110 protein-coding genes, 1 other RNA gene and 1 riboswitch (2 of these 112 only partly in view) are annotated in these 110143 nt (G+C 70.3%); of the genes, 57 read left to right on the forward strand and 54 right to left on the reverse strand.

What is annotated here, in order from left to right; translation table 11 throughout:
- The 3 genes in view from ACYU7G_RS09145 to ACYU7G_RS09155 are tightly spaced (at most 12 nt apart) and all read left to right on the forward strand, a layout consistent with a single transcriptional unit that may run on beyond the window.
- Nucleotides 1-58: the 3' end of an ABC transporter ATP-binding protein gene (locus ACYU7G_RS09145; RefSeq protein WP_461106977.1), read on the forward strand. The gene continues 767 nt to the left of window position 1, outside the view; only the last 58 of its 825 coding nucleotides appear in the window; its start codon lies off the left edge, out of view; it ends in the stop codon at nt 56-58.
- A complete protein-coding gene (locus tag ACYU7G_RS09150) occupies nt 55-948 on the forward strand; it encodes a siderophore-interacting protein (protein WP_461106979.1) in 894 nt (297 codons plus the stop codon). The genes ACYU7G_RS09145 and ACYU7G_RS09150 overlap by 4 nt, the downstream gene beginning before the upstream one ends.
- A gap of 12 nt (nt 949-960) precedes the next feature.
- Nucleotides 961-1962: an LLM class flavin-dependent oxidoreductase gene (locus ACYU7G_RS09155; RefSeq protein ID WP_461106981.1), complete on the forward strand. Its 1002-nt coding sequence runs from the start codon at nt 961-963 to the stop codon at nt 1960-1962.
- On the opposite strand, the gene ACYU7G_RS09160 is transcribed toward ACYU7G_RS09155, so the two are convergent.
- From ACYU7G_RS09160 to ACYU7G_RS09170, 3 genes are read right to left on the reverse strand one after another with little or no spacing between them, the layout of a single operon-like run.
- Nucleotides 1931-3421 carry a PH domain-containing protein gene (locus ACYU7G_RS09160; protein ID WP_461106983.1) on the reverse strand — a complete coding sequence of 497 codons (1491 nt, stop codon included), beginning with the start codon at nt 3419-3421 and terminating at the stop codon, nt 1931-1933. The genes ACYU7G_RS09155 and ACYU7G_RS09160 overlap by 32 nt on opposite strands.
- On the reverse strand, nt 3418-3909 hold the full coding sequence (locus ACYU7G_RS09165; protein ID WP_461106985.1) for a PH domain-containing protein: 492 nt from the start codon (nt 3907-3909) through the stop codon (nt 3418-3420). The genes ACYU7G_RS09160 and ACYU7G_RS09165 overlap by 4 nt, the downstream gene beginning before the upstream one ends.
- A 13-nt stretch (nt 3910-3922) precedes the next feature.
- Nucleotides 3923-4435 (reverse strand): nucleoside deaminase, encoded by a 513-nt coding sequence (locus ACYU7G_RS09170; RefSeq protein ID WP_461106987.1) that lies wholly within the window; start codon nt 4433-4435, stop codon nt 3923-3925.
- A 48-nt stretch (nt 4436-4483) separates the two neighbouring features.
- Between ACYU7G_RS09170 and ACYU7G_RS09175 the strand changes: the two genes are divergently transcribed.
- Nucleotides 4484-4984, forward strand: a complete 501-nt coding sequence (locus ACYU7G_RS09175; RefSeq protein ID WP_461106989.1) for a DNA glycosylase AlkZ-like family protein — start codon at nt 4484-4486, stop codon at nt 4982-4984.
- Here ACYU7G_RS09175 and ACYU7G_RS09180 read toward each other — a convergent pair.
- From ACYU7G_RS09180 to ACYU7G_RS09195, 4 genes are all read right to left on the reverse strand, one after another.
- Entirely contained in the window at nt 4964-5491 is a 528-nt protein-coding gene (locus tag ACYU7G_RS09180; protein WP_461106991.1) for a DinB family protein, read from the reverse strand. The genes ACYU7G_RS09175 and ACYU7G_RS09180 overlap by 21 nt on opposite strands.
- A 37-nt stretch (nt 5492-5528) precedes the next feature.
- The gene (locus tag ACYU7G_RS09185) at nt 5529-5720 is read right to left on the reverse strand and encodes a hypothetical protein (protein WP_461106993.1); all 192 of its coding nucleotides are present in this window, start codon (nt 5718-5720) and stop codon (nt 5529-5531) included.
- A 201-nt stretch (nt 5721-5921) separates the two neighbouring features.
- Entirely contained in the window at nt 5922-6488 is a 567-nt protein-coding gene (locus tag ACYU7G_RS09190) for a winged helix-turn-helix domain-containing protein (protein WP_461106995.1), read from the reverse strand.
- Between the two features lie 46 nt (nt 6489-6534).
- Complete coding sequence (locus ACYU7G_RS09195; RefSeq protein WP_461106997.1) at nt 6535-9066, reverse strand: DEAD/DEAH box helicase; 2532 nt, start codon at nt 9064-9066, stop codon at nt 6535-6537.
- Between the two features lie 49 nt (nt 9067-9115).
- Between ACYU7G_RS09195 and ACYU7G_RS09200 the strand changes: the two genes are divergently transcribed.
- Nucleotides 9116-9598, forward strand: a complete 483-nt coding sequence (locus tag ACYU7G_RS09200; RefSeq protein WP_461106999.1) for a transporter substrate-binding domain-containing protein — start codon at nt 9116-9118, stop codon at nt 9596-9598.
- The gene (locus tag ACYU7G_RS09205) at nt 9595-10584 is read left to right on the forward strand and encodes a cation diffusion facilitator family transporter (RefSeq protein WP_461107001.1); all 990 of its coding nucleotides are present in this window, start codon (nt 9595-9597) and stop codon (nt 10582-10584) included. Before ACYU7G_RS09200 ends, ACYU7G_RS09205 begins: the two co-directional genes overlap by 4 nt.
- Here ACYU7G_RS09205 and ACYU7G_RS09210 read toward each other — a convergent pair.
- On the reverse strand, nt 10554-11123 hold the full coding sequence (locus ACYU7G_RS09210) for a protein-L-isoaspartate O-methyltransferase family protein (protein WP_461107003.1): 570 nt from the start codon (nt 11121-11123) through the stop codon (nt 10554-10556). The genes ACYU7G_RS09205 and ACYU7G_RS09210 overlap by 31 nt on opposite strands.
- Nucleotides 11113-11577: a hypothetical protein gene (locus ACYU7G_RS09215; protein ID WP_461107005.1), complete on the reverse strand. Its 465-nt coding sequence runs from the start codon at nt 11575-11577 to the stop codon at nt 11113-11115. The genes ACYU7G_RS09210 and ACYU7G_RS09215 overlap by 11 nt, the downstream gene beginning before the upstream one ends.
- 93 nt (nt 11578-11670) lie before the next feature.
- Here ACYU7G_RS09215 and ACYU7G_RS09220 point away from each other — a divergent pair, with 93 nt between their 5' ends.
- On the forward strand, nt 11671-12996 hold the full coding sequence (locus ACYU7G_RS09220; RefSeq protein ID WP_461107007.1) for an MFS transporter: 1326 nt from the start codon (nt 11671-11673) through the stop codon (nt 12994-12996).
- Here ACYU7G_RS09220 and ACYU7G_RS09225 read toward each other — a convergent pair.
- Nucleotides 12956-13816 (reverse strand): aldose epimerase family protein, encoded by an 861-nt coding sequence (locus ACYU7G_RS09225; protein WP_461107009.1) that lies wholly within the window; start codon nt 13814-13816, stop codon nt 12956-12958. The genes ACYU7G_RS09220 and ACYU7G_RS09225 overlap by 41 nt on opposite strands.
- Nucleotides 13817-13854: 38 nt before the next feature.
- On the opposite strand from ACYU7G_RS09225, the gene ACYU7G_RS09230 reads away from it, so the two are divergent.
- The 5 genes from ACYU7G_RS09230 (at nt 13855) to sppA (ending at nt 19202) form a co-directional block, all read left to right on the forward strand.
- Nucleotides 13855-14361: a GNAT family N-acetyltransferase gene (locus tag ACYU7G_RS09230; RefSeq protein ID WP_461107011.1), complete on the forward strand. Its 507-nt coding sequence runs from the start codon at nt 13855-13857 to the stop codon at nt 14359-14361.
- A 25-nt stretch (nt 14362-14386) separates the two neighbouring features.
- Nucleotides 14387-14848: a phosphoribosyltransferase gene (locus ACYU7G_RS09235; RefSeq protein WP_461107013.1), complete on the forward strand. Its 462-nt coding sequence runs from the start codon at nt 14387-14389 to the stop codon at nt 14846-14848.
- A complete protein-coding gene (locus tag ACYU7G_RS09240) occupies nt 14841-15047 on the forward strand; it encodes a hypothetical protein (protein WP_461107015.1) in 207 nt (68 codons plus the stop codon). Before ACYU7G_RS09235 ends, ACYU7G_RS09240 begins: the two co-directional genes overlap by 8 nt.
- Nucleotides 15048-15142: 95 nt before the next feature.
- On the forward strand, nt 15143-17200 hold the full coding sequence (gene tkt / locus ACYU7G_RS09245) for a transketolase (protein WP_461107017.1): 2058 nt from the start codon (nt 15143-15145) through the stop codon (nt 17198-17200).
- Nucleotides 17201-17513: 313 nt separating this feature from the next.
- Nucleotides 17514-19202 (forward strand): signal peptide peptidase SppA, encoded by a 1689-nt coding sequence (gene sppA, locus ACYU7G_RS09250; protein WP_461107019.1) that lies wholly within the window; start codon nt 17514-17516, stop codon nt 19200-19202.
- Nucleotides 19203-19441: 239 nt separating this feature from the next.
- Here the strand turns inward: sppA and ACYU7G_RS09255 are convergent, their stop codons facing one another.
- Nucleotides 19442-20644, reverse strand: a complete 1203-nt coding sequence (locus ACYU7G_RS09255) for an MFS transporter (protein WP_461107021.1) — start codon at nt 20642-20644, stop codon at nt 19442-19444.
- Nucleotides 20645-20788: 144 nt separating this feature from the next.
- Between ACYU7G_RS09255 and ACYU7G_RS09260 the strand changes: the two genes are divergently transcribed.
- The 3 genes from ACYU7G_RS09260 to dapC are packed head-to-tail and all read left to right on the forward strand — an operon-like array spanning nt 20789 to nt 23977.
- The gene (locus ACYU7G_RS09260; protein ID WP_461107022.1) at nt 20789-22516 is read left to right on the forward strand and encodes a VanW family protein; all 1728 of its coding nucleotides are present in this window, start codon (nt 20789-20791) and stop codon (nt 22514-22516) included.
- A gap of 49 nt (nt 22517-22565) precedes the next feature.
- Nucleotides 22566-22886: a ferredoxin gene (gene fdxA / locus ACYU7G_RS09265; protein WP_461107024.1), complete on the forward strand. Its 321-nt coding sequence runs from the start codon at nt 22566-22568 to the stop codon at nt 22884-22886.
- Nucleotides 22886-23977: a succinyldiaminopimelate transaminase gene (gene dapC / locus ACYU7G_RS09270; protein WP_461107026.1), complete on the forward strand. Its 1092-nt coding sequence runs from the start codon at nt 22886-22888 to the stop codon at nt 23975-23977. Before fdxA ends, dapC begins: the two co-directional genes overlap by 1 nt.
- Here the strand turns inward: dapC and ACYU7G_RS09275 are convergent.
- From ACYU7G_RS09275 to ACYU7G_RS09340, 14 genes are all read right to left on the reverse strand, one after another.
- Nucleotides 23974-25227, reverse strand: coding sequence for a serpin family protein (locus ACYU7G_RS09275; RefSeq protein WP_461107028.1), 1254 nt, complete (start codon nt 25225-25227; stop codon nt 23974-23976). The genes dapC and ACYU7G_RS09275 overlap by 4 nt on opposite strands.
- Entirely contained in the window at nt 25224-26477 is a 1254-nt protein-coding gene (locus ACYU7G_RS09280) for a serpin family protein (protein WP_461107030.1), read from the reverse strand. Before ACYU7G_RS09280 ends, ACYU7G_RS09275 begins: the two co-directional genes overlap by 4 nt.
- Nucleotides 26478-26536: 59 nt before the next feature.
- Entirely contained in the window at nt 26537-27766 is a 1230-nt protein-coding gene (locus ACYU7G_RS09285) for a phosphotransferase (protein WP_461107032.1), read from the reverse strand.
- Nucleotides 27763-28596: a hypothetical protein gene (locus ACYU7G_RS09290; protein ID WP_461107034.1), complete on the reverse strand. Its 834-nt coding sequence runs from the start codon at nt 28594-28596 to the stop codon at nt 27763-27765. Before ACYU7G_RS09290 ends, ACYU7G_RS09285 begins: the two co-directional genes overlap by 4 nt.
- Nucleotides 28596-29528, reverse strand: coding sequence for a 2,3,4,5-tetrahydropyridine-2,6-dicarboxylate N-succinyltransferase (dapD, locus tag ACYU7G_RS09295; protein WP_461107036.1), 933 nt, complete (start codon nt 29526-29528; stop codon nt 28596-28598). Before dapD ends, ACYU7G_RS09290 begins: the two co-directional genes overlap by 1 nt.
- Nucleotides 29529-29558: 30 nt before the next feature.
- On the reverse strand, nt 29559-30050 hold the full coding sequence (locus ACYU7G_RS09300; protein WP_461107038.1) for a WXG100-like domain-containing protein: 492 nt from the start codon (nt 30048-30050) through the stop codon (nt 29559-29561).
- Nucleotides 30050-30376, reverse strand: coding sequence for a hypothetical protein (locus ACYU7G_RS09305; RefSeq protein ID WP_461107040.1), 327 nt, complete (start codon nt 30374-30376; stop codon nt 30050-30052). The genes ACYU7G_RS09300 and ACYU7G_RS09305 overlap by 1 nt, the downstream gene beginning before the upstream one ends.
- Before the next feature lie 5 nt (nt 30377-30381).
- Complete coding sequence (locus ACYU7G_RS09310) at nt 30382-30777, reverse strand: YbaB/EbfC family nucleoid-associated protein (RefSeq protein WP_461107042.1); 396 nt, start codon at nt 30775-30777, stop codon at nt 30382-30384.
- Between the two features lie 13 nt (nt 30778-30790).
- A complete protein-coding gene (locus tag ACYU7G_RS09315; protein WP_461107044.1) occupies nt 30791-31240 on the reverse strand; it encodes a YrhA family protein in 450 nt (149 codons plus the stop codon).
- Nucleotides 31237-31986, reverse strand: coding sequence for a hypothetical protein (locus tag ACYU7G_RS09320; RefSeq protein ID WP_461107046.1), 750 nt, complete (start codon nt 31984-31986; stop codon nt 31237-31239). Before ACYU7G_RS09320 ends, ACYU7G_RS09315 begins: the two co-directional genes overlap by 4 nt.
- Before the next feature lie 65 nt (nt 31987-32051).
- A complete protein-coding gene (locus ACYU7G_RS09325) occupies nt 32052-33947 on the reverse strand; it encodes an acyl-CoA dehydrogenase family protein (RefSeq protein WP_461107048.1) in 1896 nt (631 codons plus the stop codon).
- 35 nt (nt 33948-33982) lie between these two features.
- Nucleotides 33983-34840 carry a MaoC family dehydratase gene (locus ACYU7G_RS09330; RefSeq protein ID WP_461107050.1) on the reverse strand — a complete coding sequence of 286 codons (858 nt, stop codon included), beginning with the start codon at nt 34838-34840 and terminating at the stop codon, nt 33983-33985.
- Nucleotides 34840-36246 (reverse strand): 3-oxoacyl-ACP reductase, encoded by a 1407-nt coding sequence (locus ACYU7G_RS09335; RefSeq protein WP_461107052.1) that lies wholly within the window; start codon nt 36244-36246, stop codon nt 34840-34842. The genes ACYU7G_RS09330 and ACYU7G_RS09335 overlap by 1 nt, the downstream gene beginning before the upstream one ends.
- 1 nt (nt 36247) lies before the next feature.
- Nucleotides 36248-37495 (reverse strand): acetyl-CoA C-acetyltransferase, encoded by a 1248-nt coding sequence (locus ACYU7G_RS09340; RefSeq protein WP_461107054.1) that lies wholly within the window; start codon nt 37493-37495, stop codon nt 36248-36250.
- A 92-nt stretch (nt 37496-37587) separates the two neighbouring features.
- On the opposite strand from ACYU7G_RS09340, the gene ACYU7G_RS09345 reads away from it, so the two are divergent.
- From ACYU7G_RS09345 to ACYU7G_RS09370, 6 genes are all read left to right on the forward strand, one after another.
- A complete protein-coding gene (locus ACYU7G_RS09345; protein WP_461107056.1) occupies nt 37588-38235 on the forward strand; it encodes a TetR/AcrR family transcriptional regulator in 648 nt (215 codons plus the stop codon).
- Nucleotides 38232-40172, forward strand: coding sequence for an acyl-CoA dehydrogenase family protein (locus ACYU7G_RS09350; RefSeq protein ID WP_461107058.1), 1941 nt, complete (start codon nt 38232-38234; stop codon nt 40170-40172). The genes ACYU7G_RS09345 and ACYU7G_RS09350 overlap by 4 nt, the downstream gene beginning before the upstream one ends.
- Nucleotides 40173-40251: 79 nt before the next feature.
- Nucleotides 40252-41337: a succinyl-diaminopimelate desuccinylase gene (gene dapE / locus ACYU7G_RS09355; RefSeq protein ID WP_461107060.1), complete on the forward strand. Its 1086-nt coding sequence runs from the start codon at nt 40252-40254 to the stop codon at nt 41335-41337.
- On the forward strand, nt 41334-42083 hold the full coding sequence (locus ACYU7G_RS09360; RefSeq protein ID WP_461107062.1) for an LOG family protein: 750 nt from the start codon (nt 41334-41336) through the stop codon (nt 42081-42083). The genes dapE and ACYU7G_RS09360 overlap by 4 nt, the downstream gene beginning before the upstream one ends.
- Before the next feature lie 10 nt (nt 42084-42093).
- Complete coding sequence (locus ACYU7G_RS09365) at nt 42094-42585, forward strand: DivIVA domain-containing protein (protein WP_461107064.1); 492 nt, start codon at nt 42094-42096, stop codon at nt 42583-42585.
- Between the two features lie 83 nt (nt 42586-42668).
- Nucleotides 42669-42836: a DUF3117 domain-containing protein gene (locus ACYU7G_RS09370; protein ID WP_461107066.1), complete on the forward strand. Its 168-nt coding sequence runs from the start codon at nt 42669-42671 to the stop codon at nt 42834-42836.
- A gap of 71 nt (nt 42837-42907) precedes the next feature.
- On the opposite strand, the gene glgA is transcribed toward ACYU7G_RS09370, so the two are convergent.
- Nucleotides 42908-44104 (reverse strand): glycogen synthase, encoded by a 1197-nt coding sequence (gene glgA / locus ACYU7G_RS09375; protein WP_461107291.1) that lies wholly within the window; start codon nt 44102-44104, stop codon nt 42908-42910.
- 132 nt (nt 44105-44236) lie between these two features.
- Here glgA and glgC point away from each other — a divergent pair, with 132 nt between their 5' ends.
- Nucleotides 44237-45463: a glucose-1-phosphate adenylyltransferase gene (gene glgC, locus ACYU7G_RS09380; RefSeq protein ID WP_461107068.1), complete on the forward strand. Its 1227-nt coding sequence runs from the start codon at nt 44237-44239 to the stop codon at nt 45461-45463.
- Here glgC and ACYU7G_RS09385 read toward each other — a convergent pair.
- Nucleotides 45460-46116 (reverse strand): O-methyltransferase, encoded by a 657-nt coding sequence (locus tag ACYU7G_RS09385; RefSeq protein WP_461107070.1) that lies wholly within the window; start codon nt 46114-46116, stop codon nt 45460-45462. The two genes, glgC and ACYU7G_RS09385, sit on opposite strands and share 4 nt — an antisense overlap.
- Nucleotides 46117-46201: 85 nt before the next feature.
- On the opposite strand from ACYU7G_RS09385, the gene dapA reads away from it, so the two are divergent.
- The 4 genes from dapA to ACYU7G_RS09405 all read left to right on the forward strand — a co-directional run bounded on the left by dapA (nt 46202) and on the right by ACYU7G_RS09405 (nt 49693).
- Entirely contained in the window at nt 46202-47080 is an 879-nt protein-coding gene (dapA, locus tag ACYU7G_RS09390) for a 4-hydroxy-tetrahydrodipicolinate synthase (RefSeq protein ID WP_461107293.1), read from the forward strand.
- A gap of 93 nt (nt 47081-47173) precedes the next feature.
- On the forward strand, nt 47174-47770 hold the full coding sequence (gene sigE / locus ACYU7G_RS09395; protein ID WP_461107072.1) for an RNA polymerase sigma factor SigE: 597 nt from the start codon (nt 47174-47176) through the stop codon (nt 47768-47770).
- A 2-nt stretch (nt 47771-47772) separates the two neighbouring features.
- Nucleotides 47773-49236 carry a hypothetical protein gene (locus ACYU7G_RS09400; protein WP_461107074.1) on the forward strand — a complete coding sequence of 488 codons (1464 nt, stop codon included), beginning with the start codon at nt 47773-47775 and terminating at the stop codon, nt 49234-49236.
- A gap of 28 nt (nt 49237-49264) precedes the next feature.
- The gene (locus ACYU7G_RS09405; RefSeq protein WP_461107076.1) at nt 49265-49693 is read left to right on the forward strand and encodes a sec-independent translocase; all 429 of its coding nucleotides are present in this window, start codon (nt 49265-49267) and stop codon (nt 49691-49693) included.
- An 11-nt stretch (nt 49694-49704) separates the two neighbouring features.
- On the opposite strand, the gene ACYU7G_RS09410 is transcribed toward ACYU7G_RS09405, so the two are convergent.
- The 4 genes from ACYU7G_RS09410 to ACYU7G_RS09425 are packed head-to-tail and all read right to left on the reverse strand — an operon-like array spanning nt 49705 to nt 53038.
- On the reverse strand, nt 49705-50895 hold the full coding sequence (locus tag ACYU7G_RS09410; RefSeq protein WP_461107078.1) for an Mrp/NBP35 family ATP-binding protein: 1191 nt from the start codon (nt 50893-50895) through the stop codon (nt 49705-49707).
- Nucleotides 50896-50921: 26 nt separating this feature from the next.
- Nucleotides 50922-51263 carry a hypothetical protein gene (locus tag ACYU7G_RS09415; protein ID WP_461107080.1) on the reverse strand — a complete coding sequence of 114 codons (342 nt, stop codon included), beginning with the start codon at nt 51261-51263 and terminating at the stop codon, nt 50922-50924.
- The gene (locus ACYU7G_RS09420; RefSeq protein WP_461107295.1) at nt 51256-51741 is read right to left on the reverse strand and encodes a DUF1003 domain-containing protein; all 486 of its coding nucleotides are present in this window, start codon (nt 51739-51741) and stop codon (nt 51256-51258) included. Before ACYU7G_RS09420 ends, ACYU7G_RS09415 begins: the two co-directional genes overlap by 8 nt.
- A 19-nt stretch (nt 51742-51760) precedes the next feature.
- Nucleotides 51761-53038 carry a magnesium transporter MgtE N-terminal domain-containing protein gene (locus tag ACYU7G_RS09425; RefSeq protein ID WP_461107082.1) on the reverse strand — a complete coding sequence of 426 codons (1278 nt, stop codon included), beginning with the start codon at nt 53036-53038 and terminating at the stop codon, nt 51761-51763.
- A 203-nt stretch (nt 53039-53241) separates the two neighbouring features.
- Between ACYU7G_RS09425 and ACYU7G_RS09430 the strand changes: the two genes are divergently transcribed.
- The 3 genes from ACYU7G_RS09430 to ACYU7G_RS09440 all read left to right on the forward strand — a co-directional run bounded on the left by ACYU7G_RS09430 (nt 53242) and on the right by ACYU7G_RS09440 (nt 55250).
- Complete coding sequence (locus tag ACYU7G_RS09430; RefSeq protein WP_461107084.1) at nt 53242-53745, forward strand: YflT domain-containing protein; 504 nt, start codon at nt 53242-53244, stop codon at nt 53743-53745.
- A complete protein-coding gene (locus tag ACYU7G_RS09435) occupies nt 53742-54356 on the forward strand; it encodes an SAM-dependent methyltransferase (RefSeq protein ID WP_461107086.1) in 615 nt (204 codons plus the stop codon). The genes ACYU7G_RS09430 and ACYU7G_RS09435 overlap by 4 nt, the downstream gene beginning before the upstream one ends.
- 75 nt (nt 54357-54431) lie before the next feature.
- Nucleotides 54432-55250, forward strand: a complete 819-nt coding sequence (locus tag ACYU7G_RS09440; protein ID WP_461107088.1) for an alpha/beta fold hydrolase — start codon at nt 54432-54434, stop codon at nt 55248-55250.
- 7 nt (nt 55251-55257) lie between these two features.
- Here ACYU7G_RS09440 and ACYU7G_RS09445 read toward each other — a convergent pair whose 3' ends face one another.
- Entirely contained in the window at nt 55258-56682 is a 1425-nt protein-coding gene (locus tag ACYU7G_RS09445; RefSeq protein ID WP_461107090.1) for an aminopeptidase P family protein, read from the reverse strand.
- 83 nt (nt 56683-56765) lie between these two features.
- Between ACYU7G_RS09445 and ACYU7G_RS09450 the strand changes: the two genes are divergently transcribed.
- Nucleotides 56766-57506 carry a zinc ribbon domain-containing protein gene (locus ACYU7G_RS09450; RefSeq protein ID WP_461107092.1) on the forward strand — a complete coding sequence of 247 codons (741 nt, stop codon included), beginning with the start codon at nt 56766-56768 and terminating at the stop codon, nt 57504-57506.
- The gene (locus tag ACYU7G_RS09455) at nt 57506-58945 is read left to right on the forward strand and encodes a ribonuclease catalytic domain-containing protein (protein ID WP_461107094.1); all 1440 of its coding nucleotides are present in this window, start codon (nt 57506-57508) and stop codon (nt 58943-58945) included. Before ACYU7G_RS09450 ends, ACYU7G_RS09455 begins: the two co-directional genes overlap by 1 nt.
- 13 nt (nt 58946-58958) lie before the next feature.
- Here ACYU7G_RS09455 and ACYU7G_RS09460 read toward each other — a convergent pair whose 3' ends face one another.
- From ACYU7G_RS09460 to ACYU7G_RS09490, 7 genes are all read right to left on the reverse strand, one after another.
- On the reverse strand, nt 58959-59948 hold the full coding sequence (locus ACYU7G_RS09460; RefSeq protein WP_461107096.1) for a diaminopimelate dehydrogenase: 990 nt from the start codon (nt 59946-59948) through the stop codon (nt 58959-58961).
- A gap of 69 nt (nt 59949-60017) precedes the next feature.
- Nucleotides 60018-60382: RNase P RNA component class A (rnpB, locus tag ACYU7G_RS09465), an RNA gene on the reverse strand.
- A gap of 20 nt (nt 60383-60402) precedes the next feature.
- Nucleotides 60403-61251 carry a type I methionyl aminopeptidase gene (gene map / locus ACYU7G_RS09470; RefSeq protein ID WP_461107098.1) on the reverse strand — a complete coding sequence of 283 codons (849 nt, stop codon included), beginning with the start codon at nt 61249-61251 and terminating at the stop codon, nt 60403-60405.
- Between the two features lie 45 nt (nt 61252-61296).
- Nucleotides 61297-62190, reverse strand: coding sequence for an N-acetylglucosamine kinase (locus tag ACYU7G_RS09475; RefSeq protein ID WP_461107100.1), 894 nt, complete (start codon nt 62188-62190; stop codon nt 61297-61299).
- Nucleotides 62187-63215 carry a DUF2510 domain-containing protein gene (locus ACYU7G_RS09480; RefSeq protein WP_461107102.1) on the reverse strand — a complete coding sequence of 343 codons (1029 nt, stop codon included), beginning with the start codon at nt 63213-63215 and terminating at the stop codon, nt 62187-62189. The genes ACYU7G_RS09475 and ACYU7G_RS09480 overlap by 4 nt, the downstream gene beginning before the upstream one ends.
- 36 nt (nt 63216-63251) lie before the next feature.
- Entirely contained in the window at nt 63252-64121 is an 870-nt protein-coding gene (locus tag ACYU7G_RS09485) for a DUF2510 domain-containing protein (protein ID WP_461107104.1), read from the reverse strand.
- A 7-nt stretch (nt 64122-64128) separates the two neighbouring features.
- Nucleotides 64129-64962: a DUF2510 domain-containing protein gene (locus ACYU7G_RS09490; RefSeq protein ID WP_461107106.1), complete on the reverse strand. Its 834-nt coding sequence runs from the start codon at nt 64960-64962 to the stop codon at nt 64129-64131.
- 149 nt (nt 64963-65111) lie between these two features.
- On the opposite strand from ACYU7G_RS09490, the gene ACYU7G_RS09495 reads away from it, so the two are divergent.
- Entirely contained in the window at nt 65112-66404 is a 1293-nt protein-coding gene (locus ACYU7G_RS09495; RefSeq protein WP_461107297.1) for a glutamine synthetase family protein, read from the forward strand.
- Nucleotides 66405-66414: 10 nt separating this feature from the next.
- Here the strand turns inward: ACYU7G_RS09495 and ACYU7G_RS09500 are convergent, their stop codons facing one another.
- Nucleotides 66415-66888, reverse strand: a complete 474-nt coding sequence (locus ACYU7G_RS09500; RefSeq protein ID WP_461107108.1) for a sterol carrier family protein — start codon at nt 66886-66888, stop codon at nt 66415-66417.
- A 77-nt stretch (nt 66889-66965) separates the two neighbouring features.
- On the opposite strand from ACYU7G_RS09500, the gene ACYU7G_RS09505 reads away from it, so the two are divergent.
- Nucleotides 66966-69884, forward strand: a complete 2919-nt coding sequence (locus tag ACYU7G_RS09505) for a bifunctional [glutamine synthetase] adenylyltransferase/[glutamine synthetase]-adenylyl-L-tyrosine phosphorylase (protein WP_461107110.1) — start codon at nt 66966-66968, stop codon at nt 69882-69884.
- Between the two features lie 9 nt (nt 69885-69893).
- On the opposite strand, the gene ACYU7G_RS09510 is transcribed toward ACYU7G_RS09505, so the two are convergent.
- Nucleotides 69894-70610 (reverse strand): DsbA family oxidoreductase, encoded by a 717-nt coding sequence (locus ACYU7G_RS09510; protein WP_461107112.1) that lies wholly within the window; start codon nt 70608-70610, stop codon nt 69894-69896.
- A gap of 66 nt (nt 70611-70676) precedes the next feature.
- A riboswitch (FMN riboswitch) is annotated at nt 70677-70811 on the forward strand.
- Between the two features lie 78 nt (nt 70812-70889).
- On the opposite strand from ACYU7G_RS09510, the gene ACYU7G_RS09515 reads away from it, so the two are divergent.
- The 4 genes from ACYU7G_RS09515 (at nt 70890) to ACYU7G_RS09530 (ending at nt 75029) form a co-directional block, all read left to right on the forward strand.
- A complete protein-coding gene (locus tag ACYU7G_RS09515) occupies nt 70890-71735 on the forward strand; it encodes an ABC transporter permease (RefSeq protein WP_461107114.1) in 846 nt (281 codons plus the stop codon).
- Complete coding sequence (locus ACYU7G_RS09520; protein WP_461107116.1) at nt 71732-72742, forward strand: ABC transporter substrate-binding protein; 1011 nt, start codon at nt 71732-71734, stop codon at nt 72740-72742. The genes ACYU7G_RS09515 and ACYU7G_RS09520 overlap by 4 nt, the downstream gene beginning before the upstream one ends.
- A 222-nt stretch (nt 72743-72964) precedes the next feature.
- The gene (locus tag ACYU7G_RS09525; RefSeq protein WP_461107118.1) at nt 72965-74332 is read left to right on the forward strand and encodes a dicarboxylate/amino acid:cation symporter; all 1368 of its coding nucleotides are present in this window, start codon (nt 72965-72967) and stop codon (nt 74330-74332) included.
- A 277-nt stretch (nt 74333-74609) separates the two neighbouring features.
- Nucleotides 74610-75029, forward strand: coding sequence for a glutaredoxin family protein (locus ACYU7G_RS09530; protein WP_461107120.1), 420 nt, complete (start codon nt 74610-74612; stop codon nt 75027-75029).
- A 69-nt stretch (nt 75030-75098) separates the two neighbouring features.
- Here the strand turns inward: ACYU7G_RS09530 and glnA are convergent, their stop codons facing one another.
- Nucleotides 75099-76520 carry a type I glutamate--ammonia ligase gene (gene glnA / locus ACYU7G_RS09535; RefSeq protein WP_461107122.1) on the reverse strand — a complete coding sequence of 474 codons (1422 nt, stop codon included), beginning with the start codon at nt 76518-76520 and terminating at the stop codon, nt 75099-75101.
- Nucleotides 76521-76634: 114 nt separating this feature from the next.
- Here glnA and ACYU7G_RS09540 point away from each other — a divergent pair, with 114 nt between their 5' ends.
- Nucleotides 76635-77051, forward strand: coding sequence for an RDD family protein (locus ACYU7G_RS09540; RefSeq protein ID WP_461107124.1), 417 nt, complete (start codon nt 76635-76637; stop codon nt 77049-77051).
- Here the strand turns inward: ACYU7G_RS09540 and ACYU7G_RS09545 are convergent.
- The 3 genes from ACYU7G_RS09545 to ACYU7G_RS09555 are packed head-to-tail and all read right to left on the reverse strand — an operon-like array spanning nt 77038 to nt 79141.
- Nucleotides 77038-77619, reverse strand: coding sequence for a TetR/AcrR family transcriptional regulator (locus ACYU7G_RS09545; protein WP_461107126.1), 582 nt, complete (start codon nt 77617-77619; stop codon nt 77038-77040). The two genes, ACYU7G_RS09540 and ACYU7G_RS09545, sit on opposite strands and share 14 nt — an antisense overlap.
- Nucleotides 77616-78410: an ABC transporter permease gene (locus ACYU7G_RS09550; RefSeq protein ID WP_461107128.1), complete on the reverse strand. Its 795-nt coding sequence runs from the start codon at nt 78408-78410 to the stop codon at nt 77616-77618. The genes ACYU7G_RS09545 and ACYU7G_RS09550 overlap by 4 nt, the downstream gene beginning before the upstream one ends.
- Nucleotides 78407-79141 carry an ABC transporter ATP-binding protein gene (locus ACYU7G_RS09555; RefSeq protein ID WP_461107130.1) on the reverse strand — a complete coding sequence of 245 codons (735 nt, stop codon included), beginning with the start codon at nt 79139-79141 and terminating at the stop codon, nt 78407-78409. Before ACYU7G_RS09555 ends, ACYU7G_RS09550 begins: the two co-directional genes overlap by 4 nt.
- A gap of 170 nt (nt 79142-79311) precedes the next feature.
- On the opposite strand from ACYU7G_RS09555, the gene ACYU7G_RS09560 reads away from it, so the two are divergent.
- From ACYU7G_RS09560 to ACYU7G_RS09625, 14 genes are all read left to right on the forward strand, one after another.
- On the forward strand, nt 79312-80811 hold the full coding sequence (locus tag ACYU7G_RS09560; RefSeq protein ID WP_461107132.1) for a S8/S53 family peptidase: 1500 nt from the start codon (nt 79312-79314) through the stop codon (nt 80809-80811).
- The gene (locus ACYU7G_RS09565) at nt 80808-81380 is read left to right on the forward strand and encodes an RNA polymerase sigma factor (protein ID WP_461107134.1); all 573 of its coding nucleotides are present in this window, start codon (nt 80808-80810) and stop codon (nt 81378-81380) included. The genes ACYU7G_RS09560 and ACYU7G_RS09565 overlap by 4 nt, the downstream gene beginning before the upstream one ends.
- Nucleotides 81377-81850 (forward strand): hypothetical protein, encoded by a 474-nt coding sequence (locus tag ACYU7G_RS09570; RefSeq protein ID WP_461107136.1) that lies wholly within the window; start codon nt 81377-81379, stop codon nt 81848-81850. The genes ACYU7G_RS09565 and ACYU7G_RS09570 overlap by 4 nt, the downstream gene beginning before the upstream one ends.
- Nucleotide 81851: 1 nt before the next feature.
- Nucleotides 81852-84356, forward strand: a complete 2505-nt coding sequence (locus ACYU7G_RS09575) for a CHAT domain-containing protein (protein WP_461107138.1) — start codon at nt 81852-81854, stop codon at nt 84354-84356.
- A 49-nt stretch (nt 84357-84405) separates the two neighbouring features.
- Nucleotides 84406-85353 carry a metal ABC transporter substrate-binding protein gene (locus ACYU7G_RS09580; RefSeq protein ID WP_461107140.1) on the forward strand — a complete coding sequence of 316 codons (948 nt, stop codon included), beginning with the start codon at nt 84406-84408 and terminating at the stop codon, nt 85351-85353.
- A complete protein-coding gene (locus ACYU7G_RS09585; RefSeq protein ID WP_461107142.1) occupies nt 85350-86099 on the forward strand; it encodes a metal ABC transporter ATP-binding protein in 750 nt (249 codons plus the stop codon). Before ACYU7G_RS09580 ends, ACYU7G_RS09585 begins: the two co-directional genes overlap by 4 nt.
- The gene (locus ACYU7G_RS09590) at nt 86096-87001 is read left to right on the forward strand and encodes a metal ABC transporter permease (RefSeq protein ID WP_461107144.1); all 906 of its coding nucleotides are present in this window, start codon (nt 86096-86098) and stop codon (nt 86999-87001) included. The genes ACYU7G_RS09585 and ACYU7G_RS09590 overlap by 4 nt, the downstream gene beginning before the upstream one ends.
- A complete protein-coding gene (locus ACYU7G_RS09595) occupies nt 86998-87855 on the forward strand; it encodes a metal ABC transporter permease (protein ID WP_461107146.1) in 858 nt (285 codons plus the stop codon). Before ACYU7G_RS09590 ends, ACYU7G_RS09595 begins: the two co-directional genes overlap by 4 nt.
- Nucleotides 87856-87864: 9 nt before the next feature.
- Nucleotides 87865-88536 (forward strand): metal-dependent transcriptional regulator, encoded by a 672-nt coding sequence (locus tag ACYU7G_RS09600; protein ID WP_461107148.1) that lies wholly within the window; start codon nt 87865-87867, stop codon nt 88534-88536.
- Between the two features lie 138 nt (nt 88537-88674).
- Nucleotides 88675-89784, forward strand: coding sequence for a LacI family DNA-binding transcriptional regulator (locus tag ACYU7G_RS09605; RefSeq protein WP_461107150.1), 1110 nt, complete (start codon nt 88675-88677; stop codon nt 89782-89784).
- A complete protein-coding gene (locus tag ACYU7G_RS09610; RefSeq protein WP_461107152.1) occupies nt 89771-91396 on the forward strand; it encodes an FAD-dependent oxidoreductase in 1626 nt (541 codons plus the stop codon). The genes ACYU7G_RS09605 and ACYU7G_RS09610 overlap by 14 nt, the downstream gene beginning before the upstream one ends.
- A 43-nt stretch (nt 91397-91439) precedes the next feature.
- The gene (locus tag ACYU7G_RS09615; protein ID WP_461107154.1) at nt 91440-92747 is read left to right on the forward strand and encodes an ABC transporter substrate-binding protein; all 1308 of its coding nucleotides are present in this window, start codon (nt 91440-91442) and stop codon (nt 92745-92747) included.
- Between the two features lie 6 nt (nt 92748-92753).
- Nucleotides 92754-93704 carry a carbohydrate ABC transporter permease gene (locus tag ACYU7G_RS09620; protein WP_461107156.1) on the forward strand — a complete coding sequence of 317 codons (951 nt, stop codon included), beginning with the start codon at nt 92754-92756 and terminating at the stop codon, nt 93702-93704.
- A complete protein-coding gene (locus ACYU7G_RS09625; protein WP_461107158.1) occupies nt 93694-94557 on the forward strand; it encodes a carbohydrate ABC transporter permease in 864 nt (287 codons plus the stop codon). Before ACYU7G_RS09620 ends, ACYU7G_RS09625 begins: the two co-directional genes overlap by 11 nt.
- Before the next feature lie 70 nt (nt 94558-94627).
- Here the strand turns inward: ACYU7G_RS09625 and ACYU7G_RS09630 are convergent, their stop codons facing one another.
- Entirely contained in the window at nt 94628-96889 is a 2262-nt protein-coding gene (locus ACYU7G_RS09630) for a beta-xylosidase family glycoside hydrolase (protein ID WP_461107160.1), read from the reverse strand.
- Nucleotides 96890-97024: 135 nt separating this feature from the next.
- On the opposite strand from ACYU7G_RS09630, the gene ACYU7G_RS09635 reads away from it, so the two are divergent.
- A complete protein-coding gene (locus ACYU7G_RS09635; protein WP_461107162.1) occupies nt 97025-98047 on the forward strand; it encodes a LacI family DNA-binding transcriptional regulator in 1023 nt (340 codons plus the stop codon).
- On the opposite strand, the gene ACYU7G_RS09640 is transcribed toward ACYU7G_RS09635, so the two are convergent.
- The 5 genes from ACYU7G_RS09640 to lipB are packed head-to-tail and all read right to left on the reverse strand — an operon-like array spanning nt 98028 to nt 102938.
- Nucleotides 98028-98717, reverse strand: coding sequence for an aspartate/glutamate racemase family protein (locus tag ACYU7G_RS09640; protein WP_461107164.1), 690 nt, complete (start codon nt 98715-98717; stop codon nt 98028-98030). The two genes, ACYU7G_RS09635 and ACYU7G_RS09640, sit on opposite strands and share 20 nt — an antisense overlap.
- A gap of 14 nt (nt 98718-98731) precedes the next feature.
- Nucleotides 98732-100495, reverse strand: coding sequence for an ABC-F family ATP-binding cassette domain-containing protein (locus ACYU7G_RS09645; protein WP_461107165.1), 1764 nt, complete (start codon nt 100493-100495; stop codon nt 98732-98734).
- Between the two features lie 7 nt (nt 100496-100502).
- Nucleotides 100503-101270, reverse strand: a complete 768-nt coding sequence (locus tag ACYU7G_RS09650) for a DUF4191 domain-containing protein (RefSeq protein WP_461107299.1) — start codon at nt 101268-101270, stop codon at nt 100503-100505.
- Nucleotides 101267-102211 carry a lipoyl synthase gene (locus tag ACYU7G_RS09655; protein ID WP_461107167.1) on the reverse strand — a complete coding sequence of 315 codons (945 nt, stop codon included), beginning with the start codon at nt 102209-102211 and terminating at the stop codon, nt 101267-101269. The genes ACYU7G_RS09650 and ACYU7G_RS09655 overlap by 4 nt, the downstream gene beginning before the upstream one ends.
- A gap of 10 nt (nt 102212-102221) precedes the next feature.
- The gene (gene lipB, locus ACYU7G_RS09660) at nt 102222-102938 is read right to left on the reverse strand and encodes a lipoyl(octanoyl) transferase LipB (protein ID WP_461107301.1); all 717 of its coding nucleotides are present in this window, start codon (nt 102936-102938) and stop codon (nt 102222-102224) included.
- Nucleotides 102939-102974: 36 nt separating this feature from the next.
- Between lipB and rarD the strand changes: the two genes are divergently transcribed.
- On the forward strand, nt 102975-103862 hold the full coding sequence (gene rarD, locus ACYU7G_RS09665; RefSeq protein ID WP_461107303.1) for an EamA family transporter RarD: 888 nt from the start codon (nt 102975-102977) through the stop codon (nt 103860-103862).
- A 34-nt stretch (nt 103863-103896) separates the two neighbouring features.
- Here the strand turns inward: rarD and sucB are convergent, their stop codons facing one another.
- Together sucB and ACYU7G_RS09675 are read right to left on the reverse strand one after the other, a co-directional pair.
- On the reverse strand, nt 103897-105666 hold the full coding sequence (gene sucB / locus ACYU7G_RS09670) for a 2-oxoglutarate dehydrogenase, E2 component, dihydrolipoamide succinyltransferase (RefSeq protein WP_461107169.1): 1770 nt from the start codon (nt 105664-105666) through the stop codon (nt 103897-103899).
- Between the two features lie 59 nt (nt 105667-105725).
- Nucleotides 105726-107123 (reverse strand): dihydrolipoyl dehydrogenase, encoded by a 1398-nt coding sequence (locus ACYU7G_RS09675; RefSeq protein WP_461107171.1) that lies wholly within the window; start codon nt 107121-107123, stop codon nt 105726-105728.
- Nucleotides 107124-107258: 135 nt separating this feature from the next.
- Between ACYU7G_RS09675 and ACYU7G_RS09680 the strand changes: the two genes are divergently transcribed.
- Together ACYU7G_RS09680 and ACYU7G_RS09685 are read left to right on the forward strand one after the other, a co-directional pair.
- Nucleotides 107259-108080 (forward strand): hypothetical protein, encoded by an 822-nt coding sequence (locus ACYU7G_RS09680; RefSeq protein WP_461107173.1) that lies wholly within the window; start codon nt 107259-107261, stop codon nt 108078-108080.
- A gap of 22 nt (nt 108081-108102) precedes the next feature.
- Nucleotides 108103-108441: a hypothetical protein gene (locus ACYU7G_RS09685; RefSeq protein ID WP_461107175.1), complete on the forward strand. Its 339-nt coding sequence runs from the start codon at nt 108103-108105 to the stop codon at nt 108439-108441.
- Here ACYU7G_RS09685 and ACYU7G_RS09690 read toward each other — a convergent pair.
- Entirely contained in the window at nt 108435-109922 is a 1488-nt protein-coding gene (locus ACYU7G_RS09690) for a leucyl aminopeptidase (protein ID WP_461107305.1), read from the reverse strand. The genes ACYU7G_RS09685 and ACYU7G_RS09690 overlap by 7 nt on opposite strands.
- A 69-nt stretch (nt 109923-109991) precedes the next feature.
- Between ACYU7G_RS09690 and ACYU7G_RS09695 the strand changes: the two genes are divergently transcribed.
- A protein-coding gene (locus ACYU7G_RS09695; RefSeq protein WP_461107177.1) for a hypothetical protein crosses the window boundary here: on the forward strand, nt 109992-110143 show its 5' end (the start). Its footprint extends 175 nt past the window's final position; only the first 152 of its 327 coding nucleotides appear in the window; its start codon is at nt 109992-109994; the stop codon falls past the right edge of the window.

Consider the following 110143-nt stretch of genomic DNA (forward strand, 5'->3'; position numbering starts at 1 on the left):
GATGGTGCCGATGGGCCGCCACCACGTTTCCAACCACCACCAAGGAGTTCCTGCATGAGCCGCCAACCCAACGGGGCCTTCCGTGCCACCGTCGCCCGCATCGAGAAGCTCTCGGAGAACTTCACCCGCATCACCTTCGCGGGCGACGAGCTGCGGCACTTCGGGTCCGCGGGCTTCGACCAGCGCATCAAACTGCTGTTCCCCCTGGCCGACGGCAGCTGGACCGACTTCGGACTCTTCTCCGGCGAGGGCGTCGCGCATTGGTACTCGGCGTGGCGGCAACTCCCCGACGAGCAGCGCAACGCCATGCGCACCTACACGGTCCGCGCCGCACGCCCCGACGCCGGCGAGATCGACGTGGACTTCGTGCTGCACGGCACCGACGGCCCCGCGTCGGCCTGGGCCTCCGGGGTCTGCGAGGGCGACGAGATCATCATCATCGGACCCGACGCCCGGGCCGAAGGTGCGGCCGGCGGCATGGAGTGGCACCCGGGAACCGCGAACCGGGTCCTGATCGCCGGCGACGAGACCGCCGTCCCCGCCATCTGCGCCATCGTCGAGTCCCTCGGCGAGGGGGTCAGCGGCGAGGTGTTCCTGGAGGTGCCGGCCACCGCCGACGTGCTGCCGCTGGAGACCGAGGCGGACCTCCACATCGAGTGGCTCGCCCGCGACGGCGCCGCGCACGGCACGCTGCTGACGCCCGCGGTGGAGCAGTGGGGCAGGGAACGCATCGCCCGGCGCGAGGCCGCCGACGTCGAGGTGGAGATGGACCCCGACGCACTGCTGTGGGACTCACCCGGCGAGGCCAATCGTGACGCCTACGCCTGGCTGGCCGGCGAGGCGGGCGTGATCACCGGGCTGCGCCGCCACCTGGTGCGCGACCTCGGACTGGACCGTTCGTCCGTGGCGTTCATGGGCTACTGGCGCGCAGGACGCGCGGAGAACTGACAAGCTGGACCGATGAAGAAGATCGGGTTCCTGTCCTTCGGGCACTACCGCGCCCCCGTCTCCACCGCCGGCGGGACGCTGCGGCAGCACGTGGAGATGGCGCGGGCCGCGGACGAGCTCGGCTTCGACGGCGCCTGGTTGCGCGTCCACCACTTCGAGCAGACGCTGACCAGCCCGTTCCCGCTGCTGGCAGCGATGGCGGCGGTGACCACCAACCTCGACGTCGGCACCGGCGTGGTGGACCTGCGCTACGAGAATCCCCTGTACATGGCGGAGGAGGCTGCCGCCACGGACCTGATCAGCGACGGCCGGCTGCAGTTGGGCGTGAGCCGCGGCTCGCCGGAGCACGCGGCCGACGGGCAGGAACAGTTCGGCTATCGCCTCGCCGAGGGGGAGTCCTGGACCGAGCACGCCCGGAACAAGCTGGACGTCTTCCGGCGCGCCATCGCCGGTGAGCCAATCGCGCGCTCACACGTGGCGATGCGCAGCGGCGACGGCCCGGACCTGCCGGTGCGGCCGCTCAGCGAGGGCCTGACCGACCGGATCTGGTGGGGCGCCGGCACCCACTCCACCGGCGTCTGGGCGGGGGAGCAGGGCCTCAACCTGCTCAGCTCCACGCTGCTGCTGGACGAGGATGGGCGCCCGTTCCACGTGCAGCAGGCAGACCAGGTGCGCGCCCACCGCGAGGCGTTCGCCGCGGCCGGCCACACCGGTGGTGGGCTGGCGGCCGTCACCCGGCCCGCGTTCCCCATCACCTCGGACGCGGACCAGCGCTACTTCGGCCTGCACGGCGGCACCGGCGACGCCGTCGGTGTCCTGGACAACTCCCGCGCCCGCTCCGGTCCGGAGATGGCCGGCTCCATCGAGGAGGTCGTGGAGATGCTGCGCGCCGACGACGCCGTCGCCGAGGCCGACTACGTCCTGTTCGCCTGTCCCAGCCAGCTCGGGCTGGACTACGTCACCCACTGGATGGGCAACCTGGTCACCGTGGCGCGGGAGCTGGGCTGGAAGTAGCCAGGAACGGTGTGAGCAGGCCGGGCGTCGCGGCGTCGGCCAGCGCGATCCCGTCCGCCGAGCCGACGTCCACCACGCCGACGGCTCCAGAGCCCGCGCCGGTGGTGGCCTCGAGCGTGACCAGCCCGCGGCGTCGCTGGAAGAAGGACTGCCGCACGTTCCACCCGATGATCGCGTCGCGCTCCAGGGCGTCGGTGGCGCGCAGCAGGCTGCCGGAACGGGCGACGAGGTGCTCGTCGTCGAGCCGGTGCCCAAGGCTGCGCCAGCCGTCCCACGCCAGCCACAGGCCGGCGGCGCCGAGCAGGACCACGCCCACCGCCACGGCCCACCACCAGCGGGGCAGCAGCAGGACCACCAGCGGGACGGTGGCCAGCAGCCAGACCAGCAGCACCCACAGCACCCGAAGCCGACGGCGCAGGAACGCCTGCCTCGGATGCGGGACCAACCGTTCGGGATCGGTTGCGGCGACGGGGGCTTCGAGCACCTTCGCGGCGACGCCGTCGACGACGTCGCGGGGCGCGTAGGGCAGCAGCACGTTGGACTGGCCCAGGTCCTCCTTGCCGCCGTCGGAGCGCTGGTTCTTCAGGCCGATGGCCAGCGCCTCCAGTTGCGCGGCCCCGGCCAGCCGGACGCCGAGCGGCTCGGAGACCCGGACGCCGCGCAACCGCTCCTCCGGCAGGGAGACGGTGCGGCTGGTGAGCAGCCCGCGCCGCACCTGCAGCACCCCGGAATCGCGTTCCAGCCGGTGGTTCCACCACAGCTCGGCGTGGATCAGCAGGGAGCCGACCACCCCCACCACGAGCGGCACCCCGACGAGGACGGCAATGATCACGCCCCAGCCGGTGCGGGCGGCCGTGCCAGTGGCCCAGTCCCAGGCCAGTTCGCCGAAACCCTCGGCGAACTGGCCGGCGATGCCGTAGACGCCGGCTGCGATGACCAGCGGCACCCACGACAGCGGGGCGTAGACCAGCCACCCGGGGGAGAACCGTCCCAGCAGCTTCGCGTCGGCGCCGCCGCGGGGCAGCAGCTCGGCCTGGAGCCGCTTGGCCTCTTCCCGGTCCACGGGGCTCAGCACGGCCGAGCCGTCGTCACCGGTCTGCTCGGCGGTGCCGATGTGGATGGCGGCCAGCCCGAAGATGCGCTGGATGGGGCCGGCGGACAGGTCGATGGCGCGGATCCGGTTGCGGGCGAAGGTGCGGGTGGTGCGCTTGAACACGCCGCTGCGCAGCACGAAGTGTTCCGGGCCCACCGTCCAGGACGTGTGGCGCCAGGTCAGCCAACTGCCCAGGGCGGCGATGCCGACCAGCACCACCACCAGCCCGAGGACACCCAGCACGGCCCAGGGCGTCCAGACGATGGCCAGCACCAGCGCCGTGGGGATCGCCACCAGCAGCGACCAGGCAGCGGTCTGCACCACCGCCAGGAGAATGGTCAGTGGGCTGAGCCGGTGCTCGGTCATACGGCGTCCTCGGCCGTCGCCTCGGTCAATTCGCTGAGCCGCGCGGCCAACTCGTCAGCCGTGGCCACCGCCAGCCCGGAGATCTTCACGGGGCCCCGCGACGACGCCGTGGTGACCACCACCGTCGCCAGTCCGAAGCGCTGCTCCAACGGGCCGCGGGTCTGGTCCACCGTCTGCACCCGGGACAGGGGCGCGATCCGCGACTCCACCCAGAACCAGCCCTTGCGGGCGTGCACGGCGGTGGCACCCATCTCCCACAGGTGGTTGCGGTAGCGGTAGCGGGGCAGGACCAGCATCACCGGCAGGCCGACGGCGGCGACGGCGATCGCCGGACCCAGGAACCACCACCGGCCGGCGGGGACCAGGAGGGCCAGCACGACGAGGGCCGCCAGCGTCGGCACCACCCACAGCGCCTGCTGCAGGGTCCACCACCACACGGCCCTCGGATCTGCTCGGTTCGCAGGGGCACGCAGGACCGGGCTGGACATCAGGACTCCTCGATCAGTAGTGGGTGCGGTCGTGCTTGGCGAGCCAGTCGTCGAAGACGCCGGTGCCGCCGTCCACCTCGATGCGGTGGAACGGGATCGAGCGCTGCGCATGGGGCAGGCCGATCTCCTCGTAGATGAAGGCGTCGCTGAAGCCCGCGCGCTCGGCGTCGTGCTTGGTGGTGGCGAAGTAGACCGCGGCCGGGCGCGCCCAGTAGATGGCGCCCAGGCACATCGGGCAAGGCTCGCAGGAGGCGTACACGATGGCGCGGTGCAGCTGGAAGTCGGCGAGTTTCGCGCAGGCGGCGCGGATGGCCACCATCTCGGCGTGCGCCGTCGGGTCCTTGGTGCTCGTGACCTGGTTCCAGCCCTCGGCGATCACCTCGCCGTCGAGCACGACGACTGCCCCGAACGGGCCGCCGGCGTCGTCGTCCAGGCCGCGGGCGGCGAGCGCGACGGCGTGGCGCAGGTGGCCGACGTGCTCGGCGTCCTCGGCCGTCACGGCGGGGTCAGGAGGTAGATGGCTCACGAGACCTACGGTAGGACATCGAGCAATGCCGTGTGTGAGGCTTGGCGCATGGCACCCCACCACGAGGTCGTGGACCTGCGAACCCTGAACCGCACGATGCTGCACCGGCAGTGGCTGGACCGTCGGCGCAGGGTGGCGGTGGTGGAGGCCGTGCGGCACCTGGTCGGGTTGAACGCGCAGGCCTCCGGGCTGCCGGTGCCTGCCCTGGCGGCGCGGCTGGCGCCCTTCCGCGAGGCAGAGCTGTGGGAGGCGTTTGCCAAGGGCGAACTGGTGCGTTCCGTGGTGATGCGCGGCACCCAGCACGTCGTGACGGCCGAGGACTTCGCACTACTCCGCTCGGTGCTGGCGACGCACCTGGAACGCCTCGGGTACAACGTCTTCAAGAACCGGCTCGCGGGTGCCGCTCCCGCCGAGATCGCGGAGCGGACCCGGCGGCGGTTGCCCGACGTGGTCGAGGTCACATCCCTGCGACGCCTGACCACCCAGGAACTGGCGGCCGTCTCCACGGAGGCGCAGGAGGCGCTGGGCTCAGCCCTTCGCGTCGCGTAGGTGGTGCGTCAGTTCGTGGGAGAAGTACAGCGCCAAGGAGGCGATGGTGAACGGGGCGCCGTCGCCGCGCCGGCCCGGGCGCTGCCACTGCTCCGGTGACAGGGCCTCGAGCACTGCCGAGGTCTTCTCGGCAGCCTCGGCGAACTCGTCGGCGACGGTGCCGGGGGACTCGTTCCAGTACTGCTTGGAGAGGGCCGTCTCGTCCCCGTCGAAGTTGGCGAAGACCGGGTTGTCGGCGGTCAGCATGGCGGTGGTGCGGACCTCCCAGACCGTGATCACGTCGCGGACGTGGGAGGCGTACTCCAGCGGTGACCAGGTGGTCTCGGCCGGCCGCTGCGTCGCGTCCTCGCCGGCCAGCACCGAGCGCCAGGCCGGGATTGCGTCGCGGAGGCGGGCGATGCTCTCCTCCGGCGGGTGCGGCGCCCAGCCGCACTCGTCGCAGCCCTGATCGAGCACGACGAGCCAGTCGCGGTTGTCCGGGGGAGGGGTGGTGGGTGCGGAAGTCATGCACCCAACACTAGGACGGGGACGCGGTCCGGTGCGGTCAGTGGCCCAGCTTCAGCCAGCCGAGAACATTGTGACGGCCCTGCGGACGGGCCTGGTGGACGCGCTCGTTGTAGGCGAGCTCAGCCATCTCCCTCGCGGCGTTGAGCGCCACGAGGTCCTGCTGGATGTAGAGGTACTCGTAGGGGCCCATGGCCTTCTCCTCCTGCTCGTGGCCAGCAAGTGCTGACAAGAAGAGAGTAGATCCTAAAGAAATCTTTAGCAAGAGGTGTTGAGAAAGTTCTCTTGATGTTCCCTCGTGGTGTGGTTTGCGGCCTGTGGAAAACTCGATTCTGGAAAGTTGGCCCGTCTATGGTCCAGGAATCCAGACTTGATTCGTTTCATGCCCCGGGGGAGCGCGAAACCACTCAACCGCCGGTGGGGGTGGGGAGCGTCAGGAGTCGGTCAGCGGGTCCGTGTAGAGCAGCGACAGCGAGTGGACGAAGCGCGCACCCTCGGGGCGCTCGGAGGGGCTGCGGCCGAGGTGGCGGCTCAGGGCCTCGTCCACCGCGTCGGCGATCGCGGCCATCTCCTCGGCGGTTGCCCAGAAACCGATGTTGGACACGTGGGAGGCGTCCAGCCACTCGGCAGACTCGCGGTCCGAGAACTGGGCGGCCCGTCGGAACTGCTCCACCCGGTGGGTGGCGCTCAGCACGGCCAGTTCGGAGGAGGCGCGCACGGTCTCCGGGAACTCCGGGTCGGCCTCGGTGCGGAAGCCGCGCTCCACCCGCTTCCAGGGCTTCTCCCGGCCGCGCGGGTCGGCGCGTTCGATGTAGCCGTACTTCTCGAGCATCCGGAGGTGGAACGAGCAGCTCGCCACGGACTCGCCGGTGCGCTCGGCGCACTCGGTGGCCGTCAGCTCGCCGTGCTCGCCGAGCAGGTCCAGCAGCTGCAGTCGCAGCGGGTGCGCCAGTGCGCGGATCCGCTCGGGCTCGTGGATGACGGTCTTGGCCTCGCTCATCGCCTCATCCTAAGGCAACGTTGCGCAAGCCCACTTGCGCAGGGCTTCAGTCGTGCCGGGCGAAGCTCAGAACCTCGAGCACCAGCTCACCGGCCTCGTCGGAGGCGTCCAGGTCCACCTTCGCGTGGATGGCCCAGTCACGGTTGCCGGCCGGGTCGTCGAGGACCTGCCGCACCAGCCAGATGCGGCCACCGCGCTGGGTCTCGACGTCGAAGAACGCCGGCCCGCGCGAGTCCGGCCCAGTGCGGATCTCCTCGTGCTCGTCCCAGTAGTCACCCAGGGCGTCGTCCCAGCGCTGCCGGGTCATGGGGGAGCCCGAGTCGAGGACGCCCAGGGCGTCCACGTCGTCGTCGGCCGCCAGTTCGACGTGGCGCCACAGGGCGTTGCGAACCATCACGCGGAAGGCGCGCTCGTTGCCGGAGACGGGCCGCGACGGCGGGGGAGCGTCGTCCTCGAACTCGACGGCGTCCTCGCCGGCCAGCGCGGTCAGCGCCGCCCACTCGTCCAGCAGCGACGAGTCCACCAACCGCGTCATCTCGCCCAGCCATGCGATCAGGTCCGCCAACTCCTCGGTCCGGAAGGCCTCCGGGACGGTCTGCCGCAGCGCGCGGTAGGCGTCGGAGAGGTAGCGCAGCACCAGGCCCTCGCTGCGCTGCACCTTGAGGTGCGCCACGTACTCTCCGAAGGTCATCGCTTGCGAGTACATGTCGCGCACCACCGACTTCGGTGAGACCTGGGTCTCCAGCAGCCAGGGGTGCATCGCGCCGTACTCGAGGTGGGCCTGGTTGAGGCGCTCCTCGAGCGGCTTGGGCCAGGTCACCTCGTCGAGGATCTCCATCCGCTCCTCGTACTCGTAGCCGTCGGCCTTCAGGGAGGCCACCGCCTCGCCGCGGGCGCGGAACTGCTGGGCCAGCAGGACCGTTCGCGGATCCTCGAGGGTGGCCTCGATGACGCTGACCACGTCCAGGGCGTACTCCGGGGCCTCGGGGTCCATGGTCTCCACCAGTGCCAGCGCGAACGCCGACAGCGGCTGGTTGAGGGCGAAGTCCTGCTGCAGGTCCACGTTCAGCTCGTAGCGGCGGCCATCGGGGGTGGGCTCGGCGAGGCGCTGGACGACGTCGGCGCGGATCAGCGAGCGCCCCAGCGAGGCCGCGCGTCGCAGCAGCTTGCGGCGCGCCTTCGGCTCCCGCACACAACTGTCCACCAGGCGCACCACCGCGGCCGCGATGTCGCCGTCGCGCTGCAGCAGGTTCAGCAGCATCGAGTGCGTGATGCGCATGTTTGCGTGCAGTTCCTCGGGCTCGCTCTCGATCAGCTTGTTGAAGCTGGCCTCGGAATAGTTCACGAACCCCTCGGGCGCCTTCTTGCGGCGCACGCTCTTGAGTTTCTTCTCGTCGCCGGCGTGCTTGGCGAGGATCTTCGCGTTCTCCACCTCGTGCTCAGGGGCCTGTGCGACGACATAGCCGACGGTGTCGAAGCCCGCGCGGCCCGCGCGGCCAGCGATCTGGTGGAACTCGCGGCTGCGCAGCTGGCGCTGGCGGCGGCCGTCGAACTTCGTGAGGGAGCTGAACAGCACCGTGCGGATGGGGACGTTGATCCCCACCCCGAGGGTGTCGGTGCCACAGATCACCGCGAGCAGGCCGCGCTGGGCCAGCTGCTCCACGAGCCGGCGGTACTTGGGCAGCATCCCCGCGTGGTGCACCGCGATCCCCGCGCGCAGCAACTTGGAGAGGGTGGACCCGAAACCGGGGGAGAACTTGAACCCGGCCATCGCCTCCTTCAAGCCATCCGCGACGGCGGTGCCGGCCTTCTTGATCACGCCCTGGCTGAGTAGCGCCTGGGCCTGCTCCACGGCCGCCGCCTGGGTGGGGTGGACCACGTACACCGGCGCCTGCTGGTCCGCCACCAGCTGCGTGATGGTCTCGTGGATGGGCTCCAGGGACCACGAGTACTTCAGCGGCACCGGGCGCTGCGCCCCGCCGATCACCGACGTGGAGCGGCCGGTGCGGCCCTCGAGGTCCTTCGAGAGGTCCGTGACGTCGCCCAGGGTGGCCGACATGATCACGAACTGCGCCTGCGGCAGCTCCACCAGCGGCACCTGCCACGCCCAGCCGCGGTCCCGGTCCGCGATGAAGTGGAACTCGTCCATCACCACCTGGTCCACCACGGCGTCGCGGCCCTCGCGCAGGGCGATGTTGGCCAGGATCTCCGCGGTGCAGCAGATGATCGGGGCGTCGGGGTTCACGGAAGCGTCGCCGGTCACCATGCCCACGACGTCGGCGCCGAACACCTCGCACAGTGCGAAGAACTTCTCGCTGACGAGCGCCTTGATGGGGGCCGTGTAGTAGGTGCGGCCACCCGTGGCGAGGGCGACGTAGTGCGCCCCCGTCGCGATCAGCGACTTGCCCGAGCCGGTGGGCGTGGTGACCACCACGTTGGCGCCGGAGAGGATCTCGATGAGCGCCTCGTCCTGGTGCGGGTACAGGGCCAGTCCGTCGCGGCCGGCCCACGTCGTGAAGGCCTCGTAGAGGGCGTCGGGGTCCTTGCCGGTGGTCTCGAGGGTGTCGGTGAGAGTCATGTTGCAACCCATCGTGTCATGACCCGGTCCCGGGCGTAGTCTCGCGGACATGGGCACAAGGCTGTGGTTGGTACTGGTCACGGTCGTCGCGGCCGTGCTGGTGGGCTGCACGGAACCCGACTTCCCGCGGGACCCCGACGGGACCCTGCTGCGCGCGATGGACGGCGAACTGCTCGTCGGGGTGTCCGCGAACCCACCCCACACCGAGGTGGCCGACGACGGTTCGGTCTCGGGCCAGGAGGTCGAGATCATCCAGGCCTGGGCGGACAGCATCGGCGCCGAGGTGGTCTGGAGCGACGGCGCGGAGAGCGTCCTGATGGAGGAGCTCAAGCTGGGCGAACTGGACGTCGTGATCGGCGGCCTGGCCTCCGACTCCCCGTGGACCACCCATGCCGCTCTCACCCGCCCCTACGCCGAGGTCACCGGGACCGACGGCAAGCCCAGCAAGCTCGTCATCGCCGTCCGGATGGGGGAGAACGCTTTGCAGTCCAGCCTGGAGCGGTTCATGATCGGGGAGGGGCTGCAGCCATGACCCACCACGACGAACTCCCCGAGGAGCAACACGTCCTGCTGCACAAGGCCGTGCGGCTGCAGTGGGCCAGCATCTTCATCATGGCCGCGGTGGTGGCCTCGGTGGGGCTGGTGGCCGGGCAGTCCCAGGCCATGCGCACCGCCTTCGCGGAGGACGCCCTCGCCCTGCTGCCCCCGATCGTGTTCCTCATCGGCGTCTGGCGCACCCGCAAGGGCCGCGACCCGGACCATCCCTACGGCCACCACCGCGCCATCGGCGCCGGCCACCTCGTCGCAGCCGTCGCCCTCCTGGTGCTCGGCGCGTCGCTGGTGTGGAACGGCGCCTCCGGCCTGGTCAAGGGTGAGCACCCGCCCATCGGCGTCGTCTCCCTCGGTGGGATCACCATCTGGTCCGGGTGGCTGATGATCGGGGTGATGGCCATCGTCATGGTGCCGCCCATCATCCTCGGCCGACTCAAGATGGAACTTGCCGAACCCCTGCATGACAAGGTGCTCAGCGCCGACGCGGACATGAACAAGGCCGACTGGACCACCGGCGTGGCCACCATCGCGGGCGTGACCGGCATCGGGTTCGGCCTGTGGTGGGCCGACTCCGTGGCCGCCATCCTCGTCTCACTCAGCATCCTGCGCGACGGCTGGAAGAACATCAAGGAGTCCGTGCGCGACCTGCTGGACGCCCGCGCGAGCGGCATCGACTCCGAGGACCCGCACCCCCTCGTCGCGCAACTGTGCGACGAGGCCGAGCGCACCGACTGGGTGGACCGCGCCACCGTCCGCGTGCGCGACATGGGCCACGTCTTCCACAGCGAGGTGATGGTGGTGCCGCGCCGGGGCCTGGACCCGAGCGTGGACCAGGTGGAGGAGCTCACCCGACGCTGCCGGGACCTCGACTGGAAGACCGACGACACCGTCGTGGTGGTGATGCACCACCTGCCGAAGGACCTGCTCCCTCCCGATCAGTCCTCGACCAGCGGCACGAACACGTAGAACCCGTGCTCGGTGGCCTCGGAACCGGGCCCGCGACGCGTCACCCGCGTCATCCGGCCGTCCACGGGGACCACCATCACGCCGCCGTCGGCCAGTTGCTCCACCAGTGAGGCGGGCAGCGCCCCGGCCATCGCCGAGACCAGGATCCTGTCGAAGGGGGCCTCGGCGGGCACCCCGAGCCGGCCCTGCTCGGCGGCCCGGATCTCGGCCTGCGGCCAGTCTCCGGAACCGAGCGCCGCACGGCCGTGCTCCACCAGCGCCGGCACCCGCTCCACCCCGATCACCCGCCCCTGCGGGCCGACCAGTTCGGCCAGCAACGCCGTCGTCCAGCCCGAGCCGGAGCCGACGTCGAGGACCTTCATCCCGGGCTCCACGTCGAGGAGTTCCAGCATCGCGAAGACGGTGCTGGGCTGGGAGTTGGTCTGTCCCTGGACCAGGGGCAGCGGCTGGTCCAGGCGCCAGTCCGCGCGCAGGTGTTCCGGCAGGAAGCTGGGGCGTGGAGCGGCGGCGAACGCGGCCGCGATGCGCTCACGGGACAAGGTGCACCTCCGCGCGTTCCACGCCGAGCTGGGACAGCGGCAGGTCCCAGACCTGCACCTGCATGGGGGACCAGGCACACAGGGTGTCCGGCTCCGGGTCGTGCACGACGAACCTGACGGCGCCGTCGCCCTCGTCGACGACGGTGCCCACCTGGGTGCACCGGTTCCACACGGCCACCAGCAGCACGGAGTCGTCCATGACCACGGCCTCGATCGCCGACGCGTTGGCCTCCTGCATCGCCGTTGGCAGCGACTCCACCCATGCCTCCCACTCCTGCTCGGTGGTGAGGAGTTGTCTGGGTGGCTGACCGTCGAACTCCTCGAGTTCGTGCTGTGCCTCGTCCCATGCCACCACGACGCGGCCCACCGTGGGCCCGGGGGTCTGGGGCCCGCAGGCGCTCAGCAATGGGGACGCGAGTGCGAAGGCGGCGAGTACTCGGGCAATGCGGGTCATGGCATCAGTCCTCCTGGGTGACAGGGTAGGTCGCCTCGGTAGCAGGTTGGATCCGTATGGTATCTTGATATCAAGATACTTTGAGGTGAGAACATGTTGGTTGTGGGCAACAGGGCACCGAGCGCGCGGCAGGCACTGGCGAGGCTGGTGTGGCCGATCTATGTGCCGATGCTTCTCGCCGCCATCGGTTCGACGGCCCTGATGCCGATGATCCCGCTGATCGCGCTGGAGCTCGGCTTCAGCGTCCCGGCGGCCGCGGCGCTGACGATGATCTCCGGCCTGGTGGGTGTGCTGGGACCCATCCCGGCAGGTCGGGTCATGACCATGGTGGGGGAGCGCGCCGCCATGGTGGTGATGGGCTTCGGGCTGACACTCTCCGGGGTGGCCGGCTTCGCCGTCGTGGCTGACGGGATTGGCGGATCCGACGACTGGTGGCACCAGTTGGCCCTGGTGCTGGTGCTGTTCGCATCGGCCGTCTGCCAGCAGGTCTGGATGCTCGGCCGGCAGGCCTACATGGGCTCCCAGCTGCCCGTCGAGGTGCGGGCGCGAGGGATGTCCACCCTCGGCGGCATGATGCGGATCGGCCAGGTGATCGGCCCGGTGCTGGGAGCGGGTGTGCTGCTGGTGGCCCACGAGGGCTACGTCTTCCTGTTGCAGGCGGTCACGGCGCTCGTCGCCACGCTCCTGGTGGTGTTCAAGATGCTGCCCTCGGACCAGGAGGGGCCGAAGGAGTCGCGGGCCAGCCGGCGTGAGGCCTCGCGGGTCCGGATCCCACCCACACCCGCCCCGTACGCTCCCGGCAGGCCAGCCATCGTCACGATGCTGCTGGTCGGACTCGGGGTGGTGCCCCTCAACATGTCGCGCATCAACCGACCGCTGATCCTGCCGCTGCTGGGTGCCGTCCTGGGTCTCGACGCCGCCACCATCTCGCTGATCTTCGGCGCGGCAGCGCTGGTGGAGATCGTGATGTTCGTGCCCGCCGGCACGCTGATGGACCGCCGCGGTCGGGCCGCCGTCGCGGTCCCTGCGCTGGTTGTCAGCGGCCTGTCCTACGTCCTGCTGGCCGTCCTCGCCGTCACCATCGGCACCCGCTCGGAGACCGGCGCCGTGGTGGCGGTCACCGTCTCGGCCATCTGCGTCGCGCTCGGCAACGGGCTCAGCGCCGGGATCGTGATGACCCTCGGCGTGGATCTGTCCCCGGAGGAGCACCGCACCAGGCACCTGGCCCGCTGGAACACCATCACCAGCGTCGGCCGGTTCGCCGGCCCGGGGCTGGTCACCGGCATCACGTTCTTCGCGCCGGTGGCCGCGGCGGGCCTCGCCACAGGGGTGCTGTGCGTGCTCGGCGGCGCCTGGCTGTGGAAGTTCCTGCCCGGCGTCACGCCGTCGCCGAACGGGCCTCCACGGAAATCGTCATGACCAAGGTGTGGGAGCCGCCGGCCAGCACGGTCACGGCGTCGCCCTGCACGTTGCCCACCTCGATGCAGACCATCTGCTCCCACTCGTCGGCCGCGAAGTCTGCGGGGACGTCCGGGCCCGGGTTCCACACCACCACGTCGGCGGCCTTCCCGGAGCTGATGACGACGGTCTGCTCCGCAGTCTCCAGGCGGACCTCGCCGGCGTACCGGTGGATCCCGTTCAGGACGGCCGGGACCTCCAGCGCGCCCTCGCTGGTGCGCCACGCCGGTGGCGTCTGCGTGTAGTCGCGCACCTGCGTGCCCTCCAGCCCGAGGATGCGGCCGCCACCGGCGGGGAGCCGGAAGTAGGTGTGGAGGGCCTCGTCCAGCACGAACTCGGTGCTGGGGGAGCCGACGGTGAACCGTATCGTGAGCTCGCGCCCGAAGTGGGCCTCGAGGCGCAACCAGGCGTCGACGGGGTAGGCCTCCGCGCCGGGAAGGTGGGCGACGGCATCTCCCTCGAGCTCCCATACCAGGCGGGTGCCGGTCTCGTCCTTGGAATCGGAGACCAGTTGCCACGGCACCCAACGCACCAGGCCGTGGGGGCCGGGCACGTCGACGTCGTCGCGGCCCTGCCCGAACCAGGGGGCGCAGATGGGGATGCCGCCGTGGATCTCCAGGCCCTCACCCACGGCGGCGTCCCGGCTGACGAACAGGACTTCCTCGCCGCCCGCGGGGCGCCACGACGTGATGGTGGCGCCCAGGTCCAGGGCGGCGGCGGTGCAGTGCTGGTTGGAGATCGTGCGCAAACCGGCGGCTGCGAACTCCTCGGGTGTGGCCATGCGGTTCACGGTATCGCCGCGCGCATAGAATTTCCCACATGGCACCCACCATCCGCTCGGCCAAGCAGGCCGACCTCCAGGCCATCGTCGACATCTACAACGAGGCAGGGGTGGGCACCACGGCCTCCTACGACATCGAACCCGTCGACCTGCCCAACCGCCGCGCCTGGTTCAACCGGCTCACCCGGGCCGGTTTTCCGGTGCTGGTGCTGGAGGACGAGGGCGAGGTGATCGGGTATGCCTGCTACGGCCCGTTCCGGGACAAGGCCGGCTACGCGCACACCGTCGAGCACTCCGTCTACGTCGCCGCCGGTCGCCGGGCCGAGGGAGCCGGCCGGATGCTGATGTCGGCGCTGATCGACTACGCCCGCGGCCACGGCGTCCACGTGATGGTGGGGGTCCTCGACGCCGACAACGAGGCCTCCCGCGCGTTCCACCGGCGGCTCGGCTTCGAGGAGTCCGCCGTCCTGTCCGAGGTGGGGCACAAGTTCGACCGCTGGCTCGACGTGCTGTTCACGACACTGACATTCCCTGCGAACGCCTGAGGGGCCACGCCGTTAGCATTGGTTCATGGAAGCGCGGGAGACACTCAGCTGGGACGGGTTCGGGCAGGCGTGCCGGGACCTGGCGGCCCGGGTCCGGGACTCAGGGTTCGAACCCGGGGTGATCATCGCCGTCGCCCGGGGCGGGCTGCTGCCCGCCGGTGCGCTGGCCTACGCCCTCGACGTGGACCTGGTGGACGCCATCAACGTGGAGCGCTACACGGACCCGGGCCAACCCGCCGCGGACCCCGTCCTGTTGGCGCCGCTGCTGGACACGGAGTCCATCGCGGGCAGGAAGTTGCTGATCGTCGACGACGTGACGGACTCCGGGCGCACCCTCGGCCTGGTCACCAAGCTGCTGCGCGGTTTCGGGGCCGACGTCCGCAGCGCCGTGCTCTACTCCAAGCCCAACACCATCTTCACCGCGGACTTCGTCTGGAGGCAGACGCGGGACTGGGTGGACTTCCCCTGGGGAGCTGACAATGGCTGAGATCCGCAAGCACGACCCCGACGCCGGCGAGGGCATCGCCCGCCTCGTGCGTGAGCACATGGGCGACGTCCGCCCCGTCGAGCCGGGCGAGAAACCTGCCGCCGAGCCCGAGGTGGAGCAGGCCGAGACGGACGATGACGCCGTCGGTTTCTCGGGACTGCCAAGCTGGGACGAGGACGGTCCGACGTTCCAGTTCTGAGCCCGGGTCTGCCAAACGGGTTGGGGGCCAATAGAGTGGGCCCCGTGCATATGGGCCTCGTGCGCCCTGCGTCAAACCGATAGGAAGAACTGATCGTGACTCTTGACTGGACCGAACTCGACTCGCGCGCCGTCGACACCGCGCGCATCCTCGCCGTCGACGCGGTGGAGAAGGTTGGCAACGGCCACCCCGGCACCCCCGTCTCGCTGGCGCCCCTGGCCTACCTGCTGTACCAGAAGGTCATGAACATCGACCCCACCGACGACATGTGGCTCGGGCGGGACCGGTTCGTGCTGTCCGCGGGTCACGCGTCGCTGACGCAGTACTGCCAGCTCTACCTGGCCGGTGCAGACCTGGACCTGGACGACATCAAGTCGCTGCGCACCTGGGGCTCCAAGACCCCCGGTCACCCGGAGTACCACCACACCAAGTTCGTGGAGACCACCACCGGCCCGCTCGGTGCCGGCGTCTCCAATGCCGTCGGCATGGCCATGGCCGCCCGCCGCGAGCGCGGCCTGCTGGACCCGGACGCGCCCGCCGGTGAGTCCGTGTTCGACCACTACGTCTACTGCATCGCCGGCGACGGCTGCCTGCAGGAGGGCGTATCGGCCGAGGCGTCGTCGCTGGCCGGTACCCAGAAGCTGGGCAACCTGATCATGTTCTACGACGACAACCGGATCACCATCGAGGGCCAGACCCCGATCTCCTTCACCGAGGACGTCTCGGCCCGCTACGAGGCCTACGGGTGGCACGTGCTGCACGTCGACTGGACAGGAGGCGGCACCGAGTACCGTGAGGACCTCGACGCGCTGAACGCCGCCATCGAGGAGGCCAAGCAGGTCACCGACAAGCCGTCGTTCATCAAGCTCACCACCGTCATCGGCTGGCCGCTGCCGAACAAGCAGGGCTCGCACAGCGTCCACGGCAGCAAGATCGGCGGCGACGAGATCGCCGCGCTGAAGGAGGAGCTCGGCTTCGCGCAGGAGCCTTTCGCCGTCGACCAGGCCGCCGTCGACCACGCCCAGAACAACGTGGCCGAGCGTGGCCGCGCCGCCCGCGAGGCCTGGGACGCGAAGTTCGCCGAGTGGAAGGCCGCCAACCCGGAGCGGGGCGAGCTGCTCGAGCGCGTCCAGGCCCACAAGCTGCCCGAGAGCCTGTCGCTGCCGGTGTTCGAGGAGGGCAAGAAGTCCACCCGCGCCGCCTCCGGCGAGGTCCTCGCCGCCCTCGCGGACCAGCTGCCCGAGCTCTGGGGCGGCTCCGCCGACCTCGCCGGCTCCAACAACACCACCATGAAGGGCGAGCCCAGCTTCCTGCCCGAGGACCGCCAGACCGACGAGTGGAAGGGCAACCCCTACGGTCGCACCCTGCACTTCGGCATCCGCGAGCACGCCATGGGCGGCATCGTGAACGGCATCGCGCTGTCCGGGCTGACCCGCCCCTACGGCGGCACCTTCCTGGTGTTCTCCGACTACATGCGGCCTGCGGTGCGCCTGGCCGCCATCATGGGCGTGCCCAGCACCTTCGTGTGGACGCACGACTCGGTGGGTGTCGGCGAGGACGGCCCCACGCACCAGCCCGTCGAGCACGCCGCCGCCCTGCGCGCCATCCCCGGCCTCGACGTCGTCCGCCCGGCCGACGCCAACGAGACCTCAGTGGCCTGGGGCGAGATCCTGCGCCGCACCCAGAACCCCGCCGGCCTGCTGCTCTCGAGGCAGGACCTGCGCACCGTCGCCCGCGGCGACAAGTACGCTTCGGCCGACGGCGTCGCCAACGGCGCCTACGTGCTGAGCGAAGCCTCCGCGGAGCCCAAGGTGATCCTGATCGCCACCGGCTCCGAGGTTGAGGTCGCCCTCGACGCGCAGGACGAGCTCGAGGCTGACGGCATCCCCACTCGCGTGGTCTCGATGCCCTGCCAGGAGTGGTTCGACGACATGGACGACGAGTACAAGGAGTCCGTCCTGCCCGCCGCCGTCACCGCGCGCGTCAGCGTGGAGGCCGGCATCTCCATGGGCTGGGCGAAGTACGTCGGCCCGAAGGGTGCGTCCGTCTCGCTGGAGCACTTCGGTGCCTCGGCCTCCGGTGCCAAGTGCTTCGAGGAGTTCGGCTTCACCGCCGCCAACGTGGCACACACCGCCAAGGGTCTGCTCGACTGACCTCTCGCAAGTCCTGAACAGGGCCGCACCTCCGCCGGGGGTGCGGCCCTGTCGCATCTCCGGCTGGGGCGCGCGGCCGTCCTCGCCAGTCTCCCTGAGGCGCGTGCGGCCTACGCGCCAGTCTCCCTGAGGCGCGAGCGGCAGTGAGCCTCGAAGGCGCCGATCAGACGCTACCGCCATGTGCAGGCGCTACCCGCAACTGCTCGCGCTACCGCCACACGGGTAGCACCTACGATCCGGGTAGCGTCTGCGGACAGCGGTAGCGTCCCGCTGTTCCACCGGCAGGGTTGGAGGCCGCCAGTACCCTTGGCACATGCGCCTGAAGGACCTCCTCGACAAGCTGCCCGCACTCGATTCCAAGCCGGTGGTGCTGGAACTGGACCTGGCCCGCGGGCTGATCGAGGTCCGGCCCACCAACCCGTTCAAGGCCCTGCAGTCCCTCAACGCCACGACGATGACGGCGGTCCGGGAACACCTCCACGCCGCCGCGAAGGACGCTCGTGTGGCGGGGCTGATCGTGCACGCCATGAACCCCGGCCAGCAGATCAGCATCCTCGACGAGGTGGGCCAGCTGGTCGAGACCTTCGGCGAGTCCAAGCCCACCGTCGCCTGGGCCGAGTCCTTCGGTGAACTCGACAACAGCCTGGCCGCCTACAAGCTGGCCACCGCCTGCCACGAGATCTGGCTGCAGCCCACCGGAGCCGTCGGCATCGGTGGCGCCGAGCTCAGCATCGTCCTGCTCAAGGGGCTCCTGAACAAGGTGGGCGTCGAGCCCCAGTTCGGGCAGCGCCACGAGTACAAGTCCGCCGCCGACCAGTTCTCCGCCGACGAGGTCTCCGAGGCCAACCGCGAGATGATGACCCGCATCGGGCAGTCCATCGTCGACGACGCCGTCGCCACCATCGCCCGCCGCCGCAACCTCGACGTCGCCGCGGTGTGGGAGGCCGTCAACGAGTCCCCGCTCACCGCGGAGGAGGCCCTCGAGGCCGACCTGGTGGACCACCTCGGCTACCGCGACCAGGCCTACACCGCCTGCCTCGACGCGTGGAGCGCCGAGCCTGAGCACCTGCGGTTCGTGTCCCGCTGGAGCCCGAAGCCGTCGCTGACCTTGGCTCGCCGCAGGCACGACGCCAAGGTGGGCGTGGTCACCCTGCGCGGCGGAATCGTCGTGGGCAGGGGAGGGCCCGGTGCCATGGGCGGTGAGAACGCCGGCTCCGACGTCGTCGACGAGCACCTGCGCGCGGTCCTGCGCGACGACGCCATCAAGGCCGTCGTGTTCGAGATCGACAGCCCCGGCGGCTCGGCCGTCGCGTCGGACTTCATCCGCCGCGCAGTGCTGCGGGTCAGGGAGAGCGGGCGCCCCGTCATCGCGCGGATGGGTTCGGTGGCCGCCTCGGGTGGCTACTACGCCGCGATGGGCTGCACCGAGATCGTCGCCCAGCCCACCACGCTGACCGGCTCCATCGGCGTCCTCGCCGGCAAGATGGTCACCGCGGGCCTGTACGACAAGCTCGGCCTGAAGCGGGAGTCCATCCGCATCGGCGCCCGGGCCGGGATGCTCTCCTCGTCCAGCGAGTTCACCGAGGAGGACTGGGCGAAGCTCGACGAGTCCCTGGACCGGATCTACTCCGACTTCACCACGTTCGCCGCGCAGGACCGCGGCATGGACTACGACGACCTCGAGAAGCTGGCCCGGGGCCGGGTCTGGACCGGTGCCGACGCCCACGAGCGCGGCCTCGTCGACCACCTCGGTGGCTGGCGGACGGCCTGGGAGCGGGCCTGCGCCCTGGCTGAGCTGGACCCCGAGCACACGCCCGTGGAACGCATCGGCCACCTCGGCATGATCGAGCGGCTGCTGCCGGCCAACTCCAGCGAGGGCCGCTCCGCAGCAGGTGCGGCGCGCGCCACGACGGCGGAGGACCTGCTCGTGCGGGCGGCCGCCTGGCTCGGCCTGACCATCCCCGGGGCACTCAGCCTGCCGTTCCGGATCGACATCCGCTGAGGTGTACCCGCCGAGGTGTGACGAGCGCTCGTGACACGCCGAGCCCGCAGCTCTCCCGTGCAGGGCAATCGATTTCTCGCGAGCTGTGGTCACGGGCGCGCTCTGAGCGCCCCGATTGACTCCATCGGACGGGGGCGAATCCTGTTCACGCTCACTGCGGCACGGATGCCGTCACGAGTGGCATCCGTGCCGCAGTGAACGTTGCCATCCGGCGGCGGGTGGAGCGGTCCGCCGCTGCCTCAGGCACGCTCCTTGCGGAAGGACAGGTCCAGGGTCCTGGGGATCAGCAGCGCGTAGGCGGCGCCGGCGAGCAGGATGAGTCCGCCCACGGCGAAGCCCGTCCCGAAGTTGGAGGCGTCGATGATGGCGCCGGCGATCAGGGGGCCGGCGATGGCGCCGATGTCGGTGATCATCGAGAAGACGGCGACGGGCACGCCGCCACGGCCGTCGGTGGCGTCCGCCACGGCGGCGGTGGGTGCGGTGCCCTGGAAGGCGGCGCCGACGCCGTAGACGCACAGCACCAGGATCAGCAGCCAGATGTTCGGGGCGAACGGCATGGCGATGGTGGACAGGCCGCAGATCAGGCCGGCGGCGATCAGGATGGGCTTGCGGCCGATCCGGTCCGTCCAGGTGCCGGCCGGTCCCAGCATCGCGGTCTGCGCGGCGGCGGCGACGGCGAACGCGATGCCGGTCCAGCCGGTGTCGAGCAGCAGCATCTCGGTGACCAGGATGGGGATGAGGGCGTTGCGGACGCCGAAGGACTGCCAGCCCTGGCCGAGCGCCGCGACGCAGGCGGCCTGATAGCGCACGTCGCGCAGCACCTCGGAGAACCGTCGGGGCTCCTTCGAGTGCGAGTGCATCACCGGCGCCCGGGCCGGGAGCATGAACGCGACGAAGACGGCGGTGATGACCAGCATCACGGCATAGAAGTAGAACGGTGCCTGGTAGGAGATGGCGCCGAGCAGCCCGCCGAGCGCCGGCCCACCCATGGACCCCAGCAGGAAGCCGCCCTGGTAGAGGCCTGACGCCCGCCCGCGCAGGTCCTCCGGGGCAGACGCCAGCAGCATGTTGATGGCGGAGATGGTGAACATCGCCGAACCGATGCCGCCGAGGCTGCGCAGCACGATCATCGCCGCCAGGTTGGGGGACAGGGCCGTCGCCACCGTCGAGGCGGCCACGACCAACATGCCGATCGTGATGGCGTTGCGCTCGCCGATGCCGCGCCCGATGCGGGCCGCGAACGGGCTCATCACCGCCCGCATCGCCGCGAACATGCTGACCACCAGACCGAGCTGGAAGGCGGTGGCGTTGAAGGTCCGGGCGAACGGGGTGAGCACCGGGATGACAACGCCGAAGCCGATCGCCACCAGGAACCCTGCGGCTGACAGCACCCACGTGGTGCGCGGCAGCCCGGTGGCCCTGATCCGGTCCCTGAGACCCACTTCTCCTCCTGGAAATCGTGCTGGACCCAACCGTCGATCCTAGCCCCGCCCAACCCGTGGTGCCGAACCGGGCTTTGGTGGCTGATCGGCACCCACGTACGATTGTCCAAGTGCGACGGCGGGTCGCCTTCGAAGGGGAGCAAGTTGAGCGAGAGCAGCAAGTCCGGCGGCAGCGGCAAGAAGAAGTGGATCCTCGGTGGGATCATCGGCCTTCTCGTCGTCCTCGGAGGAGTCTACGTCGGAGCCTACTTCGTGGCCGGGAACCAGATCCCGGCGAAGGCGGAGGTGGAGGGCGTCGCCATCGGCGGACTCTCGCCGGCGCAGGCCGAGGAGAAGCTGCGGGCCGAGCTGGACCCCGAGTACTCCCAGCCGATCACCATGACGGCACTGGACGGCTCCGCCATCGAGATCGCCCCGCTCGAGAACGGCTTCCAGCTCGACTACGAACAGGCCATCACCGACGCCGGTGGCGGCTTCAGCTGGAACCCCGTCGACATCATCAACGTGTTCAGCGGCGGCGGCCCCGTCGAACTGCCCAAGCTGGTGGACCAGGCAGCCGTCAAGCGAGCCGTCGAGGGCCAGTCCGACAAGTTCGTGACCGAGGCGAAGAACGCCACGCTCGCCTACGTCGACGGCGCCATCGCCCGCACCGACTCCGCCAACGCCACCACCTTGGACACCGCCGCCACCACCGAGGCGGTCATCGAGGCCTTCGACACCCGCGAACTCGCCATCGAGGCCACCCTGTCCGAGGAGGAACCGCCGGTCACCACCGAGAAGGTGGACGAGGCCGTCGAGTCCTTCGCCGCCCCCGCGATCTCCGGTCCCGTGACCATCACCGCCGGCGACGGCAGCTTCCAGGTGACCCCCGAGCAGATCGCCGAGGTCACCACCCTCGCCTTCGACGAGGCCGGGGTGTTCAGCCACAGCATCGACGGCGAGCTCCTGATGGAACTGACCGCCGACGCCCGCGCCGAGGGACTCGACCTCAAGGAGCCCAGGAACGCCTCCTACGAACTCTCCGGCGGAACCATGACCGTCATTCCCGCCGTCGACGGTGGCACCGTCGACGCCGAGGCCGTGGTCACGGCACTCGACGAAGCCCTGGTCAAGGAGGGGGAGGCGCGCACCGCCGGCGTGGACGTGGTCGGGATGCCCGCGGAGTTCACCACCGAGGAGGCCGAGGCCGCCAAGCCCAAGGAGGTGATCGGGGAGTTCACCACCAACTACCCGCACGCCGCCTACCGCAACACCAACCTCGGCCGGGCCGCGTCCACCGTGAACGGCACCGTCCTGCTGCCGGGCGAGGTGTTCAGCCTCAACGACACCCTGGGGCCCCGCACCGCGGAGAACGGCTACACCGACGGCTACGTCATCAACGGCGGCGTCCTCGTGCGCGAGTCCGGCGGCGGCATCTCCCAGGCCGCGACGACGCTGTACAACGCCGGCTTCTTCGCAGGCCTGGAGGACGTGGAGCACAAACCCCACTCGCTGTACTTCTCCCGCTACCCGGCGGGGCGCGAGGCCACCATCTACTACGGCTCCATCGACATGAGGTTCCGCAACGACACCCAGAACCCCATCTACGTGCAGGGCTACATCAACCCGTCCTCCTCGGGTTCGCGCGGATCCATCACCTTCAAGATCTGGGGCACCAAGGAGTGGGACAAGGTGACCTCCACGGAACTGGTGCGCTCCGACTACTACAACGGCGCCACACGGACGGTCACTTCTGCTGACTGCGAACCGCAGGCACCCATCCAGGGTTTCACCGTCACGTGGAGCCGACTGTTCTACAAGGGCGGTGAGGTCGCCAAGAAGGAGGACTACCGCTGGAAGTACTCCGCGGGCGACCGAATCGTGTGCGGCTGATAAGCGCTAGGCTGGGCCCTGCCCAACCTGCAACACGAAGGAGTTCCTCATGACCTACATCATCGGTCTGCCGTGCGTCGACGTGAAGGACCGCGCGTGCGTTGAGGAATGTCCCGTGGACTGCATCTACGAGGGCAACCGAATGCTCTACATCCAGCCCGAGGAGTGCGTCGACTGCGGCGCCTGCGAGCCGGTGTGCCCCGTCGAGGCCATCTACTACGAGGACGACGTCCCGTCCGAGCAGGCAGAGTTCTACGACATCAACGTCCAGTTCTTCGACGAGATCGGCTCGCCCGGTGGTGCGGCCAAGATGGGCGTCATCGACGGCGACCACCCGAAGGTCGAAGCACTGCCGCCCCAGGCTGAGTGATGTCGCTGGCACGCAGCCTGCCCGACTTCCCCTGGGACTCGCTGCGAGCAGCCAAGCAGCGGGCGGCCGAGCACCCGGGGGGTTTGGTGGACCTCTCGGTCGGCACCCCCGTGGACCCGACGCCCGCCGTCGCCACCGAGGCGCTGGCTGCGGCGGGCCAGGCTCCGGGCTACCCCACGGTGTGGGGCAGCATTAGGACGCGTGACGCGATCATCTCCTACCTCGAGCGGGAACTCGCCTCGGTGGAACTGACCGACGAGAACGTGGTGCCGGTCCTCGGTACCAAGGAGCTCGTCGGCTGGCTGCCGCAGCTGCTGGGCGTCGGACAGGGGCGCGCCGTCGTGCACCCCGAGTGCGCCTACCCCACCTACGAGGTGGGCGCGCTGGTCTCCGGTGCCCGCCCCGTCGCGCTCGACGACCCGGCCGCCGTCCCGGCCGACACCGGCATCATCTGGATCAACTCACCGGCCAACCCAACCGGCCGCATCCTCGGCCTCGAGGAACTACGGGCGTGGGTGGCGGCTGCCCGCCGCGTCGGCGCGGTGCTGGCCAGCGACGAGTGCTATGCCGAGTTCGGCTGGGACGCCGAGGTGATCTCCGTGCTGGACCCGCGCGTCAACGACGGCGACCTCTCGGGCCTGCTGGCCGTCCACTCCGTCTCCAAGCGCTCCAACGCAGCCGGCTACCGCGCCGGCTTCGTCGCCGGTGACCGCGCCGTCGTGGCGGAACTGATCGCCGTTCGCAAGCACCTGGGCATGATGCTCTCGGACCCGGTCCAGGCAGCCATGCAGGCCATGCTGGCGGACCAGACCCACGTGGACGAACAGCGCGAACGCTACCTGGCCCGGCGCCGCACGCTCCGCGCGGCGCTGGAGGGCGCCGGGTTCACGATCGACCACTCCGAGGGCGCCCTCTACCTCTGGGCCACCCGCGGCGAGGACTGCAGGGCCACCATCGACTGGCTGGCCGAGCGCGGCATCCTGGCCGCACCCGGTGACTTCTACGGCAGCCGCTCCGGCCGCCACGTCCGGATCGCGCTGACCGCCACCGACGAGCGCATCGCCGCCGCCGCGGCCAGGCTGACGGACTAGGCGGCTGCGGCCGCTGCCGCGTCGCCCACGATCGCGAGGAACAACGGCCAGCCGGTGCGGGTGTCCAGGACCCGCATCACGAAGGGCCGGTCCACCACCATCGAGACGGGTTCGTCCGGGTGACCGGGGGCGGAGCCCGGTACCGCCACCTCGGTCACGGCGGCTCCCACCGTGCCCTTGGCGTCGACCATCAGCCGCACCTGTTGTGAGACCTCGCTGGCGACGGCGCCGTCGAAGATGCCGTCCAGAGTGGAGTCCAGGGGCCCGAACAGCTCCGTGAAGGGTTCGAGCAACGACCACCTGGTGGTCAGGTCGGCCGGGGGCATGGTGAGCACCACCGGCTGGTCGGCGGCGCCGTCGAGGGCCGTCCGGGCCTCCTCGAGGTCGTCGGTGGTGAGCTCCGTGGGGGAGTCGGCCACCGGCAGGATGACGTCCATCGCGAGGGCGTCGTCGTAGGGGAGCCGCACCGCCTGCCAGTGGTCCGTCTCCGCGAACGCGACGGTGAACCTGCCGGAGAGCGCCAGGACCTGCTGCCGGCCGTCAGGGCCCTCGAAGTCCAGCGGGGTGGTGTCCTCCGGGAACTCCTCTTCCCAGGCGGCGGCGAAGAGGACGGCGTCCTGCAGTACCAGCGCGAGGCTCTCGTCCACCTGCACGGCCGACTTCTCCACCAGTCCGGCGGTGTGCTCGCTGGCCCAGCCGTCCAGGACCGACTGGGCCTCCGACCGGTCCGAGCGGGTGGCACTCGCGTCGAAGTACTGCGCGATCCGGTCCAGGAAGGTGTCCTCGACGGTGGTGTCGCCGATCACCAGCACCTGGCTGGCCTGGTGGACCAGTGGCTCCGCGGGCGGCTCGTCGATGCTGACCTCGTCCGGGAGTTGGTCGTAGTTCGTCAGGGACTGGCGCAGCGCGCCGAGCGCGGCGGAGCGGGCGTCCCCCTCGAGGCCCAGAGCTGCGTCCAGGCTTGCGAGGGTGTTGCCCGTGGCTCCCTCGGCGAGCAGGGCCAGCGTCAGCGAGAGGCTGGAGGGGGCGATGGCCCGGTTCGGCTCCGTCCCCGTCAGCAGCAGTTCCCAACCGAGCGCCGCGGTGGCGGCGGCCGCGACGTCGACGCCGACGGTGGACTCATACGGCAGGTCGAGCAGCGTGGTCTCGCCCCGCAGGTCTGTGCCACCGGTGCCACCGGAACAGGCCGGCAGCGCGAGGGCGGCTGCGGCCAGGCCACCGAGGACCAACAATTGGCGACGATCGATCACCACTCCGCCCCCATGGCTGCCGCGTCCCCGACCACGGCCAGGAACAGCGGCCAGCCGGTGCGGGTGTCCAGCACGCGCATCACGAAGGGGCGGTCCACCACCATCGACACGTCCACGGCCACGGCACTCTCCTCGACGGCCACCTCGGTGACGGCCGCGCCCACGGTGCCCTTCGCGGACACCATCAGCCGGACCTGCTGCACGAAGGCGGTGACCTCGGCGCCGTCGAAGATCCCCGAGACGTCTTCGAAGGTGATTCCCATCGCCTCGAACGCGGCCAGCAGGTCGATCATGTGCTCGAGGTCCGTCGGCGGCATGGTCAGGGACACCGAGGCATCCTCCGCACCGTCCAGCGCCTCCCCGGCCTCCTGCAGTTGCTGCGCCGTGAGTGAGGCGGGGTCCCTGCCGGGGGCGGGCAGGACCACGTCCATGGCCAGCGCCTCGTCGTAGGGGAGGCGGGCGGCCTGCCAGCCGTCGCCCTCGGCGTAGGGGACCCAGAAGTCGCCGTGGAGCGAGGGCACCGTCACCGGCCCGCCCGGCCCGTCGAACTCCATCGTGCCCCCGTCGGAGGAGAACGGGGTGCGCCAGGCGGCGGCGAAGAGGATGGCGTCCTGCAGCACCAGCCGCAGGCGGGGTGTCACCTCGATGGCCGACTCCTCGACGAGGCCGGCCGTGTTGGTCCTGGCCCACTCGTCGAGCACGGCCTTCGCCTCGTCGCGTGACGTTCGTTGGAGCGCGGCGTCGTAGTAGCTCGCCAGCCGGTCCAGGAAGGTCTCCTTGACCTCTGCCTCGTCAATGACCACCACTTGGGAGGCCTGGTGCACCACGGGAGTCTCCGGCGGGTCGTCCACGTCCACCTCGGACGGGAGCGCCTCGTACGGACCCAGGGACTGGCGCAGCGCCCCGAACGCGGCCGAGCGCTCGTCCCCGGCCAGGCCGAACACGTCGTCGAGTTCGTCGGCCGTGCCACCGGCGGCGCCCTCCGCGAGCATCGCCAGGGTGATGGCCATGGTCGACGGCGCCACCACGCGATTGGCGGTCGGGTCGGCCGACAACACCGCCCATGCCAGGTCCGCGCTCAGCCGAGCGGCATCGGCCACGCCCGGCGTGGAGTCATGGGGCAGGTCGAGCAGCACCTGCTCGCTGCGCACCTCTTCCGAGGCCACCACCGGCCGGTCGGTGCAGGCGCCCAGGGCGACGGCGGCTGCTCCCAGCCCCGTGAGCAGCAACAGCCTGCGTCGATCCAGCATGGTGACCTCCCAGGGACATTCGTCCCTCTACGGTAGGGCTCGGGCGGACCAGACAGGGGTCAGTCGGTGCACCACTCGGCGGCGTCGAGCCAGCTCTCGACCAGGTCCAGCCGCCAGGACACCTGCACCGGCCAGTCGGGGACCTGGGCGCGGAACGGGCCGACGGCCAGCCCCATCAGGCGGGCTGCGACGCGGCGCCGCAGGTCCACCGGGTCCAACCGGTCGTCCCACAGCTGCTGCAGTTCGACGGCGTAGGAGCGGACCCGATCCGGCTGGGAGGACATCGCGGACCAGAGGGTCAGGTGCGCCAGCATCACGGCGGCGTCGTCGCCGGGCCGTCCCCAGCCGACGGTGTCGACGTCGAGGATGCTCACGATGGCGCCGTCCTCCACCAGGAGTTGGGCCTCGTGGTAGTCGCCGTGGGCCACCACACGCTCGGTGACCTCGTCGGTGCCGATCCGCTCCAGCAGGGCGGCGATCCGCTCCGCCTGGGCGGGCAGCAGTTCGGTGAGCAGCTCGGCCATGCGTGCGGCAGCGGTGATGGAGGAGGTGACCTCGCCCATCTTGGACAGCTCGGGCAGTTGCTCGGGCAGGCCGACGACCACCTCGGGGTCCGGCAGGGCAGCGTTCGGGTCCTCGAGGACCTCCCGCAGGGTCAGGCCGCGCATGGTGGGCATGACCAGCAGCCCGAGCTCGCGGTTGACGCCGAGCGGTTCGGGGACGGGCAGGTGCTGGGAGAGTTCGTCGTGGCGGCGGCGCAGCGACTCCAGCCGCTTGGGCTTGACGAGCTTGAAGTAGACGCGGCGGTTGCCCTCGCCCTGCACCTCGATGACGGCGCGCCGCGACGGGCGGTAGGCCCGCAGGCGCGTGCTGGGGGAGTCGAGCTCCCCGTCGAGCTCGGCCACCAGCTTCGCGGCGGCACCCGGGGCGAGGACCTGTGCCAGGGCGGGCAGGAACGGGTCGTGCGGGATCCGCCAGACCGTCACGTCGTCGGTGCCGTCGCCGACGCGCAGGGAGCCCTTCGGGCCCTCGAGGGTGGTGGCAACGAAGTCGCCGACGCCCTGGAGTTGCCCGCCGTCGATCTCGGCGGTCCACTGCACGGTGCAGCTCTTGCCGGGCCACCAGGTGACGTTGGTCAGCTTGTGTGCGACGAGCGTGCCCCCGGTCGCCTGCGCGATCGCGGCCAGCGGGCCCGGGGTGTCGTCGGTGAGTAGTGCCGCAACTGCTGGCAGGTCGGGGTCCCGCAGGGACGCCGTCCACTGCGCACCGGTCATCGGGGTGGTCATCATTGCCTCAGGGTGAGAGTCCCGACTCCTGGTTGGCCGTCGGGCGAGCCTTCGCTCCATGTGGTGTTGTTGCCCTGGCGCCAGGTGTGGCCGGGCATGACAACCGACTCTATCCCCGCGAGTCTGGTATTTGCCAAAGCGAGCTGTGTCGCTGCCCACAGCGCCGACTCATCGTCCGCCGCCAGGGTCACCGTGGCGCCGTCGACGGTGGAGGTGACACCGGGAACCTGCGCGACGACGTCGGCGAAGGCCTCCGGGTCTCCGGGGTTGTCGGTGCGGTCGACACAGGCCAGGGTGGCGGGGCGGCTGCCCCGGAGGGATCCGGCGAGGGCGATCGCGTTCTCCTCGTGCTTGCGGTAGGCGTCGGGGTGGCCGCTGCGCTGCACCGCCTGGGCCATCTCGGTGATGCCGCGGTTCTCCCAGTTGTCGAACTTCACCAGTTCCTCGTAGAAGCGTCCCGACGAGTACCAGGGGTCCATGATCTCCTCCTCGGTCCCCCAGCCGTAGGAGGGGCGCTGCTGGAACAGGCCCAGCGAGTCCCGGTCGCCATAGTCGATGTTGCGCAACCCCGACTCCTGCCAGGCCGTCGCCAGCGCGATCACCGCTGCCTGTGCGGGCAGTTCGGCCTTGTAGGACGCTGCGACGATGATGGCCGCGTTGCGGGACTGCTCGGCCGTCAGCTGGAGTTGGTCCTCGGAGCCGTCGATGTTCACGTAGCAACGCTCCCGCACGAGCCGGCTCATCAGGTACTCGTAGCCCTTCCACGCCCCGAGGCCGACCAGGCCGAGGGCCAGGATGACCGCGACGGTCCAGGCGAGCGCCTTCTTCGACATCAGTTGGCGTGCAGGTCAGCGTTGAGCGTGACCGGGGCGCCGTGGCGGCTCTTGGCGAGCACGGTGCCGGAGACGGAGTCGCGGAGGAACAGGAGGTCGTTCTGGCCGGAGAGCTCGCGGGCCTTGACCACGCGGCCGTCGGCGAGGGTGACCTTGGTGCCGGCCGTCACGTACAGGCCGGCCTCCACCACGCAGTCGTCGCCGAGGGAGATGCCGATGCCGGCCTCCGCGCCGAGCAGGCAGCGTTCCCCGATGTGGATGGTCTCCTGGCCGCCGCCGGAGAGGGTGCCCATGATGGAGGCGCCGCCGCCGATGTCGGAGCCGTCGCCCACCACGACGCCCTGGGAGATGCGCCCCTCAACCATGGAGGTGCCCAGCGTCCCTGCATTGAAGTTCACGAACCCCTCGTGCATCACGGTGGTGCCGGAGGCCAGGTGCGCCCCGAGCCGGACGCGGTCAGCGTCGGCGATCCGGACCCCGGTGGGGGTGACGTAGTCGATCATGCGGGGGAACTTGTCCAGCCCGTAGACGATCAGCTGCTCGCCGCGGGCGCGCAGGATGGCGCGGATCCGGTTCACGTCGTCGGGTCGGCACGGGCCGAGGCTGGTGAAGGCGTTGTTCGGCAGCTTGCCGAAGATGCCCTCCAGGTTGAGGCCGTGCGGGTGGACCAGGCGGTGGCTCAGCAGGTGCAGCCGCAGGTAGGCGTCCTCCACGCCGGTGGGCGGCTCGTCGAGGTTGATCTCGGTGCGCACCACCTTGGTCTCCACCTGGCGGATGTCGTCGTCGAACTGGGCCTCGACGAGGGCCGACGGTGCGTCGTCGGGTGCGCCGCCGCCCAGCTCGGGGCGGGGGTACCAGGTGTCAAGCACCTCGCCGGTGCTGTGGATGGTGGCGAGCCCCCAGGCGGAGGCGGTGCGCGGCTCGTCTGTCATGTCGAAGATTCTACGCAGGGTGCGGGTGCCTCAGGCCAGCACCTTCTTGGCGGCCATCTCGATGCCGATCTTGATCAGGTTCTGGCAGATCATCTGCGCCGGCGGGATCCAGCCGAGTGACGCCCCGAATGTGGCGGGGATCGCCGCGATGGCGGCCCAGAACTTCGCGGCGAACACCGACAGGTCCACGATCATGAGGATCTTCAGCACCAGGATCGCGGCGCCGATCACCATCAGGCAGGTTCCGGTCACCGAGGCGGCCTTCGACAGGTTCTGCGAGACGTCCTTGGGGGAGTTGTCGCTCTCGAAGTTGCTCACGAAGGCGTTCACGGCCGGTCCCTCGTTGCGGGACTTCACGTAGTCGGCGGCCTCCGTGCTGGTCTGCACCAGGCGGGTCACGGCATCGGAGAAACGCTGCCACTTCTGGGCCCACTGCAGGATCTCGGTCTCCTGTCCCTCGGGGAACTCGAAGCCGCACATGTTGATGAACTGGACGAGGACGCCCGGCAGGTTGATGCTCATCAGTAGTCCTTCCCCACGAGCGCCGAGAGCGCCTCCGCGGCGTCGCTGGTGTCCTTGTAGAGGCGACCCACCATCTGGAGGGTCTGGGCCTGGTCGAGCAGGCCGTCGACGAGGCCCTTCACAATCTCCGCGAACGCCTCCATGAAGGCCCGGTAGAGCTGGTTGACGATCTTGCCGAGGATGTCGTTCTCGCCCAGGATCTTGTAGTCGGAGACTGACGCGACGAGGTTGTCGATCTCGTTGTGGATGAAGGTGGTGGCCTCGGCGATGATCGAGCTGGCCTTCTCGTACGAGTTCGGGTCGAAGACGATCGCAGCGCTGGTCATGGCGGTCAGCCCTGCCTCGAGGCGTGCTGCTCCAGCATCGCCGTCATCTTGTCGAGGTACTCGTCGAGGGAGCGGGCGGCCTCGCCTCGGATGCCGTCGAGGGCGCCGCCGATGGCCGCCGGGTCCGGGGCGTCGGCGCTCATGGCCTCGTAGAGGGCCCGGTTGTGCGCGGCCACGGCACCGTTGACTGCCGCCTTGACGTCGTCGGCCAGTTCCACGCCGGACTTGCGCAGCGAGCGCGGGTCGATGGTGACGCTCTCCACCTCGCCGCCCGTGACGGTGACGCGCACCATCTCGTCCTCGGACGCGCCCTCGCCGGAGACCCTCGGCGTCTCGGGGGTCTCGATGGGCTGCTCCACCTGTTCCGCGAGCCTCCGCAGGATGTCTTCGAACTCGTTCATCTGTTGGCCTTTCTCAGGTCAGGGTGGGGTGGACGGAGGTGAACAACTCGGTGAAGCTGGCGTAGGTGCGGGCCGGGTCGTCGCTGGTCCAGGTGAGCCGGTCCACCACCTTCCAGCAGGTGTCCTCGGTGTCGTAGGCGTACAGCTCGTGGCCGGACTCGCCGACGAACCGCAGCGACGTCTCGACGGACTCCACCCCGTGCACCAGGCGCTCGTTGGAGTCGAACAGGCCGGGGTGGAACTCGTTGTCGCTCCAGGCATCGACGATGCCGTAGAACAGGCGGCCGTCGTGCTCGAAGCCGTTGCAGGTGAGCAGGAACGAGCGGTAGTCGTCGGGCAGCGGGATCTCGAACAGGCGCGCGAACGCGGAGGCGATGGCGCCCACCTGGTCCGTGTTGGCCGCGCTCGGCTGCGGGAAGTCGTCGGCGGCGGCTGCGGCGACGGCGGTGGCGAACTGGGTCACGAGGCCGCCCCGAGGACCAGGACGACGTTGTTCCCGCCGAGCGGCACGCTCAGGATCCGGGTCTCACCGATGCGGATGTCGATGAGCTGGTTGTGGAAGCTGTTGGCCAGCAACTGGTTCTCGGGGGAGGTGGGGGACAGCACCCAGTTCTGCTGGGACAGGTCCACCCGCGCCATGCCGTTGGTTGCCACCTGGTCGATCACGTGCCCCGACGGGACCCGGCCATTCCGGCACTGGCTGACCTGCTTGTCGTTGAGCCCGTAGTCCCGCAGCACCTGCGGGTCCGCCTGCCGCAGCACCTCGCGCTGCCGTTCCAGGTCGCCGCCGGTCCACATCGCCGCGCGCCGCTGCTCGGGGCTGAGGTGCTGGTAGGGCCGTTCCTGCAGCACGCCCCGGTGGGCGCCGTAGTCGTCACCCCGGATGGCTTGCGCCGTGCCGGGGTCCTCGAAGGCGCGCGCATCCTGCGAGCCGGAGTGGGCCCCGTAGTCGTCGCCCTGCAGTGCCTCTGCGGCGGTGGGGGACTCGTCGGCGCGGGCCCCCTGCGAGCCGGTGTGCGCGCCGAAGTTCTCGCGCGATCGGTCCCGCTCCGGCCGCCCCGTCACCTGCGACGGAGTGGCGGTCAGGGCCGGGGACCTGTCGGCCTGGCCGATGCCGAAGGTCTTCTTGATCCACTTCACGAGGAACTTGGCGACGAACTTCGCGAAGATGCCGGAGAGGCTGGTGCTGGTGGAGGTTGTGGTGGACACAACAGAAATCCTACGGAGCGGGCGGGTCACTCAGCCGGGAACGCTGGCGAACTGAGTGCGGGGGCTCAGCCGTCGGAGGGGATCCGACGGCGCACGTCGCCCTGTTGCGACGGGCCGGGCTCCCAGTTGCTCACCCAGGGCAGTTCCTCGTCCATGCTGCGGATGCCGTCCTCCAGGCGTGTGTACCGTCCGGCGAGCACGCCCTTGGCCAGCTTGCGGTCCGAGGTGTCGGAGTTTCGCCAGAGCGCCCGGAACAGGGCGTCGACGCGCACCCTTGCCTGCCGGCAGAACGCGTCGGCCAGCTCCACGCCGTCGGGGTGGGTTGCCTGCTGCGCCCGCGCCCGGACGCAGCTGGCGGCCATCGCGTAGAGCTCGGCGCCGATGTCCACGGCGCGCCCGAGATAGGCCTGGCGGTGTTCTAGGCGCCCCTGCCAGCGGGCCATGCCCGCGAACACCTGCCTCGCCAGCCGGCGGGAGGCGCGCTCCATGAAGCGGACGTGCTTGGCGAGCCGTCCGAACTCAAGGTAGCTGGTGGGCAGGTTCCCGGGGCCGGCGGCCAGCGTCGGGAGCCAGCCCGCGTAGAAGCCGGCCGCCCGGCCGACGGCGCGGGCCCGGGCGTCGAGGGCGGCTTCCGGGTCGATGACGTCGCCGGCCACGGCGAGGTGCTGGTCCACGGCCTCCCGGGCGATCATCAGGTGCATGATCTCGGTGGAGCCCTCGAAGATGCGGTTGATGCGCATGTCGCGCAGGATCTGCTCGGCCTCCGCGCCGCGCTCACCGCGCGCGGTCAGGGAGTCGGCGGTCTCGTAGCCGCGGCCGCCGCGCACCTGCACCAGCTCGTCGACCACCTTCCAGCCCAGTTCGGAGGCGTACAGCTTGGCCAGGGCGGCCTCGATGCGGATGTCGAAGCGGCCGTCGTCGGCCAGCAGGCAGGACAACTCCAGCATCGACTCCAGGGCATACGTGCTGGCGGTGATGAAGGCCACCTTCGTGGCGATGGCCTCGTGGTCCCCGATGGGGCGGCCCCACTGCTCGCGCTCGGCGGACCAACTCCTGGCCACCCGGGTGGACCACTTGGCCGCACCCACGCACATCGCGGGCAGGGACAGCCGGCCGGTGTTGAGGGTGGCGAGGGCGATCTTCAGGCCGCGTCCCACCCCCACGAGGAGGTTCTCCTCGGGCACGAAGACGTCGTGGAAGCGGATCAGGGCGTTCTCGATGCCGTGCAGGCCCATGAACGAGTTGCGGGCCTCGACGGTGATGCCGGGGGAGTCGGCCTCCACCACGAAGGCGGTGATGCCGCCCCGTTCACCCTCGGAGGCGGGGACGCGCGCCATCACGACGTAGAGGCCGGCGACGGTGCCGTTGGTGGCCCACAGCTTCACGCCGTTGAGCAGGTGGCCGCCCTCGACGGGGTCCGCGGTGGTGCCCAGCCGCGCCGGGTCCGAGCCGACGTCGGGCTCGGTCAGCAGGAAGGCCGAGACCTCGCCGGCGGCCACCCGTGGCAGGAACCGCTCCTGCTGCTCGGGCGTGCCGAACATCTTCACCGGCTGCGGCACCCCGATGGACTGGTGGGCCGAGAGCAACGCCCCCAGCGAGGGGTGCGCGGAGGAGATCAGCGTCAGGGCCCGGCAGTAGTGGAGGTGGCTGAGCCCCAGCCCGCCGTGCTCGGTGGGGACCTTCATCCCGAAGGCGCCCAGGCCGCGCAACTCGGCGAAGACCTCGTCGGGGACCATCGAGTCCCGTTCGATGCGGGTGCCGTCGATGCCCTCGGTGACCTTCGCCGCGCGCGCGAGGAACTCGGCCCCGGTGGCCTCGGCCTCCGGGGAGGGCGTCGGCCACGGGGCGATCAGGTCCAGGCGGAGCCGCCCGAGGAACAGTTCGCGTCCGAAGCTCGGTCTGGTCCACTCGGTCTCCCGTGCTCCTTCGGCGACCTTGCGGGAATCTGTTGCAGTTGTCATCTCGCGCCTCCTTGCGCAGATGGGGCTCCTTCAGCTCAGTCCGGCAGCACCTGCCCCACGAGGTACGTCTTGGACTCATCAGAGTTGACGACGGCGAACCGGAATTCGTCGTCGGCGGCGAATCGGACCCTGCCGGGCAGGGAGATGGGCTTGGTGAAGGCCACCTTGACGGTGTGGGTCTCCGGCAGTCGGGGTCCCAGCGAGGACAGCGCCTTCGCGTGGGTCCACATGCCGTGGATGATGGCCCGCTTGAAGCCGAACGGCATCGCGGTCAGCTTCGACAGGTGGATGGGGTTGGTGTCCCCGGAGACCTTCGCGTACTGGCGCCCCAGGTCCGCGGGCAGCCGCCACAGCTGTGAGGCCGGGAAGTCCGGTCCCTCGAGGCGGGGCGCGGACCTGGGCGCGCCGGCCAGCTTCTTTCCCAGCGCCAGGTAGGTGCTGGTCCCGGTCCACACGATGTCCGAGCCGACGCGGATCTCGCCCACCAGGTCGAAGGTTACGCCCCGCTTGTGCGGTGCCAGGTTGTTGCAGGTGACCCGCACCCAGAGCTTGTCGCCGACGGCCACGGGGCGGTGCAGCGTCATCTCGTTGCTGACGTGGACGGTCCCGGCCAGCGGGAACGGGAAGTCCGACTGGGCCATCAGCCAGGCGTGCAACGGGAACGTCTGGACGTGCAGCCACGTCGCCGGGACCGTGCTGCGCATCCCGAACCCCGTGACACGGTTGTAGGCGGCGAGGCGCTCGGGGTCCTGCGCCAGCGTCTCGACCACCACGCTGCGGCTCGGCAGCCCGGCCTCGGGGCCGGGGCGGTTGAAGCCGGTGGCGAGCGCCTTGGCGAACAGGCCACCCAGCCCGGGCAGTTCGTGGAGTCTGGTCAGTTCGTCGGCAGCCATCACGCCCCCACGAGGTTCTGGCCGCAGACGCGGACCACCTGGCCGTCGACGCCGCCGGAGGCCGGGTTGGCGAGCCACGCGATGGTCTCGGCGACGTCGACGGGCTGGCCCCCCTGCCCCAGGGAGTTGGTGCGGCGGAAGATCTCACGGCTGACGAACGGGATGGCGCCGGTCATCTCGGTCTCGATGAAGCCCGGTGCGACGGCGTTGACCGTGATCGGTCGGTCCGCCAGTTCGTGGGACTCGGCCCACACCAGCCCCATCACGCCGGCCTTGGACGCGGCGTAGTTGGTCTGTCCCTTGTTGCCGGCCACGCCGGAGGTGGAGGCGATGCCGATGATGCGGGAGTTCTCGGCCAGGCCGCCCGGCAGCGAGGTGTCCAGGAGGATCTCGTTCATCCGGATCTCGGCGGCCAGGTTCACCTCCAGCACCTGCGCCCAGATGCGCTCGTCCATGTTGGCGAGCATCTTGTCGCGCGTGATGCCGGCGTTGTGCACGATGGCCCAGATCTTCGAGTCGGCCCCGTGGACCCGGGCGACGTGCTCCGCGATCCGGTGGCCCGCGTCGGGGGCCGTGATGTCCAGTTGCAGGGCGGAGCCGCCCACCTCGTTGGCCACGGCAGCCAGGGATTCCCCGGCCATCGGGATGTCCACGGCGACGACGGTGGCGCCGTCGCGTGCGAAGGTGCGGCTGATGGCTGCGCCGATGCCACGGGCGGAGCCCGTCACCACGACGATGCGGCCCTGGAAGGGGCGGCTGCGCTCGTAGCCGTCGCCCACCGCGTCGCCGTCCTTGCGGGGGCCGACCCGCCAGGCCTGCCCGGAGACGAAGGCCGAGCGGCCCTCGAGCAGGAAGTCCACGCTCGAGGCGAGGTCCGCCGCGGTGGTGCCTGCGCGCAGGTAGACGAGGTTGGAGGTGGAGCCGGCGCGCAGTTCCTTGGCGACGGTGCGGTTGATCCCGTCGATGCCCTGGGCGACGGCGTGCGCCTCGAGGCCGTCCACCGCGGAGGCGTCGGTGGCGAGGATGATGATCCGGCCCGAGCGGTCCAGCGACTTCATGGCCGGGCGCAGCACCTGCCGCAGCAGTTCGAGCTGCTCGATGCCACGGATGCCGGTGGCGTCCACCAGCAGGGAACCGGGCCGGGTGGCGTAGCGCGGGGGGACGGCGCGCCCCTTCTCGTCCTTGGTGCGAAGGTCCGGAAGGTCGTGCACCGCCTCACCGGCGGTGATGCCCAGTTCGGCCAGCACCTCGGCGCCGATGCCGCCGCCGGGCAGGTCCGCCAGCACGACGGGCCCCAGCAGGGTGCGGCCGCGCTTCAGGCGCGGGGGATCGGCCAGACCGGCACGGCGGGCCAGCGCCCGTCCCGGACCGGTGTTGTAGATGGACTCGAGGATGCTCTTGGCCATGTCAGCAGGCCTCCAGGATCGCGGTGACCGCCTGGCCGCCGGCGGCGCAGATGGAGATCAGCCCCTTGGAGCCGGGGCCCTTCTCGGCGAGCATCTTGGCCAGCGAGGCGACGATGCGCCCGCCGGTGGCGGCGAAGGGGTGTCCGGCGGCCAGCGAGCTGCCGTTCACGTTCAGCTTGGAGCGGTCCACGGTGCCGGCACCGCCCGCCTCAAGGCCCTTGATGGTGGCCAGCACGGTGGCGGCGAAGGCCTCGTGGATCTCGATGAAGTCGAAATCGTCGAGGGTGAGGGAGTTGCGTTCGAGCAGCTGCGGGATGGCGCGGGCCCCACCCATCAGGAGGCCCTCCTTGCCGGTGACGTAGTCGGTGGCGGCCACCTGCGAGTCGACGATGCGCGCGAGCGTGGGCCAACCGTTGGCGCGCGCGGTCTCCTCCTCGGCCACGAGGACGACGGCGGCGCCGTCGCTCAGGGCGGTGGAGTTGCCGGCGGTCATGGTGGCGCCGTCGCCCTTGCCGAAGACCGGGCGCAGCTTGGCGAGCTTGTCCAAGGTGGTGTCCGGGCGCAGGATGGTGTCCTTGGAGACCCCGAGGTAGGGGGTCACGAGATCGTCGAAGAACCCGGAGTCCCAGGCGCGGGCGAGGTTCTGGTGGGAGGCCAGGGCCAGTTCGTCCTGGGCCTCGCGGGTGACGTCCCACTGCTTGGTGGTGATGGCCTGCGACTCACCCATGGACAGCCCCGTGCGGGCCTCGTTCACGGCCGGCGGTACGGGCACGAGATCCGCGGGGCGGACGCTCAGGAACGCCTTCAGCCGGTCGGGAAGGTTGCGGGCCGCGTTGGCCTTCAGCAGCGCGCGGCGCAGCTTCTCCTTCACAACGATGGGGGCGTCGGAGGCGGTGTCGGCGCCGCCGGCGATGCCGGTGTCCACCTGGCCCAGCCGGATCTTGTTCGAGACGTAGATGACGGCCTCCAGGCCGGTGCCGCAGGCCTGCGCCAGGTCGCACGCAGGGGTGTGCGGGGACAGGGCCGAGCCCAGCACGGACTCTCGGGTGAGGTTGAAGTCACGGGTGTGCTTCAGGACCGCGCCCGCGGCCACCTCACCGAGTTCCGCACCGGCCAGTCCGAAGCGGGCGACGAGGCCGTCGATGGCTGCGGTGAGCAGGTCCTGGGCGGAGGCCGTGGCATACCTGCCGCCGGCCTTGGTGAACGGTGTGCGGTTGCCGCCGACGACGACGGCGTTGCGGGTTTCCATCGATTGACCTCCGGAGCGGGGTGTTTTCAGCATTGAAAAGTGTCTGGAACCCAGAGTAGCAGGTACCCAGAGTTTGCGATACTGTTGGTCACATGAACACGACGACGGCGTCCGACGGCAGGGCCACCCGCTGGCAGGAGCACAACCTGCAGCGCAGGCGTGACCTGGTGGCCTCGACGCTGCGCGCCATCCGTCGCCACGGCGCAGGGGTGGGCATGGATGAGGTGGCGGCCGCGGCCGGCACGTCCAAGACCGTCCTCTACCGCCACTTCGGCGGCCGCACCGGCCTCTACGTCGCGGTGGTGGAGTGGGTCCACGCCTTCATTCGCTCCAAGCTGATCCCCGCGCTGGAGTCCGCCGCGGAGATGGACCCGGCCCAGCTCGTCACCGAACTGACGGACCGCTACCTCTCCCTCGTGGAGCGGGACCCGGAGATCTACCAGTTCGTCGTCACCCGCCCCACCGACTCGGACCCGGTCGCGGACCCCGTCACCAGCATCACCGGCCGCATCGGCGACGAACTGGCCGAGGTCCTGCGCGTGTGGCTGGACGCCCGCGGGCTCGACACCAACGCCGCCACGGCCTGGGGCCACGGCCTCGTCGGCTACGTCTGGGCCGTGGCGGACAAATGGATCACCACCGGCCACCAGCGACCCCGCGCGGACATCGTCGCGTTCACCGCGCAACTGTTCACACCCGCATTCGCAAACCAACCACAAGCCACGGAAGGCAATCGATGATGATCACCCCAACCGGCCAGGCCCTCAAGGTCACCCTCGACGGGCGGTTCCACGCACTCAAGGAGAAGTGGCGCAACGAGATCAGCGCCGACGACGTCGTGCGGGACCCGACGCTGTCCGTGGCGGAGGCCCGCGTCTGGGCGCTGGAGAAGCTGGTGGGGATCGCGAGCCGCGGATTCGCCATCGCAGGCTTCCCCGGCCACCCCGGCAGCGTCGAGGACTCCGTCGCGCACTTCGAGATGCTGGCCCTCGGTGACCTCTCCCTGAACATCAAGTCCGGCGTGCAGCACGGCCTCTTCGGCGGCGCCATCACCAACCTGGGCACCAGCTGGCACCACGAGCGCTTCATCGACGGCGTCGTCGACTGCTCCATCCTCGGCTGCTTCGCCATGACCGAGCTCGGTCACGGCTCGGACGTCCAGTCCGTGGAGACCACCATCACCTACGTCCCCGAGACCGACGAGTACGAGGTGAACTCGCCCACCCCGACCGCCCGCAAGGCCTACATCGGCAACGCCGGCAAGGACGGCCGGATGGCGGTGGTGTTCGGCCAGCTCATCGTCGCAGGTGAGAACCAGGGCGTGCACGCCATCCTGATGGACATCCGGGACGCCGACGGCAACGACGCACCCGGTGTGGAGACGGGGGACCAGGGCCACAAGGGTGGCCTGCTCGGCGTGGACAACGGCACCCTGTTCTTCGACCACGTCCGCGTGCCGCGCACCATGCTGCTGAACCGCTACGGCGGGGTCAACGACGACGGCGTCTACGAGTCCGCGATCGCCAGCAAGAACGCCCGCTTCTTCACCATGCTCGGCACCCTGGTGCGTGGCCGCATCTGCGTGGGCAGCGGGGCCGCCATGGCAACCCGCAAGGCGCTCACCATCGCCACCCGCTACGCCCTGCAGCGCACCCAGTTCGGCCTCCCCGGCACCAGCGAGGAGGTCACGCTGCTGGACTACCAGACCCACCAGCGCAAGCTGCTGCCCAACATCGCCCGCGCCTACGCCGCCGGCTTCGCCATCAACGAGGTCACCCACCAGCTGCAGCGCGTCAACGACGCCAAGGGCACCCACCCGACGGCGGCCCGTGAGCTCGAGACCCGCGCCGCCGGGCTGAAGGCCACCCTGACCCGCTGGACCAACGACACGCTGCAGCTGTGCCGCGAGGCGTGCGGCGGCGCCGGCTACATGACCGAGAACGGTCTCACCCTGCTGCGCCAGGACGCAGACGTGTTCGCCACCTTCGAGGGTGACAACACCGTGCTGATGCAGCTCGTGGCCAAGGCCCTGCTGCTGGACTACAAGAAGAGCTGGGGCGAGCTGGACATGATCGGCACCGCCCGTTCCGGTGCCAAGTTGCTCGGCGACCGGTTCATGGAGCGCACCACCGCAGGCACCACCATCGGCCGCCTGATCTCCAACGCCAGCCTCAAGCCCGAGGCCAAGCAGATCAAGGCCCGGGGCTGGCACCTCGAGATGTTCGAGTTCCGCGAGCGTCACGTCGTGGAGGGGCTGGCGCGCCGGATGCGGGAGGCCGGCAAGGCCGACGGAGCCGCCGCGTTCGAGGCCGTCAACGACTGCCAGTCACACATGCTGGAGGCCGCCCGCGCCCACACGGACCGGGTCATCCTCGAGGCGTTCGTGGAGGCCATCTCCGACGTCGAGGACGAGTACGTGCGCTCCCTGCTGATCCGGGTGTGCGACCTGTACGCGCTCAGCACCATCGAGGAGAACCGCGCCTGGTTCATGGAGCACCATGCCTTCGACAGCGGCCGCAGCAAGGCCGTGACCGACGCCGTCGACGGACTTTGCAAGGACCTGCGCGGCAAGGCACTGGAACTGGTGGAGGGCCTCGGCGTCCCGGAGGAGTGGCTGAACTCCGCCATGCTCGCGCCGAAGCAGCCGCAGGCGCGGACCGCAGCCGACGCGGCCTGAGCCCACTGGAGCGTTCGGCTCCGTCTGCGGTGCCGAGTGCGCCAGTCCTGTCGGCCGGGGAACCGTTAGGCTCGAGCCCATGAGTCTTGACCTCTCCACAGACCTCGTGACGCTGTTGCGCACCATCACCGACGTCGAGAGCGTCTCCGGGAACGAGAAGGAGCTGGCAGACCTCATCGAGCAGGCGCTGCGTGCCCTGCCGCACCTGAGCGTGCACCGCGACGGCGACGCCGTGATCGCGCGCACCGACCTCGGCCGGTCCGAGCGAGTGGTCATCGCCGGCCACATCGACACCGTCCCCGTCGCGGGCAACCTGCCCAGCCGGCTGGAGGAGGGCGAGCATGGCCTGCACGTCGTCGGCCGCGGCACCTGCGACATGAAGGCCGGAGTGGCCGTCCAGCTGAAGCTGGCCGCCGAACTCACCGAGCCCAACCGGGACATCACCTGGATCTTCTACGACAACGAGGAGGTCGGGGCCGACGAGAACGGTCTCGGCCGCGTCGCCGACAACTCCCCGGAGTTGCTGGAGGCGGACTTCGCCGTCCTCATGGAGCCCACCGACGCCCAGATCGAGGGCGGCTGCCAGGGCGTGCTGCGCATCCTGATCACCATCCCCGGCAAGGCGGCCCACGCGGCCCGGTCCTGGTTGGGCGTCAACGCCATCCACGGCCTGTCCGACGTGCTGGACCGGCTGAACGCCTACGAGGCCCGCGAGATCATGGTGGACGGCCTCACCTACCACGAGGGCCTCAACGCGGTGCTCGTCTCCGGTGGCGTGGCCACCAACGTGATCCCGCCGTCGGCGCGCATCGAGGTCAACTACCGCTACGCCCCGGACAAGACCACCGACGAGGCGCTGGCCGAACTGCGCCGCGTCTTCGACGGCTACAGCTTCGACATCAACGACGTCTCGCCCGCGGCCCGGCCGGGGCTGGACCAGCCGCTGGCGCGGGACTTCGTCGACTCCGTGGGGCAGCCCGCCAGGCCCAAGTACGGGTGGACCGACGTGGCCCGGTTCTCCGCGCTCGGCATCCCCGCCGTCAACTACGGGCCGGGGGACCCCGCCCTGGCCCACACCGACCACGAGTACTGCCCCGCACACCAACTGGACCAGTGCGCCGACGGCCTGCGGGCCTGGCTGCGCCACGAGGAGGACAACGCATGACCGACAAGCGCCGCCAGGGAGCCGTCACCCGCCGCGGACGGGAGAAGAACGCGCCCACCACCGACGAGGCGCTGCTCGCAAAGAACGGCCCCGACTGGGTCCACAACGACCCATGGCGGGTGCTGCGCATCCAGTCCGAGTTCGTGGAGGGCTTCGAGGCCCTGTCCGGGCTCGGCCCGGCGATCAGCATCTTCGGCTCGGCCCGGCTCAAGGCCGGCCACCCCATGTACGAGAACGCGGAGCGCATCGCCAAGGGACTGGTGGACAAGGGCTTCGCCGTCGTCACCGGCGGCGGCCCCGGGATCATGGAGGCCGGCAACAAGGGCGCCACCGAGGCCGGGGGAGACTCCGTCGGGCTAGGCATCGAGCTGCCGTTCGAGCAGGGCCTCAACGAGTACGTCTCGCTCGGGGTGGACTTCCGCTACTTCTTCGCCCGCAAGACGATGTTCCTGAAGTACTCCCAGGGCTTCATCACCCTGCCCGGCGGCTTCGGCACCCTCGACGAACTGTTCGAGGCGCTCACCCTGATCCAGACCGGCAAGGTCACCCACTTCCCGGTGGTGCTGTTCGGCACCGAGTACTGGGGCGGCCTGATGGACTGGGTCACCCGCACCCTCGCTGACGGCGGCTACGTCTCCGAGAAGGACCTGAAGCTGGTGACGCTGACCGACGACGTCGAGGAGGCCGTGGAGGCGATGGGCATCCCCGGTGCGCCGTCGACCGCCCCCAAGGGCACCGAGGGCTAGGCTCGTCCCCATGGTTTGGGTGATCGTCGTAGTCGCCGTGCTGCTGCTGGCACTGGCTGCATGGGTTGGAACCGGCAAGCTGGGGGAGATGCCCGAGGTGGTGAACGACCGTCCCAAGGGTCGCATCCCCGACGGCGAGGTCGACGCCGAGTTCCTGGAGGGGCTGAAACTCCCACTTGCCCCCACGGGCTACGACCCGGCGCAGGTGGACACCTACCTCGACGAACTGGTGGCCGGGACGGCGGTCCCCACCTCCGAGGTGCGCTTCACCACCGTCCGTCGCGGCTACGACATGCAGGCGGTGGACGCGGTCCTCGACCGCGTCCCCGGGGCCCACGAGGCCAGGCGGGCCGTCGCCGACCCGGAGGACACCCCCGCGGACGAGACCGAAGCGCTCGACGAGGAGGCATCCCCAAGCGAGGTGGAGGCAGTCGAAGAAGCCGTTCTGGATGATCGCGAAGACGTCCCGGAGCCGGCCCGTTCACGCCCTGAGGAGGCGTGAGACGCGCTGCTGCGTGCCGTGGCCCGCGAAATGCGGAATAATAGGGCACAACCACGTAAACGCAAAGGATCGAGGTTGACGAGATGGCAGCGATGAAGCCCCGTACGGGTGACGGCCCCATGGAGGTCACGAAGGAGGGCCGGGACATTGTGATGCGTGTACCCGTTGACGGAGGCGGACGCCTGGTGGTGGAGATGAACGCCGCCGAGGCAACGGACTTGTTGACCGCACTGAAGGACGTCGTCGGCTGACGACCGTCTTCCCCTGAACAGCACGAGGGCCGCCCGGAGATCCGGGCGGCCCTCGCGTCATGTCGGGGCAGTCACCCCTGCTTGGACGCGTGGTGTGCCCTGGCGGCCTCGTAGACGGCGACGGTCTCGCGGGCGATCTTCTCCCAGGAGAACTCCTCGATGCAGCGCTCGCGGCCGGCCCTGCCGAACGCCTTGGCCTGGGAGGGGTTGCGGGTGAGCTGGTTGACGCGGGCGGCGAAGGTGGCCTCGAAGTCGGCGACGAAGTCCGGGTCGTCGGCGCGGGACGGGTCGTAGGGGACCAGCAGCCCGGTCTGGCCGTCCATGACCACCTCCGGGATGCCGCCGACGGCGGAGGCGACCACCGCGGTCTCGCACGCCATGGCCTCCAGGTTCACGATCCCCAGCGGCTCGTAGATGCTGGGGCAGGCGAACACCGTCGCATGGGTGAGCACCTGCCGCACGGAGGCGCGGGGGAGCATCTCCTGCACCCAGATCACGGGCGCGGTGCGCTGCTTCTTGAGTTCGGCGAAGGCCTCGTCGAACTCGGCTGCGATCGCCGGGGTGTCCGGGGCGCCGGCGAGCAGCACCACCTGGGTGTCCGGGTCGAACTCGGCCGCGGCGCGGACCAGGTGCACCAGACCCTTCTGGCGGGTGATCCGGCCCACGAACACCACCGACGGCTGGTCCGGGTCCATGCCCAGCCCCTCCACCACGTCGCGGCCGGTGTCCGGGCGGAACTCGTCGGTGTCGATGCCGTTGCGGACCACGTGCACCCGCTCGGGATCCAGGTTCGGGTAGCTCGCGAGCACGTCGGCGCGCATCCCGGAACTCACCGAGATGACGGCGTCGGCTGCCTCGAAGGCGGTCTTCTCCGCCCAGGAACTGACGGCGTAGCCGCCACCGAGCTGTTCAGCCTTCCAGGGCCGGTGGGGTTCGAGGGAGTGGGAGGTGACCACGTGCGGGACGTCGTGCATCAGGCCGGCCAGGTGGCCGCCCATGTTGGCGTACCAGGTGTGGGAGTGGATGATCTCGACGTCGTCGGCGACGGCGGCCGCCATCGACAGGTCAGCACCCAGCACCCGCAGGGCCGCGTTGGCGCCCTCCGGATAGCTCTCCGCGTGCGCGGTGGCACCCTCGCGCGGGTTGCCCATGCAGTGCACCTCGACGTCGATCAGCTTGCGCAACTGCGGCACGAGCTGCGCGACGTGCACCCCTGCGCCGCCGTAGATCGAGGGTGGGTACTCACGCGTCAACAGCGACAATTTCATGCTCATGGGACAGATCGTGTCACAGAACAACTCAGGCGGGCGCACAGTTGCCGGAGGTTGTCCGCCCAGCGCTGAAATGCATCTTTTGCCAACTTCTTGTGGGCCCCAATGGGATGCAATAGGTTCAGGGCCATGGTCGCTCGTCCGAAGATTTTATCCATCGTCCTCGCCGGTGGTGAGGGCAAGCGGCTGATGCCGCTCACCGCCGATCGCGCGAAGCCTGCGGTGCCGTTCGGCGGCAACTACCGGCTGATCGATTTCGTGCTCTCCAACCTCGCGAACGCGGGCCTGACGCGGGTGGCGGTGCTCACCCAGTACAAGTCGCACTCGCTGGACCGCCACATCTCCATGACCTGGCGCTTCTCGACGCTGCTCGGTGCCTACGTGACGCCCGTACCGGCGCAGCAGCGCCTCGGGCCCCGCTGGTACCAGGGCTCGGCCGACGCGATCTACCAGTCACTGAACCTGATCCGCGACGAGGACCCGGACTACGTCGTCGTGTTCGGCGCGGACAACATCTACCGCATGGACGTCTCCCAGATGGTGGAGGCCCACATCGACTCCGGCCTGGGCGCCACCGTCGCCGGCATCCGCGTGCCCCGCAAGGAGGCGAGCGCGTTCGGCATCATCGACGCCGCCGAGGACAACAAGATCAAGAGCTTCCTCGAGAAGCCCGCTGACCCGCCCGGCCTGCCGGACGCCCCCGACGAGTCGTTCGCCTCCATGGGCAACTACGTGTTCACCCGCCACGCCCTCATCGAGGCGCTGCGCGCCGACGCGGAGAACCCCACAGCCAAGCACGACATGGGCGGCGACATCGTGCCCTGGTTCACCGACCAGGGGCAGGCGCAGGTGTACGACTTCCGCGACAACGTCGTGCCCGGCGCCACCGAGAAGGACCGCGACTACTGGCGCGACGTCGGCACCATCGACGCCTACCACGAGGCCCACATGGACCTCGTCTCGGTGGACCCCGAGTTCAACCTCTACAACTCGCAGTGGCCCATCCTCACCAACCAGGCCCAGGCCCCGGGTGCCAAGTTCGTGATCCGCGGCAAGGCCGAGGACTCCATCGTGAACCCCGGCTGCATCATCTCCGGCGGCGAGGTGGACCGCACCGTGCTGGGGCCCGACGTGCACATCGACAAGTGGTCGCAGATCACCGACTCCGTGCTGATGGACGGGGCCAGGATCGGCCGCGACTGCGTCGTGCGCAAGGCCATCCTGGACAAGGGCGTCACCGTCCCCGACGGCGTCCAGATCGGTGTGGACCACGAGCACGACAAGGCCCGTGGTTTCCACGTCTCGGCCGGCGGCGTCGTCGTGATCGGCAAGGACGTAGCCGTCCCCAAGGATTAGTTCTTGACGGCGACCAGCAGGCCGTTGCCGATCGGGAGCAGGGTCTGCTGGTAGGCGTCGGAGTCGTTGACCGCCTGCAGCGCCTCGCGGATGATGATGGCCTCGTCGCCCTCGTTGTCCGGGTCCGCCACCTGGTTGTGCCACAGGGCGTCGTTGACGACCAGCAGGCCGCCGGGGCGCAGCAGGCGCTCCGCGTTGGCGACGTACTCCACGTACTCGAGCTTGTCCCCGTTCACGAACACGATGTCGTAGGTACCGCTGTTCAGCTTCGGCAGCACCTCCAGCGGGTTGCCGGCGATCAGGCGGAACTTCGACGACGTGTACCCGGCCTCGGTCAGCAGCTTGCGGGCAGGCAGCTGGGCGTCGGCCTCCGGGTCGATGCTGGTGAGGATCCCGCCCTCGGCCATGCCCTCGAAGAGCGCCAGCGCGGAGGCGCCCATGGCGGTACCGACCTCGACGACGAGCTTGGCCTGTGTGGTGGCGGCCAGCACCGTCAGCGTGGCCACGACGCCGGGGCTGATCGGGGTCAGGCCGCTGAGGGTGGCCTCGTCGCGGGCGAGACGCACGGCCTCGGGCAGCGCGACGTAGTCCTCGGCGAACTCCCAGCTCTGCTGGCTCGGGGCTCCATTGTTCTGCGGCTGTGTGCTGTTCACAGGGCCACCCTACCGAGTCCCCTAGGATGAGCGCATGAGTCATGACGCAACCGCTGAAACGGGGGAACCCACCGAAGACAGCCACATGCCGGTCTTCGGACGATTGCTCACCGCGATGATCACCCCGTTCGGCAAGGACGGCGGCATCGACCACGCCGAGGCGGCCAGGCTCGCCGCGCACCTCGTCGACGACCTCGGCAACGAGGGACTCGTGGTCAACGGCACGACGGGGGAGTCGCCCACCACTTCCGACGAGGAGCAGGCGGCGCTGCTGCGCACCGTCGTCGACGCCGTGGGGGACCGGGCCAGCGTCGTGGCCGGGGTCGGCACCTTCTCCACCGAACACACCATCCACCTCGCCGAGCAGGCCGCCGCCGCCGGTTCCGACGGCCTCCTGGTGGTCTCCCCGTACTACTCCCGTCCGCCGCTCGACGCGCTCGAGGCCTACCACCTCGCCGTCGCGGACGCCACGGACCTGCCCGTGATGCTCTACGACATCCCGCACCGCGTCGGGATGCCCATGCCGGAGGATCTGCTCATCCGGCTGGCGGCGCACCCGAACATCGTGGCCGTCAAGGACGCCAAGGGCGACGCGGTCTCCTCCTCGGCGGTGATCGCCGCCACCACGCTGGACTACTACGCGGGCGACGACGGCTTCCTCCTGCCCCTGCTGGGCGTCGGCGGCGTCGGTGTGGTCGGCACCTCGACGCACTTCAGCGGCCTGCAGGCCCGCGAGATCATCGAGGCCCACGCCGCGGGCGACGTGCAGCGCGCCGTCGCCGGCCACCAGGCTGCCCTGCCGGTGTTCCGGGGAGTGTTCGCCACCCAGGGCTGCATGATGGTCAAGGCAGCGCTGAACGCGCGTGGGTGGGCCGTCGGCGGCTGCCGGCCCCCGATGGGGGCCGTGGCGCCGGAGATGCTCGAGCAGTTCCTGGCCAGCCTGGACCTGCTGCTGGGCGACTGAGCCCGCACGGGAACAAAACGGGCGCGTCGGACGTTGTCATCTGTGCAAGGTCGCTCACAGCTTCCTCACAGGTAGGGCTGTCAGAATTGCTGCATGGAAGGGTCGCGATTGTTCAAGGGCAAGCCGAAGCAGGCCGCCGGCGAGGTGGCCGAGTGGACTGCGCCCACCTGGGCCGAACTGGTTCGTGACCACTCGGCGCAGGTGTATCGCCTGGCCTACCGGCTCACCGGCAACCCGCACGACGCCGACGACCTCACGCAGGACGTGTTCGTGCGCGTGTTCAAGTCGATCCACACCTTCAAGCCGGGGACCCTGGAGGGCTGGCTGCACCGCATCACCACCAACGTCTTCCTCGACGGGGCGCGCCGAAAGCAGCGCATCCGCATGGACGCGCTCAGCGTCGCACCGGACCACGTCTGGGGGGCCGCCACGGGCACGGGAGACCTGCACGCGGACGGGATACTCGACGCCGACGTCGCCGAGGCCCTCGCCGCGCTGACGCCGGAGCAGCGCGTCGCCGTCGTCCTGTGTGACATCGAGGGCCTCACCTACGAGGAGATCGCCGACGTCCTGGACATCAAGCTGGGGACCGTGCGCAGCCGGATCGCGCGCGGCCGCTCCCAGTTGCGTGACTCGCTCGCGCACCGGGCACCCGTGGAAGGGCACGAGCGCTACCTCGGGGTGTCCTGACGGTGACCGAGGGGCTCAGCGAGGGACGGTGCGGCAGGTTCTCAGAGGACCTGTCGGCCTTTGCCGACCACACGCTGCCCCCGAAGCGCTGGCAGCAGGTCGGCTACCACGTCGCTGGCTGCCCCGCCTGCCGGGAAGAGGTGGACGCCATCAAGCGCGTCTGCTCCCGCCTGAGCGGAAGCTGCGCCGCGCCCACCACTTCGACGCCCGAATCCTTGGCCGTCCGGCTGGAACGCATCGCCGGGGGAGCCTCCCATGCCCCCCTCTACATGGCCGCCGGCGCCCCCGGGGAACTCCCCAGCCGACGCCGTGAGCGCAACCGTCGCCTCCGGCAGGGTGGCATCGCCGGCCTCGGCGCGTTGGCAACCATGTTCGTGCTGGCCCTGATGCTCGCGCCGGACCCGCCTACTGTTGAGAACCCGGTGCACATGGCCCGCGAGGAGTACTCGCTGTCCATCACCTCCATCAGCATCAACGAGACCATAGGTGCGGTGCTGCTGGCCCACGAACGCGGCGCCCAGCTGTCCGAACCCGTCACGCAGCGGGCGCGCACTGGCATCGTCGGATCCCCCTTCGAGATCTCGGCGGAGGCGGCCGCGGAGGCACTGTCACAGTCGATCGCCGCAGACCTCACCTATTCCGGCACTCAGCGGGTGTGGATCTCCGACGGCCAGGGCGCCTTCTACGCCAACGACGTCCGCGTGGACGAGGTGGCCGGCGAGGGCTCCACCCTGTCCGTGCTGGACGCCCGCGGCGACGAGTTCGTCTCCTGGTTCGTCCCCAGCTCCAGCTGCTGCAGCTCGAGCAGCCCCACCGGCTGGACCTTCTTCGAGTACGAGGGGCGCGACCAGGTGGCCGGCCGCTGGGCCAAGGTCATCGAGGCCCGCGACGTCGACAACCACACCGTGTCCAAGTGGTGGGTGGACACGGCCAACGGGCTGGTGCTGTGGACCGAGCGCTACGACACGTTCGGCAGGCCCACCGTCATCTCCGGCTTCACGGACCTGGAACTGGACCGCGCCAGCCTGGCCCCCGACGGGATCGAACTCAGCGTCATGAACATCCCGGTGGCGGTGGTCAGCGAGCCCGTCCAGGAGTGGTGCACCGGCCTGCGGTACTGCCCCGAGATGCTCGCAGGGATGCCGCTGGTGGCGCACGCCTCGTCGGAGGTGGGCAACCGCGCCACGATGCGCCTGGTCTACTCCGACGGGTTCCGCAGCATCAGCGTGTGCTGGACCGAGGGCCTGCTCGCGGCCGACGGCGCCACCCGCGTCCACGACGACACCCCGGGCATGCCCGAGGTGGAGGTGTGGCAGGCGGGCGACGGCGTGGTGTCCGTCGCCACCAACGGCGGCCTCGCCGTGCTGGACCGGGCGGTCAGCGCACTGCCGCCCGAGGAGGCCTGGCAGCCCACCCTGCTCGAGCGGTTCCGTGAAGGACTGGCACGAGTGGGCGGGATTAACTGAAACCCCCACCAGCCGGTAGCCTGATTCCGTGTTTGGCATTGATGCAGTTGAGCTGGTGTTGCTCATCGCGCTCGCCGTCATCCTCTTCGGCCCTGAGAAGCTCCCGCAGTTCGCCAAGAAGGCGGCGCGGGTGGTGGTCTACCTCCGGGGCATCGCGAACAACGCGCAGACCCAGCTACGTTCCGAACTCGGCCCCGAGTACGCGGACCTGGACATCAAGGACCTGAACCCGAAGGCCTTCGTGGCCAAGCACATGAGCGCCGAGATCCAGGCCATCGAGGAGGCGCGGGCGGACCTCGCCAACGCGAAGTCCACCGTCACCTCGGCCGCCACCATGGCCAAGCAGGAGACCCGCTCGGCCACCAACCAGGCCGCGGCCGCGATCAAGGACAAGGGCGGACCCGCCAAGCGGGAGGCCGTCGTCGACACCCTGAGGTTCGACGACGAGGCCACCTGAGCCCCTCCCGGTCAGCTGGTCGCGACCGGCAGACGCTTCCCGACGAGGCTCGGCTTGCGGCTGGCGACGTCCAGGGCGAGTGCCACCAGCGACTGCGCGGCGGGGTGCTCCGGTGCGGACACGACGATCGGCGCGCCCCTGTCCCCGCCGGCCAGCAGGGCCTCGTCGAAGGGCACCTGCCCCAGCAACGGCACCTCGTAGCCGACGCGGTCCGTGAGGCCCTCGGCCACCTTCTGGCCGCCGCCGGCGCCGAACAGCTCCACCCGGTGGGTCTCCTCACAGTGGGGGCACAGCGTCTCCAGCCAGCTCATGTTCTCCACGACGCCGAGCACCTTCTGCTCCATGATGTGGGCCATGGTGCCCGCCCGTTCGGAGACCTCGGAGGCCGCCTGCTGCGGGGTGGTGACCACCAGCACCTCCGAGGAGGGGATCTTCTGGCCGAGGCTCATGGCGACGTCGCCGGTGCCCGGCGGGAGGTCGAGGAGCAGGAAGTCCAGGTCCCCCCAGTAGACGTCCGCCAGGAGCTGGGTGAGGGCACGGTCCAGGATGGGGCCGCGCCACGCCACCACCTGGTCCCGGCTGGGCTTGAGCATGCCGATGCTGATGACGGCGATGTCGTGCGTCACGGCCGGGTCGTCCTTGGAGGGGATGACCGCGGGTACGGGCATGATCATGTCCTCCACCATGGTGGGGCGGGCATCGCCCAGGCCCAGCATGTCGGGGATGGAGTGGCCGTAGATGTCGGCGTCGAGGATGCCCACCTTGCGGCCCTCGCGCGCCAGTGCAACCGCCAGGTTCACCGTCACCGACGACTTGCCGACGCCGCCCTTGCCGGAGGCGACGGCGAGCACCTTGGTGAGGTTGCCGGGCTGGGCGAAGGGGATGAGGCGCTCGAGCTGGCCGCCGCGCAGCAACTGCCGCATGGCGTCCCGCTGCTCGTCGGTCATCACGCCGAGCTCGACGCGGACGCCCTCGACGCCCTCGACGGCCTCGACGGCCGCGGTGACGCGGCCGGTGATCTCGGTGCGCATGGGACATCCGGAGACGGTCAGCAGCACCCTCACGAAGACCTGGCCGTCGTCGGTGGCGGTGATCTCGTCGACCATGCCCAGGTCAGTGATGGGGCGTCGGATCTCCGGGTCCTCCACCTCGTGCAGGGCGGCGCGGACCAGGGGCAGCAGCGGGTTCTCAGTCACACCCATGTGTCTACGCGGTCAGAACGGCCAAATCAAACCGCGGCACGACTTTTCTCGTTGAGCGCATCGCACATCACCGTCACGCTCAGCGCCACCAGCGCCGGCAGCCACAGCCCCGCGAGGCTGGCCAGCACCACGATCGCCGGGCCGAGGACGCAGTGCACGGTGAGGCGCTCCTTGTAGCTGAGGCGCCGGGACGAGCCCGGCGCTAGCAGCAGCAGCCAGCAGGCGGCGTAGGCGAGCACGAACAGGCCCGCGACGACGGCGCCGAGCCACCAGCCGCCGGCGATCCGCCACAGCGACCAGCCACCCAGGCCCAGCAGGGCCAGCTGCCCGACGAACAGGACGATCGCGTACCAGCGGATCTCATTCATCGGGTTCCACCGCCTTGTTCAGCCGGGTCTCGAGGTCGCGCAGTTCGCTGCGCAGCTCGCCGCGGACGAAGTCGCGGGTGGCGAGCTCACCCAGGCTCATCCGGATGGCGGCGATCTCCCGCGCCAGGAAGTCCATGTCCGCGCGGGACTGCCTGGCCACCTCCCGGTCCTCGTCCAGGCTGAGCTTGTCGCGCATCTCCTGCCGGTTCTGGGCCAGCATGATCAACGGAGCCGCGTAGGAGGCCTGCGTGGAGAAGAACAGGTTCAGCAGGATGAACGGGTACGGGTCCCATCGCAGACCGAACAGCCCCACCAGGTTCAGCACCACCCACACGATCACGATGACGCTCATGTAGAGCAGGAACTTGGCCGTGCCCATGGACTGCGCCACCCACTCGGCGAACTTGCCGAAGGTCTCCGAGTCCAGCGTCACCTGTGGGAACAGCGAGCGCCGACGGCCACCGGGCTCCGAGAGGATGTTGCGTTCCCGGTCCCGCTCAGGCCTTGCCACTGGTCACCTCGGCGGCACGCTGGGCGTCCATCTGGATGCCGCGCCAGTCATCGGGCAGCATGTGGTCCAGGACGTCGTCGACCGTCACGGCGCCCACCAGCTGCCCGAGGTGGTTCACCACGGGGGCCACCACGAGGTTGTAGGTGGCGAAGAATCGGCTGACCTCGGCCAGCGGTGTGGTGGGGCTCAGGGCCTCCAGGTTCTGGTCCAGCATGGTGGCCACCTGCAGCGTCGGCGCGGAGCGCAGCAACTGTTGGAAGTGGCACGCGCCGATGTAGCGGCCCGACGGGGTCTCGTGCGGGGCGCGGGTGATGAACACCATCGCCGCCAGCGCCGGGGTGAGCTGCTCGTCGCGGCACCGGGCCAGGGCCATGGCGACGGTGGCGTCGGTGTCCAGGATGATCGGCTCCGGGGTCATCATGCCGCCCGCGGTGTGCTCCTCGTAGAGCATCAGCCGCCGCACGTCGGAGGCGTCCTCCGGTTCCATGCGCTGCAGCAGGTCCTCGGCCATCGCGGCCGGGAGCTCCTTTATCAGGTCCGCCGCGTCGTCGGGGTCCATCTCCTCCAGCACGTCGGCGGCGCGTTCGTGGTCCAGGGCCTGGATGAGCTCCACCTGCTCGTCCTCGGGCAACTCCTCGATGGCCTCGGCGAGGGTCCCGTCGTCCAGCGCGTGGACCACCTCGGCGAGGCGCTCGGGATCCAGGTCGTGCAGTTCGCGCGCGACGTCGGCGGCCTTCATGTCCGAGAACTCCGCGACGAAGTGGGCGGCGGTGCGGCCCTTGGCCAGCACCAGGTCCGGGACCTCGTCCCAGCGGGCGATCTCCGTGGTGGAGCGGCCGCCGAAGCCGAACCGGCCCACCCTGGTGCGGCTCTGCAGCGCCACCGAGCGGATCTCCCACTCGCGGTTGCGGACCTGCACGATGGACACGTCGTAGATCTTGGTGGGGTGCTCCCGGGGGACCGGCCTGTCGAACAGGTCGCCGTCCACCAGGAGTTCGGTGTCCCGCTTCTGGAACTTGCGGGTGTCCACCTGCCCGAGGATGGAGACCTGGTTGGCCGTGATGGCGTGCACGCGGATCATGGGCACGAAGATCCGCTGCCGTGCGAACAGTTCCACCAGCAGCCCTCGCACCCGGGGGGCCAGGTTGCCCGTGCGGAGGTGGAAGACGACGTCGCGGATGCGGCCCACCTGGTCCCCGGCCGCGTCGACGAGGGGGAGGCCGATGACGCGCGAGACATAGACCTGCGTGTCCTTGGCGTTCATGGGATGAAACCTATCGCACGGGGGCCATCACACGGGGCTCCGCCCCGTGGACCCCGAGAGCTATGAGCTCGCTGCGCTCGCGCGCGTGGCTGTTCCGACCAGGCTCGCTTCGCCCGCGGTTTGTCGGGCAACTTGCCGCCGCCACGGTGCGACGGGGATAGAGTTCTCACGAACGACGTCGCGCACGAAGTCAGGAGTACATCATGCCCGTGAACCCGCCAGTGGGGCTGGGGCTCGAACTCGAGTACCCGCAGCACCTCGCCGAGTACAAGACCTACGCCGAGGCGCAGGAGGCCGTCGACTACCTCTCGGACAAGGAGTTCCCCGTCCAGAACCTGGTGATCCTCGGCACCAACCTGCGCACCGTCGAGCGTGTCACCGGCCGTCGCACGTGGGGCAGCGTGCTCGTCAACGGCGCCGTCGGCGGGCTCGGGATGGGTGTGTTCGTCTCGCTGATGTTGTGGTTCTTCTACCGCGGCTTCGCGTCGTTCATCTTCATGCTGCTGATCGGTCTGCTGATGGGTGCCGTCTTCGGGCTGATCACCTCTGCCATCGGGTACGCACTCAGCGGCGGCAAGCGGGACTTCGACTCGATGCGCCAGACCATCGCAACCGCGTACGAACTCCAGTGCGAGCACAAGGTGGTGGAGCAGGCCCGCCAGCTCCTGGCCGAACGGCCGGGCGCCCGCGCCGCGGCGTTCGAGTGAGCAGCGGCGTCGAGTTCTGGGACCAGCGCTACTCGCACCCCAACTACGTCTTCGGCTACAAGCCCAACGACTTCCTCGCGGCCAACGCGCGGTTCCTGAAGCCGGGATCACGCGTGCTGTGCCTAGGCGACGGCGAGGGCCGCAACGGCGTCCACCTGGCCACGCTGGGCCACGACGTCGTCAGCCTGGACCAGTCAGCCGTCGGCCTCGGCAAGGCCGAGCAGTTGGCGGCTGACAAGGCTGTGCGGATCGAGACCTGGCAGGTGGACCTGGCCGACTGGGTGGACCACCCGCCGCCCGACCGTCCGTGGGACGCCGTGGTCTCGATCTTCTGCCACCTGCCCTCCGGGCTCCGACGGCGCGTGTGCGAGACGGCGACGGCCCAGACCCGGCCCGGTGGGATGCTGCTGCTCGAGGCCTACACGCCCGCGCAGGTGGCACTGGGAACGGGCGGGCCGAAGGACCCCGACCAGCTTCTGACCCGGGAGGACGTGCAGGCCGACTGGCTGGGCTGGACACTGGACGTGCGGCTGGTGGAGCGTCGCATCTTCGAGGGGATGGGGCACCAGGGGCTCTCGAGCGTGGTGCAGGTACTGGGAAAGCGGACCTGACCTCCCGCCGAGGAATGGGGTTGGGTAGCGTTGGAGGTGGACAAAGACCTTCGGCGAATTCAGTGAGGTGCACCGATGAAGCTCACGTTTGACACCTACAACCCCGGCGAGCGGGCCAACCGGATCCTGCTGCTCGGCCCGAGTCTTGGCGGCAACGCCCAGCACCAGTGGACCGCGGTGGCCGAACGCCTCCGGCACGAGGCGCGGATCGTGTTCGTGGACCTGCCGGGGCATGCCCTGGCCGCGGTCTGGGACGACGCTGACGAGCCCACCCTCGACGTCGTGGCCGCCGCCGTGATGGACGTGGTCCGTGAGGTCAGCGAGGAGAACGACGGGCTGCCCGTGTTCTTCGCCGGCCTCTCGATCTCGGGGGCCACCGCCCTGCACCTGGCACGGGACTTCGGCGAGGAGCTCGCCGGTGTGGCCGTGCTCTGCTCCGCCGCCACCGTCGGCGAGCCGGACGCCTGGCGGGCCCGGGCGGAGGCGGTCGAGGAGCGCGGGACGCAGCACCTCGTGGACGAGCTCCGCAAGCGCTGGTTCACCCCCGACTTCCAGGCCAGGCAGCCGCGGACCGTTGACACGCTGCTGGAGGGTGTGGCCGTCACCGACGACCACTCCTACGCCCAGCTGTGCCGGGCGCTTGCCGTCCACGACGTGCGGGCGGACCTGGCTGACATCCGCACCCCGCTGCTGCTGGTGGCGGGGGAGCGGGACACCTCGACGCCCATCGGCAACGTGGAACTGGTGGCCAGCACCGTCCCCGGCGCGGAACTGCGCACCGTTTCCGAGGCCGCCCACCAGGTCACCGTGGCCGACCCGGAGGAAGTGGCCGGCGCACTGTCCAGCTTCATGGCACGGGTGGCCCGGCCGAAGCGGCCCCTCCTGGAGGATTGAGGCGGCCTCAGCCCTGCTGCTGCGCGATCCAGGCCTCCACGTCGGCGGAGGCGCGGGGGAGCGCGGCGGACAGGTTCTCGTGGCCGTCAGCGGTGATCAGGATGTCGTCCTCGATCCGCACGCCGATGCCGCGGTACTCCTCGGGCACCAACTCGTCGCCTGACTTGAAGTAGATCCCCGGCTCGACCGTGATGATCATGCCCTCGGCGAGCGTGCCCTCCCGGTAGACCTCCCGGCGCGCCTCGGCGCAGTCGTGCACGTCCATGCCCAGGTGGTGCGACGTGCCGTGGACCATCCAGCGGCGGTGGTAGCCGCCGTCGGTGGACAGGGTCTCCTCGACGCTGCTGGGCAGGATCCCGATCTCGTGGAAGAACTCCGCCAGCACCCTGACGGCCGCGTTGTGCGGGTCCATGAACGATGCCCCCGGACGGCACGCCTGGATCCCGGCCTCCTGGGCGGCCAGCACCACCTCGTAGACGCGGCGCTGCGCGTCGCTGAACCGGCCCCCGACGGGCAGGGTGCGGGTGACGTCCGCGGTGTAGAGGGAGTTCACCTCCACACCGGCGTCGAGCAGGATGAGCTCGTCGTCGCGCAGCTCCCCGTCGTTGCGGATCCAGTGCAGGGTGTTGGCGTGGTCGCCGCCGGCGGCGATGGTGTCGTAACCGACGGCGTTGCCCAGGTGCCGGGCGTGCAACGCGAAGACGCCCTCCACCCAGCGCTCGCCGCGGCCGTTGGCGACCGCGTTGGGGAGTTCGCGGGCGACGGCCTCGAACCCGACACGGGTGGCGTCGCAGGCGCGGCGCATCTCGTCCACCTCGAAGGCGTCCTTGACCATCCGCAGCTCAGAGACCACGCGGGCGAGCTCGGCATCGTCCTCGACGGCGTGGTTGCCCCGCACCTCGTCAACCAGTTCCGTGACGGCGGGATCCGCGTCCCGGACCACGAGCAGCTTCTCGGCGGCGGTGAGGTCCTCGCGCAGGTTCCGGATGTCTGCGACGGCGAGCCCGGTGCGGGCCCTCATCTCCTCGAAGGAGTCACGCTTGCCCACCCACATCTCGCCGTAGCGGGCGTTGGCGTAGAACTCCTCGTCGGTGCGCGGGGCGCGCGGCCGGAAGTACAGCGTGGCCGCGCCGTCGGCCCCGATGACAAGGGCGGCGTCGGGCTCACGGTCCTCCCCGAGCCCGCTCAGCCAGGCGAAGGCAGTGTGCGGGCGGAAGCGGTAGTCGGTGTCGTTGGAGCGGACCTTCAGCGGCCCGGCCGGCAGCACCAGGGTGGCGCCGGGGAAGGCGGCGGCCACCTTCTGCTGGCGGGCCCCGATCCAGTCCGCCGCGGCGAGGCGCTCGACGTCGGAGTCCGTGTCAGGGGCCCAGCCCTGCACGATGAACTTCTTGAACGTCTCCGAGTACGGGGGCTTGCGATTGTCCGAGGTCATGGGGCCACAGTCTAGTCCGGTGCGCGATGGCCTCCGGGGAAGTAGATTGGCTCCCCTACGACAACTCAACTGGAGGACACGAGATGCTTGCCGAACCCGCCGACCAGCTCCGACTGCTCGAACTGGCGGACCTGGACCAGGAACTTGGCCGGGTGCAGCACGCCGCGCAGGCGCTGCCCGAGCACAAGCAGATCAACGAACTGATGGCCGCCCGCCAGGAGGCCACCGACGCTCTCGTCGCCGTCACCACGGAGGTGGACGACCTGCAGGTGGCGGTGCGCCGCGCCGAGGCGGACCTCGTCCCCGTCAAGCAGCGGCTGGAGCGGGACTCCAAGCGGGTGGAGGACGGATCCGTCACGGACTCCAAGACGCTGCGCGGCCTCATCGACGAGGTCGAGCACATCAAGCGTCGCATCGGCACCCTCGAGGATGAACAGCTGGAGGTGATGGGCCAACTCGAGGAGGCCGAGGCCCGGCAGCAGGAGATCCAGCAGCGCAAGGACGGCATCGAGACCAGGTTGCGCGAGCTCGTCGGCACGCGGAACGAGAAGGTGGGGCAGCTCCAGGCCGAGGCGAAGGAGATCGGCACCTCCCGCAAGGCCAAGGCCGCCGCGGTGGCCGCGGACCTGTTGAAGCTCTACGAACGCATCCGGGAGCAGCGCGGCCTCGGCGCCGCCCGGCTCGCGCGCGGGCGGTGCAGCGGCTGCCAGCTCGAGATCACCGTCTCGGACCTGGACTCCTACCGGAAGGCCCCCGCCAACCAGGTGCTGCGCTGCGTCGAGTGCGATCGCATCCTGGTGCGGACCGCGGAATCGGGGCTGTGATGCCGGCGCGCCAGATCGAGTTCAGCACCGTCCCCGAAGAGGTCCGCCGGGGACTCGACCGGCTCCGCGCCTCCCTCGAACTGCCCGACGCATTCCCCGACGACGTCATCGCCCAGGCAGAGGAACTGGCCGCCGACCCGCCGGAGTTCCCGGACCACGAGGACATAACGGACGTCGAGTTCATCACTGTGGACCCGGCCGATGCCATGGACCTGGACCAGGCCCTCCACATCCGGCGTGACGGCGACGGCTACGTGGTGCGCTACGCCATCGCCGACGTCGGCGCATGGGTGGAGCCCGGCTCCCCCATCGACATGGAGGCCCGGCTGCGCGGCCAGACCCTGTACGCGCCGGGCGCGAAGGTGCCGCTGCACCCCAAGGCCCTCAGCGAGGGGGCCGCGTCCCTGCTCGCCGACGGCGTCGCCCGCCCGGCGATGGTGTGGACCCACACACTGGATGCCAAGGGGGTCCCGACCTCGACGACGCTGGTGCGCGCCATGGTGGTGAACCGGGCCAAGCTCAGCTACGAGGGCATCCAGGCGGACCTCGACGCCGGCAACGCCAACGAGACCGTCGCCCTGCTGGCCGAGGTGGGTCCGCTGCGGGAACGCATCGAGGCCGAGCGCGGCGGCATCTCCCTGAACCTCCCGGACCAGGAGATCGTCACCGACGGCAACACCTGGCTGCCCGTGTTCCGGGAACTGGTGAAGGTGGAGGACTGGAACGCGCAGATCTCCCTGCTCACCGGAATCGCCGCCGCCGAACTGATGCTGGACGGCGAGGTCGGGATCTTGCGCACGCTGCCGCCGGCCGAGGACTACGCCGTCGACAAGCTGCGCCGCGCCGCCCGCACCCTGGGCGTCGAGTGGCCCAAGGGCCAGTCCTACCCGGACTTCGTGCGCAGCCTGCACCCGTCGGACCCGAAGGAGCACGCGGTTCTGGTGAAGTGCACCATGCTGTTCCGGGGCGCCGGGTACCTCGCCTTCGATGGGGCCATCCCCGACGAGAACCTCGAGCACTCGGCCCTGGCCACGCCGTACGCGCACACCACGGCACCGCTGCGCCGGCTGGTGGACCGGTTCGTGCTGGAGATCTGCCACGCCGTGGCCAACGGACTGCCGGTGCCCGAATGGGCCGCAGCGGCACTGGAGGAGCTGCCCGAGCAGATGCGCGCGTCCGGCCGCAAGGCGGGCTCCTACGAGCGTGGGGTGGTGGACCTGGCCGAGGCCCTCGTGCTCTCGGACCGCGTGGGCGAGATCTTCGACGCCGTGCTGATCGACGTCTACCCGAAGAACTCCATGGGCACCTTCCAGATCGCGGACCCCGCGATCGAGGCCGACATCAAGGCGGACAAGCGCGACGTCGGCACCCAGATCCGCGTCCGGCTGGACAAGGTGGACAAGGTCAAGGGCGAGCTCACCTTCAGCCACCCGAACTGACCGGGCGACCCACTCAGAGCAGGTCGCGGCGCAGGTCGGCCTCGGAGCGCGGTGATAGCAGGCCGGGGGCGACGTCGAAGACCGTCTTCGCGCCGTGCTGGCCGGCCGCGGCCATGCGGTGGACGGCCCGGGCGTAGGCCACCAGGGCGCTGGCGGTGAACTCGGGGTTGCTGCCCAGTGCGAGGCGGTACTCCACCACCTGTGAGTTGCCCTCGCCGGTGGCGCCGCTGCGGATCACGAAGCCGCCGTGGGGCATGGCGGAGTGGTCCCGGGCCAGTTCCTCTGCGGTGATGAAGTTCACCGTGGTGTCGTAGTCCGCGAAGTAGTGCGGCATGTCGACGATCTGCGAGCGCACGGTCTCCGGGTCAGCCCCGTCGGCGAGCACGACGAAGCACTCGCGGGTGTGCTTGTCCCGGGTGGACAGCTCCGGGCGGGTCCCGCTGCGCACGGCCTCGATCGCGTCTTCGGCCGGCAGCGTGTACTGCACGGCGCCGGCCACGCCGGGGACGCGGCGCACGGCGTCGGAGTGGCCCTGGCTCAGGCCGCGGCCCCAGAAGGTGTAGGTGTCGCCGTCGGGCAGCAGTGCCTCGCCGAAGAGCCGGTTCACGGAGAACAGCCCCGGGTCCCAGCCGCAGGAGATCAGGGCGGTCTTCCCGGCGGCCCGCGCGGGGGCGTCGACGGCGTCGAAGTACTCGGGGATGGTGGCGTGGGTGTCGAAGCTGTCGACGGTGTTGAACAGTGCTGCCATGGCCGGGCCCTGCTCGGGCAGGTCGGACTTGGAGCCGCCGCACAGCACCAGCACATCGATGTCCCCGGTGCGCACGGGGAGGCTGTCCCACGCGTGCACGGCGACGTCTGGGGACAGCGTGTCCACCGTCGCGGGGTCCCTGCGAGTGAACACCCCCACCAGCGTCATGTCCGGGTTCTTGGCGATCGCGGCCTCCACGCCGCGGCCGAGGTTGCCGTAGCCGCCGATGCCGATTCGGATGGGGTGCTGGGACACGGGGGAGCCTTTCGTCGGGTGCGTGCGAACTGCCGATGCTACTAGGCGTCACCGACGGCAGGAGTGGAGGGGACGAGTCGGCCGGTAAGCCGGATTCTGTCGAAGGATGATCATCCATCTGGGCCAACCGTCACCGGTTGGCTCGGTGCGACCTACCCGGACACCTCGCGCGAGCAGCGCTCGGACGGTGTCCGCAGCCAGCGAACTGGCCTTCTTGGTCTTGCTCCGGGTGGGGTTTGCCTAGCCACGCAGGTCACCCTGCATGCTGGTGGTCTCTTACACCGCCGTTTCACCCTTGCCCGACTCGCGTCGGGCGGTCTGTTCTCTGTGGCACTTTCCCGCGGGTCACCCCGGGTGGGTGTTACCCACCACCCCGCTCTGCGGAGTCCGGACTTTCCTCAGCGCTTGCGCGCCGCGATCATCTGGCCGACTCGTCCGTCGTCCAGTCTAGCGTTCAGGGCAGGGTGAGGATGTCCGCGCCGGTGTCGGTGACCACGAGGGAGTGCTCGAACTGGGCGCACCAGGAGCCGTCGACGGTGGTGACGGTCCAGTTGTCGTCCCACTGCTGGGTCTCGGCCGAGCCCAGGGTGAGCATGGGCTCGATGGTGAAGGTCATGCCCGGCTCCATCACCGTGTTGAGCCGCGGCTCGTCGTGGTGGAGGATCACCAGGCCGGAGTGGAACGAGGTGTGGACGCCGTGGCCGGTGTACTCCTTGACCACGCCGTAGCCGAACCGCTTCGCGTAGGCCTCGATGACGCGCCCGATGACGGAGACCGGCCGGCCCGGCTTGACCGCCTTGATGCCCCGCATCAGCGCCTCCTGCGTGCGCTCGGTCAGCAGCTTGGCCTCCTCGGAGACGTCGCCGCAGTAGAAGGTGCCACAGTTGTCGCCGTGGACGCCGTTCTTGTAGGCGGTGACGTCGATCTTGACCAGGTCGCCGTCCTCGAGGGGCCGGGCGTCGGGGATGCCGTGGCAGATCACCTCGTTGACGGAGGTGCAGATGGACTTGGGGAAGGAGCGGTAGCCCAGGGCCGAGGGGTAGGCGCCGTGGTCCAGCATGTACTCGTGGGCGACGGCGTCCAGGTGGTCCGTGGTGACCCCGGGGGCGATGGCCTTGGCGGCCTCCTGCATAGCGTTGTGGGCGATCCGTCCGGACTCGCGCATCGCCTCGATCACCTCGGGCGTCTGCACGTGGGAGCCCTTGTAGGGCTTCGGTGCGGGACGGTCGACGTACTCGGGACGCACGATGGGCTTCGGGACGTCGCGGCGAGGGCTGATGCGGTGCGGGGTAATACGGCTCACGCGGGCCAGTGTATGCGAGCCCGCAGTTCGCTCGGCGTGCCCCGGTCAGGCCCGGTGGACGAGGGCGCCCAGCGGCGAGTCCGCCGGCACCTCGGCCAGTCTCGCGGCGCCGTCGAGGCCGGAGCCCGCGGGCTCCACCACCTCGACGCCGGGGACGTGCTCGGCCAGCGCCTCGCGGAAGGCCGTCTCGACCAGGGGGTTGCGGAAGACGTTGCCGAGCCGGCTCACGCGGGGCTCGGCCCCGACGGCGCGCAGCCCGGAGGCCACGCTGGCCGCGAGGTGCCTTCCTGCACGCAGCGAGATGTCACGGCTCACCTCGTCGGTGGGGGCCAGTTCGGCGACGGTGCGGGCCCAGGCGGCCACCCGCTTCACGCGGCCGGTGTCGCCCTGGATCTCCAGGTAGAGGCGGGCGAGGTCGCCGAACTCGCGCTCGGCCGCCGCCGTCAGTGCGGTGGCGGGGCCGCGGCCGTCGAACGCGGCGAGCACGGCCATGAGCGCCTCGCGCCCGATCCAGAACCCGGACCCGAGGTCCCCCAGCAGGTGGCCCCAGCCGTCCACCCGGAGCACGCGCTCGGGCCCCACGGCCAAGGTCACGGCGCCGGTCCCGGAGGCCACGACCGCTCCCTGCGCGACGCCGAGGGCGCCCAGGTAGCTGGTGGTGGAGTCGTGGGCCACCAGCACGGTGCCCGCGGCGCCGTCCAGGTGCTCGGCCAGGGCGGCTGCGGAATCTCCGGGGCCGAGGCCCGAGACGCCCGCGGCCACCACGTCGACGCGGAGGCCCTCGAGCGCCGCCAGGACGAACTCGGCGAGTTGGTCGAGCAGGGGCCGGTGGCTGAGGATGCCGCTGAACTCGGGACCGGGGCGGGTGGTGCCGTCCGTGGTGAGCAGGGTGCGGATGCCCGACTGGCCGCCGTCGAGCGAGAGCTGTGAACGGGTCATGAGAACCTCAGGTCCGCGAACGCTTCCTGCACCAACTCGTAGTCCTCCTCGGAGCTGTCGGGCACCACGGCGATGCCGACGTGGATCTCACCGGCGCGTTCGGCGGTGAGGATGGTGACCCAGTCCCGGCCGACGCCCTCGACTCCGGTGACGTCGACGTCGACGTCGAGCCAGGTGACGGAGTTGTCGGGCTGGGAGTCGATGGCGAAGACCGTGGCCTGCAGGAAGTGTTCCCCGTAGAACTGCGAGCTGAGCATGCACTGGGCCAGCCGGACGGCGGCCTGTTCGTGGTCCAGAAAGCCGTCGGCGGCCTTGAGGTTGCCGACGGTGAGGGTGGCCATCCAGGAGTTGCCGTAGTCCTTGAACTGCGAGTTGGAGCCCCACACCCACGGGTACTGGATGGCCTGGGCGGTGAACCCCTCGACACCGGGGAAGCTCAGGCCGAGGGCGGACTCGAAGCGCCCGTCCGGGTTGGCCTCGCCCCGGGCGTCGGTGGCGGTGCCCTCGCACTGCATGGGCTGCAGCGCGTCGCCTGCCACCACGGTGGTGGCTGGTTCGTCGGTCGGGTCCGCAGCGGTGGTCTCGGGAGCCGCGGTGGTGGGCTCGGGCTCGGGCGTGGTGGGGTCAGGGGCAGCCGTCGTCGGGTCGGGCTCCGGCGTGGTCGGGTCCGCAGCGGGCGTCGAGGCCTCGGTGACGGTGGGCGTGGGGGAGGTGGTGGTCTCGGGCGCGGCGTCGCGGAAGAACAGCAGCCAACTGCCCAGCCCGATGATCAGGGCGACGGACACCGCCAGGGTGATCCACAGCGCAACGGTGCTGCCGCCGGCGTTTCCACCGTCGGCGGGGGACTGCCCCTGCTGCGCGTACTGGGGCTGCCCGTACTGGGGGTGCTGGTACTGCTGGGGCGAGTTGCTCTGCTGGTGCGGGTACTGGCCGGGGCCCTGCACCTGGTCGGTCCACCGGACGCCGTCCCAGTAGCGACGGCCGCCACCGCCTCGAGGATCGGGGTACCAGCCGGGTGCAGACATGGCTCCGATTCTAGCGACGCGGCGGAGGCCCTGAACTCAGTCCACCCGCAGCGTGGCGGTGGCCTCGGCCACCTCCTGCAGGTTCTCCTCGTGGCCGATGGTGGCGCAGGAGATGAAGATCGAGAACGTCTCCGCGTCGCCCAGGTCCAGCACGATGATGTCCACGACGTCACCCTCGATGCCGTCCCCGAAATCATCCACCCGCACGTTGGCGGTGATCCGCCAGCCGCGCTTGCCCTGCAGTTCGAAGTCCTCGTTCAGGAGGTCCTCGCGGCCCGAGAAGTCCTCGAACAGGGACGACGACGACATGCACGCCATGATCGACTCGGCGGCCTGCCTGGGGGAGGTGAAACCCTCCTCCTTCTTGACGGTGCCGACGCTGAGGTTGGACTGCCAGCCGAACACGATCTCCCGGGTCTGGGAGTTGTGGTCGTAGATCCACGGCATGTACACGGGGCTGGAGCGCCAGTCCGTGCGCGCCTCGAAGGACAGCCCGCCGCCGTGCATCCGGCCGTCGGCGGCGATGTCGGAGCGGTCGTCGTCGCTGTTGCGGGGGCAGTCGACGAGGTCCCCGGGGCCGAGCTCGTCGGGATCCGTAGGGGTCTCGGTGGGTTCCAACTCGTTCCACTGGCTGCCGGAGGGACGGGCGGAGTTGGTGTCCTCGGGGGTTTCGGGGAACAGGGCGGCCGGGCGCCACAGCAGCGCCACGATGACGGCCGCGATCACCACCAGCGCGACGGTGAACCAGATCCAGGTCCTGTTCCTGCCGGAGCCCCCGCCGTCGGCGCCGCTCCCATGGCCCCCGCCGGCGCTGCCGTCGGAGGTCTGGTTGGTCCACGAGTTGCCGTCCCAGTAGCGGTAGCCGTTGCTGCCGGCGGGGTCCGGGTACCAGCCGGGTGCTGACATCGGCTGCTCACCTCCTGCTCAGTGAGTCGAGGGCCTCGGCCACCATGTCCTTGCGGTCCTGGTCCTCGATCGGGGCTTGTGTGTGGAAAAGGGTCAGGGTGTCGTCGGCGCCGGCGTCGAGCACCACCACGACGATCTCGTCGCCGGTGACCGGCTGGTCCGGGATGTTCCAGAAGTTCTGGCGGATGATCCACCCGGGGATGCCGTCGGCGGTGGTGAACGCCTCGTCCTGCAACTGCTCGCGGTGGTCCAGTGTGCGGTAGTAGTACGAGGTGGACATGCAGTCCGAGAGCTGGTGGGCGGCGGTGCGCGGGTCCGAGCTGAAGTCCTCGGTGGCGATCTGCCCGATGGCCGTGATCGAGACCCAGCGGTCGGCCACCCAGTCCTGCTGCCCGGTGCGCTCCGAGGCGAAGTCCAGCGTCCAGCCGCCTTCCTCGTCCCAGCCGGGCACGCCCCGGTAGCCGATGTCCCCGGAGTAGTACCAGCCGCCCTGGGGCCCGTGCCCGTCGTCCTCCACGTAGGGGCAGGCGACGGGGCGGCCCTGCCCGTCGGTGGGCTGCGGCGAGGTGGGGGTCTCCGTCGGCTCCATCTCGTTCCACTGGCTGCCTGTTGGCTTGGCCGAGTTGGTGTCCTCGGGAGCGGCGAACGGGTTGGAGCTCCAGGGCCGGAAGATCACGAGCGCGATCACCACGGCCACCGCCACCAGGGCGACGAGCACCGCGTACAGCGGCTTGTTGCTCGGGCGGGGGCCGGCGTCCGCGAGGGGCGCCCAGGCGTGGCCGTCCCAGTAGCGGGGTTGGCCAGAACCACCTGGATCTGGGTACCAACCGGGCTGACTCATGCGCCCATTATGGCCAACGCCCGAGGTCACGCCGTCGAGGTGAGCGGCCCGGGGTCCGGCCGACCGGCTCGTGAACCCGAAACACGCTTGTCACATTCGCAGGGCACAATTGACGCATGGATAGGCAAACGGAGTACGTCCTGCGCTCGATGGAGGAGCGTGACATCCGATTCGTGAGGCTCTGGTTCACCGACGTCCTCGGCTCCCTGAAATCCGTGGCGATCGCCCCCGCGGAGGTCGAGGGCGCCATCTCCGAGGGTGTCGGCTTCGACGGTTCGGCCGTCGAGGGCTTCGCGCGCGTGTTCGAGTCGGACATGGTGGCCCATCCGGACCCGTCCACGTTCCAGGTGCTGCCGTGGCGCCAGATGGAACGAGGCACCGCCCGCATGTTCTGCGACATCAGCCTGCCCGACGGCTCCCCGAGCTTCGCCGACCCCCGCTACGTCCTGAAGCGCGCCCTGAACCGGGCGGCGGAACTGGGCTTCACGTACTACATCCACCCCGAGGTGGAGTTCTTCCTGCTACGCGAGCTGAACCCACCCGTCCCGCTCGACGACGGCGGCTACTTCGACCACACGACCCTCGGCGACGGCACCGACTTCCGGCGCGACGCCATCACGATGCTGGAGCAGATGGGCATCTCGGTGGAGTTCAGCCACCACGAGGCCGCCCCGGGCCAGCACGAGATCGACCTGCGCTACGCCGACGCGCTCACCATGGCCGACAACATCATGACGTTCCGCGTCGTGATCCGTGAGGTGGCCGTGAACCAGGGCATCCACGCCACGTTCATGCCAAAGCCGTTCTCAGACTACGCCGGCTCCGGGATGCACACCCACATGTCCCTGTTCGAGGGGGACACCAACGCCTTCTACGACGGCGCCGACGAGTACCGCCTGTCCAAGACGGCCCGCCACTTCATCGCAGGCCTGCTGAAGCACGCGCCCGAGATCACGGCCGTCACCAACCAGTGGGTCAATTCGTACAAGCGCCTCAGCGGCGGCAGCGAGGCCCCCACCTACGCGTGCTGGGGCAGGGCCAACCGATCCGCGCTGATCCGCGTGCCGCAGTTCTCCCCGGGCAAGTCGTCGTCGGCGCGCATCGAGTACCGGGCGCCGGACTCGGCCGTGAACCCGTACCTGGCCTACGCGCTGATGCTCAATGCGGGACTCGCCGGCGTCGAGGGCGAGTACGAACTCCAGGAGGAGACCGAGGACGAGGTCTGGCGCCTCTCGGACCGCGAGCGCAGGTCGCTCGGGATCCAGTCGCTGCCCCGCAACCTGGACGAGGCGCTGCGGATCATGGAGAACAGCGAGCTCGCGGCGGAGACGCTGGGCGAGCACGTGTTCGAGTACTTCATGCGCAACAAGCGCGAGGAGTTCGAGGTCTACCGCGCCCAGGTCACCCCCTGGGAGTTGGACCGCCACATCCGGGTCCTCTAGGACCGGCCGCTCACAGCGGGAAGGCGCGGGCGGCATCCGCCGCGTGTGCGCCGGAGACGGACAGTTGCGGCCGGGCGGTGTCCCAGTCGATCCAGCCGGTGACGAGCCCGAGGAACACCTCGGGGGAGACTTCCACGACGTTCGGCGGCGTGCCTCGGGTATGGCGGGACCCGGTCTCGAACCCGATCTGCACCGCCGCCCAGGGCGGCACCCGCACCTCGATCGTCGCGCCGGGGTGTTGCTTGCCGAGCCTCGTGCAGGCCGCCCGGACGGTGGCGGCGGTCAGCGTCTCTCCCAGTTCCAGGTGGTGCTCCTGCGCGGAGACGGTCAGCGCTAGGAGCGTCTGTGTCAGGTCCGGCCGCTTCCGGTTCAGCTCGGCGTTGAGGCCGGACTGGTGTCCGGACGCGCGCGAGCAGTCCACGGCAGACAGGCAGGAGATCAGCTCCTGCGAGGCCCGCACGACGGATTCGGTCGGCCTGAACACATCCTCAGGCTACTTCGTGGCATTCCGCGGCGGCCAACCGACCCCGCCGTTGCGGACGCAGTCGCTAGTCTGGCCGGATGAGCAGGGTGAACACGACGGTCGGTGACTTCGCCCGGCGGGGCTTCGACTCGGCATCCGGCGCCGCGACGGTGTGGCGGCGGTGGCAGGAGGCCATCGGCGGCCCGCCCCCCGTGGGGCTCGAGGTCTTCGAGCCCGCCGCGTACCGGGACCAGGCGCTCGAGGCGGTCGCCCGGATGTGGGAGGGCGACGCCGCACTGGTGGAGCGCATGGTGGCCGATCCCGACTGGCTGCGGCGGGTGGTGCTGGTCTCCGGTGCCTCCAGCGCACTTGCGCGGTTCCTGGCGCGGCACCCCGAGGAGGCCGAGCTCCTCCGGAGCCCGGGTGAGCACCGCACGCCGCAGCAGTGGCGGGAGTTCTTCGAGGGCAGGTGTCGGCCGGTCGACGGGGTGGTGGCGGGAGACGCGGACCCCTTGCGTCGGGCCAACCACGCCGCGCTGTGCGAGATCGCCGCGCGTGACCTCGGTTCCCCAGACCCGTTGGGCATCGTCCACAAGGTGAGCGCCGAACTCAGTGCCGTGGCCGACGCGATCCTGGAGATGGCCCTCGCACATGCCCGCGCCGAGGTTCCGGGGTGGGAGAAGGTCCGCCTCGCGATCCTGGCCATGGGCAAGTGCGGCGCGCAGGAGTTGAACTACATCTCCGACGTGGACGTGATCCACGTGGCCGAGCCCGTCGAGGGAGTTGGCGTCGACGAGGCCATGGCCATCGGCGGGCAGCTCGCGGCAGCCGTGGCGAGGATCTGCTCGGCGCACTCCAAGGAGGGCACGATCTGGCCGGTGGACGCGGCGCTGCGCCCGGAGGGCAAGGCCGGTCCGCTGGTCCGCACACTCGACTCGTGCCGCCGGTACTACTCGAAGTGGGCCAAGAACTGGGAGTTCCAGGCCCTGATCAAGGCGCGTCCCGCCGCCGGTGACCTGACACTGGGCCAGGAGTTCTGCGACATGGTGGGCCCCCTGGTGTGGCAGGCCGGGCAGCGGGAGGGGTTCCTCCCCGAGGTGCGTGCCATGCGGCAGCGGGTGATCTCGCTGATCCCGCCCAAGCACGCGGACACCGAGATCAAGCTCGGGGCCGGGGGGCTGCGCGACACCGAGTTCTCCGTCCAGCTCCTGCAACTCGTCCACGGCCGCGCCGACGACCGCATCCGGGGCCGCGGCACGTTCGAGGCGCTGCGGGCACTGGTGATGACCGGCTACATCGGACGCTCCGACGGGGTGGAGCTCGAGAACGCCTACCGCTTCCAGCGCGTGCTGGAGCACCGCGTGCAACTGCTCAACCTGCGCCGCAGCCACGTGCTGCCCGAGGATCCGACGGCGCTGCTGCACGTGGCCCGGAGCCTGGGGAGCACCAGCGACGAGGTGGTCTCCACGTTCAAGGGTTCGCTGCGCAGCGTGTTGCGGCTCCAGCAGCGCATCTTCTACTCGCCCCTGCTGGACGCGGTCAGCACCCTGTCCACCGACACCCTCAAGCTCTCCGACAACGCGGCCCAGACCCGAATGCGGGCCCTCGGCTTCCTCGACCCGCGTTCCGCCCTCGGCCACATCAAAGCACTTACCCGGGGCTCCTCGCGCAGCGCAGAGATCCAGCGGCAGCTGCTGCCCGCGATGCTGCAGTGGTTCGCCGACGGACCCAACCCGGACTTCGGCCTGCTGAGCTTCCGGCAGCTCTCGGAGGCGCTCGGCAGCACCAGTTGGTACCTGCGGGCGCTGCGTGACGAGGGCTTCATGGCCAAGCGGCTGGCGAGGATCGCGTCGTCGAGCCGGTACGTGGTGGACCTGCTGCGGCGCGCGCCGGAGCTGGTCCAGATGCTGGCCAGCCGTGACGAACTGCGGCCCCGGACCGCGGGCGAACTGTCGGCCTCCATGACCCGCGCGGCGGGACGGCACGCGGACCGGGACAGGGCGATCGCCTCCGTCCGGGCCATGCGGCGCTCCGAGCTGTGCCGGATCGCCATCGCCGACGTGCTGGGAGAGGGGGACCTGGACACCGTCTGCCTGGGGCTGTCCAACCTGGCCGCCGCCTCCATCGACGCCGCCCTCGCCATCGCGGGACGGGAGGTGGAGGCGCCCCCCGTCGGGGTGATAGCGCTCGGCCGGTGGGGTGGCCGCGAGATGAGCTACTCCTCGGACGTGGACGTGATGTTCGTGGTGGACGACGACGCGGACTCCGAGGCGTTGGCCGCGGCCACACAGGTGGTGCGGGTGGCCTCGGACATCCTCGGCAAGCCGGGCCCGGACCCGGCCCTGGTGATGGACTCGGACCTGCGGCCCGAGGGCAAGGACGGCCCGCAGGTCCGCACGGTCAGCTCCTACCTGACCTACTACGAGAAGTGGTCGGCCACCTGGGAGGCGCAGGCGCTGGTGCGGGCCCGCGCCGGCGCGGGTGAGCGGGAGTTGGCGGCCAAGGTGGTGGCCGGGATCGAACACCTGCGCCGCCCGCAGGGTGGGCTGAGCCACAAGCAGCTGCTGGAGATCCGGAAGCTGAAGTCCCGGATGGAGGCGGAGCGGATCCCGCGCGGGGTGCCGCGCGAGCGCCACTTGAAGCTGGGCAAGGGCGGCCTGTCCGACGTCGAGTGGACCGTCCAGCTGCTGCAGCTGCAGCACGCCGCGGAACTGGAGTCGCTGCGCACCACCTCCACCATGGGGGCGCTGGTGGCGCTGGAGGAGGAGAAGCTGCTCACCCAGCAGCAGGCCACCGCCCTGCGGGAGGCGTGGCAGCTCGCCAGCCGCCTGCGCAACGCCATCATGCTGGTGCGTGGCCGCGCCAGCGACTCGCTCCCGGCCGACTACCGGGAGCTGGCCGCCATCGCCGAGCTGATGGGCGACCACTCCGGCCAGACGTCCCACATGCTGGAGGAGACCCGCCGCCTGCTGCGGCGGGCCTCCCAAGTGGTGGACCAGGTCTTCTGGGAGAGCTAGCGGTAGACCTCAGCAGCCCTCGGGGCCGCAAGCGGGGGCGTTCTCGGAGCCGGGGATGGTGATGAACGACGGCGTGGCGGGCTTGATCTCGTCCCACACCTGGTCCAGCACCTGGGTGAACACCTCGGCGGGCTGGGCCCCGGAGACGCCGTACTTGTCCTGGAACACGAAGAACGGGACGCCGTTGACGCCGATGGCGCGGGCCTGCTCGATGTCCTGGCGCACTGCGGCGTTCAGCTCGTCGCTGACGAGCGCCTCGCGGACGGCCTCGGCAGACAGGCCGTGGGCGGTGCCGATGCGCACCAGCACCTCCTCGCCGCTGATCACCTCGCCCTTCTCGAAGTGGGCCGACAGGAGCGCCTCCTTCACGGCGCCGACGTCCAGCCCGGCCTCCTTGGCGGCGTGCAGCAACTGGTGCGCCTTCATGGAGTTGGCGGGCACCAGCGAGTCGAAGTCGTAGTTGAGGCCCTCGGCGCGTGCCGTCTCGGTCACCTGCGCGAGCATGCCGGTGACCTGGTCGGCGGGCATCCCCTTGGCCTGTGAGAGGTAGTCCTTCTCGGAGAGTTCAGAGCGCTCGGGGAGGCTGGGGTCCAGCTGGTAGGAGTGCCAGGTCACCGAGACCTGGTCCTTCGCCGCGAAGCTCTCGAGGGCCGTCTCGAACCGCTTCTTGCCGATGAAGCACCAGGGGCAGGCGATGTCGGACCAGATGTCGATGTTCAAAGTCATGCCCACCAGTCTAACGGTGTAGTTGCAGAATCAACTACTTGTGGTGGTAGGATCCTGCCCACACACAGCGTGTTCCGGGGTCGGTGAAAGTCCGAACCGGCGGTTACAGCCCGCGACCCTCCCGATGCCGCAAGGAAACGGGAGGCTGACTCGGTGGAATTCCGAGGCCGACAGTAAAAGTCTGGATGGGAGGAACGCGTGGACGCGGTCGCGCCCTTCGGGGGACGACCGCTGCTCTGCGGACCCCGGGACCTCTAGAAGGAAGGTACCGGGGTTCAGTTGTCCACGAGGGAGCGCAGCAGGGCGCGTGAGTTCGCCCGCGCCGGCGTCTGGTCCGCCTACCCGGCCCGCACCCGGCCCGGCCACGGCCTCGAGCGGTGGCTGCCGGCCACCGTGGCGGCCCTCCTGCTGCTGGGGGTGTGGCTCGGTGCCACGCGCGGCGGCCTGGTCCTCGAGACGTTCCTGCCCGACCCGCTCGCCGTGTGGGACCGCATCGTCGTCTGGACCGGCAACGGCACCATCTGGCGCTACCTGTGGCCCACCGTCGTCGCCGCCCTGATCGGCTCCGGCATCGCCGTCGTCGCAGCGCTGGTGCTGGGGGTCCTGATCGCCCACTCCCGCCTGCTCGGTGCCGTGATCGAGCCCTTCGTCGCGTTCTCCCAGACCATCCCGCTGGTGGCGGTGGCGCCCCTGCTGGCGCTGTGGATCGGCTACGGCATGGTGCCGATCGCCGTGCTGTGTGCCCTGGTGGCCTTCTTCCCGATGGTCACCACCACCGTCGTCGGGTTCCGCAGCCTGGACATGCGGATGGTGGAGAACGCCTGGCTCGACGGCGCGGGCTTCGGCGCCCGGCTCTGGCACGTCGAACTGCCCGTCGCCGCCCCCGCCATCCTCGCCGGCATCCGCGCCGGCTTCGTGCTCTCCATGACCGGCGCCATCGTCGGTGAGTTCGTCATCGGCGGCGCCGGACTCGGCACGCTGCTCACCATCTCCCGCGAGGCCACCGACACCGTCGGGGTCTTCGCCGTCCTCGTCTGGATCGCCGTCGTGGCGCTCCTGCTGCAGGGCATCATCCAAGCCGCGGAGCACCTCAGCGTCCGCCGTCTACAAGGAGAAACCTCATGACCCTTCGCCGTCGCACCCTGCTCGCGGGTGCCCTCGGACTCCCGCTCGCAGCGCTCGCCGCCTGCGCACCGCAGGAGGGGCGGGAGACCCCGGGCGGGACCTCGGAGCCCACCACCGGGACCACCCGCCTCACCGTCGGCCTCACCTACATCCCGAACGTGCAGTTCAGCCCCTTCTACCTGGCGGTGGCGGAGGACCTGTTCGCGAAGTCCGGACTGGACGTGACCCTGCGCCACCACGGCGCCCAGGAGGACGCCTTCGGGGCGCTGCTGTCCGGGGAGGAGGACGTCGTGTTCGCCTCCTCCGACGAGGCGGTCGTCTCCGCGGCGCAGGCCCCCGAACTGCGCACCTTCGCCACCGCCTACCAGACGTTCCCGGGCGTCGTCATCGTCCCCGCGGACTCCGGCATCACCAGCGTCGAGGACCTCCGAGGCAAGCGCATCGGTATCCCGGGCCACTTCGGCTCCACCTACTACTCGGCCCTCGCCGCCCTCCACAACGCCGGCATGACCGAGGCCGACGTCGAACTCACCGACATCGGCTTCACCCAGGTGGCGGCCCTGACCACCGCCAAGGTGGAGGCCATCGTCGGCTTCACCAACAACGAGACCGTGCAGTTCCAGCTGTCCGGGTTCGACGTCGTCGAAATCCCCGTGCAGCCCGCCGACGAGGCGTCCCTGGTGGGCCCCGGCCTGGTCACGGCGTCCGGGCGCCTGGACGACTCGGTGCTCGCCCGGGTGGCCGAGGGCATGCTGGAGGCCCAGAGGATGATCCTCGAGGACCCCGAACTGGCCATCGCAGCCACCGAGGAGCACGTCCCCACCCTGGCCGACGACGCGCAACGCGAGTCCGCGCGCGCGGTGCTGGCGGCCACCTCGAAGCTGTGGCTGCGCGACGGCGAGGCCAGCGTCGAGGTGGATGCCGCGGCCTTCGAGCGCATGGGGGAGTTCCTCGTCGACGTCGGCATCATCTCCTCCGCCCCCGCGGATACCACGATCATCCTCTGACCGGGCTACGCCTGTGGCGAACGGGTTTTGACGATCAGTTTCGCCGGTGTTTGGATGAACGCATGGACCTGATGCTCGTGACCCGTGCCTGGGTCGACCTGTGCCGTCAGCGTTCCACGGCCTGTCGAGCCTGACTCCGGACCGAAACACCTGCCCGAGCGTCCAACAGGGCAACTCAGTCGCACAGTCGTGCGACCCTCGAAACCCAGAGAAGAGACCTGCATGTCCGCAACCCGCGAGGTGTCAGCCGACGAGGCGACGCCCGAGAAGACCCCCTCAAAGAACCCGCTGAGCAAGTTCAGCGTCCAGATCGTCCTCGGCCTCGTTGCCGGCGTCATCCTCGGCTTCGTGGCCGTCGGCATCGGCACCGGGCCGGACGACGAGGCCAACTGGCTGACCGCCACCCTCTCCGAGATCGGCGGCGCCTACGTCAACCTCCTGAAGCTGCTCGTGGTCCCGCTCGTCGTGACCGCCGTCATCAGCTCCATCGCCCGCCTCCGCGAGGTGGCCAACGCGGCCCGCCTGGCCATCCAGACCCTCGTCTGGTTCGCCATCACCGCGCTCGCGTCCGTGGTGGTCGGCATCGTCGTCGGCCTCATCTCCGGGCCCTGGCTGACCGCCGGCGTCTCCGGTGAGGACGCGGCCGAGCCCGGACGGGTCGGCTCCTGGTGGGCGTTCCTGACGGGCCTGGTGCCCAGCAACATCTTCGGGCTGGAGGTGGGCCTGCGCGGTTCCGCCGAGAACGGCTTCACCGCCAGCCCCAGCTTCAACGTGCTCCAGCTCATCGTGCTGTCCATCGCCTTCGGCATCGCCGCGCTGAAGGTGGGCGAGAAGGCCGCCGGGTTCATCGACTTCACCGAGTCGGCCCTCGCCGTCGTCCAGAAGGTGCTGTGGTGGGTCATCCGCCTGGCCCCCATCGGCACCGCAGCACTCATCGGCCGCGCCATCTCCACCTACGGCTGGAACTCACTCGCGTCGCTCGGCACCTTCGCGATCGCCATCTACGTCGGCCTCCTGCTGGTGTGGGTGATCGTCTACCCGGTGGTGCTGCGCGCCCACGGCCTGTCCGTGCTGCAGTTCTACAAGAACGTCTGGCCGGTCACCACCCTCGGCTTCGTCACCCGCTCCTCCATGGGAGTGCTGCCCGTCACCGAGCAGGTCACCGAGCGCAACATGGGCGTGCCCCGCTCCTACGCCAGCTTCGCGGTCCCGCTGGGCTCCACCACCAAGATGGACGGTTGCGCCGCGATCTACCCGGCCATCGCCGCCATCTTCGTGGCGCAGTTCTACGGCATCGAGCTCGGCATCACGCACTACCTGCTCATCGCCTTCGTCTCCGTCCTCGGCTCCGCCGCCACCGCCGGAACCACCGGCGCGACGGTGATGCTCACCCTGACGCTGTCCACCGTTGGCCTCCCGCTGGAGGGCGTCGGCCTGCTGATCGCCGTCGACGCGATCGTGGACATGGGCCGCACCGCGCTCAACGTCACCGGCCAGGCGCTGGTGCCCACCATCGTCGCCAAGCGCGAGGGCATCCTCGACGAGGAGGTCTACAACTCCAACCCCGAGTACGAGGGCGTCAAGATCTGACGTCGCCGCAAGGCGTGTGTTGCTGCGGAGGGTCCGGGTTCCGGGCCCTCCGCGGCTTTTCCGTCCCGCCACCCCGTCGCACCCCGCCGCCCGCCGCCCGCCGCCCGCCGAATGGCCCCGTCGACCCGACTCGCCGACGATTTCCGGCGGAAGGGGTGCCGGTGCCCTCTGCGTCCGATTCTGTCGGCGTGTCGGGTCGAAGGCGCCCCCGGGCGGGCTGGCGTCGAGTGGCTCGGGCGGAGGGGTGCGCGAGCGGGTCGGGGCGTACGGTGGTGGCATGAAGGAACGCAACATCGCGGTGGCGACGTCGATGCTGCCACTGGCGCTCGCCGTGGTGCTGGTCCTGACCGGGGACGTGAGCCCGTGGTGGGCCCTGGCCGCGGTGCTGCTCGCGGGGGCGCTGGCATGGTTCATGCTCCGCCGCGGCCGGCACACGCCCTGGGCGAGGGCGGGCGCCCAGGTGGGGCCCGGTCACGCCGTCGTGTTCTGGAAGCCCGGGTGCATGTACTGCGAACGGCTGTTGCGGGCGCTAGGCAACGACAACCGGATCACTTGGGTAAACGTCTGGAAGGACGCCGACGCCAACACCGAACTCCGACGTCACAACGACGGTGACGAACTCACCCCCACCGCGCTGGTGGGCGACGGGGTCCTGCGCAACCCGTCGGCCGACGAACTGCAGGCCGCGCTGTCCTGACCGGCCGCCTCACAACGCGACGCACCCCGGGCCGACGTGCGGTCCCGGGGTGCGTGTGGCCCGATCGGCTCAGAGGGCGTAGTACAGCTCGAACTCGTGCGGGTGCGGGCGCACCTGGATGGACTGGATCTCGGCGCGCTTGAGCTCGATCCAGGTCTCGATCAGGTCCGGGGTGAACACGTCACCGGCGAGCAGGAACTCCTGGTCCGCCTCCAGTGCGTCCAACACGGCGCCGAGGGTGGTGGGCACGGTGTCCACGGACGCGTGCTCCTCCGGCGGCAGCTCGTAGAGGTCCTTGTCGATCGGCGCCGGCGGCTCGATCCGGTTCTGGATGCCGTCCAGGCCGGCCAGCAGCATGGCGGCGAAGGCCAGGTACGGGTTCGACGACGGGTCCGGGCAGCGGAACTCGACGCGCTTGGCCTTCGGGTTGGAACCGGTGATCGGGATGCGGATGCAGGCCGAGCGGTTGCGCGAGGAGTAGACCAGGTTCACGGGGGCCTCGAAGCCGGGCACCAGGCGGTGGTAGGAGTTCACCGACGGGTTGGTGAACGCCAGCAGCGCCGGGGCGTGCTTGAGCAGGCCGCCGATGTACCAGCGGGCCGTGTCGGACAGGCCGGCGTAGCCGTTCTCGTCGTAGAACAGGGGTTCGCCGCCGTCCCACAGGGACTGGTGGCAGTGCATGCCCGAACCGTTGTCACCGAAGATCGGCTTCGGCATGAAGGTGGCGGTCTTGCCGGCCTCCCAAGCGGTGTTCTTGACGAGGTACTTGAACTTCATCACGTCGTCGGCGGCGGTCAGCATGGTGTTGAAGCGCCAGTTGATCTCGGCCTGGCCGGCGGTGCCGACCTCGTGGTGGGCGCGCTCGACGATGAGACCCGAGTTCTCCATGTGGCGCACGATGTCGTCGCGGAGGTCCCCGAAGTGGTCCACCGGGGCCACGGGGAAGTAGCCGCCCTTGTACTTGACCTTGTAGCCGCGGTTGCCGCCGTCCTCGACGCGGCCGGAATTCCAGGCGCCGGCCTCGGAGTCGATGTGGTAGTACGAGCTGTTCGAGGTGGAGTCGAAGCGGATGTCGTCGAAGACGTAGAACTCGGCCTCGGGGGCGAAGTAGGCGGTGTCCGCGATGCCGGTGGAGGCGAGGTAGGCCTCGGCCTTCTTGGCGATGTTGCGCGGGTCGCGGGAGTAGGGCTCCTTGGTGAGCGGGTCATGCACGAAGAAGTTGACGTTCAGCGTCTTCGACTTGCGGAAGGGGTCGACGAAGGCGCTGGTCGGGTCTGGCAGCAGTGCCATGTCCGACTCGTGGATCTTCTGGAAACCTGTGATGGACGAGCCGTCGAAGGACAGGCCGTCGGTGAACACCTCCGGGCCGAAGGATCCGGCCGGGACGGTGAAGTGCTGCATGACGCCCGGCAGGTCGCAGAAGCGGCAGTCGACGGTCTCGATGCCTTCTTCCTTGATGTAGGCCAGGAGCTCTTCTGCGCCGTTGAACATGGGTGGTTTTCCTCCATTTAGCTTGTGACTGTGCCAGAGCCTATGGGTGGGCCGTTGCTCCACAGTTGCTGCAGGGTAACAGCCACGTTACACAGGCCCGGATAGGCTTCGGGCGTGACGGACAAGAAGATCTACCCGGGATCCAGCATCGGACTGCCGGCCGAGGGGCGCGGTTCGCTCGCCGGTTGGTGGCCCCGGATCGGTGCCCTCGTCGGCGACTGGGCGGCCAGCAGCGTGGTGACCATCGCCCTCTTCGGCTGGGGCGGCTTCCAGAGCCAGTATGGATCGTTCATCGTCCTCGGGGTCTACTTCGTCGAGGCCGCGGTGCTGACCGTCCTCACGGGCGGCTCCTTCGGGCAGTTGATCGCGCGCATCGGGGTGGTGCGCACCGACGGGCAGCCGCTGGGCATCTGGCGTCCCGTGCTGCGCACGTTCCTTAAGTGCCTGGTGATCCCGCACGTGGTCCTCGGGGCGGAACGTCGGGTGCTGACCGACATGCTGGTGGGCACCGCCGTCGTCAACCGTCGGTGAGCTCCAGGGGGCCGGTCAGGTAGCGCTGGATGGTGGGGCCGACGTTGGCCACCACCTCCTCGGCCGGCATCGAGGCCAGCGGCTCCACTGCCACGAGGTACCTGGCGACGAAGAGCCCGACGAACTGCGAACCGGCCAGCACCGCGCGCTGGGCACGCTCCTGCGGCGACCCGTCCAGGTGCTGCGTGAGCCGGCCCAGTATCCGGTCCCCGACGAACCGGCGCAGCAGGTCCGGGTGGCTGCTGATCCCACTGCGCAGCACGGCCCGCATCGCGGGACCCGCGGGAGAGTCCATCAGGGCCAGCGCCGAGCGGACCAGCTCCGCCCCCCAGTCCTCCCGCGGCAGCGCGGTGACGTGTTCGACCAGGGAGTTCGGGGAGGCGCCGTGCGAGAGCACCTCCTCGAAGAGCTGGTCCTTGCTGCCGAAGTAGTGGTGGACCAGGGCCGCGTCCACGCCGGCCTCACGGGCGATCGCCCGCAGGCTCACGCCGTCGAACGACTTCCGCGCGAACAGTGCGGAAGCGACCTCGAGGATGCGGCTGCGGGTCCGCTCGGACTTGGAGGTCATCGCGTCTGGCGTGGCATGGAGCGGGAGGCCACGAACAGGAACGCCAGGACGATGCCGGCCAGCAGGCCGACGCGGCCCCAGGACTCCGCCGGGACGGTCTCGTTGGCCACTACGTCGACGACCGAGTCCACGGCCCAGGTCATGGGCAGCACCTCCGAGACTGCGGCAAGCACGTCGGGCATGTGTTCCTTGGGCACGAAGAGTCCGCACAGGAACAACTGCGGTCCGATGAACAGGGGCATGAACTGCACCGCCTGGAACTCGGAGCGTGCGAACGCGCTGGCCAGCAGCCCGAACGCCACCCCCACCAGGGCGTCCAGCAGCGCCAACAGGATCAGCATCCAGGCGGGCCCGGCGATCTCAACACCCATCGGCCCCAGCACCAGCAGGCCCAGCAGCGTGGCCTGCAGCACCCCCAGGAACCCGAACACCCCACCGTAGGAGGCCAGCAGGTTCCACCGGGTCAGGGGGGTGGTCAGCAGCCGTTCGAGGGTGCCGGAGGTGCGCTCCCGGAGCATGGTCACCGACGTCACGATGAACATCAGCATCATGGGCAGGATGGCCAGCATCATCGGGCCGAGCGAGTCGAACGCGCCGCGGCCGCCGGGCGGCACCGGGACGTCGACGAAGACGTAGTAGAGCAGCGTGACGAGCAGCAGCGGCATGACGATGATGATGCCGACGGTGCGGGGGTCCGCGCGCAGCTGGGCGGCGATGCGCGCCACGGTTGTCAACGCCGACGGCGTGCGCAGCCGGGGCCGGCCGGCCGCGTGCCGTGCGGTGGTGGTCATGCCGCCACCTCCTGCTTGATCAGGGTGAGGAAGGTCTCCTCCGGGGTGGAGGCGCCGGTGCGCTCCTGCAGGTCCAGGATGGGGGCGTGGGCCAGGAAGTGGCCCTCGCGCATCAGCAGGATGCTGTCGCACCGGGTAGCCTCGTCCATCACGTGGCTGGAGACCAGTAGCGTCGTCCCCTGCGCCGCGAGCCCGCGGAAGTGTTCCCACAGGGACTCCCGGGTGAGGGGGTCCAGTCCCACCGTCGGCTCGTCGAGGACCAGCAGTTCGGGGGAGCCGACCTGGGCGCACGCCAAAGAGGCCCGGCTGGCCTGCCCGCCGGAGAGGTGCTCGACGCGGCGGTTGGCGTACGCGGTCAACTCCACCGCCTCCAGGGTGCGCGCGACGTCGTCGGGGCCGGCGCCCACCAGGGCGGCGAAGTGGGCCACGTTGTCCCGCACCGAGAGGTCCTTGTAGACGCTCAGGGACTGGCTGGTGTAGGCCACGCGCCGGCGCAGGGCCCGGTCCGAGGGCGGGAGCCCGAGCACGGTGAGCGAGCCGGAGGCGATCCGCTGGACGCCCACCATGGTGCGCATCAGGGTGGACTTGCCGCAGCCGGACGGCCCGAGCAGGCCGGTGACGGAACCGCGGGCGAGGTCGAGGTCCAACCCGTGCAGGACCTCGTTGCGGCCCCGTTGGACCACCAGCTCGCGCGCCGTGACGGTCGATTCATCAACCGTTGAATTCATCATGTGATGAACGGTACGCCGGGTTCGGGCGGTGTGCAATGGGTTCGGTGGAACGACGCGCAACGGCGTGCGGCGCGCACTAGGCTGCCCATGCGGGGGAGCCGGGTGGAGGGCGGTGGTGTATCAGCCCGGGGCCGGTGCCCTCATAGGAGTTGAGCACCAGCGTCGGAAGGATGCCCATGTCACCCGAGGAGCCAGTCCTGAACCCGTACCCGCGGTTCAACCCCTACGTGGCCGCGGCCTGGGGGATCCGCGTCACCACTTCCGTCTCGGACAGCGCCACCCCGTACGTGGAGGACGCGCTGTTGGTCACGGCGCCACAGGACGATCTGCCCACCCTGGTGGCGGGTGTCGAGGAGGTCGCGCGGGAACTCGGCCTGGGCATCGAGCGCACCGAGCTGGGAGTGAAGCCGACGGACCTCCCCACTGAACAGCTGCTGCCCCGGACCCACAAGATCATCCTGGAAGGGGTCACGGGCGCCGTCGACGCCGCCTCCGTGCTGCAGCGCATCGGCCCGGGCAGGGGCGTGAGCCTGGACCACATGCTGGTGGCCAACCCGTACTACGCCGGCATGCCGTACTACGCGGGAATGCCGTACTACGCAGGGATGCCCTACTACGCCGGCATGCCGCACTACTCCAGCTCGAGCGCGCCGGCCAGCAGCTACGGGGCGCCGGGGCTGGGCGGGCGTGCCCCGGTCGCGGTCGTGCTGCCGGACCCGGCGCTGCGCCGTCGCAAGGTGAAGCGCCCCCCTGTGGTGGTCATCCCGGACACGGGGCTCGAGAAGCACCCATGGTTCGAGGACCCGGCACTGGCCACCTCCGAGGCCTACGTGGACGGTCAACTGATCGGCCGGTTCGGCACCGTCCCCGGCTCCGCCACGCCGGAGCCACCCCGCAATCCGTTGGACGGCTCCCTGCTGCCCTATGCCGGCCACGGCACATTCGCCGCCGGTCTGGTGCGGCAGGTCTGCCCCGAGGCCGTCATCCTCGGCATCCCGATCATGACCGACGACGGCGTCGTCTCGGAGTCCTGCCTGCTGGCCACCCTGTACGCCTTGCTGACACGGCAGGCGCAGGCCATCATCGGCCACCGCCCCGAGGAACTCATCGACGTGCTGAGCCTCTCGCTCGGCTACTACCACGAGGCCCCAGAGGACGCACTCTCCGACGGCCCCCTGAGGGCGGTGCTGGAGGCATTCGGCCAGCTCGGGGTGCTGGTGGTCTGCGCCGCCGGCAACGACTCCACCACGGCGCCGCTGTTCCCGGCCGCCTTCGCCGCCGAGCCGCACCAGCCGCACACGCTTCCGATGATTGGCGTCGGATCCCTCAACCCGGACGGCACCGTCGCGTACTTCAGCAACGCCGGCCCCTGGGTCTCCTGCCATCGTCCGGGCGCCGCCATCGTCAGCACCATGCCCATCACGCTCGACGGTGACATGCTCCCGGTGGCGGCCATGACGGCGGGTACCGAGGAACGTGCCACCGTGGACCCCAACAAGTTCGCAGGCGGTTTCGGCACCTGGAGCGGCACCTCCTTCTCCGCGCCGGTGCTCGCCGGCGAGCTCGCCGCCCGGTTCGTGGCCGACGGCCGTGCCGCCCTCGAGCCGACGGAGGCACTGGAGCGCGGCTGGCAGGCGCTGGCCGAGGAACTCGGATGGAGACGGCCATGACGGCGACACCCAGCCTCGTGGAGCGGGCCACCATCCTGTTCGAGGGATTCCGCGAGGGGGAGGCGGGCAGGCTTGACCGGCTCGTCGAACTCCTGACCCCGACCCTCTGGCACGTCGCCCGAGCCTGTGGGCTGGACCGCGCCGACGCCGAGGACGTGGTGCAGACCGCGTGGCTGCGGCTCGTCGAAAAACAGGCCACGGTGGAGAACCCCAAGGTGGTGCTGGCCTGGCTGGGCACCACGGTGCGACGGGAGGCCTGGCGCGTCCGCAAGGAACGTCGGCGCTCCATGAGCTGGGAGGAACCGCCCGAACAGGCGGACCCCGGCCCCGACCCGGCCGACGCCGCCGTCCTGGGCGAGACGCAGCGCGTCCTGTGGCACCACTTCTCCCAACTCACCCCGCGGTGCCAGGCGCTGCTGCGGGTGGTCAGCCGCGGCGGACGCCCGGACTACGCGGTCCTCGCCGAGACCCTCGACATGCCCGTCGGGTCCATCGGACCCACCCGCGGGCGCTGCCTGGCCGCTCTCCGCAAGGCACTCACCTCCGACCCATCCTGGAGCCCGACATGACCGACGCCTTCCAGCAGCCCATGGACGAGCTCGACGACGAGATCCTCGAGCAGGTCCAGGACCTCTTCGACGCTCTCGACCCGCCGCCCGCGGACCTCACGGAGGAGGTCGTGGTGGCCATCTCGTTGGCGGCCCTCGACGCCGAGATCGCCACTTTGCAGGACGAGTCCGAACTCCTGCTGCGCACCAGCGGGGCCGCCTCCACCGATGCCGTCACGTTCACCGGCTCGTCGGTCCAACTCATGGTCTCCACCAGCGAGGACGACGCCGAGACCATCCGCATCGACGGCTGGGTCACCGGTGGCGGCGTGGAGGTGGAACTGCTGCGCGGCACCGACTCCACCACGGCGGTCGCCGACGCCCACGGCAGATTGGTGTGGCGACGGGTGCCGCGCGGCCAGGTCCGATTCCTGATCCACCCGGCCGCCCCCGGTGCGCGGCCCGTCCTGACGCCGGTGATCGAGCTCTGATGTGACTGGGACCGACCCGTTCGCGTCAGCACGCGACGCCTACCGGGAGGCGCGGGAAGCGATCGCCCAGTACCGCCTCCAGGACGCGCGCGCCCACGTCTCGCGCGCCCTCACCCAGCTGGGGGAGGCCGAGGGTGGTGAGGAGGAGCGCTTCGAGCTGGGCATCCGGATCCGGGTCACCGGATCCTGGCTGACCTCGGACTCCGATGGGTTGACCGCCGCCCTCCAGGAGGTGGCCGCGGCGCGGGACGAGGCGACGGCCGCGGGGCGGGACGACCTCCGGGCCGTCGCCCTCGTCCAGGCCGGGGTGCTGCGGGCCCGCGCCGGCTTCGTGGAGGAGGCGCTCGAAGAACTGCGGCCGGCGGTGGAGTTCTCGCAGCACCTCCCCGTCGAGGACCGGGTGCGGCTCCTGTTGAACAAGGGGACGATGGCCTCCGAGGCGGGTCACCTGGCGGAGGCGGCGGCGGACCTGGCCGCTGCGGCCGCGCTCGCCACCGACCTGCCCGACCACGCGTTCATGGCCGTCCACAACCTCGGCTTCGTGGAGTACCTGCAGGGTGACCTGCCCGCCGCGCTGCACTCCATGCGGGTCGCCGACGAGATGGACACCCCCGTGGACCGTTCGGTCTCCCGGCTGGACCGCGCCCGGGTGCTGATGGAGGTTGGGCTGCTGGACGACGCCGCGGAACTCCTGGCCGGCACCGTCGAGGACATGCGCGCCGCAGGCATGGCCGACGAGCTCACCAGCGCGCTGCTGGACAGGGCGAGGTGCGAGCTGCTGCGGGGCAGCACGGGCGCGGCCGTCGAACTGGCCGACGAGGTGGTCGCCCGCGCGGAGGAGCGCGGCGAGCAGTTGCGGGTGCTGGCCGCGGCGGGGGTGCGCGTCGAGGCGTTGCTGGCGGACGGTGAACAGGACCTGCGCACGGTGGCGGAGGCGGACCGCCTCGTCACCGCGGCCGGGAGGGCGGGCATGGAACTGATCGCGGACCGGGCCGAGGCCGTGCGCGTGATCGCGAGCTCGAGACTGGGTGCGGTGACGCTCGCGCCCGGGACGCGGTCGGCGCTGCGCCGCCTGGCCGGATCGCCCTACTTCACCACCCGACTGCTGGCCGGCCGGGCAGAACTGGCGCTGACCGACGACGAGGAGCGCCGCTCCGAACTCCTGGCCGAGGCCACCCGGGACCTGGCCCGCTCCAAGTCCGGCATGGCCAGCCTGGACCTCCGCACCGCCGTCACTGTCCACGTCGAACCCATCCTCGCGCTGGACCTCGAGCGGGCCGTGGCCGGTGGGGACGCGGCGGTGGCGTTGGAGGTGACCGAGCGGTGGCGCGCCGCGCTGGACACGGTGCCCTCGGTGCGGCCCTCACCGGACCCGGAGGTGGCCGGGCTGTGGTCCCGGCTGCGCAAGCGCCACGAGGACCTGCGCGAGGCGCCGGCCGAGGCGGTCAGGGGCCTGCAGGACGACGTGGCGGCACTCGAGCAGCAGCTGCGGGAACGGTCCTGGCGCGGCCCCGGGGACCGGAGCGGACGGGAGCCGGACAGGGCTGGGCTCCCGGCGCCGACGTCGGCCACCCTGCTCACCTACTTCTGGGCCTCCGAGGAACTGCACCTGCTGCACGTGCCGCCGGGGGAGGGGCCGAGCCTCCTGCGGCTCGGCGGCCGGGCCGAGCTCACCGAGCTGGTGGCCAGGGCGGTGGCCGACGCCGCAGCTCTCGCGCACGCGCCCCAGGGCCCGTTGGGGGCAGCCGTGCGCAGCTCCCTGGAGGAGGAACTGGCCGAGCTGGACTCCGTGCTGCTGCCGCCCGAACTGGGTGACGGGCCGGTGGTGGTGGTGCCCAGCGGCCGCCTCGCCCGGCTGCCGTGGGGGATGCTGCCCCGGCTGCGGGACCGCGGGCTGACGCTGGCCCGCTCGGCCGCCCTGTGGCGCAGCGGTGCCACCGCATTGGCCGAGGTGCCCCGCGTGGCCGTCGCCAGCGGTCCCGAGCTGGCCCTGGCGGAACAGGAGACGAGCCGCGTGGTGGGGAGCTGGTCCGGGGCCACCCGGGTGCCGGGGGAGCCCGCCTCGGTGCGGGCCGCCCTGCGCGAGCACGACGTCGTGCACGTGGCGGCTCATGGCCGACACCGCGCCGACAACCCCCTGTTCTCCTCGCTGTGGCTGCACGGCGGCTCCTTGTTCGCCCACGAACTGGAGGGCATGGACGTGCGCTCCAGCCTGGTGGTGCTGTCTGCCTGCGGGGTGGGCCGGGCCCGGCTCCGCTCCGGGGACGAGGCCCTCGGACTGACGTCGAGTCTCCTCGCGCTCGGGGTGCGCGCCGTGGTGGCCCCGCTGACCGACGTCCCGGACTCGCTGGCCTGCGAGACCATGGCGGCTCTGCACCGGGGGCTGGCAGGTGGGATGAGTGGTCCCGAGGCGTTGGCCGAGGCGTCGGGCGGTGACCTCCTCGCGCGCTCGTTCACCTGGTTCGGCTCGGACTGGACAGCACCTGTTTCGACACCCACCACTTGAAAGTTCGAGGGGTCGAACATAGGATTCTGGGATCGATTCGGAGGATCCCATGCAACAGCGCGCCACGAGGTTCCTGCCGGTGGCGATCATCATGGCCACCGCACTTGTCGGCTGCGCCCCGGCCGCGGGGAGCGACGACCGGGCCCTGAGCGTGGTGACCACCACCGGATACCTCGCCGACGTCGTCTCACAGGTGGCGCCCGAGGCGGACGTGACCACTCTCGTCGGGCCGGGGGGAGACCCGCACACCTACCAGCCGTCCACGCGTGACATCCAGACGATCCTGGACGCGGACCTGGTGCTGTGGAACGGGCTACGGCTCGAGGCGCAGATGGCCGACGTCCTGCTCGGACAGGGGGAGCGGCAACTGGCCGTGGCCGAGGCCCTGCCCGACGAGCTCCTGCTGCCGCTGCCCGGGAGGGACGCCGACGGCAACCACCTCAGCGACCCGCACGTCTGGAACAGCCCAGAGGCCTGGGCGCTCGTGGTGGGGGAGGTGGCCGACCGGCTGGCCGAGGTCGACCCCGACGCCGCCGGCCAGTACCGGGGCAACGCCGAGTCGTTCGCCGCCCGGATCGCGGCCGCCGGCCGGTGGGCCGAGGACCTCCTGGCTCCCGTCCCCGAGGCGGACCGCACCCTGGTCACCGGCCACGACGCGTTCAACTACTACGGGCACACCTATCGGTTCCGGGTGCACGCCACCGACTTCATCTCCACCGACGCCCAGCTCAGCGCCACCCAACTGAGCGAGCTGGCGGACCTGGTGGCGACGGAGCAGGTGCCCGTGGTGTTCGCGGACAACCAGGCCAACCCCCAGGCCATCACCAGTCTCGCCGAGGCCGTGGCGGCCCGGGGGTGGCGGGTGGAGGTCTCCGAGTCAGAGCTGTACGCCGACTCGCTGGGAGCCGGGGAGGACGTGGACTCCTGGCTGGAGGTGTTCGAGCACAACACCCGGGCGATCGCGGCGGCGCTCGGCGTCCCGGAGGAGGAACGATGACCACTGTGGACGCCTGCAACGTGCGCGGCCTGAGCGCCGCCTACGGCACGACGCCGGTCCTGCGGGACGTTGACCTGGACGTGCCCGCCGGGGTGGTCCTCGGCGTCGTCGGGCCCAACGGTGCCGGCAAGTCCACCCTGCTCAAGGCCATGCTCGGACTGGTGCCGCCGCTCGCGGGCGCGGTGGAGTTCTTCGGGCGGCCCCTGCCGCAGGTGCGTGGCAGGGTCGGGTTCATGCCGCAGGCGACGACGGTGGACTGGGACTTCCCGACCACGGTGCGCGACGTGGTCACCATGGGCACCTACGGCTCCCTCGGCTGGCTGCGCCGCCCCGGCAGGGCCGAGCGGGAACGCGCCCGGGCCGCCCTCGAGCAGTGCGGGATCGCGGACCTCGCCCGCAGGCAGATCGGGGAGCTCTCGGGCGGGCAGCGGCAGCGGGTGTTCCTGGCCCGCAGCCTCGCCGCCGAACCGGACCTGTTCCTAATGGACGAGCCGTTCGCCGGGGTGGACGCGCGCAGCCAGCAGGCCATCGTCGAGGTGCTGCACGGCCTGCGCGCGGCGGGGCGGACCGTGGTCATCGTGCACCACGACCTCGCAACCGTGCCCGAGTACTGCGACCACGTGGCCCTCCTGAATCGCACCGTGGTGGCGGGCGGCCCGGTCGCGGAAGTGTTCACCCCGGACAACGTCCGCCACGCCTACGACGTCGTGGCCGCCGACGACCCCTTCCTCGGGCTGGTCCGGTGAACCTCTTCGAGTTCCTCGGCAACCACACCTACAAGATGGTGTTCCTCGGCACCGCCATGATCGGGTTGGTGGCCGGCGCCCTGGGGGCCTTCGCCTACCTGCGCAAGCGCTCCTTGGTCAGCGACGTGATCTCGCACTCCGCCCTCCCCGGGGCGCTCGGGGCGTTCCTGCTCGCCGTAGCCCTCGGGCTCGACGGCAGGAACCTCGCCCTCCTGCTGCTGGGGGCCATCGTGACCGCCGGGATCGCGGTGGCCGCCGCCGGCCACGTCGTGCGCGCCACCATCATCCGCGTGGACACCGCCATGGCCATCGTGCTGACCGTGTTCTTCGGTGCCGGCATGCTGCTGATGCGCATCATCACCGACGGCCCCTACCCGGGCAAGGGCGGGATCCAGGACTACCTGTTCGGCAACGCCACCGTGATCACCCGGGCGGACCTGGCCACCATCATCGTGGTGGGAGCGCTGGCGCTCGGGGTGATGGTGGCGTTCTGGAAGGAGTTCGCGCTGCGCACCTTCGACCCGGTGCATGCGGCGCTGCTGGGGAAGGGACGCCGGATCGACGCCCTGATGTCGTTCGCGCTGGTGCTGGCCGTCGTGATCGGGGTGAAGGCGGTGGGGCTGGTGCTGATGGTGGCGCTGGTGGTGACCCCCGCCGCGGCCGCCCGCCAGTGGACCCGTCGGCTGCCGACGATGGTGGCCCTGGCCGCCGGGATCGGGGCGCTCGCCGGCGGCACCGGGACCTACCTGTCGGTCAACCTCGGGGCCGTGCCGCCCGGCCCGGTGGTGGTGCTGGTGCTGTTCGGCATCTTCCTGGCCTCCATGCTGCTGGCCCCCGGCCGCAGCCTCGGGCACCGCCTGCTGCAGCGGGCCCGACTCCGGCGAGCACTGGCCTCGGCATGAGCTTCCTCCTCGGGGTGGTCCTGCTGGCCGTGGTGACGGCGGTGGCCTGCGCCCTGCCGGGGGCGTTCATCGTGCTGCGGGGCAACTCCATGCTCGTCGACGCCATCAGCCACGCCGTGCTGCCGGGCATCGTCGTGGGCTACTTCTTCACAAGAAACCCGGACTCGCCGTGGCTGGTGGCAGGGGCCGCGCTCACGGGGCTGCTCGTGGTGCTGGGCAGCGAGTACCTGGCCCGCACCGGCCTGCTCGCGGGCGACGCTCCGCAGGGGTTGGTGTTCCCGGCCCTGTTCAGCGTCGGCGTGATCCTCGTCTCGCTCGAGTTCTCCGACGTCCACCTGGACACCCACACCGTCCTGGTGGGGGACCTCAACCTCGCGGGCTTCCGGCAACTGAGCGTCGCCGGGGTCGGGATCGGTCCCGAGGCGCTCTACGTGATGCTGGGCGTCGCCGTCCTCGACGCCCTGTTCGTCGTCCTGTTCTACCCGCGCCTGAAGCTGGCCACCTTCGACGCGGCCTTCGCCCACAGCATCGGGATCCGCACCGGGGTCCTGAACGCCGCGCTGATGCTGCTGGTGGCCGTCACCGTCACCGCCGCCTTCAACGTCGCCGGGGCCATCCTGGTCATCGCCCTCATGGTGGTGCCGGCGGCCACGGCGCTGCTGCTGGCCAGTCGGCTCTCGCGGATGATCGCCGCCACGCTCGGCATCGCGGCCGGTGGCGCGTTGGCCGGCTTCTGGCTCGCCTACTTCCTCGACGCCCCCACCAGCGCCGGGATGGCCGTGTTCCAGGGCCTCGTGTTCGCGACGGTGCTGTTGGTCACCAGGACCCGCCGGCCGGCGACGGCCGCCCGGTAGGCTCCGAGCATGTCGGTATCCGAGCTCTCCAGCAGTGCGCAGAACCACCTGAAGGTGATCTGGGGGCTGCAGGAGTGGACCCCGGAACCGGTGCTGCCGTCGACCATCGCGGACAAGACCGGGCTGCGGCTCTCCTCGGTCTCCGGCGCCATCTCCAAACTGGTGGACAAGGGACTGGTGGAGCACGAGCCCTACGGGGCCGTCCACCTCACGGACGAGGGCCGTCGGCTGGCGCTGGAGATGGTGCGCCGACACCGACTGATCGAGACGTTCCTGGTGCAGGTGCTCGGCTATGGCTGGGACGAGGTGCACGACGAGGCCGAGGAACTGGAGCACGCCGTCTCCGACCTGATGGTCGAACGGCTCGACGCCCTCCTGGGCCACCCGGAGCGGGACCCGCACGGCGACCCCATCCCCGGTTCGGACGGCTCCGTGCGGATGCCGAGGGCGGACTCCCTGGCCGACGTCGCGCCTGGCCGCTACGTGGTGGCGCGGATCTCCGACGACGACCCGGAACTGTTGCGCTTCTTCTCCGAGCATGGCATCGAGCTGGACGCCGAGCTCCGAGTGGCTGCCGGTCCGGCCTACTCGGACGCCCTCTCGGTGGCGGTCGGGGGAGGGGCTGCGCTGACCCTCGGGCGCTCCGCCGCGGCGGCCGTTCGTGTCTCCGCCCGCTCCTGACGCCGCCCCCCCGATTGATAATGCGAATTGTCGCCCACGTTCGTGGGCTGCAAATAATGCGCATTATCACCTTGACCGGCCGGAAGGCCGCGGGACAGACTGCTGTCCCGTACCAACCGGAGCGATCGAGGAGGATCGATGCCGCGTCACCGCTTCACCCAGGCCGACGTCGCCGCCATCGCGGGCGTCAGCCAGTCCACGGTCAGCTTCGTGCTCAACGGCAGCACCCCGTCGGGCGTGCGCATCTCGGAGGAGACCCGCACCAAGGTGCAGGAGGCCATCCGGATCACCGGGTACTCCGCCAACCCGGTGGCCCGCCGGCTGGCCGGTGGCCGCAACCAGATCGTCGGCGTGTTCACCTACGAGGCGACGTTCCCGCGCGGCGGCCGGGACTTCTACGGCCCCTTCCTGGTGGGCATCGAGCACGCCGCCGAGAAGCTCGGCGTCGACATGCTGCTGTTCACCTCCGCGCGGGTGGTGGACGGCCGCCGCCGACTCGCCCGTGACGGCTGGCAGCGCCTCGGGATCGCCGACGGCTGCCTCTTGTTGGGACAGCACGAGGACCGCGGCGAGCTCCAGCACCTGCTGGACACCAACTACCCCTTCGTCTTCATCGGCAAGCGTGCCAGCGAGGGCAGCCGCCTGCCCTACGTCGGCGCAGACTACGAGGCCGCCACCGCCCGGCAGGTCCGCAGGCTGACCGAGCGCGGCCACGCGCGGGTGGGTTACGTCGGCCCCAGGACCACGGACCAACCCACTCTGGACCGCGTGGCCGGCTACCAACGGGCCGTGCGCGAGTTCGGGCTCACCCCACGCTTCGTGGAGGGGGACACCGCCGCCGCCATCGCCCGCGAGGTCGCGGAGCGGGGCCTCACCGGGGTGCTCGTCGCCCCGGAGATCGACGCGGAGGAACTGGCCGACGCCCTGGAGGCCCTCGGGCTGCGGGTCCCCGAAGACGTCTCCATGCTCCTGCTCGGCCAGGCCCTGCACCCGCATCGCGCGGGAAGGGACTGGGCCGGCTTCACGGTGCCCCGAGAGGAGATGGGGGCCAGGGCGCTCGTGCTCCTGTCCCGGATCATCGAGCTCGAGTCCCGCGGCCGCCGCAACCGCCCCGGACGCACTGGCGGCGCACCCCAAGAGGAACTCGACCACCACCAGATGCTCGACTGCCCCGACGTGGAAGGCGCGTCGTTGCAGCCCGCACCCCCCTCCCCGCTACCGAAGGAAGAACCACGTGACAACTCCTGAACTCTCCACAGACATCCTCGTCGTCGGGGGTGGGCTGGGCGGGATCGCCGCAGCCCTGGCCGCAGCCGACCGCGGCGCCACCGTCGTCCTCAGCGAGGAGTTCGAGTGGATCGGCGGGCAACTCACCTCCCAGGCCGTGCCGCCGGACGAGCACCCCTGGGTGGAGGAGTTCGGGATCACCGCCCGCTACCGCGCGCTGCGTGACGGGATCCGCGACGTCTACCGCAGGCGCTACCCGCTCCTGCCCGAGGCCCGGGACCGGGTCGACCTCAACCCGGGCGCGGGCTGGGTCTCGAAGCTGTGCCACGAACCGCGCGTCGCCGTGGGAGTGCTCCACGAGATGCTCGCCCCGCACCGCTCCACCGGCCGCATCCGCCTGCTCGAGCGGTTCCGCCCCGTGGCCGCCGGCACCGACGGCGACCGGGTCACCGACGTCACCCTCGCCTCCGTGACCACCGGTGAGCAGGTCCGCGTCGCCGCCCACTTCGTGCTCGACGCCACCGAGACCGGGGAGCTGCTGCCGCTGACGGGCACCGAGTACGTGACCGGGTTCGAGTCCCGCGCCGAGACCGGCGAGCCCAGCGCCCCGGAGGAGGCCCAGCCCGGGAACGTGCAGGCGCTCAGCGTGTGTTTCGCCGTCGAACACGTGGAAGGGGACCACACCATCGACGAGCCGGAGGACTACGAGTTCTGGCGCGACTACGTCCCGGCCGCCTGGCAGGGCAACCGGATGCTGTCGTGGGTGGCGCCCAACCCCCGCACCCTGGAGATCGTCGAGCGGCAGTTCGACCCCAACCCCGGCGACGACGTCGCCGCCGTCGACGCGGACCAGTCCAGGAACGCCGGCGACCTGAACCTGTGGACCTTCCGCCGGATCGCCGCCCGGGACCAGTTCGAGGAGGGCTTCTACGCCAGCGACATCTGCCTGGTGAACTGGCCCAGCATCGACTACTTCCTGGCCCCGGTCCTCGACCTCCCCCGGGACGAGGAACTCGCGCACTACGCCAGGGCCCGCCGGCTCAGCCTCTCGATGCTGTACTGGATGCAGACCGAGGCGCCCCGCCCCGACGGCGGCACCGGCTTCCCCGGCCTGCGGCTCCGCCCGGACGTGATGGGCTCCGACGACGGCCTCGCCCAGGCGCCCTACCACCGGGAGTCCCGCCGCATCAGGGCACTGGCCACCATCACCGAGAACGACGTCTCCCACGCCGTGCGCGGCGACGCCGGCGCCACCCGCTACGAGGACTCCGTCGGGGTGGGGATGTACCGGATCGACCTGCACCCCTCCACCGGCGGCGACACCTACATCGACGTCGCCTCCACCCCGTTCGAGATCCCCCTCGGGGCGCTCATCCCGCAGCGCACCACGAACCTGCTGGCGGCCTGCAAGAACATCGGCACCACCCACATCACCAACGGCTGCTACCGGCTCCACCCCGTCGAGTGGAACATCGGGGAGGCAGCCGGCCACCTGGCCGCGCACTGCCTGGACCTGGGCACCACCCCCCACGCAGTCCACGCCGACCCGGACCTGCTGGCCGCCTACCAGCGGGAGCTGGACGAGACCGGCGTCGAACGGCACTGGCCCGAAGGCCGTGTCCACGCCTACTGAGAACACCCGACCGAAGAAGTTCAAACCAACCGAGGAGAGAGAAATGACCAACCCGCAGACGCGCCGCAGCCGTGGCCTGGGTGTGGGGGCCGGCATCGTCGCCGCAGCCCTTGCGCTCACCGGCTGCAGCAGTGCCGCCCCGAGCGAGGCCGAGACCCCCGACGAGCCGGTGAGCCTCCGCATGACGGTCTGGACGGCCGACGAGACCCAGCTGGCCCTGTTCGACGAGATCGCCGACGCCTACATAGAGCAGAATCCCGAACTGGTCTCGGACATCACCTTCGAACCCATCCCGTTCACCGAGTACACCACGTCGGTCACCACCCAGCTGGCCGGTGGCAACGCGCCGGACCTCGCCTGGATCCTGGAGAGCTACGCACCCGAGTTCGTCAGCAGTGGCGCACTGGCCGACATCGGCCCCGCTCTGCAGGCCACCGAGGGGTACGACTACGACGACCTGCTGGAGTCGTCGCTGGCGCTGTGGAGCACCGACGAGGGCCTGTTCGCCTACCCGTTCTCCAACAGCCCGTTCGCGATGTTCGTCAACACCGACCAGCTCGAGGCCGCCGGCCAGCCCAACCCGGCCGACCTCGTCGCCTCGGGGGAGTGGACCTTCGACGCCGCCCGGGACCTTTCGGCGGCCGCGGCCGAGACCTCCGGCAAGGAGGGCCTCGTGGTGCGCGACTTCGACTACCAGGCCTGGGAGAACCTGTCGTCGGTGTGGAACGGCTGGGACGCGGCACCCTGGAGCGCCGACGGCACCGAGTGCACGCTCGCCGCTCCGGAGATGGTGGAGGCCATGACCTGGATCCACGACGCCACCTTCACCGACGGCGCCCTGCCCGGACCCGGTGTCACCGCGGACTTCTTCGCCGGCGACGCGGCCATGACGATCACCCAGATCAGCCGCGCCTCGGCCATCGACGACAGCTTCGCCTGGGACATCGTGCCCCTGCCCGCCGGCCCGGCCGGCAAGCAGAACGTGATCGGACAGGCCGGCATCGGGGTGTTCGCCAACGCGGAGAACCCGACGGTGGCGGCGGACTTCCTGGCCTTCTTCACCAACCCCACCAACGCCGAGAAGCTGGCCACCTACTTCCCGCCGCCCCGGGAGTCCCTGCTCAACGCCGAGGTGCTCGGGGCCGCCAACCCCAAGCTGAGCGAGGAGCAGCTCCAGGCCGTCGTCGTCGAGGGCATCCAGGACGCCGTCACCAAGCCCACGCACGTCAACTTCGCCGAGCTGCAGGAGACCGTCCGCTCCGAACTGGACGCGCTGTGGCAGGCCGACGCCGACGTCGCAGCAGTACTCGGTCAGACCTGCACCGCCATCGAGCCGCTGCTGGAGGGCTGAGAGTCCATGACCATCACCGCCGTCCCCCCGACGGCCGAGGTTGCGGAGCAGCGGGAGCGCCCCACGCGCCCCCGCCGCTCCGCGGCGGTGCGCCAGGACTGGCTCGTCGGATACACGATGGTGGCCCCTGCCGTGCTCGGCTCGCTCGCCTTCGTCATCGGCCCGCTGGTGGCAGTCTTCTGGTACTCGCTCCACGACTGGAACGTGCTCGCCAACACCTTCGTCTTCGCCGGCGGCGACAACTACGAACGCATGCTGAACGACCCGGGGCTGCACGACTCGCTGCTGGCCAGCCTCTGGTTCTCCATCGGCCTGGTGGTGTGCAACATCTCGCTGGCGCTGCTGCTGGCGGTGCTGCTCAACCAGAAGCTGCCCGGCACCACCACGTTCCGCACCTTCTTCTTCTCGCCCGTGGTGGTCTCCCTCGTGGCGTGGACCATCGTGTGGAGCTTCCTCCTGCAGGCCGACGGTGGCATCAACGGCTTCCTGTCCCTGCTGGGCATCCAGGGCCCCAACTGGCTGCGCGGCGAGTTCACCGCCATGGTGGCCGTCATCGTCGTGCAGGTGTTCAAGAACGTCGGGATGAACATGATCCTGTTCCTCGCCGCCCTGCAGGGGGTCCCAGAGGAGATCATGGAGGCCGCCCGCATCGACGGCGCAGGCGCCTGGCGTCGCTTCCGGCTGATCACGCTGCCGATGATCTCCCCGACGCTGCTGCTGGTCTCCATCCTGACCATCGTCGGCTCCCTGGAGGTGTTCGCACAGATCGCGGTCCTCACCGGCGGCGGGCCCGGCAACTCCACCACCGTGCTTGTCTACTACCTGTACCAGCAGGCGTTCCGGTTCAACGACTTCGGCTACGCCAGCGCACTGTCCGTGCTGCTGTTCCTGATCGTGCTCGTCCTGACGCTGGTGCAGTGGCAGACCCGGAAGAGGTGGGTGTTCCATGAGAACTGAACCGACCAGCAGGCGGCGGCCCACGCGACGCTGGGGCAGGTTCGCCCTGGTGCTGCTGCTCGCCGTGCTCAGCATCCCGTTCATCTTCCCCACCTGGTGGATGGCCACCTCCAGCCTGAAGCCCATGAGTGAAATCCTGCGCAAGGTGCCCACCCTGTGGCCCGAGAACCCGTCGTTCGTCGCCTACGGGGAGGTGTTCCGGCTGCAGCCGTTCGCGCAGCAGTACTGGAACAGCCTCTACATCGCCGCGGTGGTCACGCTCGGGACACTTCTCGTGGCGGCCATGGCCGGCTACGCGTTCGCCCGGATCAAGTTCCCGGGGGCCAACGCCCTGTTCGTGGTGGTGCTGGTGGGACTCCTGGTGCCCTCGGAGGTCACCATCGTGCCGCTGTTCCGGTTGGTGAACTCACTGGGACTGATCAACACCCACTGGCCGCTGGTGGTGATCCCGATCTTCGGCGCCCCCGCGGTGCTGTCCATCTTCATCATGCGGCAGTTCTTCATCGGCCTGCCCACCGAGCTCGAGGAGGCGGGCCGCGTGGACGGCCTCGGCCGCTGGGGGATCTTCTGGCGGATCGCACTGCCCCTCTCGCGCCCGGCACTGGCCGCGGTGGCGATCTTCACGTTCCTGAAGTCCTGGAACCTCTACCTGGAGCCCATCGTCTACCTCTCGAGCAAGGACATGTTCACCCTCCCGCAGGCGCTGACCCAGTACGTCGACGCCTACGGCGGGCCGATGTGGAACGTGCAGCTGGCGGCCACGACGCTGACCGTCGTCCCCGTCCTGCTGGTGTTCCTCGTGGCGCAGAAGCAGTTCGTGCAAGGCCTCGCCCACACCGGCCTGAAGGGCTGAGCCGCCCGAGCAGGAGCACACGAGAAGAGGGCCGCCGGGGATTCCCGGCGGCCCTCCTCGTTGTCCTGGGTCAACTGCGCACGCTCACCTCCAGCGGGAGGCTCTGGGTGCTGCCGGCGTGGTTGCTGAACTCCACCAGGTAGGTGTGGGTGCCCGCGGTGCGGCCGGTGAGAGGGATTCTCACCTGCTGGGCCCTCGGCGAGGCCGCGGTGAGGTCACCCGAGGCCACCGCCGTGCCGTCCTCCAACAGGCGCCAGGCGGTGGCGTTGGTGCCCCACCACAGGTCCGCCGTCAGGGTGTAGTTCCCGTCGCCGTCCCAGTTGTCGCTGGAGAGCACGGGGCGTGCCGGCGCGGCATCGGTCACCTCGACGGTGATCGGGGCCGGTGCGACACCGCCCTGGGAGTTGATGACCTCCGCGGTGAAGGTGTGGCTGCCGTTGGGCAGCCCGCTGATCGGGACCACCACCTGCTGGGCGGCGGGTGAGCCCGGCACCAGGTCCTCGGAGTGGAGCAGTTCACCGTCCCGGTACAGCTTCACCCGCGACGCGTTGGTGCCCCACCACAGGTTCCAGCGCAGTTCGAAGTTGCCGTCAGCCAGTCCGTGGGCCCAGCCGCTGGTGTGTGACAACACGCCCGGCGCGGGTGCCTCCGTCTCGTCGTCCACGGGCGGGGCCTCCTGCGAGGCGCACTCATCGGCCTGCTCCGGGGTGGGGGAGAACCGCACCCAGTTGAACGTGGCGTCGATGTCCGGAGCGGCGGTGGCGCCGCGGTAGGCCATGGGGCCGACGGAGGTGGCTCCCAACGCGTCCACCGCGACGGGCCGCCCGAGCGTGGCGAACGTCACGCCGTCGGTGGAGAGGGACGCGGTGATCCACTCGCCGTTGCTGGTCAGCCGCAGCCAGACCGTGCCGCCCATGTTCTCAGGTGGGAAGAGGGTGTCCTCCCAGGTCCACGAGTCGAACCGGTCGACGCCGTTGTTGCGCCAGATCAGGTCGAAGCGCTCCCCGCCGTTGGCGTAGCCCCAGGTGGCGCGCAGGGTGTTGGCGTCGTCGCGCCGCAGCAGCAGGCCGGCCTGCTGGTAGCGCTCCTCGGGGGCGTAGGAGAGTTCGGTGGTGACCTCCCAGGGGCCGTCGTGCAGGGGTTGCTGGGGGAGCGTGGCGTCGGCGGTGGAAACCGGTGGCGAGCTCATCACCAGGTTGCCGTCCTCGAGCCGGAGGCGGCCGTCGGCGGGTCGCAGCACGCTCCACTGCTCGCCGAGGGTGTCGCCGTCGAACTCGTCGGAACCGGGAGCGTTGCACTCGGCGTACAGCGGGTCGGAGGGATTGGTGTTGACCGGGTCGCGCCAGCCGTCGGGGTCCAGCACGGCGTGGGCGATGGTGGTGCCGCTGCGGCCACCCATCTCGAAGATCATGTGCGTCTTCCCCTCGTGGGTGATCACCTGCGGGGAGCTGGAGCGGCCGTCCTCGGGCGGGTTGGGGCTGGGGATGTAGAGCGGCATGGGCTCGCCCACGCTGCGCAGGTCCGGGCCCAGCTCCTTTGCGAAGATGTTGCCGACGCTGGAGCCGTAGAGGACGTAGTACTTGCCGTTCCATTCCCACAGGTCCGCGGCGGCGACGTTGGTGCCCTCGGCGTCGCCGGGTTCCACCACCCAACCGGGCTGGGGCTCCCAGTCGATCCCGTCGTTGGAGTAGGCCAGGCCGATGCGGCGCACGTTCGAGGTGTCGTTGACCATGAAGAACATGGCCTTCGACCAGCCGTTGTCCGGGTACGGGTTGTCGAAGACGCGGTTGTAGGAGGTTTCGGTGGCGTTGCGGCCGAACTGGGCGGTGGTCATCACCACGCCGCCGTACGTGAACGCCAGGCCGTCTTCGGAGGCGGCGTACCGGTCGGTGCTGTTCTCGCCGTGGAAGTACATGAACACCTCACCGGCCTCCTCGTTCCACACCACGTCGGGTGCGGAGACGTGGCTGACGTCGTAGTGGGGGTCCCACTTGTTCTCGACGATGGGGTTGCCCTCGAACTGGGTCCAGGGCCCGTCCAGCGAGTCGGCGTACATCAGGTTGATGCCGCCAGGGGCGTCGTGGGGTGCGTAGTAGACGTACCACTGGCCCAGCGGGTCCTCGAGGTACTCGGCGGCGTGGAACACCGACGGGAAGATGAACTCGTCGTTCGGGTTCCAGGTCTCGTCGGTGGTCCTGTCCACGATGGGGCCCAGGTTGGTGAACACGGGGAGCTCGTCGGCGCCGTCGGCGTCGGCATGGACAGCGGTGAAGCCTGCGATGACCAACGCCACTGAGCCTGCGAGCGCCGTTGTTCGTCGTCGGATGGACATCGTTGTTCTCCTTCCGGCACCAGCGTCGGTGCCGTCATCGGATCGGATCGAGACCGGGTGTCTCACGCGTGATGTTACGTATAATCACCGACGAGGGCCGCATGATAATGCGGAAGATTTGGAAGGGGTGGACAGATGGCACCGAAGTCGGGCCGCGTCACGCAGAAGACCATCGCCGAATTGGCGGGCGTGAGCCAGGCCGTGGTCTCGCTCGTGCTCACCGGCAGGACGGACAGCACCACCCGGATCTCCGAGGAGACGCGCTCGCGCGTGCTCGACGTGATCCGGTCCACCGGATACTCCGCGGACCCGGTGGCGCGGGTGATGGCGGGCAAGGCCAACAACCTGTTCGGGGTGTTCACCTACGAGTCCGCGTTCCCCACGGACGCCAGCGACTTCTACGCGCCGCTGCTGCGGGGAGTCGAGGCCGCGGCGGAGGACCTCGGCGTGGACCTGCTGCTGTTCACCAGCGCCCGCTCGGAAGGCGGTCGCCGCCGGCTGTTGCAGGAGAGCGCCCGCCTGCGGATGGCCGACGGTTGCGTGCTGCTGGGGCGGGAGATGGACAACGATGAGCTGTCCCGCCTCGTCGAGTCCGGCTACCGGTTCGTGGCCGTCGGCCGGCGTGACGGTGACGAGCGCGTCCCCTACGTGGGCGCCGACTACGCCACTGCGGTGGGGGAGCTGGTGGCGCGGGCCCACGCGCTGGGGCACCGGCGGTTCGCCTACGTGCGCCTCGACTACCGCGCGGAGTCCACGACGGACAGGCTGCGGGGTTTCACGCAAGCACTGGCCGGCATGGGATCGGCGCCCGAGGTGGCGACGCGGCCCGCCACCGGATTAGCGGCGCTGTGGCCCCGCCTGCGGGATTCTGCGGCGAGCGTGGTGTTCGTGGAGGACCCCGCCGACGCCGTTGCGCTGGATGCCGTGGCTGGGCGCGACGGCCGCGACGGGCTCTCGGTGGTGGCGTTGGGGGAGGTGGCCGGGGGAGCGGCGAGTGGGGTGGCCCACCTGGTGGCTCCGCGCAGCGACCTGGGGGCGCGGGCCGTGAGACTGCTCGCGGAGCTCCTCGCCGGCCACCCGGGGCCGCCGCCGGAGCACAGGCTGTTGCTGCCGTGCGACGTCGTGGGCGGTGGGTCTCTCAGGCCAGCGCCGCAGTGACCGCCGCCTCGACGTGGATCCGGGTGCTGGGGAAGATCGGGACCGGGCTGTCGTCCGCCCCGATCAGGTACTCGATCTCCGTGCAGCCCAGGATGATGCCCTCCGCGCCCTCTGCCGCCAAGCGCTCGATCACAGCCCGGTAGGCGGCCCGGGACTCCTCGGTGATGATGCCCTTGACCAGTTCCTCGAAGATGATCCGGTGGACCAGTTGCCGGTCCTCGGGCCTCGGCACCAGGGGTTCCACGCCGTTCGCGTGGAGCCGGTCCCGGTAGAAGTCCTGCTCCATCGTGTAGGCGGTCCCCAGCAGACCCGCCCGGGAGACGCCCTGCGCCAACAAGGCGTCGGCGGTGGCATCGACGATGTGGAGCACCGGGATGGAGACCGCGTCCTCGACGGGCCCGATCACCTTGTGCATGGTGTTGGCGCACACCAGCAGCAGTTCGGCTCCCGCGGACTCCAGCGCTCGGGCCCGCTCGGCCAGCAAGGCACCGGCGTCGTCCCACCGGTCGGAGGTCTGCATCGCCTCAATCTCCGCGAAGTCGACGGAGTCCAGCAGGATCCGTGCCGAGTGCAGTCCGCCGAGGCGCTCGGCCACCAGTTCGTTAGCGAGCCGGTAGTAGCCGGTGGTCGACTGCCAGCTCATCCCGCCCAGCATCCCGATGACGCGCATCCGATGTCTCCTCCTCAGTCCTCGGCCGCCTCCAGCCAGGCTTCCTCGAGTTCGTCCTTGCGGGCCTCCGCAGCGCGCAGGTCGGCGTCCAGGGAGCCCAGCAATTCGTAGTCGGTGGCCGCCGCGGCCATGGCGGTGTGGATCTTCTCGATCTCGGTCTCCACCTTGGCCAGTTGCGACTCGAGCCGGCTGAGTTCCTTCTTGCGCTGCCGGTCCTCCGCGGCACCGGAGCGCTTCTTCGGAGCGGCGGCCTGGTCCTCGGCTGCCGCGTTGGCCTCGGCGATGCGACGGCGGGCCAGGTACTCGTCGACGCCGCCCGGCAGCAGGACGCAGGAGCCGTCGCCGAGCAGGGCGTAGCTGACGTCGGTGACGCGCTCCAGGAAGTAGCGGTCGTGGCTGACGACGATGAGGGTGCCGGGCCAGGTGTCGAGGTAGTCCTCGATGACGTTGAGGGTGTCGATGTCCAGGTCGTTGGTTGGCTCGTCGAGGATCAGCACGTTGGGTTCCTCGAGGAGGATCCGCAGGAACTGCAGGCGGCGGCGTTCACCGCCCGAGAGTTCGCCGATCCGGGTGACGAGCTTGTCGCCGGTGAAGCCGAACTCCTCCAGCAGGTTGCTGGCGCTGGCGTCACGGCCGGTGGCGAGCTTGGTCTCCTGCTTGAGGCGGTTGACCGAGGCCAGCACGGTGTCGGAGTCGTCCAGTTCGCCGACGGCCTGCGAGAGGTAGCCGACGCGCAGCGTCTTGCCGCGCTTGATCTTGCCGCCGTCGGTCTCGCGGGTGCCCACGAGCAGTTCGAGCAGGGAGGTCTTGCCGGCGCCGTTGACACCCACCAGACCGATCCGGTCACCCGGGCCGATGGACCAGGTGAGGTGGTCCAGCAGCGTGCGGTCGCCGGCGCGGTAGACCACGTTCGTCAGGTCGAAGACGTCCTTGCCGAGGCGGCTGATGGCGAACCTCTCCAGGCTCAGCTTGTCGCGCGGGGGCGGGACGTCGCCGATGAGTTGTTCCGCGGCGTCGATGCGGAACTTCGGCTTCGAGGTGCGGGCGGGTGCTCCGCGCCGCAGCCAGGCGAGTTCCTTGCGCGCAAGGTTCTTGCGGCGGGCCTCGTTGGCGGCGGCCTGCCGCTGCCGTTCCACCCGGGCCAGCACGTGGGCCGCGTAGCCGCCGTCGTAGGCGTCGACCACCCCGTCGTGCACCTCCCAGATGTGGTTGCACACGGCGTCGAGGAACCAGCGGTCGTGGCTGACCACCAGCATCGCGAGCCCGGCCCTGGTGCGTTCGGCCAGGTACTCGGCGAGGAAGGCGACGGCCTCGACGTCGAGGTGGTTGGTGGGCTCGTCCAGCACGATCAGGTCGTGGTGGCCCATCAGCACCTCGGCGAGCCCGACGCGGCGACGTTCGCCACCGGAGAGGGTCTCGATGGGACGGTCCAGTTCGATCCCGGCCAGCAGGGTGTGGACCAGCACTCGGCGCTGCGGCACGGCCGCCCAGACGTGGTCGGGGGCGTCGTCGAGGAGCACCTTGCGCACGGTCTCCCCGGGTAGGCCGACGTGCTGCTGGCCGAGCACCCCGATGGAGACCGAGTTGGAGATTGTGACGCGGCCCTCGTCCGGCTCGAGTTGCCCGGTGAGGATCCGCAGGAGGGTGGACTTGCCGTCGCCGTTGCGGCCGACGACGCCGATCACCTCACCGGCCGAGATGCCCAGCGAGACCCCGTCGAGCAGGGTGCGGGTGCCGAAGCCGTGGGTGACGGATTCCAGGTTTACGAGGTTCGCCACTGATCGGTCAGCGGCCGCGCATGGCCTGGCGGGCGCCCTTGGTGTTGAGGGGGCCCTTCGGGATGGGCAGCTTCGGGCGCATCGCGTCGAGCGCGCGCAGTCGGGCCTGCACCTCGACGACCTTGGCCGGGCTGAGCTGCTTGGGGAGCTTCTTGATGTGGTCCACGAGCTTGTCCAGCGGCACCTGGCCGCCGCCCTTGCCCATCTGGATCACCTGGACCACGACGCCGTAGGAGACCTGCTCGTGCTTGCGCTTCTCGCTGGCGAGCTGGGCCTTGAGGGCCTTCGCGTCGCCCTCGCCGATCAGCAGCAGCCCACCCGGCCCGATGGCGCGGTGGATGACGTCGACGGAGTTGCGGTTGCGGGTGGCGGTGATCACCGGGGTGTAGGACCACTTCTTCGGCAGCATCTGCAGGGCCACCTCCGCGGATCCGGCCTGGCCCTCGTAGCGCTTGTACGCGGCATTCTTGGCGCGGCGCACGAAGATCAGCATGGCCACCAGCAGGCCAGCCATCAGACCGGTGATCAGCCACATCCACCACGGCGGCACGAACAGGCCGATGACGATGAAGACGACGGCGGTGCCCAGCCCGGCGCCCAGCAGGATCCAGGGCAGCGGCTTGTCGTGCTGCGCGGTGACCTTGTAGGACTCACGGATCTGGCGGAGCTGCCCCCAGTCCGCCGGGTCGGTGGAGTTCTTCTTGCGCAGCTTCTCGGCCTTGGCCTCGGCCTTCTGCCGGGCCGCCAGTTCCTTGGCCTTCTCGCTTGCCATCAGTTCTCCCAAATACTCTTCTCGTTGCGGGCACCCATCGCCGTCCGGTACAGGCGGCCGGCTCGGTAGGACGAGCGGACGAGGGGACCGGACAGCACGCCAGAGTATCCGATATCGGTGGCCTCCTGCTCGAGCTCCTCGAACTCCTCGGGCCGCACCCAGCGATCGATGGGGTGCAGCGTGGCGTTGGGACGCAGGTACTGCGTGATCGTGATCAGTTCGGTGCCGGCGTCGTAGAGGTCCTGCAAGGCCTGGGAGATCTCCTCGCGGGTCTCACCCATGCCGAGGATCAGGTTGGACTTGGTGACCAGGCCCTCGTCACGGGACCACTGCAGCACCTCGAGCGAGCGGTCGTAGCGGAAGCCCGGCCGGATCCGCTTGAAGATCCGCGGGACGGTCTCGACGTTGTGGGCGAACACCTCCGGGCGGGCGTCGAACAACTGCTGCAGCAGCTCACGCTTGCCGGAGAAGTCGGGGGCCAGCATCTCGACCCCGACGCCGGGGTTCACCGAGTGGATCTGGCGGATGGTCTCCGCGTACAACCAGGCACCCTCGTCGGGGAGGTCGTCGCGGCACACACCGGTGACGGTGGCGTAGCGCAGCCCCATCTGCTTCACGGAGCGGGCGACGCGCATCGGCTCGGCCGGGTCGTAGCCCTCCGGCTTGGCGGAGGTGATCTGGCAGAAGTCGCAGCGGCGGGTGCACTGGTCACCGCCGATCAGGAACGTGGACTCCCGGTCCTCCCAGCACTCGTAGATGTTGGGGCAGCCCGCCTCCACGCAAACGGTGTTGAGGTTCTCGTCGCTGACGATCTGCTGGAGGTCCTTGTAGTTGGGCCCCATCTTGGCGGTGGTGCGGATCCACGCCGGTTTGCGCTCGATCGGGGTCTCCGCATTCTTCGCTTCGACACGGAGCAGACGACGGCCATCCGGTTTCACAGTCACGCCTGCCACCCTACCCTGCCGAATCAGTGGCGAGGCCGGGCGCCAGCTCGCCGAGCAGGTGCTCGGTCAGCAGCGGCTCCAGGTCGGCCGCCACCCCGGCCACGGTCCACTCGCCGGGCGCCTCCTCCGCCAGCGACGTCACCCCGGCGTCGGCGATCCCACAGGGGATGATGTTGGCGAAGTGCTTGGTACTGGGCTGCACGTTCAGCGCGAAGCCGTGCATCGTCGTGCGCCGGGCCACCCGGACCCCGATCGCGCAGATCTTGCGCTCGGGACGGTCGCCGTCGGGGTCGAACCAGACCCCGGTGCGGCCCTCCACCCGCCGCGGGGACAGCCCGTAGCCGCGGAGGAGCTCGATGACGGCCGCCTCGAGGCGCCGCACGTGGTCCACGACGCCGATGCCGTCGGCGAGGTGGACGATGGGGTAGCCGACGAGCTGCCCCGGGCCGTGGTAGGTGATCTTGCCGCCCCGGTCCACGTCGACGACGGGGGTGCCGTCGAAGGGCCGCTCCTGCGGCTCGGTGCGGCGACCGGCGGTGTAGACGGGCAGGTGCTCGTTGAGGATGACGTGCCCCGGCCGAAGGTCGGCCGCCACGGCCGCGTGCACCTCGCGTTGGTAGTCCCACACCTGTTGGTACTCGGTGAAGGTCGGCTGCTCGCCCAGGCCCAGGTACTCGTAGGTCAACGTCACATTGCCATCGTAGTCCCGTCCCCCTGGCCGTCGGATTGGTGCTCGGGTCCGGCGAGGGGCAAGGATGCAGCCATGGACAAGGGGTTGTTGTACGGGGGAGGTGCCTACTTCCTGTGGGCGCTGTTCCCGCTGTACTTCAAGCTGCTCCAGGAGTCCCCGGCGCTGGAGATCATCGGGTACCGCGTGGTGTGCTCGCTGCTGTTCTGCGTGCTGTTGCTGGCGCTCGCCAGGCAGTGGGGTGAGGTGCGGGAGGTCCTCGCCAACCGACGTGCCACCCTGATGCTGGCGGTGGCCGGCGTGCTGGTGACCGCGAACTGGACCTTCTACGTCGTGGGGGTGAACTCGGGCCGCACGCTCGACGCGGCCCTGGGGTACTTCATCAACCCGCTGGTCGCCGCAGTGCTGGGCGTGGTGGTCCTGGGGGAGCGCCTGACCCGCGTGCAGTGGGGGGCCTTCGCGGTGGGCGCCGTCGCGTGCGTGGTGCTGGTGCTCGGCTACGGCCAGGTGCCCTGGATCGCGTTCGGCGTCGCGTCCACCTTCGGCGTCTACGGCCTGATCAAGAAGCGTGTGGGGGCCAAGGTGCCTGCGCTGGTCGGCCTCGGCGTCGAGACCGCCGCGGTCACCCCTGTGATGCTGGGCTACCTGGTGTGGCTGGGGGCAGCGGGCGCCGCGACGGCCGACCCGGGCACCGGCTACGGCTGGCTGATGTACCTGTCCGGCCCAATCACCGCGGTACCGCTGTTGCTGTTCGCCGCCGGAGCCAAGCGGCTGCGGCTGGTGACGATGGGGATGATCCAGTACATCGCCCCGATCGGGCAGTTCCTGCTGGGCTGGCTCGTCTTCGGGGAACCCATGCCCGCCGAGCGGTGGGTGGGGTTCGCCCTCGTCTGGGTGGCCCTGGTGATGTTCGTGGCCAGCGCCGTGTCCAGGACGGGACGCGAAGGGCGGCAGCCGGAGTGATCCGACTGCCGCCCCTCGGGTCTGGCTGAGTGGCTCAGAGGCCGAACTCGCTGCCGAAGTCGCCCTCCTCCAGCCGAGCCTTGATGCTCGAGAGGAAGCGCCCAGCGTCCGCACCGTCGATCAGGCGGTGGTCGTAGGTCAGCGAGAGGTACATCATGTCGCGGATGGCGATGGTCTGGCCGCCGAACTTGTCCACCACCACCACGGGGCGCTTCACCAGCGCACCGGTGCCGAGGATCGCTGCCTCGGGCAGGTTGATGATCGGGGTGTCGAACAGCGTTCCGGTGGAACCGTAGTTGGTGATGGTGAAGGTGCCGCCCGAGATCTCGTCCGGGCCGACCTTCCCGTCACGGGTCCGCTTGGCGAGGTCGCCGATCTTCTTGGCCAGGCCGGTCAGGTTCAGGTCCCCGGCGTCCTTGATCACCGGCACCATCAGGCCGCGCTCGGTGTCCACCGCGAGGCCGATGTTCTCGACGTCGTGGTAGGTGACGGTGCCCTCGTCCGTGTCGATGGTGGCGTTGAACGTCGGGAACTGCTTGAGGCCCTCGACGACGGCGGCCGTGATGAACGGCAGGTAGGACAGGGAGGCGCCCTCGCGCTTCTTGAAGTCCTCCTTCACCTGCGCGCGGATGCGGCTGATCGAGGTGAGGTCCACCTCGACGGTGGCGGTGAGCTGGGCGGAGCCCTGCAGCGACGCGGTCATGCGGCTGGAGATCACCTTGCGCATGCGGCTCAGCTTCTCCGTCTTCCCGCGCTTGGCGGTGTCGACGGGGGCTGCGGCCTTCGCCGCCGGGGCGGCGGGGGCCTGCTGCGCCGCAGGTGCGGCCGCGGGTGCCGGAGCCTGCTTGGCGGCCTCGGCGGCGGCCAGCACGTCCTGCTTGCGGATCCGGCCACCGACGCCCGTGCCGGTGAGTCCGGCCAGGTCCACGTCGTGCTCCTTGGCCAGCTTGCGCACCAGCGGGGTCACGTAGGTGGCATCGCCCTCGGCCTCGGCGGCGCGGCGGGCGACGGCCGCCTTGACTGCCTCGGACTGCTCGGGCTTGGCGGCGGGCTTCGGCTCGGGAGCGGCCTCCGGCTCGGGCTCCGGCTCCGGCTCGGGCTCCGGCTCCGGCTCGGGCTCCGGCTCGGGCTCGGGCTCCGGCTCGGGGTCCGGTGCGCTCTCCTGCTCTGCGGCGGCGGCCTCACCGACGACGGCGAGGACGTCACCCACCTGGGCCACGTCGTCCTCGTTGAAGCGCACCTCCAACAGGGTGCCGGCGACGGGGGAGGGGATCTCGGTGTCGACCTTGTCCGTGGAGACCTCGAGCAACGGCTCGTCCACCTCGACGGTGTCGCCCACCTCCTTGAGCCAGCGGGAGATGGTGCCCTCGGTGACCGACTCGCCCAGCGCGGGCAGCGTCACCTCGGTGGACTCGCCGGAGGCCGCGGGTGCGGCTGCCTGCTGGGCTGGCTCCTCGGCCGGCTCCTCGGCCGGTGCCTCGGCCGGTGCCTCCTCGGCGGGGGCCTCTTCTGCCGGGGCCTCGGCGGCGGCGTCGTCGGAACCGGAGTCCGAGGAACCCGCCTCGTCGGCGTCCCCGACGACGGCCAGGACGTCACCCACCTGGGCCACGTCGTCCTCCTCGAACCGGATCTCCAGCAGCACCCCGGCGACGGGGGAGGGGATCTCGGTGTCAACCTTGTCCGTGGAGACCTCGAGCAACGGTTCGTCGACCTCGACCGTGTCCCCAACGGCCTTCAGCCAGCGGGAGATGGTGCCTTCGGTGACGGACTCGCCCAGGGCCGGCAGGCTTACTTCGGTGGACATGGGTATGTGGCTCCTTCGGTGAGCTTTTTTCTGACGTTCGGTTCCTAGACTAGCCCGCCTCAGCCGTGCATGTGCAGCGCGGCCCCGGCCAGTTGGAGGTTGGCCTCGGCGAGGGCTTCCCCGAGGGTGGGATGGGGGTGGACGACGTCGCGGACGTCGTCGGGGGTGGCCTGCCAGTTGACCAACAGGGCCCCCTCGGTGATGAGTTCGGCCACGTCGTCGCCGATTGCGTGCACGCCCAGGATCTCGCCGCCCCGGCGGCGGATGATCCTGACCAGCCCGGGCTCCTTCTCGCCGGGTGCGCGCAGGATCAGGGCCCGGCCGTTGCCGCGGAGGTGGAAGTCGGCGGTCTCCACCTCGCCGAGGGCGCTCGCCTGTTCCGTGGTCAGCCCGACCGAGGCCAGTTGCGGCGAGGAATAGGTGATGCGGGCGATGTTTCGGTCCTCGGGGAGGCGGGGCCGGTCCGGGAACCTGCCCTCCAGTTGCGCGATGCGTTCGGCCACGAACATGCCGTGCGCGTAGCCGCGGTGCGCCAACTGGGGGCCCTTGACCAGGTCTCCCACGGCGAACACCCCGCGCTGCGAGGTGCCCAGGAACTCGTCGACGGCCACGTGGGCGCCGTCCAGCCGCAGCCCGGCGTCCTCCAGCGCAGCGGTGTTCGGGCGACGCCCCACCGCCACCAGCACCAGCTCGGCGGGCACCCTCTGGCCGCCGGCGGTCACCTCCACCCCGCCGTCCACGACCTGCACCCCCTCCACCGGAGTCCCGACGCGGACGTCGACCCCGCGCCGCCCCAGCTGGCGGGCGAGGACGCCGCTCAGGTCCGGCTCCTCCGTCGGGAGCAGCCGCGGGAGGGCCTCCACGAGGGTGACCTCCACCCCCAGGTCGTTCCACAGCGACGCGAACTCCACCCCGATCACGCCGCCGCCGATCACGACGGCGGAGCGCGGCAGCGACTCCAGGCGAAGGGCGTGCTCGCTGGTGATGACGCGCTCCCCGTCGACTGGCAGGTCCATGGTGACCGGCTCGGCACCAGTGGCCACCACGACGTTGCGGGCGCGCAGCACGGAGCCGTCCAGGTCGATGCCCGGCCCCTGCTCGTCCACCACGAGGCGGCCGGACCCGGCCACCACCTCGACCTTGCGGGAGCGGAGCAGTCCCTCGAGTCCCTTGTGCAGCCCGCCGACCACCTGGTCCGCGTAGCCGCGCACCCGCGCTGCGTCGACGTCGCCGCCCGTGGCGTCGATGCCGAAGCTCGGGGCCGCCGCGACGGTGCGCCGCACCTCGGCAGCGTGCAGCCAGGCCTTGGTGGGGATGCAGCCGCGGTGGAGACAGGTGCCGCCCACCGGCCCGGAGTCCACGATCACCACCCGCAGGCCCAGTTGGGCCGCCCGCAGTGCGGTGGCGTAACCGGCGGAGCCGGCTCCGAGGATGGCGACGTCCTGGCGTTCGGTCATGCCCCCAGTCTGGCAGGTTGTGTGACTGACCCCATCTCGTATTACGCTGCGCGTGCAATGACCTTTGCGTGAACCAACTCTTACGTGAACCAACTGGAGCTGATTGTCTTGAAGAGCTTTGTCAGGAAGTCGGGTGTGCTGGCTGCGGCCACGGCCCTGGCGGCATCGCTGGCCTTCGTCGGTGCGACGAGCGTGGCCAGCGCCGCCCCGGTGGTGGCGGAACTCTCCGCCAACGAGGTGCTGCCGGGCGGCACCGTCACCATGACGGTCACCGAGTGCCCGGTCGGTTCGGAACTCGAGATCTTCGACGGCACGGAGGAAGGGCAGAGCGTCCTCGTCGAGGAGGGCACCATCCCGCTGACCGTCGAGATCAGCCACGACACCTTCATCTCCGCGGACGCGACCCTCTACGGTGGCGGCGACGTCACCGTCGGCGTGAACTGCAACACCCCGGAGGGTTCCGAGGAGCCGCCGTCGCAGGCGCTGCTCGACCTCTACGTCTTCGGCCGGTGGATCGAGGCGGATCCCTCTTCCTTCTTCGCCGGTGACCCCGTGACCATCACGGCCGGGGACTTCCCGGTGGGCACCCAGGTGAACCTCGAGCTGTACCCCGAGGGCGGCGACGAGCTGATCTTCACCGCCCCGCTCGGCAACGCCGGGGAGGACCGCAGCGCCAGCGGCGTGGTCACGTTCCCCGAGGACCTCGAGTGCGGCACCTACTCCCTCGACGTCGTCGGCGGCGACCTGTTCGTGCCGGCCGAGCTCTACATCTGCGGCGAGCCGGACCCGACCCCCACCCCGACCCCGTCGCCCACGCCGAGCACCTCGCCGACCGTGGACCCGTCGCCCACCCCGACCCCCACTCCGACGCCGACGCCGACCACGGCGCCGACAGCCACCGCCGCTCCCACCGCCACCCAGCCCACCCGGCCGGGACTGCCGAGCACCGGCAACTGATCCGAGCGGGCATACTGGCTGCGTGGGTTGGTTCAGACGACGCAAGCTCCAGGCGCAGGCCGATCGGGAATCTCGCGAGGTTCCCGACGGCCTGCGCGAGCATTTGTCCCAGTTCGTGAGGAGTCGCCGCGGGGTTGAGGCTTGGCTGGAACAGCCCACCAGCTTCAACAAACCGTCCATCCTGCTGGTGGCGGCCGACGGCGAGTCCACGCGGCGTGCCGTCCCGTCGGTCGACTACGGCTACGAGTTCGCCGCGGACCACGACATCCCCGCCTATGACGCCGGGGTGGTGCCGTACCCGCAGCGCATGCGCGACTACGGCGCGGACAAGCGCCGCGCCGCCCGCCGCATCGTCTACTGAGCAGCCAACTGCGTGGCCAGGGCCACCAGCGTGCGCACCGCCACTCCCGTGCCGCCCTTCGGGGTGAACCCGTGGGGGGCGTCCTCGTTGTAGGCCGGACCCGCGATGTCGAGGTGGGCCCAGGTCACGCCCTCGGGCACGAACCGCTGCAGGAACGCGGCCGCGTGCAGCGCGCCGCCCCAGCGGTTCTTGCCGCCGGAGCGGAAGTCGGCGATGTCGGACTTCAGCGCGTCCCGCACGTCGTCGGTGATGGGCAGCTGCCAGAACTCCTCGCCGGCTGCCTCCGCGGCGTCGAGGACCCGGTCGGCGGTCTCGTCGTCGGAGGCCATCAGGCCCGCGATGCGCATCCCGAGGGCCACCATGCACGCTCCCGTGAGGGTGGCGACGTCGAGGATCATGTCCGGGTCGTCGAGCGCGGACCTTCCGATGGCGTCGGCCATCACTAGGCGGCCCTCCGCGTCGGTGTTGTAGTTCTCCACCGTCTGGCCGTCGAACATCGTCAGCACGTCACCGGAGCGGTAGGAGGAACCGGAGGGCATGTTCTCGGCCATCGCCGCGTAGGCGGTGACCTTGATCTTGATGCCCAGGGCGGCGATCGCCCTGAGCGCGGTGATCACGGCCGCCGCGCCGGACATGTCGGACTTCATCCCCGCCATCCCCCCGGCGGGCTTGATGTCCAGGCCGCCCGAGTCGAACGTGATGCCCTTGCCCACCAACGCGAGGTGGAACTTCGCCCCGCGCGGGGCGTACTGCATCCGGACCAGCCGCGGCTTGCGGTCGGACCCGCCGCCCACCGCGAGGATGCCGCCGTAGCCGCCCTTCTCCAGCGCCTTGTCGTCCAGCACCTCGACACTCACCCGCTCCTCCTTCAGGCAGGCCCGGGCCTGCTCGGCGAAGGTCTCGGGGTAGAGGACGTTCGGGGGCAGGTTGATCCAGTCGCGCGCCTGGTAGACGGACTCGGACACCACGGCTGCAGTGGTGAGTGCCTGCTTCAGGGGCGACGAGGGGGTGGCGACGATGCTGATGAGCCCCACCTTCGCAGTCTCGGACTTCCCGCTGACCCGGGTGACGGCGTATGCGCCGAGGGTGGCACCCTCGGCCGCTGCCTGCACGAGTTCGGGATCTGCGAGTTCCAGGGACACGGCCACGGAGAATCGCTCCGCGTCCGGCAGGCCCGCGACGGCGCGCAGCGCGGCACCGGTGGCGCGCCGCAGCCGGTCCGGGGTGACGTCGACGTCACCGAGGCCGACGACGACGATCCGACGCGGCGCCGGGGGCAGGGCCACGGTGCTGCCGAGCTTGGTGGAGCCGCCGAGGGCCAGTGCGAGGTCCAGCAGCTTGTCCGACTGGGCCTTTCGGGCGGCCTTCTCGAGTTCGGGTGTGGCACCCACCAGCGCGGGCTTGCCGGAGACGTCGGCGAGGCCGAGCACGACGACGTCGGCGGATGCCTCGATGTTGGCGGACAGTTTCAGGTCAGGCATGGTTCGAGTCACGTCCGTAAGCCTACTCACACTGGCTCGGGGCGAGGAGGAAGGGTAGCCTTGCTCGACGTGATGAAGCGTCTTGGCCTGTGGGCCTTCGTGGTGGCCGGTCTCGCGCTCGTGGCGTGGGGAGTGGTCACCGTCGTGGCTCCGTCCGCGAGTTGCCGCGGCGTCGAGATGCAGCCGGGGGACACCTGCTCGTACTACGCGCGAGACGACAT

The sequence above is a fragment of the Tessaracoccus terricola genome (genome assembly GCF_054776555.1).

Bases quoted from the DNA above. Each gene is read 5' to 3' on its own strand.
- ACYU7G_RS09150 (WP_461106979.1), top strand. From the start codon at position 55: ATGAGCCGCCAACCCAACGGGGCCTTCCGTGCCACCGTCGCCCGCATC.
- ACYU7G_RS09155 (WP_461106981.1), top strand. From the start codon at position 961: ATGAAGAAGATCGGGTTCCTGTCCTTCGGGCACTACCGCGCCCCCGTC.
- ACYU7G_RS09160 (WP_461106983.1), bottom strand. From the start codon at position 3,421: ATGACCGAGCACCGGCTCAGCCCACTGACCATTCTCCTGGCGGTGGTG.
- ACYU7G_RS09165 (WP_461106985.1), bottom strand. From the start codon at position 3,909: ATGTCCAGCCCGGTCCTGCGTGCCCCTGCGAACCGAGCAGATCCGAGG.
- ACYU7G_RS09175 (WP_461106989.1), top strand. From the start codon at position 4,484: ATGGCACCCCACCACGAGGTCGTGGACCTGCGAACCCTGAACCGCACG.
- ACYU7G_RS09180 (WP_461106991.1), bottom strand. From the start codon at position 5,491: ATGACTTCCGCACCCACCACCCCTCCCCCGGACAACCGCGACTGGCTC.
- ACYU7G_RS09190 (WP_461106995.1), bottom strand. From the start codon at position 6,488: ATGAGCGAGGCCAAGACCGTCATCCACGAGCCCGAGCGGATCCGCGCA.
- ACYU7G_RS09195 (WP_461106997.1), bottom strand. From the start codon at position 9,066: ATGACTCTCACCGACACCCTCGAGACCACCGGCAAGGACCCCGACGCC.
- ACYU7G_RS09200 (WP_461106999.1), top strand. From the start codon at position 9,116: ATGGGCACAAGGCTGTGGTTGGTACTGGTCACGGTCGTCGCGGCCGTG.
- ACYU7G_RS09205 (WP_461107001.1), top strand. From the start codon at position 9,595: ATGACCCACCACGACGAACTCCCCGAGGAGCAACACGTCCTGCTGCAC.
- ACYU7G_RS09215 (WP_461107005.1), bottom strand. From the start codon at position 11,577: ATGACCCGCATTGCCCGAGTACTCGCCGCCTTCGCACTCGCGTCCCCA.
- ACYU7G_RS09220 (WP_461107007.1), top strand. From the start codon at position 11,671: ATGTTGGTTGTGGGCAACAGGGCACCGAGCGCGCGGCAGGCACTGGCG.
- ACYU7G_RS09225 (WP_461107009.1), bottom strand. From the start codon at position 13,816: ATGGCCACACCCGAGGAGTTCGCAGCCGCCGGTTTGCGCACGATCTCC.
- ACYU7G_RS09230 (WP_461107011.1), top strand. From the start codon at position 13,855: ATGGCACCCACCATCCGCTCGGCCAAGCAGGCCGACCTCCAGGCCATC.
- ACYU7G_RS09235 (WP_461107013.1), top strand. From the start codon at position 14,387: ATGGAAGCGCGGGAGACACTCAGCTGGGACGGGTTCGGGCAGGCGTGC.
- ACYU7G_RS09240 (WP_461107015.1), top strand. From the start codon at position 14,841: ATGGCTGAGATCCGCAAGCACGACCCCGACGCCGGCGAGGGCATCGCC.
- sppA (WP_461107019.1), top strand. From the start codon at position 17,514: ATGCGCCTGAAGGACCTCCTCGACAAGCTGCCCGCACTCGATTCCAAG.
- fdxA (WP_461107024.1), top strand. From the start codon at position 22,566: ATGACCTACATCATCGGTCTGCCGTGCGTCGACGTGAAGGACCGCGCG.
- dapC (WP_461107026.1), top strand. From the start codon at position 22,886: ATGTCGCTGGCACGCAGCCTGCCCGACTTCCCCTGGGACTCGCTGCGA.
- ACYU7G_RS09280 (WP_461107030.1), bottom strand. From the start codon at position 26,477: ATGCTGGATCGACGCAGGCTGTTGCTGCTCACGGGGCTGGGAGCAGCC.
- ACYU7G_RS09285 (WP_461107032.1), bottom strand. From the start codon at position 27,766: ATGATGACCACCCCGATGACCGGTGCGCAGTGGACGGCGTCCCTGCGG.
- ACYU7G_RS09290 (WP_461107034.1), bottom strand. From the start codon at position 28,596: ATGTCGAAGAAGGCGCTCGCCTGGACCGTCGCGGTCATCCTGGCCCTC.
- dapD (WP_461107036.1), bottom strand. From the start codon at position 29,528: ATGACAGACGAGCCGCGCACCGCCTCCGCCTGGGGGCTCGCCACCATC.
- ACYU7G_RS09300 (WP_461107038.1), bottom strand. From the start codon at position 30,050: ATGAGCATCAACCTGCCGGGCGTCCTCGTCCAGTTCATCAACATGTGC.
- ACYU7G_RS09305 (WP_461107040.1), bottom strand. From the start codon at position 30,376: ATGACCAGCGCTGCGATCGTCTTCGACCCGAACTCGTACGAGAAGGCC.
- ACYU7G_RS09310 (WP_461107042.1), bottom strand. From the start codon at position 30,777: ATGAACGAGTTCGAAGACATCCTGCGGAGGCTCGCGGAACAGGTGGAG.
- ACYU7G_RS09325 (WP_461107048.1), bottom strand. From the start codon at position 33,947: ATGACAACTGCAACAGATTCCCGCAAGGTCGCCGAAGGAGCACGGGAG.
- ACYU7G_RS09330 (WP_461107050.1), bottom strand. From the start codon at position 34,840: ATGGCTGCCGACGAACTGACCAGACTCCACGAACTGCCCGGGCTGGGT.
- ACYU7G_RS09335 (WP_461107052.1), bottom strand. From the start codon at position 36,246: ATGGCCAAGAGCATCCTCGAGTCCATCTACAACACCGGTCCGGGACGG.
- ACYU7G_RS09340 (WP_461107054.1), bottom strand. From the start codon at position 37,495: ATGGAAACCCGCAACGCCGTCGTCGTCGGCGGCAACCGCACACCGTTC.
- ACYU7G_RS09345 (WP_461107056.1), top strand. From the start codon at position 37,588: ATGAACACGACGACGGCGTCCGACGGCAGGGCCACCCGCTGGCAGGAG.
- ACYU7G_RS09350 (WP_461107058.1), top strand. From the start codon at position 38,232: ATGATGATCACCCCAACCGGCCAGGCCCTCAAGGTCACCCTCGACGGG.
- dapE (WP_461107060.1), top strand. From the start codon at position 40,252: ATGAGTCTTGACCTCTCCACAGACCTCGTGACGCTGTTGCGCACCATC.
- ACYU7G_RS09360 (WP_461107062.1), top strand. From the start codon at position 41,334: ATGACCGACAAGCGCCGCCAGGGAGCCGTCACCCGCCGCGGACGGGAG.
- ACYU7G_RS09365 (WP_461107064.1), top strand. From the start codon at position 42,094: ATGGTTTGGGTGATCGTCGTAGTCGCCGTGCTGCTGCTGGCACTGGCT.
- ACYU7G_RS09370 (WP_461107066.1), top strand. From the start codon at position 42,669: ATGGCAGCGATGAAGCCCCGTACGGGTGACGGCCCCATGGAGGTCACG.
- glgA (WP_461107291.1), bottom strand. From the start codon at position 44,104: ATGAAATTGTCGCTGTTGACGCGTGAGTACCCACCCTCGATCTACGGC.
- glgC (WP_461107068.1), top strand. From the start codon at position 44,237: ATGGTCGCTCGTCCGAAGATTTTATCCATCGTCCTCGCCGGTGGTGAG.
- dapA (WP_461107293.1), top strand. From the start codon at position 46,202: ATGCCGGTCTTCGGACGATTGCTCACCGCGATGATCACCCCGTTCGGC.
- sigE (WP_461107072.1), top strand. From the start codon at position 47,174: ATGGAAGGGTCGCGATTGTTCAAGGGCAAGCCGAAGCAGGCCGCCGGC.
- ACYU7G_RS09410 (WP_461107078.1), bottom strand. From the start codon at position 50,895: ATGGGTGTGACTGAGAACCCGCTGCTGCCCCTGGTCCGCGCCGCCCTG.
- ACYU7G_RS09415 (WP_461107080.1), bottom strand. From the start codon at position 51,263: ATGAATGAGATCCGCTGGTACGCGATCGTCCTGTTCGTCGGGCAGCTG.
- ACYU7G_RS09425 (WP_461107082.1), bottom strand. From the start codon at position 53,038: ATGAACGCCAAGGACACGCAGGTCTATGTCTCGCGCGTCATCGGCCTC.
- ACYU7G_RS09430 (WP_461107084.1), top strand. From the start codon at position 53,242: ATGCCCGTGAACCCGCCAGTGGGGCTGGGGCTCGAACTCGAGTACCCG.
- ACYU7G_RS09440 (WP_461107088.1), top strand. From the start codon at position 54,432: ATGAAGCTCACGTTTGACACCTACAACCCCGGCGAGCGGGCCAACCGG.
- ACYU7G_RS09445 (WP_461107090.1), bottom strand. From the start codon at position 56,682: ATGACCTCGGACAATCGCAAGCCCCCGTACTCGGAGACGTTCAAGAAG.
- ACYU7G_RS09450 (WP_461107092.1), top strand. From the start codon at position 56,766: ATGCTTGCCGAACCCGCCGACCAGCTCCGACTGCTCGAACTGGCGGAC.
- ACYU7G_RS09455 (WP_461107094.1), top strand. From the start codon at position 57,506: ATGCCGGCGCGCCAGATCGAGTTCAGCACCGTCCCCGAAGAGGTCCGC.
- ACYU7G_RS09475 (WP_461107100.1), bottom strand. From the start codon at position 62,190: ATGACCCGTTCACAGCTCTCGCTCGACGGCGGCCAGTCGGGCATCCGC.
- ACYU7G_RS09480 (WP_461107102.1), bottom strand. From the start codon at position 63,215: ATGTCTGCACCCGGCTGGTACCCCGATCCTCGAGGCGGTGGCGGCCGT.
- ACYU7G_RS09485 (WP_461107104.1), bottom strand. From the start codon at position 64,121: ATGTCAGCACCCGGCTGGTACCCGGACCCCGCCGGCAGCAACGGCTAC.
- ACYU7G_RS09490 (WP_461107106.1), bottom strand. From the start codon at position 64,962: ATGAGTCAGCCCGGTTGGTACCCAGATCCAGGTGGTTCTGGCCAACCC.
- ACYU7G_RS09495 (WP_461107297.1), top strand. From the start codon at position 65,112: ATGGAGGAGCGTGACATCCGATTCGTGAGGCTCTGGTTCACCGACGTC.
- ACYU7G_RS09505 (WP_461107110.1), top strand. From the start codon at position 66,966: ATGAGCAGGGTGAACACGACGGTCGGTGACTTCGCCCGGCGGGGCTTC.
- ACYU7G_RS09510 (WP_461107112.1), bottom strand. From the start codon at position 70,610: ATGACTTTGAACATCGACATCTGGTCCGACATCGCCTGCCCCTGGTGC.
- ACYU7G_RS09520 (WP_461107116.1), top strand. From the start codon at position 71,732: ATGACCCTTCGCCGTCGCACCCTGCTCGCGGGTGCCCTCGGACTCCCG.
- ACYU7G_RS09525 (WP_461107118.1), top strand. From the start codon at position 72,965: ATGTCCGCAACCCGCGAGGTGTCAGCCGACGAGGCGACGCCCGAGAAG.
- ACYU7G_RS09530 (WP_461107120.1), top strand. From the start codon at position 74,610: ATGAAGGAACGCAACATCGCGGTGGCGACGTCGATGCTGCCACTGGCG.
- glnA (WP_461107122.1), bottom strand. From the start codon at position 76,520: ATGTTCAACGGCGCAGAAGAGCTCCTGGCCTACATCAAGGAAGAAGGC.
- ACYU7G_RS09545 (WP_461107126.1), bottom strand. From the start codon at position 77,619: ATGACCTCCAAGTCCGAGCGGACCCGCAGCCGCATCCTCGAGGTCGCT.
- ACYU7G_RS09550 (WP_461107128.1), bottom strand. From the start codon at position 78,410: ATGACCACCACCGCACGGCACGCGGCCGGCCGGCCCCGGCTGCGCACG.
- ACYU7G_RS09555 (WP_461107130.1), bottom strand. From the start codon at position 79,141: ATGATGAATTCAACGGTTGATGAATCGACCGTCACGGCGCGCGAGCTG.
- ACYU7G_RS09560 (WP_461107132.1), top strand. From the start codon at position 79,312: ATGCCCATGTCACCCGAGGAGCCAGTCCTGAACCCGTACCCGCGGTTC.
- ACYU7G_RS09565 (WP_461107134.1), top strand. From the start codon at position 80,808: ATGACGGCGACACCCAGCCTCGTGGAGCGGGCCACCATCCTGTTCGAG.
- ACYU7G_RS09570 (WP_461107136.1), top strand. From the start codon at position 81,377: ATGACCGACGCCTTCCAGCAGCCCATGGACGAGCTCGACGACGAGATC.
- ACYU7G_RS09580 (WP_461107140.1), top strand. From the start codon at position 84,406: ATGCAACAGCGCGCCACGAGGTTCCTGCCGGTGGCGATCATCATGGCC.
- ACYU7G_RS09585 (WP_461107142.1), top strand. From the start codon at position 85,350: ATGACCACTGTGGACGCCTGCAACGTGCGCGGCCTGAGCGCCGCCTAC.
- ACYU7G_RS09595 (WP_461107146.1), top strand. From the start codon at position 86,998: ATGAGCTTCCTCCTCGGGGTGGTCCTGCTGGCCGTGGTGACGGCGGTG.
- ACYU7G_RS09600 (WP_461107148.1), top strand. From the start codon at position 87,865: ATGTCGGTATCCGAGCTCTCCAGCAGTGCGCAGAACCACCTGAAGGTG.
- ACYU7G_RS09605 (WP_461107150.1), top strand. From the start codon at position 88,675: ATGCCGCGTCACCGCTTCACCCAGGCCGACGTCGCCGCCATCGCGGGC.
- ACYU7G_RS09615 (WP_461107154.1), top strand. From the start codon at position 91,440: ATGACCAACCCGCAGACGCGCCGCAGCCGTGGCCTGGGTGTGGGGGCC.
- ACYU7G_RS09620 (WP_461107156.1), top strand. From the start codon at position 92,754: ATGACCATCACCGCCGTCCCCCCGACGGCCGAGGTTGCGGAGCAGCGG.
- ACYU7G_RS09625 (WP_461107158.1), top strand. From the start codon at position 93,694: ATGAGAACTGAACCGACCAGCAGGCGGCGGCCCACGCGACGCTGGGGC.
- ACYU7G_RS09630 (WP_461107160.1), bottom strand. From the start codon at position 96,889: ATGTCCATCCGACGACGAACAACGGCGCTCGCAGGCTCAGTGGCGTTG.
- ACYU7G_RS09635 (WP_461107162.1), top strand. From the start codon at position 97,025: ATGGCACCGAAGTCGGGCCGCGTCACGCAGAAGACCATCGCCGAATTG.
- ACYU7G_RS09640 (WP_461107164.1), bottom strand. From the start codon at position 98,717: ATGCGCGTCATCGGGATGCTGGGCGGGATGAGCTGGCAGTCGACCACC.
- rarD (WP_461107303.1), top strand. From the start codon at position 102,975: ATGGACAAGGGGTTGTTGTACGGGGGAGGTGCCTACTTCCTGTGGGCG.
- sucB (WP_461107169.1), bottom strand. From the start codon at position 105,666: ATGTCCACCGAAGTAAGCCTGCCGGCCCTGGGCGAGTCCGTCACCGAA.
- ACYU7G_RS09675 (WP_461107171.1), bottom strand. From the start codon at position 107,123: ATGACCGAACGCCAGGACGTCGCCATCCTCGGAGCCGGCTCCGCCGGT.
- ACYU7G_RS09690 (WP_461107305.1), bottom strand. From the start codon at position 109,922: ATGCCTGACCTGAAACTGTCCGCCAACATCGAGGCATCCGCCGACGTC.